The 85,688-nt window shown below is 59.2% G+C and carries 78 protein-coding genes, 1 tRNA gene and 2 pseudogenes; 51 read left to right on the top strand and 30 right to left on the bottom strand.

Going from position 1 to position 85,688, the window contains the following annotated elements; translation table 11 throughout:
• From K7A42_RS17875 to K7A42_RS17795, 17 genes and pseudogenes are all read right to left on the bottom strand, one after another.
• A pseudogene (locus K7A42_RS17875) lies at nt 1–474 on the bottom strand (flagellar hook associated protein); the annotation flags it as partial.
• 347 nt (nt 475–821) lie between these two features.
• The gene (locus tag K7A42_RS17870; protein WP_037090919.1) at nt 822–2,165 is read right to left on the bottom strand and encodes a flagellin; all 1,344 of its coding nucleotides are present in this window, start codon (nt 2,163–2,165) and stop codon (nt 822–824) included.
• 587 nt (nt 2,166–2,752) lie between these two features.
• Nucleotides 2,753–3,763: a flagellin gene (locus K7A42_RS17865; RefSeq protein ID WP_006698203.1), complete on the bottom strand. Its 1,011-nt coding sequence runs from the start codon at nt 3,761–3,763 to the stop codon at nt 2,753–2,755.
• 372 nt (nt 3,764–4,135) lie between these two features.
• A complete protein-coding gene (gene fliP / locus K7A42_RS17860; protein WP_004439940.1) occupies nt 4,136–4,873 on the bottom strand; it encodes a flagellar type III secretion system pore protein FliP in 738 nt (245 codons plus the stop codon).
• Nucleotides 4,870–5,370 carry a flagellar basal body-associated FliL family protein gene (locus K7A42_RS17855; RefSeq protein WP_006698201.1) on the bottom strand — a complete coding sequence of 167 codons (501 nt, stop codon included), beginning with the start codon at nt 5,368–5,370 and terminating at the stop codon, nt 4,870–4,872. The genes fliP and K7A42_RS17855 overlap by 4 nt, the downstream gene beginning before the upstream one ends.
• A gap of 27 nt (nt 5,371–5,397) precedes the next feature.
• Complete coding sequence (flgH, locus tag K7A42_RS17850; protein ID WP_004439948.1) at nt 5,398–6,117, bottom strand: flagellar basal body L-ring protein FlgH; 720 nt, start codon at nt 6,115–6,117, stop codon at nt 5,398–5,400.
• Nucleotides 6,114–6,650: a MotE family protein gene (locus K7A42_RS17845; protein ID WP_004439951.1), complete on the bottom strand. Its 537-nt coding sequence runs from the start codon at nt 6,648–6,650 to the stop codon at nt 6,114–6,116. The genes flgH and K7A42_RS17845 overlap by 4 nt, the downstream gene beginning before the upstream one ends.
• Nucleotides 6,647–7,702, bottom strand: a pseudogene (locus K7A42_RS17840) (flagellar basal body P-ring protein FlgI); the annotation flags it as partial. The pseudogene K7A42_RS17840 and the gene K7A42_RS17845, both read right to left, overlap by 4 nt.
• A 62-nt stretch (nt 7,703–7,764) precedes the next feature.
• The gene (gene flgA / locus K7A42_RS17835; protein WP_004439958.1) at nt 7,765–8,253 is read right to left on the bottom strand and encodes a flagellar basal body P-ring formation chaperone FlgA; all 489 of its coding nucleotides are present in this window, start codon (nt 8,251–8,253) and stop codon (nt 7,765–7,767) included.
• A gap of 20 nt (nt 8,254–8,273) precedes the next feature.
• Nucleotides 8,274–9,062 (bottom strand): flagellar basal-body rod protein FlgG, encoded by a 789-nt coding sequence (gene flgG, locus K7A42_RS17830; RefSeq protein ID WP_003503427.1) that lies wholly within the window; start codon nt 9,060–9,062, stop codon nt 8,274–8,276.
• Nucleotides 9,063–9,080: 18 nt separating this feature from the next.
• A complete protein-coding gene (locus K7A42_RS17825; RefSeq protein ID WP_022555613.1) occupies nt 9,081–9,416 on the bottom strand; it encodes a flagellar hook-basal body complex protein FliE in 336 nt (111 codons plus the stop codon).
• Nucleotides 9,413–9,832, bottom strand: coding sequence for a flagellar basal body rod protein FlgC (gene flgC / locus K7A42_RS17820; protein ID WP_004439964.1), 420 nt, complete (start codon nt 9,830–9,832; stop codon nt 9,413–9,415). The genes K7A42_RS17825 and flgC overlap by 4 nt, the downstream gene beginning before the upstream one ends.
• A gap of 3 nt (nt 9,833–9,835) precedes the next feature.
• Entirely contained in the window at nt 9,836–10,228 is a 393-nt protein-coding gene (gene flgB, locus K7A42_RS17815) for a flagellar basal body rod protein FlgB (RefSeq protein ID WP_004439967.1), read from the bottom strand.
• Nucleotides 10,229–10,398: 170 nt separating this feature from the next.
• Nucleotides 10,399–10,923, bottom strand: coding sequence for a hypothetical protein (locus K7A42_RS17810; RefSeq protein ID WP_373969202.1), 525 nt, complete (start codon nt 10,921–10,923; stop codon nt 10,399–10,401).
• Between the two features lie 41 nt (nt 10,924–10,964).
• Nucleotides 10,965–12,371: a flagellar protein export ATPase FliI gene (gene fliI / locus K7A42_RS17805; RefSeq protein ID WP_282455652.1), complete on the bottom strand. Its 1,407-nt coding sequence runs from the start codon at nt 12,369–12,371 to the stop codon at nt 10,965–10,967.
• An 11-nt stretch (nt 12,372–12,382) separates the two neighbouring features.
• Nucleotides 12,383–13,117: a flagellar basal-body rod protein FlgF gene (gene flgF / locus K7A42_RS17800; RefSeq protein WP_004439975.1), complete on the bottom strand. Its 735-nt coding sequence runs from the start codon at nt 13,115–13,117 to the stop codon at nt 12,383–12,385.
• Between the two features lies 1 nt (nt 13,118).
• Nucleotides 13,119–13,898 carry a DUF1217 domain-containing protein gene (locus K7A42_RS17795; RefSeq protein WP_045532749.1) on the bottom strand — a complete coding sequence of 260 codons (780 nt, stop codon included), beginning with the start codon at nt 13,896–13,898 and terminating at the stop codon, nt 13,119–13,121.
• A 185-nt stretch (nt 13,899–14,083) separates the two neighbouring features.
• Between K7A42_RS17795 and motA the strand changes: the two genes are divergently transcribed.
• The 29 genes from motA to K7A42_RS17650 all read left to right on the top strand — a co-directional run bounded on the left by motA (nt 14,084) and on the right by K7A42_RS17650 (nt 41,604).
• The gene (gene motA, locus K7A42_RS17790; protein WP_004439982.1) at nt 14,084–14,956 is read left to right on the top strand and encodes a flagellar motor stator protein MotA; all 873 of its coding nucleotides are present in this window, start codon (nt 14,084–14,086) and stop codon (nt 14,954–14,956) included.
• On the top strand, nt 14,953–15,912 hold the full coding sequence (locus tag K7A42_RS17785) for a FliM/FliN family flagellar motor switch protein (RefSeq protein ID WP_022555618.1): 960 nt from the start codon (nt 14,953–14,955) through the stop codon (nt 15,910–15,912). The genes motA and K7A42_RS17785 overlap by 4 nt, the downstream gene beginning before the upstream one ends.
• A 64-nt stretch (nt 15,913–15,976) precedes the next feature.
• Nucleotides 15,977–16,516 (top strand): flagellar motor switch protein FliN, encoded by a 540-nt coding sequence (fliN, locus tag K7A42_RS17780; RefSeq protein ID WP_282455651.1) that lies wholly within the window; start codon nt 15,977–15,979, stop codon nt 16,514–16,516.
• Between the two features lie 27 nt (nt 16,517–16,543).
• The gene (fliG, locus tag K7A42_RS17775; protein WP_004439994.1) at nt 16,544–17,587 is read left to right on the top strand and encodes a flagellar motor switch protein FliG; all 1,044 of its coding nucleotides are present in this window, start codon (nt 16,544–16,546) and stop codon (nt 17,585–17,587) included.
• A 126-nt stretch (nt 17,588–17,713) separates the two neighbouring features.
• Nucleotides 17,714–18,796 carry a flagellar biosynthesis protein FlhB gene (gene flhB, locus K7A42_RS17770; RefSeq protein ID WP_006698195.1) on the top strand — a complete coding sequence of 361 codons (1,083 nt, stop codon included), beginning with the start codon at nt 17,714–17,716 and terminating at the stop codon, nt 18,794–18,796.
• A 5-nt stretch (nt 18,797–18,801) separates the two neighbouring features.
• Nucleotides 18,802–19,239 (top strand): hypothetical protein, encoded by a 438-nt coding sequence (locus tag K7A42_RS17765; RefSeq protein WP_112636815.1) that lies wholly within the window; start codon nt 18,802–18,804, stop codon nt 19,237–19,239.
• Nucleotides 19,240–19,544: 305 nt separating this feature from the next.
• Nucleotides 19,545–20,861: a flagellin gene (locus tag K7A42_RS17760; RefSeq protein ID WP_037090909.1), complete on the top strand. Its 1,317-nt coding sequence runs from the start codon at nt 19,545–19,547 to the stop codon at nt 20,859–20,861.
• A gap of 303 nt (nt 20,862–21,164) precedes the next feature.
• Nucleotides 21,165–21,815, top strand: a complete 651-nt coding sequence (locus K7A42_RS17755) for a hypothetical protein (RefSeq protein WP_282455650.1) — start codon at nt 21,165–21,167, stop codon at nt 21,813–21,815.
• Nucleotides 21,812–23,110, top strand: coding sequence for a MotB family protein (locus K7A42_RS17750; RefSeq protein WP_282455649.1), 1,299 nt, complete (start codon nt 21,812–21,814; stop codon nt 23,108–23,110). The genes K7A42_RS17755 and K7A42_RS17750 overlap by 4 nt, the downstream gene beginning before the upstream one ends.
• Nucleotides 23,107–24,378 (top strand): chemotaxis protein MotC, encoded by a 1,272-nt coding sequence (gene motC, locus K7A42_RS17745; RefSeq protein WP_022555625.1) that lies wholly within the window; start codon nt 23,107–23,109, stop codon nt 24,376–24,378. Before K7A42_RS17750 ends, motC begins: the two co-directional genes overlap by 4 nt.
• Nucleotides 24,375–25,733: a flagellar hook-length control protein FliK gene (locus K7A42_RS17740; RefSeq protein ID WP_282455648.1), complete on the top strand. Its 1,359-nt coding sequence runs from the start codon at nt 24,375–24,377 to the stop codon at nt 25,731–25,733. The genes motC and K7A42_RS17740 overlap by 4 nt, the downstream gene beginning before the upstream one ends.
• Nucleotides 25,717–26,247 (top strand): lytic transglycosylase domain-containing protein, encoded by a 531-nt coding sequence (locus K7A42_RS17735; RefSeq protein WP_244405497.1) that lies wholly within the window; start codon nt 25,717–25,719, stop codon nt 26,245–26,247. Before K7A42_RS17740 ends, K7A42_RS17735 begins: the two co-directional genes overlap by 17 nt.
• 282 nt (nt 26,248–26,529) lie before the next feature.
• Nucleotides 26,530–27,201, top strand: a complete 672-nt coding sequence (locus K7A42_RS17730; RefSeq protein WP_006698188.1) for a response regulator transcription factor — start codon at nt 26,530–26,532, stop codon at nt 27,199–27,201.
• Between the two features lie 105 nt (nt 27,202–27,306).
• Nucleotides 27,307–28,587 carry a flagellar hook protein FlgE gene (locus tag K7A42_RS17725; RefSeq protein WP_282455647.1) on the top strand — a complete coding sequence of 427 codons (1,281 nt, stop codon included), beginning with the start codon at nt 27,307–27,309 and terminating at the stop codon, nt 28,585–28,587.
• A 22-nt stretch (nt 28,588–28,609) separates the two neighbouring features.
• A complete protein-coding gene (gene flgK, locus K7A42_RS17720; RefSeq protein WP_072493976.1) occupies nt 28,610–30,103 on the top strand; it encodes a flagellar hook-associated protein FlgK in 1,494 nt (497 codons plus the stop codon).
• 3 nt (nt 30,104–30,106) lie between these two features.
• Nucleotides 30,107–31,210 carry a flagellar hook-associated family protein gene (locus K7A42_RS17715; RefSeq protein WP_282455646.1) on the top strand — a complete coding sequence of 368 codons (1,104 nt, stop codon included), beginning with the start codon at nt 30,107–30,109 and terminating at the stop codon, nt 31,208–31,210.
• A gap of 34 nt (nt 31,211–31,244) precedes the next feature.
• Nucleotides 31,245–31,589 (top strand): flagellar biosynthesis regulator FlaF, encoded by a 345-nt coding sequence (gene flaF / locus K7A42_RS17710; RefSeq protein WP_004440020.1) that lies wholly within the window; start codon nt 31,245–31,247, stop codon nt 31,587–31,589.
• Complete coding sequence (gene flbT / locus K7A42_RS17705; RefSeq protein WP_004432543.1) at nt 31,586–32,035, top strand: flagellar biosynthesis repressor FlbT; 450 nt, start codon at nt 31,586–31,588, stop codon at nt 32,033–32,035. The genes flaF and flbT overlap by 4 nt, the downstream gene beginning before the upstream one ends.
• Nucleotides 32,026–32,496: a flagellar hook assembly protein FlgD gene (flgD, locus tag K7A42_RS17700; RefSeq protein ID WP_004440022.1), complete on the top strand. Its 471-nt coding sequence runs from the start codon at nt 32,026–32,028 to the stop codon at nt 32,494–32,496. The genes flbT and flgD overlap by 10 nt, the downstream gene beginning before the upstream one ends.
• 49 nt (nt 32,497–32,545) lie before the next feature.
• Nucleotides 32,546–32,812 (top strand): flagellar biosynthetic protein FliQ, encoded by a 267-nt coding sequence (locus tag K7A42_RS17695; protein WP_003515115.1) that lies wholly within the window; start codon nt 32,546–32,548, stop codon nt 32,810–32,812.
• A gap of 159 nt (nt 32,813–32,971) precedes the next feature.
• On the top strand, nt 32,972–35,059 hold the full coding sequence (gene flhA / locus K7A42_RS17690) for a flagellar biosynthesis protein FlhA (protein WP_004440025.1): 2,088 nt from the start codon (nt 32,972–32,974) through the stop codon (nt 35,057–35,059).
• A complete protein-coding gene (fliR, locus tag K7A42_RS17685; protein ID WP_004440028.1) occupies nt 35,056–35,811 on the top strand; it encodes a flagellar biosynthetic protein FliR in 756 nt (251 codons plus the stop codon). The genes flhA and fliR overlap by 4 nt, the downstream gene beginning before the upstream one ends.
• A gap of 14 nt (nt 35,812–35,825) precedes the next feature.
• The gene (locus K7A42_RS17680; RefSeq protein WP_282455645.1) at nt 35,826–36,245 is read left to right on the top strand and encodes a hypothetical protein; all 420 of its coding nucleotides are present in this window, start codon (nt 35,826–35,828) and stop codon (nt 36,243–36,245) included.
• 114 nt (nt 36,246–36,359) lie between these two features.
• Nucleotides 36,360–36,917 (top strand): rod-binding protein, encoded by a 558-nt coding sequence (locus tag K7A42_RS17675; RefSeq protein WP_006698183.1) that lies wholly within the window; start codon nt 36,360–36,362, stop codon nt 36,915–36,917.
• Between the two features lie 29 nt (nt 36,918–36,946).
• On the top strand, nt 36,947–37,315 hold the full coding sequence (locus K7A42_RS17670) for a hypothetical protein (RefSeq protein ID WP_006698182.1): 369 nt from the start codon (nt 36,947–36,949) through the stop codon (nt 37,313–37,315).
• A complete protein-coding gene (locus tag K7A42_RS17665) occupies nt 37,315–37,854 on the top strand; it encodes a flagellar basal body-associated FliL family protein (protein ID WP_004440034.1) in 540 nt (179 codons plus the stop codon). Before K7A42_RS17670 ends, K7A42_RS17665 begins: the two co-directional genes overlap by 1 nt.
• A gap of 208 nt (nt 37,855–38,062) precedes the next feature.
• Nucleotides 38,063–38,737 carry a WecB/TagA/CpsF family glycosyltransferase gene (locus K7A42_RS17660; RefSeq protein WP_045532735.1) on the top strand — a complete coding sequence of 225 codons (675 nt, stop codon included), beginning with the start codon at nt 38,063–38,065 and terminating at the stop codon, nt 38,735–38,737.
• A 114-nt stretch (nt 38,738–38,851) separates the two neighbouring features.
• Nucleotides 38,852–40,627, top strand: coding sequence for a hypothetical protein (locus tag K7A42_RS17655; RefSeq protein WP_282455644.1), 1,776 nt, complete (start codon nt 38,852–38,854; stop codon nt 40,625–40,627).
• Between the two features lie 77 nt (nt 40,628–40,704).
• Nucleotides 40,705–41,604: a bifunctional methylenetetrahydrofolate dehydrogenase/methenyltetrahydrofolate cyclohydrolase gene (locus tag K7A42_RS17650; RefSeq protein ID WP_282455643.1), complete on the top strand. Its 900-nt coding sequence runs from the start codon at nt 40,705–40,707 to the stop codon at nt 41,602–41,604.
• A gap of 18 nt (nt 41,605–41,622) precedes the next feature.
• Here the strand turns inward: K7A42_RS17650 and K7A42_RS17645 are convergent, their stop codons facing one another.
• On the bottom strand, nt 41,623–42,648 hold the full coding sequence (locus K7A42_RS17645; protein ID WP_004440041.1) for a LacI family DNA-binding transcriptional regulator: 1,026 nt from the start codon (nt 42,646–42,648) through the stop codon (nt 41,623–41,625).
• A 274-nt stretch (nt 42,649–42,922) separates the two neighbouring features.
• Here K7A42_RS17645 and K7A42_RS17640 point away from each other — a divergent pair, with 274 nt between their 5' ends.
• The 6 genes from K7A42_RS17640 to K7A42_RS17615 all read left to right on the top strand — a co-directional run bounded on the left by K7A42_RS17640 (nt 42,923) and on the right by K7A42_RS17615 (nt 49,961).
• Nucleotides 42,923–44,284: an ABC transporter substrate-binding protein gene (locus tag K7A42_RS17640; protein WP_282455642.1), complete on the top strand. Its 1,362-nt coding sequence runs from the start codon at nt 42,923–42,925 to the stop codon at nt 44,282–44,284.
• A gap of 105 nt (nt 44,285–44,389) precedes the next feature.
• Nucleotides 44,390–45,403, top strand: coding sequence for a carbohydrate ABC transporter permease (locus K7A42_RS17635; RefSeq protein WP_022555634.1), 1,014 nt, complete (start codon nt 44,390–44,392; stop codon nt 45,401–45,403).
• A 1-nt stretch (nt 45,404) separates the two neighbouring features.
• Nucleotides 45,405–46,565 (top strand): carbohydrate ABC transporter permease, encoded by a 1,161-nt coding sequence (locus K7A42_RS17630; RefSeq protein WP_022555635.1) that lies wholly within the window; start codon nt 45,405–45,407, stop codon nt 46,563–46,565.
• Between the two features lie 37 nt (nt 46,566–46,602).
• Complete coding sequence (locus K7A42_RS17625) at nt 46,603–48,258, top strand: alpha-glucosidase family protein (protein ID WP_282455641.1); 1,656 nt, start codon at nt 46,603–46,605, stop codon at nt 48,256–48,258.
• Between the two features lie 20 nt (nt 48,259–48,278).
• Nucleotides 48,279–49,367: an ABC transporter ATP-binding protein gene (locus tag K7A42_RS17620; protein WP_004440053.1), complete on the top strand. Its 1,089-nt coding sequence runs from the start codon at nt 48,279–48,281 to the stop codon at nt 49,365–49,367.
• A 237-nt stretch (nt 49,368–49,604) separates the two neighbouring features.
• Nucleotides 49,605–49,961, top strand: coding sequence for a hypothetical protein (locus tag K7A42_RS17615; RefSeq protein WP_034496014.1), 357 nt, complete (start codon nt 49,605–49,607; stop codon nt 49,959–49,961).
• Nucleotides 49,962–49,981: 20 nt separating this feature from the next.
• On the opposite strand, the gene K7A42_RS17610 is transcribed toward K7A42_RS17615, so the two are convergent.
• The 6 genes from K7A42_RS17610 to K7A42_RS17585 all read right to left on the bottom strand — a co-directional run bounded on the left by K7A42_RS17610 (nt 49,982) and on the right by K7A42_RS17585 (nt 58,569).
• On the bottom strand, nt 49,982–51,346 hold the full coding sequence (locus K7A42_RS17610) for a metallophosphoesterase (protein WP_107340483.1): 1,365 nt from the start codon (nt 51,344–51,346) through the stop codon (nt 49,982–49,984).
• Between the two features lie 218 nt (nt 51,347–51,564).
• A complete protein-coding gene (gene edd / locus K7A42_RS17605; protein ID WP_107340484.1) occupies nt 51,565–53,385 on the bottom strand; it encodes a phosphogluconate dehydratase in 1,821 nt (606 codons plus the stop codon).
• 124 nt (nt 53,386–53,509) lie between these two features.
• Nucleotides 53,510–54,208, bottom strand: a complete 699-nt coding sequence (gene pgl / locus K7A42_RS17600; RefSeq protein WP_006698174.1) for a 6-phosphogluconolactonase — start codon at nt 54,206–54,208, stop codon at nt 53,510–53,512.
• A gap of 10 nt (nt 54,209–54,218) precedes the next feature.
• A complete protein-coding gene (zwf, locus tag K7A42_RS17595) occupies nt 54,219–55,694 on the bottom strand; it encodes a glucose-6-phosphate dehydrogenase (protein ID WP_004440062.1) in 1,476 nt (491 codons plus the stop codon).
• A 136-nt stretch (nt 55,695–55,830) separates the two neighbouring features.
• On the bottom strand, nt 55,831–57,117 hold the full coding sequence (locus tag K7A42_RS17590; protein WP_282455640.1) for an NAD(P)/FAD-dependent oxidoreductase: 1,287 nt from the start codon (nt 57,115–57,117) through the stop codon (nt 55,831–55,833).
• Between the two features lie 12 nt (nt 57,118–57,129).
• A complete protein-coding gene (locus K7A42_RS17585; protein WP_282455639.1) occupies nt 57,130–58,569 on the bottom strand; it encodes a glutamine synthetase family protein in 1,440 nt (479 codons plus the stop codon).
• A gap of 123 nt (nt 58,570–58,692) precedes the next feature.
• Between K7A42_RS17585 and K7A42_RS17580 the strand changes: the two genes are divergently transcribed.
• Entirely contained in the window at nt 58,693–59,877 is a 1,185-nt protein-coding gene (locus K7A42_RS17580) for an NAD(P)/FAD-dependent oxidoreductase (RefSeq protein ID WP_282455638.1), read from the top strand.
• A 313-nt stretch (nt 59,878–60,190) separates the two neighbouring features.
• On the opposite strand, the gene K7A42_RS17575 is transcribed toward K7A42_RS17580, so the two are convergent.
• The gene (locus K7A42_RS17575) at nt 60,191–60,538 is read right to left on the bottom strand and encodes a hypothetical protein (protein WP_137068303.1); all 348 of its coding nucleotides are present in this window, start codon (nt 60,536–60,538) and stop codon (nt 60,191–60,193) included.
• An 87-nt stretch (nt 60,539–60,625) separates the two neighbouring features.
• Between K7A42_RS17575 and K7A42_RS17570 the strand changes: the two genes are divergently transcribed.
• Nucleotides 60,626–61,498, top strand: a complete 873-nt coding sequence (locus K7A42_RS17570) for a LysR family transcriptional regulator (protein ID WP_077986648.1) — start codon at nt 60,626–60,628, stop codon at nt 61,496–61,498.
• A gap of 142 nt (nt 61,499–61,640) precedes the next feature.
• Entirely contained in the window at nt 61,641–61,964 is a 324-nt protein-coding gene (locus K7A42_RS17565; RefSeq protein WP_006698168.1) for a hypothetical protein, read from the top strand.
• Between the two features lie 65 nt (nt 61,965–62,029).
• Here K7A42_RS17565 and K7A42_RS17560 read toward each other — a convergent pair whose 3' ends face one another.
• Together K7A42_RS17560 and aceA are read right to left on the bottom strand one after the other, a co-directional pair.
• Entirely contained in the window at nt 62,030–62,287 is a 258-nt protein-coding gene (locus K7A42_RS17560; protein ID WP_004432604.1) for a hypothetical protein, read from the bottom strand.
• 84 nt (nt 62,288–62,371) lie between these two features.
• Entirely contained in the window at nt 62,372–63,661 is a 1,290-nt protein-coding gene (gene aceA, locus K7A42_RS17555; protein WP_142181868.1) for an isocitrate lyase, read from the bottom strand.
• 256 nt (nt 63,662–63,917) lie between these two features.
• Between aceA and K7A42_RS17550 the strand changes: the two genes are divergently transcribed.
• The 5 genes from K7A42_RS17550 (at nt 63,918) to K7A42_RS17530 (ending at nt 69,611) form a co-directional block, all read left to right on the top strand.
• Nucleotides 63,918–65,333, top strand: coding sequence for a helix-turn-helix domain-containing protein (locus K7A42_RS17550; protein ID WP_282455637.1), 1,416 nt, complete (start codon nt 63,918–63,920; stop codon nt 65,331–65,333).
• 152 nt (nt 65,334–65,485) lie between these two features.
• Nucleotides 65,486–66,583 carry a polyamine ABC transporter substrate-binding protein gene (locus K7A42_RS17545; protein ID WP_037090882.1) on the top strand — a complete coding sequence of 366 codons (1,098 nt, stop codon included), beginning with the start codon at nt 65,486–65,488 and terminating at the stop codon, nt 66,581–66,583.
• Between the two features lie 133 nt (nt 66,584–66,716).
• The gene (locus K7A42_RS17540) at nt 66,717–67,874 is read left to right on the top strand and encodes an ABC transporter ATP-binding protein (RefSeq protein WP_022555646.1); all 1,158 of its coding nucleotides are present in this window, start codon (nt 66,717–66,719) and stop codon (nt 67,872–67,874) included.
• Between the two features lie 11 nt (nt 67,875–67,885).
• The gene (locus K7A42_RS17535; RefSeq protein ID WP_004440081.1) at nt 67,886–68,794 is read left to right on the top strand and encodes an ABC transporter permease subunit; all 909 of its coding nucleotides are present in this window, start codon (nt 67,886–67,888) and stop codon (nt 68,792–68,794) included.
• Between the two features lie 4 nt (nt 68,795–68,798).
• Entirely contained in the window at nt 68,799–69,611 is an 813-nt protein-coding gene (locus tag K7A42_RS17530; protein ID WP_004440083.1) for an ABC transporter permease, read from the top strand.
• A 310-nt stretch (nt 69,612–69,921) separates the two neighbouring features.
• Here the strand turns inward: K7A42_RS17530 and K7A42_RS17525 are convergent, their stop codons facing one another.
• Entirely contained in the window at nt 69,922–71,586 is a 1,665-nt protein-coding gene (locus K7A42_RS17525; protein ID WP_282455636.1) for an ABC transporter permease, read from the bottom strand.
• Nucleotides 71,587–71,665: 79 nt separating this feature from the next.
• Nucleotides 71,666–75,409, bottom strand: a complete 3,744-nt coding sequence (locus K7A42_RS17520; RefSeq protein WP_282455635.1) for an ATP-binding protein — start codon at nt 75,407–75,409, stop codon at nt 71,666–71,668.
• A gap of 314 nt (nt 75,410–75,723) precedes the next feature.
• Here K7A42_RS17520 and K7A42_RS17515 point away from each other — a divergent pair.
• From K7A42_RS17515 to K7A42_RS17505, 3 genes are all read left to right on the top strand, one after another.
• A tRNA-His gene (locus K7A42_RS17515) sits at nt 75,724–75,800 on the top strand.
• Nucleotides 75,801–76,011: 211 nt separating this feature from the next.
• Nucleotides 76,012–77,643 (top strand): Ppx/GppA phosphatase family protein, encoded by a 1,632-nt coding sequence (locus tag K7A42_RS17510; RefSeq protein WP_035208954.1) that lies wholly within the window; start codon nt 76,012–76,014, stop codon nt 77,641–77,643.
• Nucleotides 77,640–78,380: an RlmE family RNA methyltransferase gene (locus tag K7A42_RS17505; protein WP_037090861.1), complete on the top strand. Its 741-nt coding sequence runs from the start codon at nt 77,640–77,642 to the stop codon at nt 78,378–78,380. The genes K7A42_RS17510 and K7A42_RS17505 overlap by 4 nt, the downstream gene beginning before the upstream one ends.
• Here the strand turns inward: K7A42_RS17505 and K7A42_RS17500 are convergent, their stop codons facing one another.
• Entirely contained in the window at nt 78,381–79,778 is a 1,398-nt protein-coding gene (locus tag K7A42_RS17500) for an MDR family MFS transporter (protein ID WP_282455653.1), read from the bottom strand.
• Nucleotides 79,779–79,987: 209 nt separating this feature from the next.
• Between K7A42_RS17500 and K7A42_RS17495 the strand changes: the two genes are divergently transcribed.
• From K7A42_RS17495 to K7A42_RS17475, 5 genes are all read left to right on the top strand, one after another.
• Entirely contained in the window at nt 79,988–80,989 is a 1,002-nt protein-coding gene (locus tag K7A42_RS17495; RefSeq protein ID WP_004440094.1) for an MBL fold metallo-hydrolase, read from the top strand.
• Nucleotides 80,990–81,168: 179 nt separating this feature from the next.
• Nucleotides 81,169–82,674 carry an IMP dehydrogenase gene (guaB, locus tag K7A42_RS17490; protein WP_004440097.1) on the top strand — a complete coding sequence of 502 codons (1,506 nt, stop codon included), beginning with the start codon at nt 81,169–81,171 and terminating at the stop codon, nt 82,672–82,674.
• Between the two features lie 112 nt (nt 82,675–82,786).
• On the top strand, nt 82,787–83,188 hold the full coding sequence (locus K7A42_RS17485; RefSeq protein ID WP_034496309.1) for an MAPEG family protein: 402 nt from the start codon (nt 82,787–82,789) through the stop codon (nt 83,186–83,188).
• A gap of 150 nt (nt 83,189–83,338) precedes the next feature.
• On the top strand, nt 83,339–84,367 hold the full coding sequence (adhP, locus tag K7A42_RS17480; protein ID WP_004440101.1) for an alcohol dehydrogenase AdhP: 1,029 nt from the start codon (nt 83,339–83,341) through the stop codon (nt 84,365–84,367).
• 118 nt (nt 84,368–84,485) lie between these two features.
• Nucleotides 84,486–85,361: a dienelactone hydrolase family protein gene (locus tag K7A42_RS17475; RefSeq protein WP_112555796.1), complete on the top strand. Its 876-nt coding sequence runs from the start codon at nt 84,486–84,488 to the stop codon at nt 85,359–85,361.
• Nucleotides 85,362–85,688: the final 327 nt, after the last annotated feature.

The raw sequence follows: 85,688 nt of genomic DNA, 5'->3' as shown, positions 1-85,688 counted from the left end.
GCGGATGAAGGAGCCGACGACCGCCTTGGTGATGTCGGAGAGGTTGCCCGTGCCATCGCTGATCTTGGCCTGCAGCCAGTTCTCACCGGAGAAGGAGGAGGAGCTGGAGATGGACTTCAGCTGGTCCTGCAGCTGGGAGATCTCTTCCTGGATCTTGGTCCGGTCGACGCCTGCTTCGCGGGCGGCCACCAGCTTGTTCTTGATCTGCTTGACGACCTCGATCGAGGATTCCATGCCGGAATAGGCGGTGTCGACCTTGGCGGCGCCGAGGCCGAGGGCGTCCTGAACGGCGGAAAGGGCGCCATTATCCGAACGCATCGTGGTCGCGATGGACCAGTAAGCGGCATTGTTGGAAGCTTCCCGGACGCGCTGGCCGGAGGATACGCGGTCCTGCGTGGCTTCCATGCTTTGGCCGATGGAGCGCAGGGTCTGGAGTGCAGACATGGCTGCGATGTTTGTCAAAATGCTCGTCATAATAAATTGCCCCTTGAATGGCTGATTAGAAAAGGGACATTCCGGCTCACCGGGAGCGGCGCACAGCATCATGCCTGCTAACTGGCTGATTTTAAAAGGTTAGCTCACCGCTTCGATGGCTCTAGCTAACTGCCTTATGGTTAACAAATACTTAAAGTAGTAAAAATCTCGTGATAAAATTTATACGTGCATACTATCTAAAAAACTGAAACGTAATATTTGCCATCCGCGTCGGACGGGCTGCCTTGAGCGGCCTTCACGATCATCGGTTTGAAACGCGGGCGATAAAACGAAAAAAAACCGCGCCCTTTCGGGCGCGGTTCGCATTTGGCGATTGAGTGTCGGAATTAACGGAAGAGCGAGAGAATGCTCTGGGAGTCGTTGTTGGCGATCGACAGGGCCTGCACAGCAAGCTGCTGCTGGGTCTGAAGAGCCTTGAGGCGAGTCGATTCTTCGTTCATTTCCGCGTCCACCAGACGGCCAACGCCCTTGTCGAGCGAGTCGGTCAGCTTGTTAACGAAGTTTTCCTGCAGTTCAATGCGCATCTTGACCGAGCCGAGGTCGGCGGCGGCGGATGTCATGCTCTGGAGCTGCTTGTCGACGAAGGAAACCATCGCGTCGAGATACTGGTTTTCCGAGACTGCCGAGCCGTCACTGTTCTTGAACGTGCCGGTCAGGTCCTTGGTGATGTCCAGCGACGTCAGCGAGTAGGTGAGCTGCGTTGCGAGCTGGGCGTCAGCGCCTTCTTCCAGGTAGATCTTGGTGGTGCCGTCGAGGCCCACGGCAATGCTGGTCTTGGTTGCCGGAGCTGTCGGCGCAGTCGTGTTGATTTTCACGTACTGGTCGTTGCCAAGATTGAAGTAGGTGCCGTTGACGTTGGGGACCGTCGTGTCGGCGTTAGCGATCGTGACGATACCCGTTGCGGCGGCGGTGGTGAAGGTGACGGCGGTACCGGCAGTTGCTTCCTTCAGGCCCTTCAGCTGAGCTTCGGTGTAAACCTTGGCTGCGGCAACCTTGGTTACCGGCTGTGCGGCGCCAGCGCCGTCCGAGTCATTGGTGATTTCGAACAGCTTGTAGCTGCCGGTGGAAGAAAAGTAGGCAAAGGAGTCGAGAACGCCCTGCTTGTCTTTTGCAGCGCCCGAAGACGTGTCGAACAGTACCGTGTTGCGGCTCAGGTCAACGTTAACGGTCTTCACGGAGACGTTACCGGCGGCATCGCGAATGAAGGAACCAACGATCTGCTTGGTGACGTTCTTCAGTTCGCCGGCACCGTTGCTGATGGTTGCCTGCAACCAGTTTTCACCGGAGAAGGAAGAGGAGCTGGAGATCGACTTCAGCTGATCCTGAAGCTGCGAGATTTCTTCCTGGATCTTCGACTTGTCTACGCCGGGTTCGCGAGCAGCGACCAGCTTGTTCTTGATTTCCTTAACGACGTCAATGGACGATTCCATACCGGAATAGGCGGTATCAACCTTGGCAGCGCCGAGGCCGAGGGCATCCTGCACGGCAGAAAGGGCGCCGTTATCGGAACGCATCGTGGTCGCGATCGACCAGTAAGCAGCGTTATCGGAAGCTTCGCCGACGCGCTGGCCGGAGGAAACGCGGTCCTGCGTCGTTTCCATGTTCTGGCCGATAGAACGCAGGGTCTGGAGTGCAGACATGGCTGCGACGTTAGTGAGAATGCTCGTCATGGTAGATTTGCCCCTTGAATGGCTGATTAGAAAAGGGACATTCCGGACTCACCGGGAACGGCGCACAGCATCATGCCTGCTAACCGGCTGATTTTTAAAGGTTAGCTCACCGTTTCGATGGCTTTAGCTAACCTTTATATAGTTAATGAACACCTAAGGATTTTCTAAAAAATGCATTCCGAAGATTTGTTTTGCAACCCTTACGCGTGCGCGCGCGTATTCTGAAATGTTTAAAAAAAAATGAAGCCGCACCCGTTGCCGGATGCGGCTTTGTCGACAGGTGGTGTGCTCGGGTCAGCCTCCCTTGCACTCGCCCCATTCACGCGATCGCGAGACGGTCAGCCCCCGCTTGCAATCGCGTCATTCATGTCATTCTGGTCGCGGCTATCCGCTGTCCATGGGTAAAATCTGACAGCCGGTGCTTTCCAAATCACTAATTTAGATGAGTACCAAAGCCCTTGCTGGGATCGTGGTAAATCCTTCGAAAATAAGGATGGTAAACAAATTCTGCCGGGGACTTGGCAGTATGCAACAAACAAAACCGCGCCCTTTCGGGCGCGGCTTGCATTTCGTCATTTACGATCCGATTAACGGAAGAGCGACAGGATGTTCTGCGAGTCGCTGTTGGCGATCGAGAGAGCCTGGATTGCCAGCTGCTGCTGTGTCTGCAGAGCCTTGAGGCGGGTGGACTCTTCGTTCATGTCGGCGTCGACCAGGCGGCCGATACCCTTTTCCATCGTGTCGGACAGCTTGGTAACGAAGTCTTCCTGCATGGAGATGCGGTTGGAGACTGCACCCAGATCAGCAGCGGCGCTGTTGAGGGTTTCAAGCTGCTTGTCGACGTGGCTGATGAGCTTGTCGAGGATGTCGTTGTCCGTGGCAGCGGCGGTGCCGAGCATCGTGGCGCCAGCGCCCTTGTAGATCGACAGGTCCGAAATATCGAGGTTCGAAATGGACTGCTTTACACCGTCTGCGACTGCAGCCTTGTCGAGGATGCCCGTGCCCTTGCCGTCCGTTACAGCGCCGGTGTCGAACAGAACGTTCGAGCCGCTGAGCTGCACGTCAACGCGCTGAACCTTGACGGCGCCAGCGGAGTCACGGGTGAAGGATGCGACAACCTGCTTCTTCAGGTTTGCGATAGCCGCGTCGTCGGTGCCGGCAGCGAACGCTACGCCATCGTTGGACGCCTTGGTCTTCAGCCAGTTTTCGCCGTTGAAGGTTGCGGAGTCGGCGATGGAGGTCAGCTGCTTCTGGAGCTGGCCGATTTCCTTCTGGATCTTTTTCTTGTCGGCGGTCGGGTCCTGGGCAAGGATGAGCTTGTCCTTGATTTCCTGAACGACCTTGATGGTGGCTTCCATGCCCGCATAGGCAGTGTCGACCTTGGCGGCGCCAATGCCGAGAGCGTCGGAAACGGTGGAAAGGGCGGAATTGTCCGAACGCATGGTCGTTGCGATGGACCAGTAAGCAGCGTTGTCGGCGGCGGAGCTTACCTTCTGGCCGGTCGAGATGCGGCCCTGCGTCGTTTCCATGTTCTGGCCGATAGAGCGCAGGGTCTGGAGTGCAGCCATAGAGGAGGCGTTGGTGAGAATGCTTGCCATAGTATTTGTCCCTTGTGTTTACGAGATACTGGAGTTGGGGACATTCCGGACTGTGTATTACCGGTCACAACGTTTCGGCTTCATGCCACTCGGTTCAGAATTACTTGCTTCTGGAAACCAAACCCGCTGTGTGTGAGGCGAATTTCGCAGTCAAAACTTGCATAATTATTAATTTACGAATGAAGAAATATTAGAAAATACATATGGTTACTGGTTTGTTTCTATGAAAGGTAAGTTTTTAATTTAAAATTATAGTTATTCATCCGCTAGCGAAGCTGGTAACCAAAGTCTTAAAACGCCAAAACCCCGCGGCCTTGGGCACGCGGGGTTAAGAAACAGGGTTAATGGGTGTCAGTTCGGCACGAATGCCCGTCAGTTGAACGATCTGACGAGGCTGCCGACAAGCAGGTTCCAGCCGTCGATCAGCACGAAAAACAGGATCTTGAAGGGCAGGGAGATGGAAGTCGGCGGCAGCATCATCATGCCCATGGCCATGGTGATGGTGGCGACGATCAGATCAATGACCAGGAACGGCAGGATGATAAGGAAACCGATCTCGAAACCGCGCCGGATTTCCGACAGCATGAAGGCCGGAACCAGAACTCGATAATCGACGACGTTGTCGGTCATCACTTCCTGGCCGCGTTCGCGGGCAATATCCACGAACAGCTTCAGATCCTTGTCACGCGTATTGGCGTTCATGAAGGTGCGAAAGGGCTCGGCGATGCGCTGCACGGCCTGCTGCTCGTTGATCTGGTTCTGCAACAGCGGTTGCACGCCATCGGTCCAGGCTTTGTCGAAGGTGGGCGACATGACGTAGAAGGTCATGAACATCGCCATCGACAGAAGGATCATGTTCGACGGCGTGGAAGCGAGCCCCATGCCGGAGCGCAGGATAGAGAAAGCGATCACGAAGCGCGGAAAGCTCGTGACCATGATCAGGATGCCGGGCGCGACGGAAAGAACCGTCAAAAGGCCGAAGGTGCGGATGATCCATGCCGCGACAGACCCGTCTATCTGCGTGTTGAACAGATCGGACGGAAATTGCTGGGCATTGGCAAGGCCCGGCAAAGCGAGGAGGACGGCGATGGTTACAAGAAATCGAATCATTCGATGACAAAGGTCCGGAACATGACCTTGGATACGCGCCCTTGAGAGCGCAGGTCAACTCGTTCCTGAATGTCATCCTTAAGATATTGAAAGCCGCGCGGCCCTTCCAGCTGCTGAAGGGAAACGGTGCGGACATAGGCCATGATATCCTGATGGATATCCTCGGCCAGTCCGACTTCCACCGGCCCCTTGAACATCAGCGCCACCTCCAGCCGCACCCAGTTCGTCGAGGGGTAGGCGAGATTGGTGGTGATGGGATCGAGCTGGACGATGCCGTTCGGTTCGGCCGCGATTTTCTCGACACCCTCTTCCTTCTTTTCGCCATGACCACCGGCCGCAGCGGTGGCATGGGCCTCGGTTGCGGCAATCTTCGGTGCGATCATACCGCCGACGAGCCAGCCTCCGCCCACGCCGAGTAGGGTGAGGATCACAACACCTGCGATGGTCATGATCAGAGGGGAGGATTTCTTCTTGCCCTCTGCCTGTTCGTTTTCCATGGATCAGTCCGTTCCCCGTGTGCGGCGTCAGAGCGGCGAGAACAGGTCGACGACCTGCTGCCCGACCGGAGGCTGCTGCACTTCCGTCAGACGGCCGCGACCGCCGTAGGAGATGCGCGCTTCGGCAATGCGCTCGTAGGAGATCATGTTCTGAGCATCCACATCCTGCGGCCGGACGATACCGCCAACGTTGAGGATGCGGATTTCATGGTTCACGCGCACTTCCTGCGAGCCGCTGATGATGAGGTTGCCGTTTTCGAGAATACCCGTCACGACGGCGGCCACGAGCAGCGTCAGCTTTTCAGACCGCTTGGTCTTGCCCTTGGCCTGGGTATCGGTGTCGGAGCCGTATTTGATGTTGGAATCCGCGTCCGGCGTCCAGCCAAGTATCTGGGCTTTGGCCTTCCAGTTCAAGCCGCTGGAGTTGGTGCGGTTACGCTCGGTTTCGTTGTCGAAATCGGCCTTGTCGTTGATCTGGATGTTGACGGTCAGGATGTCGCCGATGTTCAGCGCGCGCAGGTCTTTGAAAAGTGCGCCCTGGCTGTCGCTCCACAGTGAATAGCCGCTTGCCATGTGTTTCGGCTGCTTGGGATACATGCCCATCTGCGGTGTCTGGCTGAATTGCAGACCGCTGCCGATCGGGCTCATCGCCGGTGCGTTACCGATTTCCTTCAGGGTCTGGTTGTTCTGGCAGCCTGCCAGGAGAGCGAGCGGCAGGAGGAGGGCCGGAAGACGACGCGTGCTCATGAAGGATCCTTCGAAGTGTTTTTGTCGATTGCCTGCGACATGATGCCGGCGACGGTGGCAGCTTTCTGCGCGTCCATCTCGCTGAGGATGAGCCCGGATTGACGCGGCGGCAGCTGCATGATGATGGCAGCAGCAATCTCCACATGCATCTTCTCGAGCTGCGGTGCGGCGGCATCCGCCTTCATCGTCTTGTAGATGTCGACGAGGTTGCTTTTGGCCTGGTTGAGGAAATGTTCGCGGCGCGCCAGCCAGTCTTCATATTCAGCCTTGCGGTTTTCCAGCACGGAAATGCGCTCGTTTACGTCGGACTGGAGCTTCTCGAGCTCCTGCTTCTGCATCAGGTAACGCTGATCCCGGGCCGCATCGGCAATGTTGGTGCAGAATTTCTGGATTTCATCCTGCGTGCTGAGTTCTGAAACCACGTTCTGCTGGCTCTCCGCGCCGGCGGCCGGCAGCAGGAACAGCAGCGACGCGACCGCCGCGAAGCGGACGAGGCCATTCGAAAGCGGATTTTTGGTCTGACGTTCCATCATTGCAGCACAAGCTCCGCCTGAAGGGCGCCGGCGGATTTGATGCCTTGCAGGATGGCGATGATACCATCCGCCTTGAGCCCGATGCTGTTGAGACCGGCAACCAGCGTGCGAAGGTCAGGTCCTTCGACGATGGCGACCTTGCTGCCTTCCTGCATGGCCATGATATCCGTCTGTGGCTGCACCGCCGTTTGGCCGCGCGAGAAGGGTGCCGGCTGAATGACCTGCGGTGATTCGGTCACCTGCACGGTCAGCGTGCCGTAGCTGACGGCGACGCGCGAAATCCGCACATCCGCACCGATGACGATCGTGCCGGTGCGTTCGTTGATGACGACCTTGGCCGGGGTATCCGTCTCGACGGTCAGGTTTTCGATTTCCGCCATCAGCCGGGTGAGATCCGCGACGCGAGGCTTTTGCACCGCGATTTCCTGCGAATCGCGCGGTTCGGCGATCGGATCGCCATAGCGGGCGCGGGCAAAGGCGTTGACGACGTCTGCGACGCGCACGGCCGTCGAAAAGTCGGGGTTGCGCAGCTGAAGGACCAGATTGACCGAATCCTTGAACTTCGACGGCAGCTCCCGTTCGATGATCGCGCCGTTTGGCACGCGCGCCGACGTGGTGACACCCTGGGTCAGCGTTGCCGCATCGCCCTGCGCCGAAAAGCCGTTGACGATCAGTGCGCCCTGCGCGACCGCGTAAATCTGCCCGTCGGCGCCGGAAAGCGACGTCATGATGAGGTTGCCGCCGCGCAGCGAAGAGGCATCGCCGAGTGAGCTCACTGTCACGTCGACGCGGCTGCCGGGGCTCGCGAAGGGCGGCAGATTGGCCGTCACCATCACGGCGGCGATGTTCTTGGCATTCGACTGGCCGCCCTGCGTGGTGATGCCGAGATTCTGCAACATCGCGCGCATGGATTGCTCGGTAAACGGCGAAGAACGCAGGCTGTCGCCCGTGCCCTGCAGGCCGACCACGAGACCGTAACCGATGAGCTGGTTGTCACGCCCCGCCTGCAGCGATGCGATATCCTTGATGCGGGACGTATCCGCATGGGCTGCCGGAACGGGAAGGAAGGGCTGGGCCGAAAACAGGATGGCCGCGGCCAGGATACGAAGCACTCTCATTTCGCCATCACCTGAATGGTTCCGTCCTTCATGACCGTGCCGTTGACGATGACGCCGGAATCGATGTTGCGTACCCGTACCACTTCGCCGAGCGAGCCATCGGTCATCGGTGTTCCCGAAGCCATCAGCGTCATATTGCCGATGGTGAAGACGAGCTTGACGCTGGTGCCGCGCGTGACGAGCGAGGGTTCACGCAGGGCGGCAACGGGGATCGTGCGGCCGGGAAGCAGGGTCTGCTTGGAGATCATGCCTTCCACTTCGCTGATGTCGCTCGCGTAACCCGCGGAAATATTGGGATTGGTCACCTCCACAGGCTTCACCTGTTCGGACGTGATCGTCTCGCCCGGATAGATGGTGCGCACGGGAACCAGCGCCATTGGCGCCTGCGAGAAGGCAGGCGCGAAAGCGCCGATTGAAAAGGCAGACGCCAGGCACATACGGGCGAGCGCCCTTTTGCAGCTGTTATTTTTCCGGCCAAACCTCATGTTCGCCTGCCTTTCCGTTCTTACTTCAGGTTCTTGCTGACAATCGAAGCCATTTCGTCAGCGGTGGTGATGACCTTGGAATTCATCTCATAGGCGCGCTGCGCCGTGATGAGGTCGGTGATTTCCTTGACGGCGTCGACGTTCGAGCCTTCGAGGTAGGATTGCTTGATGTAGCCGTAGCTCGGATCGTCGGGCACGCCGATGACGGCGTCGCCGGAAGCCGGTGTCTGGGCGAAGAGGTTGTCGCCGAGCGGCTTCAGGCCGGCTTCGTTGGCGAAGTTGGCGATGGTCAGCTGGCCAAGCTCGGTGAAGTCGGCGGCGTTGCCGATACGGGCCGTCACCTGACCCGTGCGGGTAACGGTGATGTCCTGCGCGTCGGTCGGGATATTGATATTCGGAATGACGTTATAGCCATCCACCGTCACGAGATTACCATCGGCGTTCTTGTTAAAGGCGCCGGCGCGGCTGTAGAGCGTCGAACCATCGGCCGCCTCGATCTGGAACCAGCCCTGACCGATGATCGCGACGTCGAGCTTGTTGCCGGTCTCGATCAGGTTGCCCTGGGTGTGGATGTTGCGCACGGCCGAGGTCTGCACGCCGAGGCCAATATTGGCGCCCTCGGGCACGATCGCCTGGTTGGCGCGGTTTGGCACACCCTGCATGCGCTCGGTCTGATAGAGAAGATCGGTGAACTCCGCCCGCGCGCGCTTGTAACCGGTGGTGTTGATGTTGGCGATGTTGTTGGCGATGACTTCCAGATTGGTCTGCTGGGCGTCCATACCGGTGGCAGCGATGGCAAGAGCTCTCATGTCAATATTCCTGCTGGGCTAGATCTGCATCTTGGTAATGTCGAGATAGGCCGACACGATCTTGTCTCGGAGCGCGATGGCGGTTTGCAGCGACTGCTCGGCCGAAAGCATGGCATCGACGACTTCACGCGTATTCGCCTTACCCTGAATGCCTTCAAAAGAAGCGACTTCGGCCTTCTTGAGGTTGTTCATCGCGTCAACGGAAACATTGCCGAGAACGCTTGCGAAGCTCTGGCCGGTCTGCTGCGCTGGTGTCGTCTTCTCGCTGCCGAAAATATTGTCGGTGAGCGAGGAAACGCTGCCGGCGCCGCGCGTCAGCGAGAGGGAGCCGAGTTGTTTGATGCCGTCGATCATTGCGATGCCTTCAGAAGGTCGATGGTGGAGGCGACGAGGTCGCGTGTCTGGCGGATGACCTGAAGATTGGCGTCGTAGCTGCGGTTTGCTTCGCGCATGTCTGCCATTTCGATCAGGATGTTGACGTTCGGCATCTTCACCATGCCGTTTGCGTCGGCGGCCGGATTGCCGGGGTCGTATTCGTTGATGAAGTCGCCGCGATCGACGCCGAGCTTTTTCACCGTCACGCGCTCGACGCCGCTGACACGGTCGAGTTCCGAACCGAAGGTGACTGTCTTGCGGCGATAGGGGTCCGCGCCTGGTGTGTCACCCGTCGATCTGGCATTGGCGATGTTTTCAGACACGATGCGCAGTCGGGTGGACTGCACTTCCAGGCCGCTGCCGGCGATCTTGCTCGCCGCACTCAAGGGATCCATGGCTTACCTCTTAACCGTCATCAGCATCATGCGATGGAAGGATTTGACGAGATTGGCATTCAGCTCGTACTGCCGCTTGATCTCGCCGGTCTTGGTCATTTCTTCCGCAAGCGCGACCGAATTGCCCGATTCCTGCATGCCGATCTCGTTGTTGACCGGGTTGTCGCGCACCGCGATATTGTCGCTGAGTGTGCTCTCGCCGAAGTGGGCAGGGTTGGTCCTCGCCATGCCGACCTGCTGGCTGGTGGCCTGCATGACCGCTTCGAATGGGCTGACATCCTTGGCGTGGAACTTGGGTGTGTTGGCGTTGGCGATGTTGGTCGCCACGACTTCCTGCCGCACGCTCAGCCATTCCGCTTGGCGGGATGCCAGTTCGAACAGTTGAATCGGTTGCATAGACTTCTCCATCTCGTATGCCCCGAACCTACGGGGCTAATCTTGCGTCAGACTTGCGGAGAAGACGAAGGGGTGCGACGACGGGAAAAGGCGCATGGATGCGCGGCCTGCACAAAGAAAAAAGGCGCGCCAGCAGATGCCGCGCGCCTTTTGATCGGAAGAAATTTCTTTTATTTTTCGGGGTGATAGGTTTTTCCAGAGGATGTCTCTATCAACCACTCGCCGTTGCGTTGCTCGATCTTCGTCAGCAGCGCATTATCAGGCAGGGTTGAGCCGACCCTCACCATATACATGCCCGAACCGTCTTCGATCAGGGCGCGGCCGTTGGAAACATGCAGCAGACGGAAGGCGGTCTGGCCAGGGAAGGGCTGATCCTCGACCCCGGCTGCGAGATTGTTCTGTTTTTCCTTACCGCCTGCGTTCACGGTCGCCGTCGTCAGCATGTCGGGCAGTTCGGCCGGCGGTGGGGTGTCTTCCTTGTTGCGATTGGTCATCGCCATCGGAGAAACACTGAAGACTTCCCGCGGGCCGGTATGGGGCAGATCGCGGGTGCGGTCGCCGCCAGCCACCTTCATGCCGAATTTTTCCTCGTTGAAGAACACGTACCAGGGGAAGAAGGCCGCTGCAGCGGCAAGCGTGATGCCTGTCCATGCCAGAATACGGTCGGGTGTGAAGAAAACGGGCTTGGGCAGCACGCCTTCATCGTAGCTATCGTTATTCCGCTTTTTCTTCACGGTCAGCCTCTCATTCTCGGGGTTACCTGCGGCTGGCCGTTCTGCGCGCCGCCGCGCAATGCGGTCGCAAGGTCAGCATAGGCATCCTGTGTCGCCGGTTCGTTCGGCAGCTGTTTCAGCGTTTCATAGATGATCGGAACCTGCTTCACCGCCATGTCGAGGTCTGGGTCGGTGCCCGGCCGGTAACCGCCGATGAGGCGAAGATCCCGCGTTTCCTCGAAGCGATGCACCAGCGCCTTGAGGCGTGACACCAGCTTTTCCTGATCCGGCGTCCATGCTTTCTTGGCGAGACGCGAGATCGAGGCGAGCGGATTGATCGGCGGGTAGCGGCCTTCTTCTGCAAGGCTGCGGTCGAGCACAATGTGACCATCGAGAATACCGCGGGTCGAATCGGCGATCGGATCGTTATGATTGTCTCCATCCACCAGAATGGAAACGATGGCGGTGATGGTGCCGGTGCCTTCGGCGCCCGGTCCCGCGCGCTCCAGAAGACGCGGCAGCTCGGTGAAGACGGAGGCGGGGTAACCGCGCGCCACCGGCGGTTCACCCGAAGCAACGGCCACTTCGCGGATCGCATGGGCAAATCGCGTCACGCTGTCAATGATGAGGAGGACATTGTCGCCCTGATCGCGGAAATGCTCTGCAATGGTGACGGCGGAAAGTGGCGCCATCTTGCGCAGCATCGGGCTTTCATCGCTCGTCGCGACAACGGCGATGGACTTGCTCATGTTCTCGCCCATCGTGTCTTCGATGAATTCGCGCACTTCACGTCCGCGCTCGCCGACCAGTGCAATCACCACCTTGTCGAAGGCGTCAGCCTTTGCAAGCATGGACAGCAGCGTGGATTTGCCGACGCCCGAGCCGGCGAAAATGCCAAGGCGCTGGCCGAGACACAGCGGCGAAAAAATATCGATTGCCCGCACCCCGGTCTTGAACGGGGTCTCCACCCTCTTGCGGGTCATTGAGGGTGGCGCATTGTTGGAAATCGAACGGCGTTCAAGGCCCGCGGCAAGCGGTCCATGGCCGTCGATAGGTTCGCCAAGCGCATTGATGGTGCGTCCGCACCAGCTATCATCAGGCGCGACACGGAAGGCGCCCTTGCGGATGACGGTATCGTGAATGCCGATCGGTTCGCCCGGCTCGATAGGGCACACGTAGCAGATATCCGGCTCAACGCGCACCACTTCGCCGAGATGGATGCCGGTCGGGCTGCGATGGGCAACAAACTCGCCAAGCCGCACATGCCGGGACAGGCCGGACACGGTATAGTGCCCGGCTGCGATGGTGCGAACGTGGCCGCCCGGCGCCACCGAAAATTCCGGATCGGCATAATGTCCGGCAAGGCCGGCCAGTTGGGCGAGCTTCGGTGAAATGGCTTCAGCCGAAAGCATGGATACCGGCATTGTCATCGGTCAATTCCTCAGCGCGCGCCACCAAGCGTCTTGATGCCCTCACCGAACGTCGATTCGGTATCGCGCATCAGAGAGGAGATGCTTTCGAAGGCACGGTTGACCTGGATGAGCTGCGTCATCTGGGAAATCCCGTTGACGTTCGACTGTTCGAGATAACCCTGAACGACGCCGACCTCGTGATTGTTGACGACGGGGACCGGTTGGGCCACGGGCTTCACGCCGCTATTGGGGTGGCGCAGGAAACCTTGCGAAAAATCCGCCTGGAAGATGCCAAGCGTGGCGACGATGTTTTCGTTCTGCCTGATGGCTCCGTCAAGACCCACGGTAATCGGGCCGCCATTCGGATTGAGCTGGATCGGGCCGCCGCCGGCGTCGAGGACCGGGTAACCGCTGGAGGAAATGAGCGCGCCGTCCGGCCGCATGGTGAAGCGGCCGTCACGGGTCAGAATCTGACCGTCGGGCGTATCCAGCGAGAACCAGGCATCGCCCTTGATGGCGAAATCGAAGGAATTGCCGGTCTGCTCGAAAGCGCCCTGGCGCGTGGAGAGATAGTCGTTGCCCTGGGACACGAAGGCGATCTTGGCATTCATGTCATTATGGTTCTTGGCGACCATTTCGTCGAATTTCACTTCGGAACCGCGGAAGCCGACCGTGTTCACATTCGCCATATTGTCGGAAATGGTGGTAAGACGACGCTCCAGCGCGATCTGCGAGGACAGGGCGACGTATAGTCCGGATTGCATATCATTTGCCTCCGAGTTTCAGGGAGTTGATGGATATCAGCAGATCGGCCGAGATACCGTAGCCGCTGGAGGAGCCGAAGACGGCGAGGGGATCGTAGGTCGTCGAGGGGTTTTGCATTTCCCACATGATGGTGAAACGCTCCAGCAGCTTGCCGACCTTTTCAGGATCCTGCAGGTCCTTGACATCGATGGTTTTTTCGATGAGGGCGGCCTGTTTCTCGACATCTGCCCCGGCGAATTCGTCGGGCAGGTTATAGGCCGTGCGAAACACCTGCGCGAGCGCATCGTCGGCCAGAAAGTCGAGGCCGGATTTGATCGTCGGCGCCTTGCGCTCGAAATAAAGGGCGAGACGAACACCGTTATTGTCGTCGCCCGCTTCCTGTTCCAGCGTCTGCCGGGTGTATTTGGTAATGACGCCCGACTGGGCTGCATCGACCGAAGTCGCCGCCGCACCCAGATCCGCGAAATTCAGCGATTTCGCGAAATCCGCGTAACGGCTGTCAGAAAGCTTGTTGGCGAAGGCATTCTTGTCGGTCGTGCCTTCTGTCAGGACCTTGCGGATGAAGGCTTTTGCATAGGCCATATCCTCAAGCCCGTGCGCCTTGAGCGCGTAATTGTAAAGGCGGGTATCCGCCATGAAATCGTCTATGGATTTCACGTCGCCGATCTTTGCGCGGTAATATTCGGTCTCACGCGCCACGTCCGGCTGCTTCGACACCCGCTCAAGCGACTTGCCGATATCCTGACTGATCAGTCTGTAGCTGGTGTAGGTGGAAGTCACTGAACCGCCGCTCTCGTTTGATCCCGATCTCAAGGCGCACGTCCGCCTTTGCCGGCATAGTGCCGCGGCTTGCTTGTGCGAAACTGGCTGGAGGCTGAAGCGCGGAGAGGCTTTGCGGACAGGTTCACGCAAGCCACATTTTTTAGACATGGCGGCATGGAACACTGTTCGGGCGTGGTCGATCAATGAATATTGTAATTGGACTTATAATCACCTTCGGCTGCATCATCGGCGGCTACATGGCGATGGGCGGTCATCTGGACGTGCTGATTCAGCCGTTCGAATTGATGATCATCGGCGGCGCCGGTCTCGGCGGCTTCATCATGGCGAACCCGATGAAGGTCGTGAAGGATTCGGGCAAGGCGCTCGGCGAGGCCTTCAAGCACTCGGTTCCGAAGGAGCGCAACTATCTCGATGTGCTCGGCGTGCTTTATTCGCTGATGCGAGACCTGCGCACGAAATCGCGCAACGAGATCGAGGCCCATATCGACAATCCCGAGGAATCCTCGATCTTCCAGAGCGCGCCATCGGTTCTGAAGAACAAGGAACTGACCTCGTTCATTTGTGACTATGTCCGCCTCATCATCATCGGCAATGCCCGCAGCCACGAAATCGAGGCGCTGATGGATGAAGAAATCGAGACCATCCTCCACGACAAGCTGAAGCCTTACCACGCGATCACCACCATGGGCGATTCCTTCCCTGCCATCGGTATTGTCGCAGCGGTTCTCGGCGTCATCAAGGCGATGGGCAAGATCAATGAATCGCCTGAAGTGCTGGGCGGCCTCATCGGCGCCGCCCTGGTCGGCACCATGCTCGGTATCATCCTGTCCTATTCGATCTGCAATCCGCTCGCCTCGCAGGTCAAGATCGTCCGCACCAAGCAGCATCGCCTCTACATCATCGTCAAGCAGACGCTGATCGCCTACATGAACGGTTCGGTGCCGCAGGTCGCGCTTGAATATGGCCGCAAGACCATCTCCAACTACGAGCGGCCGTCCATCGACGCCGTCGAGCAGGAGATGATGAATCCCGGCGGCGAGAACAAGGCGGCATGACCATGGCAAAAGCTGCAGCGCAAAAAGCTCCCGCCATCGACACCGCCTTGCTCGCGAAACTCACCGGCGGGCTTTCCGACCGCAGGACGATCGCGAAGATCGGTTCCGATATCGGCCACCTCTACAGCGAATTCCTGCCGGATATTTTTCACAGCGAGACCGGCATTGCGATAGACGTCGAATATATCGGCTCCGAATCGGGGCTCATGACCGACCTGATCGCCAATGTCGGGCAGAATGTCGCGGTGGCCGATTGTTCCCTGCGCAACTGGTGCCCGAACTTCATGATGACGGTCGGCAATGGCTTCGTCATCGCGCTCATGGAGCGCATGCTCGGTGCAGCACCGGACAGCATCGGCGAACCCGATGAGCGCAGTCTTTCCCATATCGAGCTCGATCTGGCTGCCATGGTCCTAGGACGTATCGGCGGCGTGCTCCGTTCCGGAGTCAATGCGCCGGGCGGTTTTGAAGCGGCTATCGAGCCGCCGTTCAATTCCAATGGCAAAAGTGCCTTCGACGAGATGATTGCGGGCCTCTACGGCGTTAACATCCGCATGAAAATCGACATTGGCAAAGTGTCGTCGGAATTCTCGCTGATCATACCGCAGCGTCCGTTGCTCAAGACATCCATCGTCGCTCCCAAGGCTTCAGCGCAGGCGCTGAAGAAGCAGGAAGAGTGGATGGAGATGATCTCGGAACAGGTGAAGAGATCGCAGGTCACGCTTGAGGCGCGCATCAAGCTCGAAACGCTGACACTCCGTACGATTTCGAAGCTGGTGGCCGGTGATGTCATTCCGTTTCAGGCCCTCAACCAGGACGATATCGGCGTTGAGGTCAGTGCTAACGGTTCCAAGCTCTATAATTGCGAGTTCGGCAAGTCAGGCGACCGCTACATGGTTCGGGTCAAGAACAATGTCAGCACGGACGACGAGATCTTACGACATTTGATGGGTTAAAATCCTGCCCGACCTTTTTGGGTTTGGGCAGGCTGACGCAAGTTTCAAAGGGAATAATCAGCGCATGGCTACGAAGAAAACACCTGTGACCGATGATGCGGCGTTGCCGTCGTTTGAAGACGGCGGGGACCTCGACCAGGCTATCGGCGATCTGCGTGGCGTCCTCAAGACGGATGCGGAAGGCTCGCTCTCCGATTTTGGCGACTTCGGCGATTTCGGAAGTACGGACGAGGTTTCTACGGATACCGACCTTTCCGCCTTAGGTGGCGGAGCGGCCGATTTTGCGATGGACGATTTTGCCGCCGCCCCGCAGGTTGCGGGCGTAAAGGCACCGCTGGGCAGCGGCCTGTCCGAAAACATCGACCTGATCATGGATATCCCGATCGATGTCCAGATCGTTCTCGGCACCAGCCGAATGCTCGTCTCGGGGCTGATGAGCCTGGAGGAGGGCGCGACGATCGCACTCGACCGCAAGATCGGCGAGCCGGTCGAGATCATGGTGAATGGCCGCCGTATTGCGCGCGGTGAAATAACGGTTCTGGAAGACGACGATACGCGCTTCGGCGTAAAATTGATTGAAGTACTGAGTACGAAGAAAGCCTGATCCCTGTGGGGACGGAGAGGAAAGACCATGATGGACTTTGAAGATTTCGGTAACCCAATTGCGGGCAAGCCGTTGTCTCAGGCCGACAAGGCGGCCGCGGTGCTTCTTGCCATGGGCAAGGGCGTCGCCGGCAAGCTGCTGAAGTTTTTCACGCAGCACGAATTGCAGATGATCATTTCCTCGGCCCAGACCCTTCGCGTCATTCCTCCCGATGAACTTGCGCAGATCGTGGCCGAGTTCGAGGACCTGTTCACCGAAGGAACGGGTCTGATGGACAATGCCAAGGCAATCGAGAGCATTCTCGAAGAAGGTCTGACCCCTGAAGAAGTGGACAGCCTTCTCGGCCGCCGCGCAGCGTTCCAGGCCTATGAAGCATCGATCTGGGACCGCCTGCAGGAAGCAGAGCCGGAATTCGTCGGCAAGTTCCTGCTGCGCGAACATCCGCAGACCATTGCCTATATTCTCTCCATGCTGCCCTCGTCCTTCGGCGCCAAGGTTCTTTTGACCATTCCGGAAGAGCAGCGCGCCGATATCATGAACCGCACGGTGAACATGAAGGAGGTGAGCCCGACGGCCGCCCAGATCATCGAGAAGCGTGTGGTCAACCTCATCAACGAAATCGAAGCCGAGCGCAATGCCGGCGGTTCCACGAAGGTTGCCGACCTGATGAACGAACTGGACAAGCCGCAGGTCGATACGTTGCTCAGCTCGCTCGAGACGCTCAGCAAGGAAGCCGCAAACAAGGTCAAGCCGAAGATCTTCCTCTTCGACGACCTCATGTTCATGCCGCAGCGCAGCCGCGTCATGCTGCTGAACGATGTGTCTGCCGATGTTCTGACGATGGCGCTGCGCGGCGCCACGATGGAAATCAAGGAATGTGTGCTTTCCAGCATCAGCCCGCGCCAGCGCCGCATGATCGAATCGGACCTTGCGGTGCCGCAGGCCTCGATCAACACCCGCGAAGTGGCGATTGCCCGCCGTGCCGTTGCGCAGGAGGCGATCCGGCTGGCCAATTCCGGCCAGATCCAGCTGAAGGACGCTGCCGCGGAAGAACAATCGGCTGCGGCCTGAGTGGAAGCCGGTTGATAACCGGCCCATCTGCTGCAGGCGGCCATTGCGGTGGCCAGCCCCCGGCGCTAGTTTCGGGACGACGGCCTGCCGGGATCGGCGGGCCTTTTTTTATCCCGGGAACGTGCCTTGGCAGACGATCAGGACAAGGACAGTAAAACAGAAGCCCCAACGGAGAAAAAACTCCGTGATGCGGCGGAAAAGGGCAATCTGCCCTTTTCCCGTGAAGTGCCGATCTTTGCGTCGTCACTGGCCTTTTACTGTTATCTCGTTTTCTTTCTGCCCGACGGTGCCGGCCGCATCGGCGAGACGCTGAAGGACCTGTTCGGCCAGCCCGAACAATGGGACCTCAGCACCAGGCCAGACGCCCTGTCGCTTTTGTACTTCCTCGGCACGTCCATGGCCTATCTGCTCATGCCGGCAATGATCATGTTCATCGTCTTCGGCCTCGCCTCTTCGTTTTTCCAGAACCTGCCGTCGCCGGTGCTGGAACGGGTGCGCCCGCAATGGTCCCGCGTATCGCCCGCCAAGGGTTTCACGCGCATCTATAGCAAGCAGGGTTTCGTGGAATTCGGAAAGTCCGTTTTCAAGATCATGATCGTCTCGACCATCATGTTCTTCGCTCTGCGCGGCGAGTTCTACAGCCTCATCGATCTGATGTTTTCCGATCCGCAGGTTATTTTTGTCCGGGTCGTCGAGATCGTCAAAAAGATGATGATCGTAATCCTGCTTTCGACCGCATTGCTTGCCGCCGTGGACGTTTTATGGACGCGCCATCACTGGTTCACCCAGCTGAAAATGACGAAGCATGAGGTGAAGGAAGAATACAAGCAGTCGCAGGGGGACCCGGTTGTCAAATCCCGTCAGCGATCGATTGCCCGCGACCGTGCCCGCCGCCGTATGATCAACAACGTGCCTCGCGCGACCCTCGTCATCGCCAACCCGACACACTTTGCGGTGGCGTTGCGTTACGTGCGTGAAGAAAGCGACGCGCCTGTTGTCGTTGCCAAGGGCCAGGACCTTATCGCATTGAAAATCCGCGAGATTGCGGAAGAAAATAATATCCCCGTTTTTGAGGACCCGCCGCTTGCGCGCTCCATGTTTGCGCAAGTCTCGATCGATAGTGTGATTCCACCAGCCTTTTATAAGGCTGTGGCTGAGCTTGTTCATCGGGTTTACGCCATGAAGTCATCGAAAATACGGGTTCAATAAGACCAATGAAAAAATCCGCCTATTCTGAACAGCGGGAAATGATCGTCGCAGAGGCGATCAACCCGATCGCTACAGAACTACGATTGCTAGACCCGGCCGACCTGATTTCGCTGCTCAGATTCGAGTGCTACGGCAGCATTGCCGATCTCGTGTCATCGGCTGCGGAGCTTTATTATCATCCCGGTACGATCAATTTCGGCGCCGGCGGCGAATATAAACTCGAATGGGAAGGCGCGCCGGAGATCGTTCTCGATCTCGAAATCAAACCGATGGGCGCCACGGTCTATGCACAATTGATCTTGGCCAATGAACATGCGGCGGTCGAAATCAATCATGTGTCGTTTCAGAACCCTTCGGAAAATCCCGACGAAAACACCGAGTTCCTCCGCCATAGCCTGATGGCCGCCCGATTCGTTTCGACCCACCAGGGCGAAGCGGCCTGAACCATCCGCCGAATATCCAGCCGATGACCGGTTGCGACTGCCGAAACGGCGGTCGCGACGGTTTTGCCTGATCGCTTTTTCACCCGACCTTGCCCGAAGCCTGCCACCGCGCGCAAAACCGTTATGGGAAAGCGAGGAACGCCTTGCAAATCAGCGTTGTTGTTTGGTACCTATCGAATTAACGATTTGTTAACGAACGGCAGGTCGCGGTGGATCATTTCAACCACCGCCGATGCGCATGATGCCTCTGCTCGTTTCCGGCGCAGCGCCGGATTATTTCTTACATTTTGAATTGGGTGGAACCCATGACCAGCATTATGACCAATGCGGCGGCAATGGCCGCGCTGCAAACCTTGCGCATGATCGACAAGAACCTCGAGACCACGCAGGCGCGCGTCTCCTCCGGTTACCGCGTCGAGACGGCAGCGGATAACGCGGCCTATTGGTCTATCTCCACGACCATGCGCTCGGACAATGCTGCGCTTTCGGCCGTTCAGGACGCACTTGGTCTCGGCGCCGCCAAGGTCGACACCGCCTTCGAAGCCGTGGAAAGTGCTATTGAGACGGTCAAATCGCTGAAGGCGAAGCTGGTTGCCGCTTATGGTGTGGGCAGCAACCGGACGAAGATCCAGGAAGAAATCAAGCAGCTTCAGGATCAGCTGAAGAGCATCTCCGAATCGGCGTCTTTCTCCGGCGAAAACTGGCTCCAGGCGAAGATCGGCGACGGCAAGACGCCGCCCGCGGAAGAGCCGGTCATCAAGAAGATCGTCGCTTCATTTACCCGCACCGCCGCAGGCGCAGTCGGGGTGACGACGGTCGATTATTCACTCGATTCGAGCACGGTGCTTTTCGATCTGAGCGGCGGCAAGTTCGGCATTCTCGATACCGAAGCGCGATTCCTGCGCAAGAACGAGACGATCGTGACGATGCGCACGACCGATACGCCCGCGGCACCCGCCGCTCCCACCGTCACCGACAAGGATTATGTCGTTCCGACGCTGAAAGATAGCGAAGTGGCGGCACTGGCAGGTTTTTCCGTCAAGGCGACCGGCATCTATACCAATGCCGCCAATACGGAGGGTTATTTGAAGATCGGTGATGGTGTGTGGGTAAAGCTCACCTCCACCGACCCGGCAGCGGCGGGCGCTCCGGCGACCGACAGCACGACCCCCGTCGCGACCACGACATCGCCGAGCACCAACTGGTATTACGATGTCACTGCGGCAATTGACCCCGACAATCGTAAACTCGGAATCTCCGTCTCCACGCTCGACATCAACAAGCTCACCGATCTCGCCCAGAAAATGGGAACGATGACGGGAGAGCAATATACCGAAGCCGACGTGCTGGATGCGATGATGTCCTTTGTCGACGGTCAGCTCGAAGCGATGACCAGCGCGGCGTCCAGCCTGGGCTCGCTGCAGAGCCGTATCGACATGCAGGAGAACTTCGTGTCGAGCCTGATGGACGTGATCGACAAGGGCATCGGTCGTCTTGTCGATGCTGACATGAACGAGGAATCGACCAAGCTGAAGGCGCTCCAGACACAGCAGCAGCTCGGTATCCAGTCACTCTCCATCGCCAACGCCAACGCAGAAAATATTCTCCAGCTCTTCAAGTAATGGAGCTTCCTCGCATGGGCATGCGCGGAAACGTGGCGCAGACGTGCTGAACAGTTCCGCCTTCATCCTCGCACAAGTTTGAACACCTAACGTCGGGGCAATATGGGGGCGGATCGCATGGCGCGGTCCTCCGGCAATCATGGAAGAGACGGGCAGGGTAGCAAGGATGACGGTGGTGCCGCCAAACGGCTTAGAGCATTTCCAGGAAAAGCGGACCTCGGTTTTCCGCCCGGAAATGCGACGGAACGTTCCAGATCGCAGGCAGCGAAACATGTCTCGTCCCCTGTTTTGCCGGGGGCGTGCATGACCACCTCCATCGCAAGATATCTGAAGGACTTCGGTGACGCTCAGCCGGCAGGACTGGCCTTCGGCGATCCCCTGGCGGATACCGATGGCGTTTCGCCATTTGCCGACGCTGCATCCGGTTTCGACGAATTCGAATCCGTCGACGTGGAGAGTGAAAGGCAGGCCGCTTACGCCCGTGGCCATGAGGATGCGACACGCGAAATCACCGAAAAGATGCAGGCGGAACGCGACGGGCTGCTGGCCGCCCATTCGGCTGAGCTGGAGGCGCTGCGATCCGCCTATCTCGAGGAAATCGCGGTCTTTCTGTCGCGCGGGCTGCGAGAGGGCATTGATGCGATTGCCGCCACCCTCAGCGAACAGACCGCCGCAATCCTTGCTCCGATTTTGACGGAAGAACTGTCGCTTAAAGCAGTCTCGGCGCTGGCGGATGTGGTGCGCGCTTCCATGCCGGATGGTGACGCCGTCACGCTTGTCGTGAAAGGTCCGAAGGATTTGTTCGAGCAGTTGAAGACCCAGCCCGGCTTTGAAGAAGAGACGATGAAGTTTACCGAGACCGCCGATATCGATCTTTCAGTCGAGCTGGGTGAGAGCGTCTTCGTGACGCGCATGTCCGCCTGGGCCTCCAGTCTTCGCAAGGTGATGAAATGAGTGAAGGCGAAAACCATCACCACGGCAAAAACGAGATCATCATCGTCAAACGCCATAAAGGTGGCCATGACGGTGCGCATGGTGGTGCGTGGAAGATCGCCTACGCCGACTTCATGACGGCGATGATGGCGTTCTTCCTCGTCATGTGGCTGGTCAATGCCGCCAATGAGGAAACCAAGGCCTCGGTCGCGAGCTATTTCAATCCGATAAAACTGTCCGATGAGAAACCCTCGTCCAAGGGGCTGGAAAAGCCCGTGGACAAGGAAGAGGGCGTCCAGAAAAAGGACCAGTCCAACATTCAGGCAGAGAAAGTGACCAAGGGATCCGCCGCGGCGACGGGCGAAGACCTGACGTCCCAGACAGGTGAACAGTCGAATTTCTCCGAAGCGGACTTTTTCGAAAATCCCTATTCCGTGCTGGCGGAAATCGCCCAGCAGGTCGGTCAGCAGGCCAATGTCAGCGCCAAGGGCGAGGGCGGTGCTGCCGATTCCGGCCCTGCAACCGGCGCAAGCGGCGGCGAGGCCTATCGCGATCCCTTCGATCCTGATTTCTGGACGCAGCAGGTGAAAATCACCCGCGCCGATCAGCAACAAAAACCGGTTGAGCAGCAGGCCGCCGAAAACAAGCAGGAGAATGCTGCCGAAAGCGCTCAGGCCGTTGCGGTTAAATCGTCTCAAGCGCCGGAAGACAAAGCGCAAGACGCCATGGACGTCGCCGCGGTTGTGCCGCAGCAACGGCCGGATGCCGCCGAGCAGGCAGCGCTTGTACGGCCCAGGCCCGAGCAGCAGCAAGAGGCGAAGGATGTTCAGCAAAAGGCGAGCGATGCTGAATGGGAAAAGGCCGATACGCTGCGCGAAGAAATCGAGAAACAGATATCCGGCATAACCGGCAGGCTCTCGGAAGGGCTGGTCGTGACGCCTGCGGAAGGCGGATTGCTGCTGACCATTTCCGACCAGACGGAAACACCGATGTTCAATATCGGATCGGCCGTTCCCCGGCGCGAAATGGTTCTCGCCATGGAAAAGATCGGCAAACTGCTTCAGGAGCGCGGTGGCAGCGTGGTAATCCGCGGCCATACGGATGGGCGGCAGTTCAAGGGCGAGGCCAACGACAATTGGCGGCTCTCCATGGACCGCGCGCACAGTGCCTATTACATGCTGGTGCGCGGCGGCCTGTCGGAAGAGCGGGTGAAGCAGGTTTCTGGGTTTGCGGACCGCAGATTGCAGGTCCCGGCAGATCCCCTGGCGGATGCCAACCGCCGTATCGAAATCCTGCTTGAGGCTGATCGGGGGTGAGTGTGACGAAAACCTCGAAACGCTGGCTTCTTCTTGCGGCGACGCTTTGTGGTCTCGGTGCCGGACCATTCAAGGCGTTTTCGCAGTCACAAGACAATCTCATGCCCTATGCCATGCTGCGCTCCCTGCAATTCGTGCAGGATTCGGTTGCCAAGGGAGACCATTCGGCAACGGAAATGCAGCGGTTCCTGCTCCAGACCATTGACGAGCGGCTGAAAAGCGCGCCCTCGGCGATCTTCAAGGACCCACGCAATGTCGATGCGGCGCTGATCTATGCGATGAGCGGCGGCAATCCCGCCACGCTTGAATTGCTGGTCGCGCGCGATGTGGACGGCAATTTCGACAGCCGCGTCGCCGATATCCTGCGCAAGTATCTGTCGGGCAAGGGGACGCTGGTGGCGCAGAGCATCGCGGCAATGGTGCCTGAATATCGCGGCACCCGGATAGGCGCCTATCTGGCGCTGATCGGTGGCAATGTCACGATCCCGCGCGATCCTCTGGCCGCGCTCGGCTTTTACGACATTGCCCGGCTTGAAGCGCCCGGGACAATCGTTGAGGAGGCGGCATTGCGCCGCTCGCTCGCCATTGCGGTTGAAGACGGCGATGCAAAACGCGGCGTCGAATACGCACAGCGTTACGCGCGGCGGTTCCTGCATTCGCCCTATGCAAGCCAGTTCGCGGATCTTCTGGTCTCGCTGGTGGTCAAACGCTCTGATTCCCTCGGCGAAGACGCGATAGTGGAGACCTTCGCGATGATGGATGCGGAAAGGCAGAAGGAAGCCTATCTGCGTCTTTCGCGTCTTGCGGCGATCAGCGGCAAGGATTCGCTGGCCCGCATGGCGGCGCTTAAAGCGAAGACGCTGTCGTCCGCCGCGCCGGATCAACCGGAAGCGCAGGCCAATCTCTACGAAAGCCTTTCCAACATTGGAACACCCGATGTGGTGAGCGCGATCGAGACGATCGGACAAATTCCCGAAACGCAGCTTTCGGACCGGGACAGGGCCCTCAGAGATGCCGCAAGGGCGATCGCCGAACAGGTGGTTCGTCCTCCCTCGCTATCAGGTGCTGATGTCGACGCGGCGGCGCAGGGCGCCAGACAGAACGCAGCCAAAAATGATGCGGTGGCTGGCGGGGAAAAAAGCATATGGCGGGTTGAAACCCACAAGGCCGACGATGGCGGTGAGAATGTCCGGCAGCTCGTGACAAGCGGCCGCAGCAAGCTCGATGAAATCGACAGCCTGTTGAAGAAAGGCGAGGGGGCACCATGATCGACGCAACCATCAATGCGCTAACGAATGCGCCACCGTCCGATCCGCGCGCAGGCAGTGCTGCCGCACGTGACGAGGCGAGAGGCGGCAGCTTTGGCGATGCCCTTTCCACGGTTCGTGACGAGCGACCGCCGCAGGCGCCGCATTCGCGGTCGGACGATTCTGGTTCAGCCGGGCAACAGCACGGACAGGCCGACGGCGAGGGGGAAAAGATGGACGTTCCGGTCAAACGGCCTGCAGCCTTCCTGAATGTCATCGTCAACGAGCATGCCGGGGACGGTCGAGTTCACGACACAGCTGCCGAGTTCCAGAACGCGGTCAAATCCTCGCGGGCACAATTGGAGGACGGCAAGCCTGGCAAGAAGCTCAAGGATGAGGCGGATAAGGATGCCGAGGCGATAACGGATACTCTCGATCCGAAGCTCGCCGAACTGCAGCTGGTTACGGCCAGCGCCGGGGCAATGGCCACGGCCAAGACGCCGCTGGAAGAAATTGCGCAGGCAATTGCCGGCAAGACCGACACGGTTAAGTCCGACAGGGCTGAACCTGTCCGCAGCAAGGCTGAACATCCGGCCAAAGACATGCCGACTGGGGTTGCAGCTGCCAATGATGCGGCGGGTTCGGCTTCGGGAAACGAAGGCGATGCCTCGTCATTCCGCTTCGCGTCTCCGCGTTCGGGTGCAGCCCGCGCTCTTGATATGAGCACGGTTCAGCGCGAAGGCCGCGTGGAGTTCGACACGCGGGAAAGCAGCGGTAAGGCGGCCGATACCGTAACGGTTCTCGATTCCCGGCGCTTCATCGGTCTGGCGCCCTCCTCCAATGCCTCGGCTCTGACCGGCCTGATCGCCAATGATCCGGAATGGGTCAGCGCCATGCAGCCCGGTTCGGCGCTGTCCAACGCAGCCGCCCAGAGCAGCACCGGCAAGGTCGTGCATACGCTGAAGCTGCATATGACGCCGATCGAGCTTGGATCGGTGACGATGTCACTGCGTCTTGCCGGTGACGAACTCGCCGTGCACATGACTGTGGAGAGCGTCGCGGCCTATAAAAAGCTCCAGGAAGACAGCAAGAGCATCCTTGATGGCCTCAAGGCGCAGGGTCTGACGGTCGATAACATCACGATCAGCATCGCTTCTTCTGATAAGAGTGACCAAACGGGCACACAAGCCAACAATCAGCAAAATCAGCAGGCGCAGCAACAGGGCCAGCAGGCGGCTGCGGGCCGCAACCGTGACGAGTCCGGTGCACGAGGCGGCCGGCAAGGCAATGGCGATAATTTGGGGGTGCATAATGAAGGCATGGACGGCACTCTTGGCTCTGCCCGCACTTCTGCTGACAATGGCGTCTATCTCTGAAAACGCATCGGCCTCGGCAACGTCAGGCGTGTGTGAAAGAGAGATCCAGTCTGCGGCACGCAAGTACGGCGTGCCGGAGGGAATTCTCTATTCAGTGGGCCTGACGGAGACTGGCCGCAAGGGGCGGCTCGACCCCAACGCCATGAATATCGAAGGAAAACCGGTATTTGCGGCCTCTACCGAAGAGGCCTTGATGACTTTTGAGGCTGCCAAACGCAATGGCGCCAAGCTGATCGACCTTGGATGCATGCAGATAAATCATTATTTCCACGGCGAAAATTTCACATCTGCGCGCGAAATGTTCGATCCGCGTCGCAATGTCGAATATGCCGCCATGTTCCTGCGTAACCTCCACAACAGGCACGAGACCTGGACCATGGCGGTTGCCCGCTATCACGCAGGGCCCAATAATGACCCGGCCCAGAAGAAATATGTCTGCCGGGTCATCGCCAATCTGGTGGCGACGGGCTACGGGAAATGGACGCCCAACGCGAAAAATTTCTGCGACGGATAACAACCTGAAATTGCTTTATCAGGGGTTGGGACTCGCTATCGGAAATGTGGCGAGACAAAGCCCGAAAAAAAGCGTTTCAAGCGTTTTTTAGCGATTTCGGAAATTTTTACACAAAAATTTTGTGCCTTATATGGTTAATACCCACTATATATAGATCAAATCGGCACAAAATGGTTAATCAATTATTAATAACTATCGATGATTTCCTACAGTTGTCGCTGAATCCCCCGATTCGTACCAATGCCTCATTGGAAAACACCACACTGATTCGGAGGCGGACGAATGATCGTAGTGGTTGATGAGCGCGAGCTCGTTAAAGACGGCTATACATCTCTATTTGGGCGTGAGGGCATTCCCTCGACCGGGTTCGATCCGGTCGAATTCGGGGAATGGGTCTCGACGGCGGCGGAAAGCGATCTTGCGGCTGTGGAAGCCTTCCTGATCGGCCAGGGCGACCGGAGCTTCTCCTTGCCAAAAGCGATCAGGGATCGCACGACGGCGCCTGTCATCGCGGTGAGCGACCAGCCCTCGCTGGAAGCGACACTCGCGCTGTTCGACAGCGGCGTCGATGATGTCGTGCGCAAGCCCGTTCACCCTCGGGAAATCCTCGCACGTGCGGCGGCTATTCGCCGCCGGCTGCAGGTCATTTCGAATTTCACCGACGCCGGTCCGATCCGGGTCTTCTCCGATGGACGTGACCCGGAAGTGGGCGGCGAGGTATTTCCCCTGCCGCGCCGCGAGCGCCGCATTCTTGAATATTTGATCGCCAATCGCGGACGCCGCGTTTCCAAGGCGCAGATTTTCAATGCCATCTACGGCATCTTCGATGATGACGTCGAAGAAAACGTCGTCGAAAGCCACATCAGCAAGCTGCGCAAGAAGCTGCGCAAGAAACTTGGCTACGACCCGGTCGATTCCAAGCGGTTCCTCGGCTACAGCATTGATTGGCAATGATTTTCATTGACCCGCGTGGTCTTTTTCAAACGCGGTATTTCAGACAGCTTCACGCAAGCCAAACGCTTTACCTTCTCCTTGAAAGATGACCACGAGGGTTTTTGAATGAGTATTTTCGGCACTATGCGAACCGGCGTGTCCGGCATGAATGCACAGGCGAACAAGCTGGGCACCGTTGGCGACAACATCGCCAACGCAAGCACCACCGGTTACAAGCGTGCATCGACGTCGTTCTCGTCGCTCGTTCTGCCCTCCTCGTCGGGCAGCTACGCTTCCGGCGGTGTGCAGTCCAACGTTCGCTACAGCATTTCGGAGCAGGGCAACCTCTCCTACACCACCTCGGGTACTGACCTTGCCATTCAGGGCAACGGTTTCTTCGTTGTCCAGGATGGTGCAGGTACGCCTTATCTCACCCGTGCCGGCTCTTTCGTGAAAAACTCGGAAGGCTATCTGGAAAACGCCGCTGGCTTCCAGCTGATGGGTTACCCCTACGGTTCCAACCCGCCGGCTGCCGTCGTTAACGGCTTCACAGGTCTTGAAGCCATTAACGTCAACAATTTCGGCCTGACGGCATCGCCCTCCACGCAGGGCAGCTTCCCGGCCAACCTCAATCGCGACGATACGGCTGTAGCGGCCGCATCGCTTCCCGGCACCAACTCTGCAACGGCGACGTTCGGAAACAAGACGTCGCTGACTGCATTCGACAGCGGCGGCGCGAAGGTTCTCTACGATTTCTACTACACCAAGACCGGCGCCAACACCTGGGAAGTGGCGGTCTATCGTCAGGACCAGTCGACCAACGGCGGCTTCCCTTATACGGCAACCCCTGCGGCGAACCTCGTTCAGCAAAAGGTCAATCTGGAATTCGATCCTGTCACCAACAAGCTGACCACCGCGTCTGCGAAATCGATCGTCATTAACGATCAGGTGAGCGGTGTGCCGCAGGCGATCGATATCGACCTGTCGCAGATGACGCAGTTTTCGGCGAAGTTCACGCCCGGCACGGCCGTTCTGAACGGTAACGGCCCGAGCCAGATCAAGGACGTCGAAATCGGCAAGGATGGCGTGGTGACGGCGGTCTATCAGGATGGCGGTCGCCGCAACATCTACCAGCTGGCGCTGGCAACTGTGCCGAGCGTCGACAATCTGAGCCCGCAGAACGGCAATGTCTATCTGCCGAGCAACGAGTCGGGTGTCGTCACCATCGGTTTCGCCCAGACGGGTAGCTTCGGTTACATCCAGAAGGGCGCGCTGGAAGGCTCGAACGTCGATATCGCCAGCGAACTCACCGACATGATTGAATCCCAGCGCATCTATACCGCGAATTCGAAGGTCTTCCAGACTGGATCGGATTTGATGGACGTCCTGATCAATCTGAAGAGATAGTAATTCCTACGGGGACAGATGAATGTCGCTCACGTCAGCAATGAATACTGCGCAGTCGATTTTCAATAATACAGGTAAGCAGACGGACGTTACCTCGAAAAACATTGCCAATGTCGGCAATGCGAACTACGTCAAGCGTACCGCCATTCTCGGCACGACCATGGCCGGAGCGAGTATCGTCTCCAATGGCCGTGCCCAGAATGAAAGTCTTCTCAGGCAGACGATTTCCAGCGCCTCGCTGGCCACCGGGCAGAACACTGTTCTGACCGGTCTCGAGGAGATGAAGAGTATTTTCGGCGGCAACGACTACGAAAGCGCGCCGTCCACTTACATGAAGGAACTGCTCAAGAGCCTTAGCGGCTATGCCGCCAAGCCGAGCAATGCTGCTCTTGCCGCAACGGCCGTGACTTCCGCCGCGGATGTCGCCAGCTCATTGAACAAGGCGTCTGCCGAATTGCAGGCGATGCGTCTGCGTGCCGACAAAGAAATCTCCCTTCAGGTCGACAAGCTGAACGGCCTGCTCGCGAAATTCGAGGAAGCCAATAACGAGGTCAAGGCGCAGACGGCGATCGGCGGCGATCCCAGTGATGCACTCGATCAGCGCGAGACCTTGCTGAAGGACATCTCGTCCATCATCGGCATCAATGTCGTCAACCGCCCGAATAATGACGTCGCGCTTTACACGACCGACGGCGCCACGCTGTTCGAGATCGTGCCGCGTCCGGTAACCTTCAAGGCGCAGCCGGGCTACGACGCTACGACCACCGGCAACGCGATTTATGTGGACGGTGTGGCGCTCAAGGCCGGCAGCGGCAGCAACACGACGGCGGAAGGATCGCTTCAGGGTTTGATGCAGGTTCGCGATGAACTTGCGCCGACCATGCAGAGCCAGCTCGACGAAATCGCGCGCGGCCTGATCACGATGTTTGCGGAAAAGCCGATTACCCAGCCGGCGCCGCCTGCGCCGCCTCTGACGGCGAAGCCCGGCCTTTTCACCTGGTCGACGGCAACCGCAACGAGCGAGATTCCTCCCGCCGGCGTCGTCGTCCCGGGGCTCGCTGCGACCATTACCGTCAACTCCGCGTTAATTATTTCGCAAGGTGGCAATCCGGAATTGTTGCGCGACGGCGGCATCAACGGTACCGCTTATATAGTCAATCCCGCAGCTACGGGCGGAACCGGGTTTTCCGCTCTGATCGACAGCTATGTGACCGCATTCGACGCGCCCATGAATTTCGCCGCGTCGACACGTATCGATACGAATACCAGCATCCTGAAATACGGCACCAACTCGATGGGTTGGCTCGAACAGGAACGGTCCGGTGCGACTTCGGCAAACGAAGCGAAAAGCGCGCTTTATGAGCGCTCTGCGACATCCTATTCGAACAATACGGCGGTTAGCCTGGACGAGGAGCTGTCGCTGCTCATGGATATCGAGCAGTCTTACAAGGCGGCCACGAAACTGGTGACGACCGTTGATGAAATGCTCAAGTCCTTGATGGACATGGTGAGGTAAAGGATGAAAACGTCATTCATTTCATCGCTGGCGATGCAGAACAGCATGCGCAGCACCATCCTCAAGGCTCAGCTTGAGATGACGAATCTCAATACCGAGCTGACCACGGGCAAGCACGCGGATATTGGTGTGACGCTGGGTGCCAATACGGCCCGCAGCCTCGATCTCAACAGGGACGTGGAGCGGATTTCCTCGCTCGTCACGGTCAACTCCTTCGCCACACAGCGTCTTGAATCGTCGCAGACCGCGTTGGACGGCATGGCAAAGGCCGCCCAGGAAATCCTCAATGTTCTGGTGCCCAATACGAGCAGCGAGCAGCCCACGCTTGCCACCGTCAACCAGAAAATCACGATCGCCTTCAACAATTTCACCAGCTTTGCCAACACGGCCGTGGATGGTGAGTATCTGTTTTCCGGTACGAATACGGATGTGAAGCCGGTCCAGGACTATTTCGCCGACGGTTCGCCGTTGAAAGCCGCCTATGACGCCGAACTGAACCATTTCATGGCAACACAGACGCCGGCCGTGGGGAGTATCTCGGACCTGTCCAAAGATCAGGTCAACGCCTTTATGACGCATATGGAAGGCGTATTCAACGGTACGACGACTGTAACCAACCCGCCGCACAGCAGTCTCGCTGTGGGACAGAATGTCGATTTCTGGACGAGGTTCGGTTCCAACGCCAGCGATACCAACATGACGAGCCGGATCAGCCAGAACGAAGTGGTCGAAACGTCGACCAACAGCAATTCGCAGGGCATGCGTTACTTCGCGATGACGGCAATCACGGCGATGACCTTCCTCAAGGATAATGTTTCGAGCACGGTCCGCGAGGCGGTCGCCACCCAGTCGGTGACGACTATCGGCAAGGCGATCAGTGGGCTGAACCAGCAGGCAAGCAGTCTTGGCCTTTCGCAGGAGCGCGTCAAAAAGTCGAATGACTCTCTGGCTGCCCAGAAGAAGATCATCGAAACGCATCTGCTGGGTATTGAGGGGAGCGATCCTTACGAGGCGAAGACCCGTCTCGATCTGCTGCAGCAGCAGATCGAGATCGCATACAGCCTCACGTCGCGTCTGCAAAAAATGAGTCTGGTGAACTACCTCTGATGAACAGGGGTGGCGGCAGATAAAGGATACATGAATGTACCAGTTTTCCTACGCCGAAATCATGGAGGATGGTGTCGCCAACGCGAAAGACCGCGAGCGACAGGCGTTGACCAAATCGATCGAACTGCTTGCGGAGGCGAAGGACTCCTCTTCTCAGCGCCACACGATCGAAGCGCTTTTTTACACTCGACGGGTCTGGATCCGCTTCATTGAGGATCTCAAGCAGCCGGATAATCAACTGGCCATGGAACTGAGGGCCAATCTGATTTCGATCGCGATCTGGATACTGAAAGAGTGCGAACTGATCCGGAAACGTCAGTCGACGAATTTCCAGGGCATAATTGACGTGACAACCATCATCAGGGATGGACTGAAATGAAAAGTACACTTCGAATTTCGCTGAAGTCGGGCGAAAAGATTTTCATCAACGGCGCAGTTCTGCGTGTGGATCGCAAGGTGGCGCTGGAATTCCTGAACGATGTCACGTTCCTGCTCGAGAACCACGTATTGCAGCCCGACCAGGCTACCACCCCGCTGAGACAGCTTTATTTCATCGCGCAGATGATCCTTATCAATCCGGAGGGGCGGGAACAGTCCACCAACATGTTCCGCAAGTCCGTGAGCATGCTCTTGAATTGCTTCCAGCATGACGAGGTCCTTGCGGAGCTCAAGCGCATCGACGGGCTGGTTGCCTCCGGCAAGGCTTTCGAAGCGCTGAAGGCCATCCGCGGCCTTTACCCGATCGAGGAGAAAATCCTCAACAATCAGGAAATGACCCCTGCAACGATCGAACAGATTCGCAAGGAGATCGCACCATGGCGGTAGATGCAGTCAATGCGGCGGCGGCAAACCCCTGGGCGAATGCCGGGGCGAGCAGCAACGACAAGAACGCGGCCTCGCTGAACTATGACAGCTTCCTGAAGCTCCTCATCGCCCAGATGAAGAACCAGGATCCGACCAGCCCGATGGATGCTGGTCAGCAGATGTCGCAGCTTGCAAGCTTTTCGCAGGTCGAGCAGACCATCAAGACGAACACCCATCTGAAGAGCATGCTGCAGGCCGAAGCACTGACCCGTGCGTCGGATCTGGTCGGCAAGACGGTAAAGAGCGCCGACGATACCGTCACGGGCGTGGTGAAGGAAGTCGAAGTCTATTCAGACGGCGTCGTTGCCATCACCGAAGCTGGTGACAAGGTGCTGCTGCAGGCCGGTGTGACCTTCTCCAACGGCCCGATCACGGATAAATCTGATAGTGGAACCGATTCGGATACGCCAGCTGGTTCCTGATATTGATAAGGCGGTATAATGCCGCCTTTCTGGAACGAGGGATGCGACGATGAACGAGGCCGATGCGCTTGATATCATGCAGGCGGCAGTGTGGACGGTTCTCGTCGCGGCCGGTCCTGCGGTTCTCGCCGCCATGATCGTCGGTGTCGCCATCGCCTTCATTCAGGCCCTGACGCAGGTTCAGGAAATGACGCTGACCTTTGTTCCCAAGATCGTCACGATCATGATTGTCCTCGGCGTTGCCGCCCCCTTTGTGGGCGCGCAGATAGCGCTTTTTTCCAATCTCGTCTTTTCACGCGTGCAATCGGGCTTCTGATATCGATCCGGCCAGGATGCCATCCTCGCGCAAGCTTCGGCGGCTAGGGATAGGTTGAAGCATCGGGCCGAATTGCGTGAGCGATTTCGCGAAACGATGCCGCGGAACCGTGCGGCGGCTTTTCCGTCGCCCTTCTCATGAAGAGACAGGACGAAATTTATGGCGCAACCACCAGTCATTTCCTTGCCCAAGGTCAGTCCGAGCACGCGTGACATCGGCTTCGCACTGGGCATCGTGGCGATCCTCTGCGTTCTGTTCCTGCCCATTCCGGTCGTTCTGGTGGATATCGGCCTGGCGTTTTCCATCGCGCTTTCGGTCCTCATCCTCATGGTGGCGCTATGGATACAACGGCCGCTGGATTTCTCGTCATTCCCGACGGTGCTGCTGATCGCGACCATGATCCGCCTGTCGCTGAACATCGCGACGACGCGCGTCATCCTCTCCCACGGCAATGAGGGTCCGACGGCGGCCGGCGGTGTAATCGCCGGCTTTTCCAGTCTCGTCATGTCAGGCGATTTCGTTATCGGTCTGATCGTCTTCCTGATCCTGATCACCGTCAACTTCATCGTCATCACCAAGGGTGCGACGCGTATCGCTGAAGTCGGCGCACGCTTTACCCTCGACGCCATTCCCGGCAAGCAGATGTCGATCGATGCGGACTTGTCCGCCGGCATCATCGATGAGAAGGAGGCGCAGCGCCGCCGCCGCGAGCTGGAAGAGGAAAGCTCTTTCTTCGGCTCGATGGACGGCGCCTCGAAATTCGTCCGCGGCGATGCGATTGCGGGCCTCATCATCACCGCCATCAACATTTTCGGCGGCATCATCATCGGTTATTTCCGGCACGGCATGCCGATCGGCGAAGCGGCCGATGTTTTCGTCAAGCTTTCCGTCGGTGACGGTATCGTCTCGCAGATTCCGGCCCTCATCGTATCGCTGGCAGCCGGCCTCCTCGTGTCGCGTGGCGGCACGGCGGGGTCCACGGATCAGGCGGTCGTCAATCAGCTCAGCGGTTATCCGCGTGCATTGATGGTTTCTGCCATGTTGATGGGCCTGCTTGCCATTATTCCGGGCCTGCCCTTCCTGCCTTTCATGTTCCTCGGTGGCATCATGGCGTTCGGCAGCTGGTATATTCCGCGCCAGGCTGAAGCCGAAAGCGCGCTTCGTCGCCAGGAGGAGGAGAGCAAGATTCTCCAGACGACAGAGGCGGAAAAAGACTCGGTCAAGCAGGTTCTGAAAACCGCCGAGATCGAACTGGCGCTCGGCAAACAGGTTTCGACCCGCCTTCTCGGCGCGCATCAGGAACTGGCTTTCCGCGTCGGCAAGATGCGCAAGAAATTCGCAACGCAATATGGTTTCGTCGTGCCGGAGATCAAGGTTTCCGACGACATCATGATCCCGGAGAAGGCCTATCAGATCCGCGTTCACGGCACGACCATCGCATCGAGCAATCTGCGCGTCGGAGATGTTCTCGTCGTGACAGGGGCAGGGCGCAAGCCAAGCATCCCGGGCGACGAAATCCGCGAACCCGCTTTCGGCATGCCGGCCGTATCGATCCTCGAAACCTTCACCGAGGATCTCAAGCGCGAAGGCTTCCATCCGATCGATAACGTCTCCGTTGTACTGACGCATCTGAGCGAAGTCATTCGCAACAATCTGCCGCAGCTTCTGTCCTACAAGGACGTCAAGATACTCATCGACAGGCTGGATCCCGAATATAAGAAGCTCGCCGACGAGATTTGTTCGTCGCACATGTCCTATTCCGGTCTGCAGGCCGTGCTGAAACTGCTGCTTGCCGAACGTGTGTCGATCCGCAACCTGCATCTCATTCTCGAAGCCGTCGCCGAACTTGCGCCGCATGTGCGCAAGACGGAACAGATCGTCGAACATGTGCGGGTGCGCATGTCGCAGCAGCTCTGCGGTGATCTGGCCGATAATGGCGTGCTTCGCGTCCTGCGTCTCGGTAACAAGTGGGACATGGTCTTCCATCAGGCGCTGAAGCGCGACCAGAAGGGCGAAATCGTCGAATTCGATATCGATCCCCGCCATCTCGAGGAGTTTTCCGAACAGGCGTCGAAAGTTATCCGTGAATTCATGGATCGCGGCCTGCCCTTTGTGCTTGTAACCTCACCGGAAACGCGGTCCTATGTGCGCATGATTATCGAGCGACTCTTCGCGACCCTGCCGGTTCTCTCGCATGTGGAACTTGCCAAGGGGCTGGAGATCAAGATCCTGGGCGCCATTTCATGATAACCGACCCGCAGGGAACCATTATCGCGTTGTTCCTTGCCATCTGCCGTATCGGCGCCTGTTTCATGACCATGCCGGGCTTTTCCAGCTCGCGCATTTCGCCGCAGATTCGCATGTTGCTGTGTGTGGCTGTGTCCATGGCCCTGTTGCCGGTGTTATGGGATACGATCTATCCGAAAATTTCCGGCGCGAATCAGGGCACTGTCGTCGGCCTCATCGCCACGGAGATCGCGATCGGTGCTATGTACGGGCTGATCGCGCGCTTTTACACGCTTGGTTTTCAGTTCACCGGCGCCCTTATCGGCGCATCGGTCGGCCTCAGTGCGCCCGGCGGCGCCGATGTCATCGAAGACGCCCAGGAAAACCAGATATCCAACTTCATCACCTTCGGCGGACTGCTGGTACTGTTCATGCTGGATTTTCACCACATCGTCCTCAAGGCCCTTGTGGATTCCTATACCGCCACGCCGGTCGGCGCGCTCATCAGCGGCCAGAAGATGCTGATTACACTGACTGACACGCTGAGGGCGTCGTTTTCGATCATGCTTCGGCTTGCTAGCCCCTTCGTGATCTACGGTCTGATGTTCAACGTCGCGGTCGGCCTCATCAACAAGCTTGCACCGCAAATCCCCGTCTACTTCATATCGACGCCCTTTGTTCTCGCTGGCGGCATCTTCATGCTCTATCTGTCGGTCGCGGCCCTCATCCGCCAGTTCGTGGATGGCTTCGGCCCGGTCTTCATCGGCTTTTGATCGGGAGAAACGCGGTGGCCTTAGACAAGCGGTCGGAGAAACTCAAGCGTCTGGTCACGGTCCAGCGCCACATGGAAAAAATGGCCGAGGTCGAACTGGCCGACACCACCCGCACGCGAAGCGAGGTGGCGCAATCGATGGACAGCGTGCTGGAAGCCATGAGTTCGATGGAGCCGGTGCATCAGACATTCTCGAGGCATTATTCGGATCGTTACGGCCGTCTGGTCGTCAAGGACCGTCAGCTCTCCGGCGTGCAGCAATTGCAGGAAAACAGGGTGCTCAAAGAAAAAACCAAGGCCGACAGGCTGGAGGACAGGATGCACCTGGCCCGTGATCTCGAGGATCGTGAGGCCGACGACAATGCAATCTATGATTTGTTAGAAATTACGAATGCTTCCCGGACACCAGCCTCCAGCAAGGTTGGCGATTCATAGTCTGCTCCATTGTTGCATCGCGGGCGTTTTTTTGAGGACGCCTAAAGCGATGTTTCTTGATTGGGTGAACGTGCCGGTTCGTGCCGCGCGTTCGTCAGCTCGGGAGATCGGGACGTGGCGATATCGGTTATAAGTGATCTGGTGATGGATGTGGTGCGTGCTGCGGACCCCCAGGAAGTCCAGGTTGCCCAGGAGAAACTCAAGGCCAATAAGGCGGCTTTTGCCGCAACCAGCCTTGCAGATGCGGGCAAGGGCTTTGGCGCCGCGGTGGATATGCTGGATGGCGCCTCCTCGAAGGCGGGCCTTGGCAATACGAATATTCGCGCGGCTCGCACCGAAATTCCTGAAACATATCGCAAATATGAGGCCTCTGTCCTCCAGACCTTCGTAGCCAACATGCTGCCGAAAGACAGCGAGGAAGTTTACGGCAAAGGTAATGCCGGCGAAATCTGGAAGAGCATGATGGCCGAACAGTTTGCCGACACGATCTCCAGAAATGGCGGTGTCGGCATTGCAGAGCAGGCATACAAGGATGCGCTTCGGAAGGCCGAAAGCAAAGGCATAACCGACGTATCGATGAATGAAAAAGACCATAATGCTGCAATTCGGATGGTGGCGGAGTTCGAGCGGCAGGTCCTCGGCGTTTCCAATGAGAAAACGGACGAGGCTTGAGAATGAAAAACCCTAACGAGGAGACAAGCATGGACCTTATGTCGAACGACCACCGTATCCAATCCGTTCTCGGCCGCCTTGAAATGATCATCGACCATGAGAACGACAATATCGGTAAGGACCCGCGGTTCGACTTCAAGGTCTCCAATGCCCATAAGAGCCGGTGCCTTTATGAGCTGACGATGCTGTTCCGGGATACCCCGCGCGAGGAAATCGCTGCCGGTTACATGGAGCAGGTCAAGGGCATCAAGTCCAAGCTCGCCACCAATGCCAGCCGCGTCGAGGCACATCTGAATGCAGTTCGTGCGGTCGCCGACCTCCTGAAGAACGCAATCCAGGAAGCCGACACGGATGGTACCTACTCCCAGGAACAGTTCATGTACGGCGCAGCCTCCTGATGTTGAAGCTTCTTCTCACCGGCGTCTGGGTTTGCGCCGTCACGCTCGGCGCGGTGTATTTCTCCGTCCAGATGGCGACGGCGCCCGCGCCGGACGAGGCGGGCGCAAAAAAGGCCAGCTTGCAACTGGTCAAGGGCGAAAGCATCACCATTCCCGTCATCAATGATGGCGGGGTAAACGGTTATTTCCTAAGCCGTATTTCGCTGCGCGTCGACAAGGACAAGATGGCGAAAATCGAGTTGCCGGCAACCCAGTTGATGACCGATGAGCTGTTCACGCTCCTGGCGGGTTCTTCCATGGTCAACATCGCCAATATCTCTACCTTCGATCCCGACGCCTTCAAGCAGCGCATCCGCGAGGGGCTGAACAAGAGGCTCGATGACGAGGTGGTCGAGGACGTGCTGATCGAGCAACTCGATTATCTGTCCAAAGCCGACATTCGTGAGCAGAACGGGAATGGAACACCCCGTTCCATCAAGATCGTCGAAGGTGAAAAAGCCGACGCCGGCAAGGAAGCGGCCGCCGCGCCAGGCCACTGATAGCGCCGCCCCGCTTCGTGCCTTCGGCATGGCCAGTGGCAAGGGACGGTCGCGTGATCCACGTGGTTAATCATTCCTTCGCGTGGGCCTTGGAATTCTATTGATTGCTTTCAGCGTAAATTCAACCAGCACATGTATAAACGGTCCATGAACCGCGAACCCGCAGAAACGTGCGCGTGACGGGCGGGGCTTGCATCGGGGGCTGGGTATGAACGTAACGACGGGTTTTGCACGACCGGGACAGCAGCGAGACATTTACGGGCTGCACTTCTGCGACCTCGACTGGAACGCAGCGCTGGAACATGTGAGCGACAGGGCTTCCGCCTCTGAGGGCCACACGTCGCTCTCATTTCTCACCCTTGAAAAGGCAAAGCTTTCACTCAAGGACATCGGCTATCGGCAGGTCCTCGAAAGCTGCCTGCTTTTCCCGCAGGGCAAGGCGTTGAACGCTGCCGCGCGGCGCGCACATGGTGAGCCTCTGCCGGTCGTGATCGATGGCGTTGCCTTTGTCATGGCGCTCCTCACCTATATGGCAGTACCGAAACGGATCGGCGTTGCGGGTGACGATGCAGCCCAGCTCGGTGTCGTTCTTGCCAAGCTGCGTAGCCATGCGCCCTGGCACGACTTCGTCATGCTGAGCGGCGAGACGTCCGGCGTGAAAGTGGATATGCTGCTGGCGGGAATGACCAAGCAAAATCAGGAAATGTGGCTGCATCGCACCGTCAACCGCGAGGACGCGCGAGTCGCCATCGCAGTCGGGCCGCTTTTCAAGATATTATCGTCCGAAGTGGCTGGCATGCCTGAAATCTTCCGCAGGCTGCATATGAGCTGGCTTTACAGCCTTTGCGCCGAACCCTGGCATATCGCTCTCGGCAAGGGCTGAGGCGAGTTCGGCGAAGGTCCGTTAACCTTTTGTTTGCCACGATCCTTTAACCTCTCGTAAGGTTTTGACAGCTGTCCGTCCGCGGGCGGCGGCGAAGGTGGCAGACGGCTTCAGATGGTTGATCACAGTCCAGATATGACGGCGACCCGCCCGGAAGGGGATGAGATTGCCGCGCCCGCGTCGCAGTGGCGCAGGCATTGTCTTCGGCTTTTGACCGCCGGATGCGTCGCGGCCGCCACGGTAACCGGCGCAGCCCTGCCGCTGCTGCTCGTTGATTCCGGTTTTCGCGGCTATGTTTCGCAGGCGCAGATCGAGGTATCACAGACCGCTTATGATGCACCAGATGCGACCCGCTTTCTGGCGATGGCGCGACGCACCCTGCTTTCACCTGGCGGGCTGGACCGGATCAGCAGCGATCTCAAGCTGAAGCCTGCCGATCTGGTCGGCGTTCGCAAACAGGGTGAATTTCACCTGCTTGTCGATCTTCTGACCGGCGCGGATGCGCGTCCGCTCTCCCCGCGTGAGGCGCTTAACAGCGCGGTCGGAGATGGGATAGGGCTTGAACTGTCGCCCGACGAGACGACGCTGATCGTGACTTCGAGGGCTGCGACGCCAGAAGCGGCCATGCGGCTTACCGACTATCTTTCGATGCGTATCATGGCGGACGGCAAGGCCGGCACCATGACGCCCGCTATGCGGGAGATGGAGCGGGCGCGGACAAGGATGGACGAGGCCGAGGCGGCGCTAAGCGGTTTCCAGATGCGCCATGGTGATGCGGTGATTACCGAGGTGCAGCAGCTCGAGCAGCAATTGCGTGACGTGAACGACAGAATCACCGCGGCGACCCGACAACAGCAGTCGCTGCAGGCGGATCTGGCGGCGGCTTCGGCCCTGAAACCCAACGATCTGTTCTCCAAACCGCTTCCCTCCGGCATCGCCTTTTCTGCACTCGAGGATATCAGGCAGAAACATGCCGCCGCCAGTATGGCGCTTTCCAGCATCTCGGTCGATTACGGCCCGAAACATCCCCGACACATCGCCGCCCGGAACGCGGTGGATGCCGTACAGGCACTCGCTGCTCCAGCATTGCGCCAACTGCTCGACGCACTGCGAGCGGACGAGAAGCGCCTCGCTGAGGAGATCGCCGATGCTGAAGCCGAGCGGAAAAAGAACCTTGATCGCCTGAATGGTCTCGGTGTTGCTCCGGGAGAGTTCTCCAGACTGCAGGGGGAGCTCGAAACGGCGAGAAACACCTATCTGGAGGCGAGCGAACGCCGCGATCTCTCCTCTGCTACGACGCCTGCCCTTGAGACCCGCCTCGCGAAAAAGGCAGGTCCGGGAGAACTATCGCGTGATCTTGCCCAGGCCGCCATGATGGCGGGCGGCGGCGGCCTGATCGGATTGCTGGGCAGTCTCTATCTTCTGACGTACCGTCGCCGTGACGAGGAAGAGCAGGATGCCTCCGCCTTCGAACCGGAATCGGCAATCCGGCTCCCCGAGGAGGAACCCGTGCAATTTTCGGAATTCGAGCCAATCGAACCGGCTGTGTTTGACGATCTGCAATCTCCTGATGCCGAAACGGCCGGCTTGGATGCTGGCCACGACGAGGAGAGCTTCGCCGATTATTACGCCGGTGCGGTTAACGACGATGAGCGCATGCCGCTCGACGAGCGTGTAAGGCAGGTTCTGATGGGCAACCGCACGGTTGGGATCGCCGGTCAGGCACCGTCCGCGCTGCCGCCGCTGCTGGCTGATGCGCTTGCCGGCCACGCCGATCATGCCCAGGCGGAAGCGGAGGAGCTGATGGAATTGCGACGGGAATTGGCGCTCCTGAGGGAGCGTCTCGTCGATTATGCCGACCACCAAGAAGACTACCGCAAAACCGCCTGAAAACGCCGCATTTTAGCTTGCATTCCTGCGACGGGGGCACCATACGGAGCCTACGTAACCCATGAGGAGCAGGACGCATGGCAGTTGTGATTGACGGGAAGGCGAAGGCGGCCTCGGTAACGGAGGCGGTCCGCGCATCGGCAGAAGCGCTTGAGGCGAAAAAGGGCGTCAAGCCCGGTCTCGCGGTCGTCATCGTCGGTAATGATCCGGCCAGCCACGCTTATGTGAACTCCAAGAGCAAGATGGCCAAGCAATGCGGGTTCAATTCCATCCAGCACACGCTGCCGGAGGAGACCACACAGGCTGACCTCCTGAAGCTGGTCGGTGAACTGAATGCCGACACCTCCATCCACGGCATTCTGGTTCAGCTGCCGCTGCCGAAACATTTCAATTCAGACGAGATAATCCAGTCGATCCTGCCTGAGAAGGACGTGGATGGCCTGAGCGTGCTGAATGCCGGCAAGCTCGCGACCGGCGATCTTGCCACCGGTCTCATTTCCTGCACGCCCGCAGGCGCCATGCTTCTGGTGCGCGGCATTCACGGAGACGACCTTTCCGGCCTGAACGCCGTTGTCATCGGCCGCTCCAACCTGTTCGGCAAGCCCATGGGCCAGCTTCTGCTCAATGCCAACGCCACTGTGACGATGGCGCATTCGCGAACCAAGGATCTGGCCGGCATCTGCAAGACGGCGGATATTCTGGTGGCGGCGGTTGGCCGCGCGGCGATGGTGAAGGGTGACTGGGTGAAATCCGGCGCGACCGTCATCGACGTCGGCATCAACCGCATTCCCGCACCCGAAAAGGGTGAAGGCAAGTCGAAGCTGGTGGGCGACGTCGCCTATGATGAAGCAAGCGCCGTTGCCGCGGCCATCACCCCTGTTCCCGGTGGTGTCGGCCCGATGACGATCGCGATGCTGATGGCCAACACCGTCATCGCCGCTCATCGCGCCGAAGGCCTGGCGGCACCGAAGTTCTAGGCGGTTGAAACCGGCCGGCTACGCTTTCGGAGCCGGCCCCGTCGAGGCGCGCACTACCAGTTCCGCCTTCCAGAGTTCCTGATACGGCTCCGTCTGGTCGTTCTTGATACGATTGATCAGGCGCTGGCCCACGCGGACGCCTGCCGCTCTCAGCGACGAGCGCGTGGTGGTGAGCGGCACGGAAAAATTATCGGGTTTCAAAAGCGGCAGCACATCGTCATGGGCGATAAGGGAAATATCCTTGCCGGGCTTCAGGCCCCGCTGGTTGAGCGAGCGGATCGCGCCAAGTGCAAGCGCGGTACTGGCGCAGAGAATGGCGGTCGGTTTCTCCGGGCGTGAAAGCAGGGCCTCCATGCCGAGATAACCTTCCTCGTCGGTCATGCTGCCGTGTCTCTTATTGCTTGCATGCAAGGCCAGGCCGTTTGCCGCCAGCGCCTTTTCCACCCCGAGACAGCGCCGATAGGTGAAATCATAGCCTTCCGGACCGTTCAGCAGCCCGATGCGCGTATGGCCAAGCTGAAGCAGAAGCTGGGTCGCATCACGGAAGGCGCCTTCATTGTCCACGTCGAGGTAGGGATAATCCTCCTCCACGCCGATGGAGCGGCCATGCACGAGGAAGGGCAGGGAAAGCGACTGCATCATGGCGATGCGCGGATCGTTATTCTTCATATAAGCGAGATAGATGCCGTCGACGCTGCCGCTAGCGGCGAGCCCGCGAAGGGCTTCGCGTTCCTTTTCCGGCTCGGTGGGCATGATGACGAGATGAAAGCCGCTGCGCGAGGCTTCCTCACCAAGACCGCTCAGGAATTCGCCGAAATGCACATCCGAACGGTGATGTTCGCCAATCGGCATCACGAGCCCAATGGAGCCGACCTTGCCGGTTGCCAGCCGCTGTGCCGCGGCATTGGGGCGATATCCCGTCTTCTCCGCGGCTTCCATGACGCGGCGGCGCGTTTCCGCGCTGACCTCGGGATAGCCGTTGAGCGCCCTGCTGATGGTCGTCTGCGAAATGCCCAGCAGTTGCGACAGCTGTTTCAGGTTCATGTCTGTCATTCCTCCATGCGCGCGCCCGGAAAAGGCCAAAAGCCCCTCCTCATTTTCCCAAAGCGCTTTAGATTTTTAACAGCCCCGTCCGCTTTTCTCAATCGAAAATGATAGCCGCCTTCCTAAATCAATATGACTATTTGGAAGGTCAGGCAGCGTTTCCGAATAAAGAGCCTCTTGACTCCATCTTGATGACAATGAGATGAATAGGCAGCCAAAGCGCTTTGATTGGAGAGGACGCTTTGAGCCTTTTATGTGATGGGAGGTAAATCACATGCGGAAGACCCTTTTGGCGACGGCTGCTTCAATCGTGCTGCTGTCGGGTTCGGCCATTGCCGCCGATCTGAAATTCGCGCCGGGCCAGGACGCCAAGTTCAACTGGAAAAGCTACGAAGACTTCAAAGCGGCCCATGCTGACCTTAAAGGCCAGACGCTGACGATTTTCGGCCCGTGGCGTGGTGAGGACGAGGCTTTGTTCCAGTCCGTTCTCGCCTATTTCGCTGAAGCGACGGGCGTGAATGTCCGTTATTCCTCGTCGGAAAACTACGAGCAGCAGATCGTCATCGACACACAGGCCGGCTCGCCGCCCAATATTGCCATTTTGCCGCAGCCTGGCCTTCTCGCCGATCTTGCCGCCAAGGGTTTTCTTGTGCCGCTCGGCGACGACACGGCCAAATGGGTCGAGGAAAATTACGGCGCGGGTAAATCCTGGGTCGATCTCGGCAGTTATAAGGGCAAGGACGGCAACAAGGCCTATTTCGCTTTCCCCTTCAAGGCCGATGTGAAGTCGCTCGTCTGGTATGTGCCCGAGAATTTCGAGGAAGCGGGATATAAAGTTCCCGAGAGCATGGAAGACCTGCTCAAGCTCACCGATCAGATCGTCGCTGATGGCGGCACGCCCTGGTGCATTGGTCTCGGCTCCGGTGGTGCGACCGGGTGGCCGGCAACCGACTGGGTGGAAGACCTGATGCTGCGCACGCAGCCGCTGGATGTCTACCAGAAGTGGACGACCAACGAGGTGAAATTCACCGATCCGGCCGTGGTTGCCGCGATCAACGAATTCGGCAAATTCGCCAAGAACGAAAAATATGTGAGTGGCGGCGTTGCGGCCGTAGCCTCCACCGACTTCCGCGACAGCCCCAAGGGCCTCTTCGACATTCCGCCGAAGTGCTACCTGCACCATCAGGCATCGTTCATTCCCTCCTTCTTCCCTGAGGGCACCAAGGTCGGAACGGATGCGGATTTCTTCTACATGCCGACCTATGCCTCAAAGCCGGACCTCGGCAAGCCGGTTCTCGGTGCCGGCACGCTCGTCACCATCACTAAGGAAGCGCCCGCTGCCAAGGCATTCGTACAATTCCTGCAGACGCCGATCGCCCACGAAGTGTGGATGGCGCAGTCCAGCTTCCTGACGCCGTACAAGGGTGTGAATGTCGAAACCTATGCCAATGAGCAGATGAAGCGTCAGGGTGAAATCCTGACCACGGCGACGACCTTCGGTTTTGACGGTTCCGACCTGATGCCCGGCAAGATCGGCGCCGGCGCTTTCTGGACGGGCATGATCGATTTCGTCGGCGGCAAGTCCGCCGATCAGGTCGCCGCCGATATCCAGAAGGCCTGGGACGGCCTGAAGTAACACCGATTAAGACGAGGCCTGGCGGCTCGCTGCCGGGCCTCTTCCGCAGGAACGGCCCGACAGCTGCATAAATCAACGCGGCGCGGAGAGGATCAGGGAGGGAACATGGCTCAACAACTGGTGTCCGCCATCGGCGTTATGGTAGCGGGCGTTTTTGCCTGTGCTGCCTATTACTGGCTATCCGATAAGGCGTTGCAGGCAATCTTTCCCGTCCGCTCGGGAGACGTCATTCACGCATCCCGCAATCTCAATCGCCGTGCCGCCGTCCGGCCTTGGCTATTCATAGGCCCGGCGCTGATCCTGTTGCTCGTCTATCTTGTGTATCCCGTCATCGCGACGCTGATCCTCTCCTTCTACGACCGCACCGGCAGCGAATTCGTCGGTCTCGCCAATTATCGCTGGGCGTTTTTCGACGCCGGTTTCCGTCAGTCGATCTTCAACAACATTCTCTGGCTCGCCGTCGTGCCGGCCGCCTGCACCTTCTTCGGCCTCGTCATCGCCGTCATGACGGACCGCATCTGGTGGGGCAACATCGCCAAGTCCATCGTCTTCATGCCGATGGCGATCTCCTTCGTCGGCGCTTCCGTCATCTGGAAGTTCATCTATGAATACCGCGCCGAAGGTCAGGTGCAGATCGGCCTGCTGAACGCCATCGTCGAGTTTTTCGGTGGTAATCCGCAGGTCTGGATTTCCATGCCCTTCTGGAACAACTTCTTCCTGATGGTCATCCTCATCTGGATTCAGACCGGGTTCGCCATGGTCATCCTCTCTGCGGCTTTGCGCGGTATTCCGGAAGAGACCATCGAGGCGGCTGTCATCGATGGCGCCAATGGCTGGCAGATCTTCTGGAAGATCATGGTTCCGCAAATCTGGGGCACTATCGCCGTCGTCTGGACGACGATCACCATTCTCGTGCTGAAGGTCTTCGATATCGTGCTGACCATGACCAACGGGCAATGGAACACCATGGTTCTCGCCAATCTCATGTTCGACTGGATGTTCCGCGGCGGCGGTGATAGCGGCCGAAGCGCTGTTATCGCGCTCATCATCATGGCGGCCGTCACCCCGATCATGGTCTGGAACATCCGCCAGGCAAACCGCGAGATGGAGGGCCGCTGAGATGGATATTGTCAAACGCCTCCGCCGCGTCGGCCTGCCGCGGCTCATCGTTCACGCCAGCGTTCTGATCGTCGTGCTGCTCTGGCTCTTGCCAACGCTCGGCATTCTCGTGAGTTCGCTGCGCGACAAGGATCAGATCACGGTGTCGGGCTGGTGGACCGCTTTTTCGAGCTCCGAACAAACCCAAGCCGTTCGTCTGGCCGATGCCTCGGCTCAGAAGCAGGATGGCAGCCGCTACGTCATATCAGGCAATGTCTTCGAAAACGGCCAGGGCGGAAAGGTTGCGGCCTTCGGCGTGCGCGTGCAGGAGCCGACAGCTTTCAAGGCAGGTGAAGCCGCTGACATCGGCGATGGCGAGACGCTGCTTATCAATGAAGACGGCACTTACGAATATAGCAAAGCCGCAAGCTTCGAGGGTTCGCGCGGCAAGCGCGTCTACATCTCTGTCGCAACGCCGCCCGTCTTCACTCTCGACAACTACCGTACGGTACTCACCTCGGAAGGCATCGGCCAGTCCTTCGTCAACTCGCTGACAGTTGCCGTGCCCGCAACCGTCATCCCCATCCTCATCGCCGCCTTTGCCGCCTATGCGCTATCATGGATGAACTTTTCCGGCCGCAATCTGCTGATCGCCATGGTGGTGGGCCTGATCGTCGTCCCGTTGCAGATGTCGCTGATCCCGCTTCTGAGACTGTACAATGAAATTGGCACTATCTTTGGCGTGCCGTCGAAGACCTATGCCGGTATCTGGCTGGCGCATACCGCCTTCGGCCTGCCGCTCGCGATTTACCTGCTGCGCAATTATATTTCCGGCCTGCCGAAAGAGATCATCGAAAGCGCCCGTGTCGATGGCGCAAGCGATTTCGAAATCTTCGTCAAGATCATCCTGCCGCTCTCTTTCCCCGCGCTCGCTTCCTTCGCCATCTTCCAGTTCCTGTGGACCTGGAACGACCTGCTCGTCGCCATGGTGTTCCTCGGCACGCAGAAGGATGAGCTGGTGCTGACGGGCGCGCTTAACGCGCTGCTCGGCTCGCGCGGCGGCAACTGGGAGATTCTTACCGCCTCGGCCTTCGTCACCATCGTCGTGCCGCTCGGCGTCTTCTTCGCTCTTCAACGTTATCTCGTGCGTGGCCTGCTGGCAGGCTCCGTCAAGGGAGGCTGATCATTCCATGAACGCCCATACCACACAGGACACTTCCATGACCGCTTCGGTGACTTCCGCTTTGACGCCCAACAAGGACTGGTGGCGCGGCGCTGTTATCTATCAGATCTATCCGCGCTCCTATCAGGACTCCAATGGCGACGGCATCGGCGATCTCAAGGGTATCACCGATCGCCTCCATCACATCGCAGGCCTCGGTGCCGATGCGATCTGGATTTCGCCCTTCTTCACCTCGCCGATGAAGGATTTTGGATACGACGTCTCGAATTATGTCGATGTCGATCCGATGTTCGGCACGCTAGCCGATTTCGACGGGCTGATCGCCGAAGCCCACCGTCTCGGCATCCGCGTCATGATCGATCTCGTTCTGTCGCACACGTCCGACCAGCATCCTTGGTTCGTGGAAAGCCGCGCCAGCCGCAACAATGCAAAATCCGACTGGTATGTCTGGTCGGACAGCAAGCCGGATGGCACGCCGCCCAATAACTGGCTGTCGATTTTCGGCGGCTCGGGCTGGCAGTGGGATCCGACCCGCATGCAATATTACATGCACAACTTTCTGACCTCGCAGCCGGACCTTAACCTGCATAATCCGGAAGTTCAGGAAGAGCTGCTGAATATCACACGCTTCTGGCTGAAGCGCGGCGTCGATGGTTTCCGCCTCGACACCATCAACTTCTATTTCCACGACCTTGAGCTGCGCGATAATCCGGCGCTGGCGCCGGAGCGCCGCAATGCCTCCACCGCGCCTGCGGTCAATCCCTATAACTTCCAGGAGCATCTCTACGACAAGAACCGCCCGGAAAACATCGCCTTCCTGAAGCGCTTCCGCGCCGTACTGGACGAATTCCCTGATATCGCCGCCGTCGGCGAAGTGGGCGACAGCCAGCGTGGCCTCGAGATCGTCGGCGAATACACCTCCGGCGATGACAAGATGCAGATGTGCTACGCCTTTGAATTCCTCGCGCCCGATGCGCTGACCCCGCAGCGTGTTGCCGATGTACAGGCGGATTTTGCGAGAGCTGCACCGGAAGGCTGGGCCTGCTGGGCTTTCTCCAACCATGATGTCGTGCGCCATGTCAGCCGGTGGGGCGAACATCTCGAGGACAAGGATGCTTTCGCGAAGGTGCTGTCGGCACTTCTCATGACCCAGCGCGGTTCCGTCTGCATCTATGAGGGCGAAGAACTCGGCCTCACCGAAGCCGATATCGCTTTCGAAGATTTGCAGGATCCTTACGGCATTCAGTTCTGGCCTGAATTCAAGGGCCGCGACGGTTGCCGTACGCCGATGGTATGGGACGCCGGCCATGCGCAGGCCGGGTTCTCGACGGCCGACAAGACGTGGCTGCCGATTCCGACCGAGCACAAGCAGCGCGCCGTGAGCGCCCAGCAGGGCAATGAGGCTTCGGTGCTGGAGCATTACCGCCGCTTCCTCGCGTTCCGCAGGCAGCATCCGGCTTTCGCAAAGGGCGGCATCGAATTTCAGCCCGTGCAGGGAGAGGTGTTGAGCTATACCCGCAAGCTGGGCAACGAAACCGTTCTTTGCGTCTTTAACTTGTCAGCGACGCCAGCAGAGGCCACGCTGCCGGAAGGGAACTGGGAGGTTCTTGAAGGCCATGGCTTTGCAAGCGGACTGAAGGGCAGAAGCGTCGAACTTCCGGCATGGGGCGCTTTCTTCGCCCGTTACGCCTGACAGATGAGGGAGGAACACCCATGACAAGTCTCGTTCTCAAGGATATCCGTAAATCATACGGGCAGGTGAAGGTGCTGCACGGCATCGATCTCGATATCGAACAGGGCGAATTCATCGTTTTTGTTGGCCCCTCCGGCTGCGGAAAATCGACCCTGCTGCGCATGATCGCCGGGCTGGAGGAAATCACCGGCGGCGAGATGTATATTGACGGCCAGCTTGTCAACGAAATCCCGCCTTCGCGTCGGGGCATCGCCATGGTGTTCCAGTCCTATGCCCTTTATCCGCACATGACTGTCTACGACAACATGGCCTTCGGCATGAAGATCGCCAGGGAAAGCAAGCAGGAGATCGACCGCCGCGTTCGCGCCGCCGCCGAAATCCTGCAGCTCACGCAATATCTGGAGCGATTGCCAAAGGCGCTGTCCGGCGGCCAGCGTCAGCGTGTCGCCATCGGTCGCGCGATCTGCCGCAACCCCAAGGTCTTCCTGTTCGATGAGCCGCTCTCGAACCTCGATGCGGCTCTGCGTGTTGCCACGCGCATTGAAATCGCCAAGCTCAACGAGCAGATGGCCGATACAACGATGATCTACGTTACCCACGACCAGGTGGAGGCGATGACGCTCGCTGACCGCATCGTCGTTTTGAACGCTGGGCGGGTGGAGCAGGTCGGCGCGCCGCTTGAGCTTTATGAGAGGCCGGCCAATCTTTTCGTGGCGCGTTTCATCGGCTCGCCCGCCATGAATATTATCGGTGCGAAAGTGACCGGCACGGGTGAACGGACCTCCATCGAACTTGCCGGCGGCAAGACATTGGTCGTCGATGTTCCCACATCCGCATCTGAGCAGGGCAAGGCCGCAAGCTTTGGCGTTCGGCCGGAAGACCTGAGCATCGCGACGGGCGACGACTATCTATTCGAGGGAAAAGTCGCGATCGTGGAGGCCCTGGGTGAGGTGACCCTGCTTTATCTCGAAGCGCCCAAGGGCCAGGAGCCGATCATCGTAAAGGTACCGGGCATTGTTTCCGTGGGTAAGGGTGAAACCCTGCGCTTTGCCGCCCTGCAGGAGAAGCTTCATCTTTTCGATGCGGAAGGCAAAGCCTACCGCAAGTAAACAGTGGCGATACTGAAACAAGCCCCGGAACTGTCCGTTCCGGGGCTTTTTACTGCTTATCAGCCGTGTGGAAAAACGTCGGAAATGTCCCGCTTCCGTCCTGTTTAAGCTGACGCTGATATGAATTGTTAAAGACTATGGCCTAGTCTCGTCCTATTGGTAAGCATTGGGAGTTCGGGCGTGCAGAGCGGTGCGGGTGTCATCAGAAATCATTATCTGAGCAAGGAAGAGTCCTTCATGTATGACCGCGAAAGCCGGTTCCGCATGGAAGACACCATGAACGCGGCGCGCATCGAATATACCGAAAAGGCCGTGATGCACATGGCGGCACGCCGCTGCGACGTCATTCGCATCTCCCAGACAGAGGCCGTGCTGGCGCTACTGACCAAATACAACCTGCCGAACCAGTTCTATCTCGATATCCCCGATGCCCGCATCACCAAGATCGGCTGCGTGATGTTGCGCGTCAACGCCAACAACACCATCCATGTCCGCTTCCTGCGTATGCTGACACAGAAGGAGCTGGATCGAATTTTCGTGTTCAGCACGCACCCGGCCCACAAGGACCGCAAGCTGGATATCCGGTCGTTCTAAGACCCTGACGATTTGCGGCTTTAGGAAAGCCCGCCCAGAACCGTCTGCTTCAGCTTCACATCCGGCACTTCGATGAAGGCGAGATCGCTGCGGCCGAAATAGGATTTCTGGTTGGTGGCGGACCAGTCGTTGCAGACCAGTTTGTAACGGCCTTTCTTCTCCGGCTTTTCCGGCATGGCGTAGAGATAGTCGCCCGTGCGTGCGGCGAGCGGAATGTTGCTGTCCTGATTGCATCGCTTGAGGATTTGGACGAGCGTTTCGCTGTCCACTTCGGTCACCATCAGCTTGCCGTCGAAGCGCAGCGAGGCGTTGAAATCATAACGGCGAATATCGCCTGCAGGCAGGCCTGCGCCGAAAGAGGTGTGGCCGATGAAACCGACATCGGCGCCGGTCTTCGCGGCGATCAGATGCGCCACATGGCGCCCTGCTTCGTCGACGGTCATCGCCTTGGCGGCCTTGCCGACAACTTCCCGTTCTTCTGCGGTCAGGTGCTTTTCAAGCGTCTGCTCGATGAGAGTCTTGAGAGCCGGCGAGGCGGGAGCATCACGATCGATGGTGACCGTCTCAATGGCGGCGGCCTTGCCGGGACCGGTAATTGTCGCGACCGTCATGGAGGTGCACCAGGAGCCGGTGTGGACATAGCGCGTCGCGCCCTCTTCGTGCACGAAATTCAGGTGATCATGGCCGCCCACCAGCAGCGTGCCGTCAGGCAGCACCGGCAGAATATCGCGGTCGGCGACAACGCCGGCGTGGCTCAGAACAATATTGATCGCATCCGCTTTGACGATTTCGGGCAGATTGGCCTTCGCCCATTCCACCGGCTGAGGAATGTCCAGCATCTCGCGCGTCGCCTTCGGATAGGTATTGATCGCATTGGTCGCGAGGCCCGCGACGATGACCGCCCGTTCGCCGGCCTTCACCGCGGCACTGGACGGCGCATAGGGGTTGCCGCTTCGCTTGTCGATGATGTTGGAAAGCACGGTGATGCCGAGGGCTTGAGCACGGCTGACGAAATTGGCGAGGTCATTGTCGATATCGGGCTCATGATTGCCGATATTGATGACCGTGGGGGCAAGCTTGGCGAGCGCCGCAAGGAAGGTCCATTCGATTTCGCCGGCCGAACGTGTGGCCACGGCGTTGCCGAGTTCGAAAAGGTCGCCATTTAGCAGGATGATGTGGGGCGCCTTGTCGGCCGCGATACGCGTTTCGATGGCCGCGAGAAGCTGGCCGATACGCTCATAGGCCGAATGCAGATCGGAGATGACGATGGCACGCAGGGCTACATCCTGCGCCGTTGCCGGCATGGCCGCTACCGTCAGCGGCAGCATGGCGGTGCCCGCCATAAGCTTCAGCACATCGCGGCGGTTGCTTGAAAAAATCGTCATGTCATGTCCCATTATCCGAAACTGCGCCGTCATCCCACGGCTGGTCGGGAACGCCTTAAGAGGCGATCATCACAGCCGCATGACAAGTTTGGCGTTTAAGGCATGGGAAATAAAGCTGTTTCTGCGTCCGCCCGTCCCGGGCGTGAAAGTGCGGTGTGACGATGCCGCAGAGCGGGGTTTAAAGGCGAAAGCCGCATCCAGCCTTCGCCTTTTGGAAATCAATGAAACAGGACGCTGGCACCTTGATCGGCAGGACCGGCATTACGGCGGAAGGGGGCGAAAAGTTCGCGGCCCATGCCCCATTCATTGCCGGAGAGATCAGCGCGCGCCGGTTCGCGTTTTGACAGTTCGGCGGCGGACACCAGCACTTCGAGCGATCCGGAAACGGCGTCGAGACGGATGATATCGCCATCGCGGATGAGCGAGATCGGCCCGCAATCGGAAGCCTCAGGCGTAACATGGATCGCGGCCGGTACCTTGCCGGATGCGCCGGACATGCGCCCGTCCGTCACAAGCGCCACCTTGAAGCCGCGGTCCTGCAGCACGCCGAGCGGCGGCGTCAGGCGGTGCAGCTCAGGCATGCCATTCGCCTTCGGCCCCTGGAAGCGGACGACCGCAATGAAGTCGCGGTTAAGCTTGCCTTCCTTGAAGGCGTCCTGAAGCTCCTGCTGGTCGTGGAAAACAATCGCGGGCGCTTCGATGATATGGCGCTCCGGCTTGACGGCGGAAATCTTGATGACGGATTTGCCGAGATTACCGGTCAGCATCTTGAGACCGCCGGTGGGCTGGAACGGTGTTTCAATGCTGGAAAGCACCTTCGGATCGTGGCTCTGCTCGGGGGAGGGCTGGCGGGTGACCGCGCCCTTCTCGTCCAGTAGTGCATCCACGGTGTAGGCGGCCAGACCCTGTCCGAAGACGGTGCGCACATCGTCATGCACGAAGCCTTGTTTCAGGAGCTGCTTGATGAGGAAGCCCATGCCGCCTGCAGCGTGGAAATGGTTCACATCGGCCAGCCCGTTGGGATAAACGCGGGCCAGCAGCGGCACGATGTCAGAGAGATCAGAAATATCCTGCCATGTGAGGATGATGCCTGCGGCGCGCGCCATGGCGATCAGATGCATGGTGTGATTGGTGGAACCACCGGTCGCATGCAGACCCACGACGCCGTTGACGATGGATCGTTCGTCGATCATCTCGCCGGCGGGGGTGAATTCGTTGCCCTGCGCGGTGATGGCGAGCGCTCTCTTGGTAGCCTCGCGGGTCAGCGCGTCACGCAATGGCGTGCCGGGATTGATGAAGGAGGAACCAGGCATATGAAAGCCCATGATCTCCATCAGCATCTGGTTGGAATTGGCGGTGCCGTAGAAGGTGCAGGTTCCGGGACCGTGGTAAGATTTGGATTCCGCTTCCAGCAGCTCGGCGCGACCGACCTTGCCTTCGGCGTAAAGCTGGCGAATACGCGACTTCTCGTCATTCGGCAGGCCTGATGTCATCGGACCGGCAGGAATGAAGACCGCGGGCAGGTGACCGAAGGCGAGTGCGGCGATGACGAGGCCGGGCACGATCTTGTCGCAGACGCCAAGATAGAGGGCGGCATCGAACATGTTGTGCGAGAGGCCGATCCCCGCAGCCATGGCGATGGCATCGCGGGAAAACAGCGAAAGCTCCATGCCGGGCTGCCCTTGGGTGACGCCGTCACACATCGCAGGTACGGCGCCGGCAACCTGAGCGATACCGCCCGCTTCCTTGGCTGCATCGCGGATGATGGCCGGGAAGGTCTCATAGGGCTGGTGCGCCGACAGCATGTCGTTATAGGCGGTGATGATGCCGAGATTGGGAACCCGGTCGCCGGCAAGGATGTCCTTGTCGGCGGGGGAACAGACCGCAAACCCGTGTGCAAGATTGCCGCAGGACAGGACGGAGCGGTGAACGCCTTTTGAGACCTGCAGCCGCAGCCGCTCGAGATAGGTCTCGCGATAGGGCTTGGAACGTTCGACGATGCGGGCGGTGATGGCCTGAATGCGGGAATCGACGGACATGGGCGTTCATCCTGTTCGTTGGTCGACAACCGGCGTTCCGGGAGGCGAATGCCGGTTGTCGTGTTTCAGTCTTCATGTCTTCGGGGCGCTCGTCGCGGGCCGCAGGAGCGGCCGTCGCGTCGGCTTATGGCGCCCAGTAAATATCCACTGGCGTTTCTGCCCGGTTCAGCACGGCACGGACGGGCATTTCTTCCTCATCCTCGCCCGACTGCGCCTTCTCCAGCGTCGCCTTCTTGGCGGCGCCTTCGATGTGCAGCACCAGGAAGCCGGCATCGTGCAGGCTGGAGAAGTTGAAGGTCAACCGTTCCTCGCCGGCATTCTCGGCCGCCATGGTCAAAACGCCGCGCGGCTCATCGAGATCAAGCGCTTCGTAGAGATTGTCTCCACCGGGAAAGAACGAGGCCGTGTGGCCATCCGTTCCCATACCGAGAATGACAACATCGAAGGGATCGCAGATCGCTTCGGTCTTGACGGTCGCAAGCGTTGCCGCATCCTCCGGCGAGGCCGCCGGCTGGAACAGCGGCACGAAATAAGCCGCCTTCGCCTTGTTTTGCAGAAGATTCTCGGCGACGAGACGATGATTGGAGCGATCGCTTTCCGGCGGCACGAAACGCTCGTCCACCAGCGTCACGCTGATATTGGGCCAATCGAGATCGTGCTGGGAAAGCGCCTGAAAGAACAGCTTCGGTGTAGAGCCGCCAGAGACCGCAATGCTTGCGGTCCCCCGTTCCTTGGTTGCCGCGTCGAGCCGCTGGGCGACATCAGCCGCAAGCGTATTGGCAAGATCGGAGGCGCTATCGAAGGCGTGGATTGTTTCGCTCATCCGCGCGCCCTCAGTCGGCATCGTGCCAGGTACGACCGTCACGCTCGATCAGTGCGATCGAGCCGCTCGGCCCCCAGGTTCCTGCCGTGTAACCCTGCACGCCCTGACCAAGCTCTTCCCAGCTCTTGAGAATTGGGTCAATCCAGTCCCATGCGGCCTCGACCTCGTCGCGGCGCATGAACAGCGTCTGGTTGGACCGGATGGTATCCATCAGCAGGCGCTCATAGGCGTCGGGGCTGCGCACGTTGAAGGCTTCGGCAAAGCTCATGTCCAGCGACACCTGGCGCAGGCGCATGCCACCCGGACCGGGGTCCTTGATGAGGAGCGACTGCTTGACGCCTTCATCCGGCTGCAGACGAATGACCAGCTTGTTGGCCTCGATCTTGCCGGCCGCGTCGTCGAAGATCGAATGCGGGATCTGCTTGAAGGTGACGACGATTTCCGAAACGCGGGTCGCGAGGCGTTTTCCCGTGCGGATGTAGAAGGGAACGCCCGCCCAGCGCCAGTTGGCGATCTCAGCCTTGATGGCGACGAAGGTTTCGGTGTTGGAAACGCCGCCTTCCAGCTCTTCCAGATAGCCCTTGACCGGGCCACCTGCGGAAGCGCCGGCGCGGTACTGGCCCCGAACCGTCAGCTTTTCGACGTTGCTGGTGTCGATCGGCTTCAGCGAACGCAGAACCTTCAACTTTTCGTCGCGCACGGCTTCGGCGTTCATGGAAGCCGGCGGCTCCATGGCGACGAGGCAGAGCAGCTGGAGAATATGGTTCTGCACCATGTCGCGCAACGCGCCGGCCTTGTCGTAATAACCGGCGCGACCTTCGAGACCGACTGCCTCAGCAACCGTGATCTGCACGTGGTCGATATGCGCGGAATTCCACAGCGGCTCGTAAAGCGCGTTGGCGAAACGCAGCGCCATCAGGTTCTGCACCGTCTCCTTGCCGAGATAGTGGTCGATGCGGAAGATCTGCTCTTCCTTGAAGACATGGCCGATGGTGTCGTTGAGTTCCTGCGCCGAGGCGAGGTCGCGGCCGATCGGCTTTTCAACGACGATGCGGGTCGAGCGGGTGATGAGCTTGTGTTCGCGGATCTTGTCGGCGATATCGCCGAAAATTCCGGGCGCGACAGCGAGATAGAAAGCGCGCACGCGCTCTTTACCTTCGTCCAGCAGCTTCTTCAGCACGTCCCAGCCATTGTTGCCCTTGGCGTCAACGGGCACGTAGAAAAGCCTGTTCAGGAACACGGCAACCTGCGCGTCGTCATACTCGCCGGCCTTCAGATGCTCCTTCAGGGCGTCCTGTGCGAATTTGCGATATTCCTCATGGGTCATGACCGAACGCGACGCACCGATGATGCGGGTCGGCTCCGTGAACTGCCCTTCGATCTGCCGGTGATAAAGGGCCGGCAGAAGCTTGCGCTCGGCAAGATCGCCCGTGCCGCCGAAAACGACACAATCAAAAGGTTCAACAGGAATGATCTGACTGCTCATATCGATTCTCTCGATCTTCAAGGGTTGGGGCATCAATAATCTAATCGATTTAAAAATGCCAGACTCAGTTATGTGAAATTATGAATTTTGCTTTTGCCGGTGTGCTTGCCACCGGTAATGGACTGTAAACATTGGACTAAAACCTGTCTCGCAATGCAAACCACGAAAGCGCCAGGAAAAGCAGCGGCGCGCGCAGTGACGTTCCGCCCGGAAAGGCCGGCACTTTAAGCCGCGCGAATGGCGCCAGCATGTCCTTTTTGCCGAGCACCAGATCGGCATAAAGCTTGCCGCAATAATTCGAAAGCATCACGCCGTGGCCTGAATATCCACCGATGGAGGTGACACCTGGCATGACCTCACGCACGAACACCTTGCGCGGCAGGGTAATGCCGACGGAGCCGCCCCAGGAATGGGTGATGTCGATATCCTTCAGCTCGGGATAGATTTCCGCGATCTGCCGGCGGATGTGGCTGGAAATATCCCGCGGCGTATCTGCCGTGTAAGCTTCGCGGCCGCCGAACAACAGCCGGTTATCGGCCGTCTTGCGGAAGTAACGCACCACAAACCGTGAATCCGCCACGGCCTCCCGGTCTGGAATGATGCCGGGGAAGGCATCCAGCGGTGCGGTTGCGCCGATGAAGGAGCGGATCGGCATGATATGGGCTGCCGTTATCGGTTCCAGATTGCCGATATAGGCATTGGTCCCAATCAACACCCGTGGCGCAGTGATGGTGCCGAAAGGGGTGTCGATGATGGTCTTGCCGCCCACTTGCCGGATGGATTTCGCAGGCGTCATCTCGTAAATCTGAGCACCCGCATCTTTCGCGGCTTTCGCAAGCCCGACCAGCAGCTTAAGCGGGTGTATATGGCCGGTGCCGGTGTCGCGGGTGCCACCGAAATAATGAGTGGAGCCGACGCGTTTGCGCGCTTCGCCACGCTCCATGTAGGAAATATGCGGATAGCCGTAGCGGTTGTTCATCGCATCGACGCTGCGGCGATAGTCGTCCTCGTAACCTGCCTTGTGCGCCACATAGAGTTGGCCCGGCAGATAATCCATGTCGATGCCGCGGCTGCTTGCGAAATCGCGCACATAATTCTTGGCGTTTTCGGCGATGTCGAACAGCAGCTTCGATTGCTCGAAGCCAATCTCTTCCTCAAGCTCATCGGGGAAAGAGCGCTGGCCGGTGCCGAACTGGCCGCCATTTCGGCCGGAAGCGCCATCGCCAAAACGATGCGCTTCTATGAGGGCGACCGAGACGCCGTTTTCAGCGAGATTACAGGCGGCCTGAAGACCGGTGTAACCACCGCCGATGATCGCGACATCCACCTGCTTCGACCCATCGAGGGCGGGATAGTCCGGCCGCTCACCGACGGTTGCCTGATACCAGGATAGTCCCGGCGCAATCGGGCTTTGCCATGTCATGCTCGGGATTCCTCACACGTTGAGAAGCAGGAACTCGCGCTCCCAGGGGCTGATGACCTGCATGAAGGTCTCGAATTCCCCCCGCTTCAGACCGGCATAAAGGCCGACAAATTCGTGACCGAAGATCCGGTCGAACTGTGCCTCGCCCTCCAGCAAGGCGACCGCTTCAAGCAGGCCACGCGGCAGGTCGATAGAGCCCTCATTGGCAGTATCGGCGGTAGGTTCGGTCGGCTCGATGCTGTTGACGATGCCGAGCCAGCCGCAGCCGAGCGAGGCCGCGAGCGCCAGATAGGGGTTGGCGTCCGAGCTCGGCAGGCGGTTTTCGACGCGCCGCGCCTGCGGGCCGGAAATCGGCACGCGGAAGGCCGTCGTGCGGTTGTCGTAACCCCAGGCATTGTTCACCGGGCAGGCCATGTCAGGCGTCAGGCGGCGGTAGGAATTCACATAGGGCGCCAGCATGACCAGCGCATTCGGAACGTAACGCTGCATGCCGCCGACAAAGGAGAAGAATTCTCTCGAAGGGCTGCCATCTTCATTGGAGAAGATGTTGCGGCCGCTATCGATTTCTACCACCGACTGGTGGATGTGCATGGCCGAACCCGGCTGGCCCTGCATCGGCTTGGCCATGAAGGTGGCATAGATGCCGTGCTTCAGCGCGGCTTCGCGAATGGTGCGCTTGAACAGGAACACCTGGTCGGCAAGCTCGATCGGATCGCCATGGCGCAGGTTGATTTCCAGCTGTGCCGGCCCTTCCTCATGGATGAGCGTATCGATCTCGAGGCCCTGTTTTTCGGAGAAATGATAGATGTCATCAATCAACTCGTCGAACTCGTTGATGCCGGCGATGGAATAGCTTTGACCTCCAACGATGGAGCGTCCTGACCGGCCCTTTGGCGGATGCAGCGGATAGTCCGGATCGTCATTCATGGCGACGAGGTAGAATTCGATTTCCGGTGCCACCACCGGCTTCCAGCCCTTTTCGGTATAGAGCGAAAGCACGTTCTTCAAAACGTTGCGCGGCGTGTATGGCACGAAATTGCCTTCCGCATCCACCACGTCACAGATCACCTGCGCGGTCGGGTCGGTTTCCCAGGGCACGACGGAGAGGGTGGAAAGATCAGGCACCAGCTTCAGATCGCTGTCGCGCGGCTCGTAGCGGAAATTGGCGGTCTCATCGGGATATTCGCCCGATATCGTGTGGCGATAGAGCGCCGAGGGTAGAGCAAGCGAGGTATCGCCCGTGAATTTCGCCGTCGGCATCATTTTCCCGCGCGGTACGCCGGCAAGGTCGGGCGTGATGCATTCTATGTCTTCTATCCCACGCGCCCTCAGCCATTGCGCGGCTTCGCGCCAGGAGGAAACGCCACGGGTGGAGGAAAGGTCGAGGGGAGGGGTCTTCTTTGCCATGGTTGCCTGTTTTTTCGGGCGGAGCATGGTTTTCTTGGCGGGCATGTATCACCGGGTCTGTGTTTCGACTGTCGCCATCATAACCGTAGTTTGGCAATTGGCGAGGGGGAAAGCGCCATTGACAAGCGGCGGCACTTGGAAAAGAGGAAAGGAAACGAAACGGATGGAATGATGGCAGATAAATGTGACGTGCTGATTTTGGGGGCGGGCGCCGCCGGCATGATGTGCGCCATCCGCGCCGGCCAGCGCGGCCGCTCCGTCGTCGTTCTCGATCATGCGAAAGCGCCGGGCGAAAAGATCCGCATCTCCGGCGGCGGCCGCTGTAACTTTACCAATATCCACGCCGGGCCGAGGAATTATCTCTCTGCCAACCAGCATTTCGCCAAATCCGCGCTTGCCCGATATACGCCGCGCGATTTCATCGCCCTTGTCGAAAAACACCGTATCTCCTGGCACGAAAAGACGCTCGGCCAGCTTTTCTGTGATGACAGCGCCAAGGATATCATCCGCATGCTGCTGGCTGAAATGCAGGCGGTGAATGCGAAGCTTCGGCTCGAAACGTCAGTCTCCGCCGTGACCCATGACGGCGGCCGTTTTCGGGTGTCGACCTCGGGTGGCGTCATCGAGGCGGAGAGCCTCGTCGTCGCGACAGGCGGCAAGTCTATCCCGAAGATGGGCGCGACCGGTTTTGCCTACCAGATCGCCGAACAGTTCGGCCTCAAGCTCATTGAAACCCGCCCCGGCCTCGTTCCGCTGACGCTTGATCCCGGTCTTCTGGAAAAGCTGAGCCCGCTTGCCGGTGTCGCTGTTCCGGCCGAGGTTTCCCATGGCAAAACCTCGTTCGAGGAAGCGCTATTGTTCACCCATCGCGGTTTGAGCGGTCCTTCCATACTGCAAATCTCCTCATACTGGCGCGAGGGTGATCCCATCCGCCTGAAGCTTGAGCCGCATCGCGATCTGGCCGCGGTGTTGAAGCAGGCCAAACAGAAAAACGGCCGTCAGTCCGCCCAGACCGCCCTGTCGGAGATCCTTCCGAAGCGGCTCGCCCAGCATGTCGTCGAACAATCCGGCCTCACCGGCCATCTTGCCGATATGTCCGACAAGGCTCTGGCGAAGCTGGCGGCAGAGGTGCAGGACTGGCAGATCAAGCCCGCCGGTTCGGAAGGTTATCGCACCGCGGAGGTCACGCTCGGCGGCGTGGACACCACCGGCCTCGATTCCCGCAGCATGGCGGCGAAATCCGTGCCCGGCCTCTATTTCATCGGCGAATGTGTCGATGTGACCGGCTGGCTCGGCGGTTATAATTTCCAGTGGGCCTGGGCGTCCGGGCAGGCGGCCGGCGAATTCGCGTGATCGTCTCTGGCCGTGGAAAAGATCGGACCTCTCTCCTTTGTCATGCGGGACTTGATCCGGCATCCAGCCATGGCGCTTCTGGGCCGTAAAGAGTCTTTCGCGATCAAGGACTTGATCGCGCTCGACCCCGGAACTAGTCCGGGGTGACGGAGCTGATGAGACCTGTTCGCCAACCCAGTTTCAGTTGGTAAAGTTGTGGCCCTTCCTCGCTTTTTTAATAATCTGTTAACGGGGGAGGAGTCATCCTGACCGAATGCCAGCAAGGCCGGATCGCTCAATGATCCCGCTGCACATGATGTCACGCTGGAAGCCCTTAACAGGGCATGGGTCGGTTGAGTTTTTCGTCTGGAGCCCGCGCATGAACAGATCTGCACATCGCCGCCCTCGCGCCATTGCCATCGCCCGCACTGACAACGAGAGCCGGCAGTTGGCCTTTCGGCTGAGCCTCATCGCAGCCGGTGCTCTCGCAGCCCTTATCGCCCTCTTCCATTGATCGACGGCTTTTCGCCTTCACAAAGTTGATAAGCGCGCTGAAAAACCGTGACATCCGTGATGCCTCGGCCATATCCCTGTAAAACTTTTCTTCCTGCAGAATGGCTTCACGCCGTGTGCGCGGTCGCTGATTTTCAATAATGGCCCGTGCTGCAAAAATCGCGTGCATGTTTGCTCTCCTTCTTACTGCGGAGGGCCATGATGCACGCCGTTTTTTGATTTATCTGCGCAAGAAAATGCGCTACGTTTTTCAATTATGAAAAACGTCACCTGGGATTCCTACCAGCTTTTCCTCGATGTGTCACGCAGCGGTGGCCTGACGGGTGCCGCCGCGCTGACGGGCTTAAGCCCCGCGACCATAGGGCGGCGCATGGTCGAGCTGGAGGAGCGGATCGGCAAGGCGCTGTTCCAGCGCAGCCAGACGGGATACGCCCTCACAGTGGACGGCCGTGCGTTGTTCGACAGACTTCAGGCCATGGAGAATGCGGCCAGGGATATCGAGGGGTGGCAGAAGGCGTCATCGGCCTCGTCCATCGTGCGGATTGCCGTGGGCACCTGGAATGCCTGGCTCTTGACCAGCAACTTCTCCGCCATCTGCACGGATCGCGATGATTTCCGCATCGACCTTTTTATTGCCGAGCAGAGGGCGTCTCTGGCCCATCGCGAAAACGATATCGGTATCCGCGCTTTCGAGCCGCAGGAGCGCAATCTCGCTGCCATCAAGACGGGGGAGGTTGCCTACGCTCCCTACAGGCTGCGCAATGCCGCCGCCACTGTCGCTGACCGCTGGCTGTCGGTAGCCGAGGAAAACGCCATTTCAACCTATCTTCGCTGGCCGCATGAAAACCGGAGCAACGAGATCGTCGTAACGGTGAACCGGCCAACAGCGCTTCTCGATCTTGTCCTGTCAGGGGCGGGGATCGCGGTGCTTCCCTGTTTCGTGGGCGATGCGGATGCGCGCCTCGTCCGGGAGGGCGGCGAAATCGAACCGCTGCGCCACAATCAATGGATCGTCATGAATAATGACGATCGCCACCGACCCGATATCAGGACGGTGGCGGATCGGATGACCCGTCTGATCAAGAGCCATTCCGATCTCTACGCCGGACGCAAGGGCCGCCCGGCATAGATGAAATCACGTTCAGTTGTATAAATAAATTTTAATAATTTATAGTTGCGTGCGCATCAAAATATTCATAGGTTGCTTTTCGTAAGTTTAACCCTTTCAGGTTGAGGCCGCCATGATAATTTCAGCATCATACGTAAATGCGATGTCCGCAGCAGGAACGCCGGAAGAAGCAGCAAAGCTCTTTTATGCAGCAGTCAGTAAGGGGCTCGCGGCAGTTGTTGCCGATGCTCTTTCGCAATCCGTCACGGCAATTGCGCCGGCAGCCTCAGGCACCAAGATCGCAGGCTGGGAAAAGCTCGTGGGAGGCGTGGCGATGCATCTGGCGTGGGAATCGCCGGCCGTTCTGAACCCGATTCCCCTGACGCAACTTGCCTGCTTCGCTCCCTATGCGCCCCAACTCCAGGGTAACGTGGAGGCGATGGGCGTCAATGTAAGCATCGGCGTTTCCGTGTCGGCGAGCTTCTGAGGCGGCCACTTCCGACGTTTGCACTGAAGACCGGAACATCGATTATGATGTTCCGGTCTTTCGTTTCACGCGGCGTCACGCCCCTGCGCAACGATGACGGGGATAAGCAGATCACCCCAGTTGCCGCCGCCGCCATGGTGGCGGGCCGAGCGGACCAGCTCGACGGAAACGCCGGCCTCGACGGCTTTCATGACGGCCTGGTTGAGGCGGTGCAGGTCATTGGCCAGCATGCGGATGGCAGCCTGCTGATCCTGCGTCATGGCGGAGGATTGCTCCTCGGCGCGTTCCTTGACGTGCGTCTTGATGGGATTGTGGGCGTTCATGGCATTTCTCCTCTCGTTATTGTCAGGGGTTTTTGATCTGCTTTGCAAGCCCTTCCCGCGATGGGGAAGGGCGGTTTTCTTGATTTATTCGGCCGCCGGGCGGAACTGGTCGTGCTCGGTGGATTCCTTCATGGCCGTGGTGGACGACGTGCCGCCAGAGATCGCCAGAGACACGGCGTCGAAATAGCCGGTGCCGACTTCGCGCTGGTGCTTGGTGGCGGTGTAACCATTGGCCTCTGCTGCGAATTCCGCCTCCTGAAGCTCGGAATAAGCCGCCATCTGCCGGTCCCTGTAGCCGCGCGCCAGTTCGAACATGCCGTAGTTGAGCTGGTGGAAGCCAGCGAGCGTGATGAACTGGAACTTGTAGCCCATCGCGCCTAGCTCGCGCTGGAACTTCGCAATCGTCGCGTCGTCGAGGTTCTTTTTCCAGTTGAACGACGGCGAGCAGTTGTAGGCGAGCTTCTTGCCCGGATGCACCTTGTGCACGCCTTCAGCAAACCTGCGCGCCTGTTCCAGATCCGGCTTTGATGTTTCGCACCAGATCAGGTCGCAATAGGGCGCATAAGCCACCGCGCGGGCAATGCAGGGCTCCAGACCGTTCTTGACCTGATAAAAGCCCTCAACGGTGCGCCCGGCATCGTAATCCACGAAGGGACGGTCGCGCTCGTCGATATCGGAGGTCAGAAGCTTGGCGGCCTCCGCGTCCGTGCGGGCGATGACCAGCGTTGGTACACCCATAACGTCGGCCGCCAGCCGTGCTGCCGTCAGGTTGCGGATGTGCGCCGCCGTCGGGATCAGAACCTTGCCGCCGAGATGGCCGCACTTCTTTTCCGATGCCAGCTGATCCTCATAGTGAACACCTGCTGCGCCTGCCTCGATGAAGGCCTTCATGATCTCGAAGGCGTTGAGCGGCCCGCCGAAACCGGCCTCCGCATCGGCAACGATCGGCGCGAACCATGTGTCGACAGAAAGGCCCTTGCCCTCCGTGGTCTCGATCTGGTCGGCGCGTTGCAGGGTGCGGTTTATGCGCTTGGCCAGCTCCGGCGCTGCATTGGCGGGATAGAGCGACTGGTCCGGATACATGGCCGAGGCCGTGTTCGCATCCGCTGCAACCTGCCATCCCGAGAGATAAATCGCCTTCAGCCCGGCGCGAACCATCTGCATGGCCTGGTTGCCCGAGAGCGCACCCAGCGCATTGACGAAATTCTCCTCGTTGATCAGCTTCCACAGCCGGTTCGCACCCATTTCGGCCAGCGAATGGCGGATTTCGACAGAGCCGCGCAGCCGCTCCACGTCGGCGGCGGTATAGGTGCGCTCGATGCCGTCGAAACGTCCCTGCGGTGCGCCCGGAACAAGTTTGTAAAAATCCGTCATACTTCTCTCTCCCATGAAAAATGCGGTTTTCGTAGCGGGCCGTCTTGAACATCATACGGCGCCGTTTGATGTGACTACATTTACATTTTTCGAGATTTGATCGCCAGAACAAACATAAAAACAGTGACTTGAAAGAGGTTATCCTGTAGTGTGCATGACAGAGTGACGCTGTAAAAATGTAAATTTTGTAAAAGAGTATGATCCGTCGATTTTGTAATGGAATTGTATGTGTTGACGGGGGTGGAGGGGAAAGGCTGTGTCGGAAAACAAGATTTTTGCGGGCCCGCGCGTGCGCCGCATTCGCAACGGTCTCGCGCTGACGCAGACGGCCATGGCCGAGGCGCTGGCGATTTCGCCGTCCTATCTCAATCTCATCGAGCGCAACCAGCGGCCGCTGACAGTGCAGCTGCTTTTGAAGCTCGCCTCTGTGTACAAGGTCGATCTGGATGACCTGCAGGGCGAAAGCGCCGGTTCCGCCGGGCAGCTGCGCGAGGTCTTCGCCGATCCGCTGCTGGTCGGCGAAGTGCCGTCGCCGCAGGAACTGATTGAGGTCGCCGATGCCGCGCCAAATGCGGCAAGTGGTGTTCTCAAGCTATACCGGGCTTACCGGGAACAGGCGCAGCGCCTCTCCGATCTCTCCGATCTTCTGGCGCGGGAGGGTCATGAAACGATGCTTTCCTCCACCCGCCTGCCGATCGACGAGGTGCGACACGTCTTTGAAAACCGCCCGGCCTACTTCCATTCCATCGATGCGGCTGCGGAAGACCTCCACAAACATTTGTCGACGGGCGATGATCTCGCCTCCGGCGTTCGCGCATGGCTCCAGAAAAACCACGGCATCGTTGTCCGCACCCTGCCGGTTCACGCTATGCCGAACCTCCGGCGACGTTACGACCGGCATTCCATGCGGCTTTTTTTATCCGAGCGCCTGTCGCAGCCGGATCAGCTGAGGGAAATGGCGATGGAGACCTGCCTTCTGGCGCTGCGCGAAGAAATCGGTACGGAGCTTGAAGGGCTTGGCCTGAAAGGGGAAGAGGCGAGACGCATTGCCCGCTTCGAACTGGCGCGTTACGCCGCTCATGCGTTGATGATGCCCTATGGCGCATTCCTCGGCGCCGCCCAGCGGGCGAAGTACGATCTCGAAGTCTTGCGGTCGCGCTTCAACGTATCGTTCGAACAGGCGGCCAATCGCCTTGTCAGCCTGCAGCGGCCGACAGCCGCGGCGATCCCGTTTTTCCTGATGGAAATCGACAATGCCGGTAACCGTTTTCGCCTTGCGGGGGCCGGCGGTTTTCCAAGGGCGCGTTTTGGCGGCCTCTGTCCGCGTCTCAATATTCATGCGGCTTTCGCCCAGCCGGGACAAGTGCTCGTGGAAGCGGTCGAGATGCCCGACGGGGATGCTTTCCTCACGGTGTCGCGCACGCTGGAAGGTCCGCAGGCTGGTTTCGGCGAGAGGGTGCGGCGAACGGCGGTGCTTCTGGGCTGCGATTTCAATCAGGCGGCAGAGACCGTCTATGGCCCGGCCGCTTCGGGCGCTGCGCCCGTCGCCGTCGGTCCTTCGTGCCGGCTGTGCGAAAGACAGGGCTGTCTTTCGCGGGCGGAAGCGCCGCTCACGCGGCCGCTGGGGCTGGATGAAATGGTCACCGGCCTCAGTGTTTTCGACTTCCAGTAGGTGTTTTCATTCGCTTTTTTGCGACCGGAACACATTTGGTTGAAAATGCTGTGCTGCACATTTCCCCCTTGCTCCCTTCTGTTTTCCTTTCTAGTCTCTCCGAAAAAAGGGGATCACGCTCCCGTCGTGAGGATGCGTTAACAGGAGACATCATGAAAAACCGTTCTCTCCGCCTGACCTTGGCTCTCACCACCGCGCTCGTTGCAGCAGGCTCGGCAATGGCCCAGGAAAAGGTCGTCCACGTCTATAACTGGTCGGATTATATCGACGAATCGATCCTCGCCGATTTCACCAAGGAAACCGGCATCAAGGTCGTCTATGACGTTTTCGACAGCAATGAACTTGTGGAAACCAAGCTGCTGGCCGGCAGCTCCGGATATGATGTCGTCGTGCCCACCGGCCCCTTTCTCGCCCGCCAGATCAATGCCGGCGTGTTCCAGAAACTTGACAAGTCCAAGTTGCCGAATCTGAAAAACATGTGGCCCGAGGTTTCCGAGCGTCTGGCGAAATACGACCCCGGCAACGAATATGCCGTGAACTACATGTGGGGCACCACCGGCATCGGTTATAACGTCGCCAAGGTGAAGGCTGCGCTGGGCGATGTTCCGGTCGATAGCTGGGATATTCTGTTCAAGCCGGAAAATGCTGAAAAGCTGAAATCCTGCGGCATCAATATTCTCGATGCCTCGGACGAGACCTTCGCCATTGCCATGAATTATCTCGGAAAGAACCCGGACAGCAAAGAAACCGCCGATCTCGAGGCGGGCGGCGATGTCTACATGAAGATCCGCCCCTATGTGAAGACCTTCAACTCCTCCGCCTATATCGATGAACTGGCGAATGGCGACAGCTGCATCACCATCGGCTGGTCGGGCGACATCCTCCAGGCGAAGAGTCGCGCCGAGGAAGCCAAGAATGGCGTCGAGGTGAATTACGTCATCCCGAAGGAAGGCACCTACATGTGGTTCGACAACCTTGCCATCCCGGCGGATGCCAAGAATGTCGAAGAAGCGCACGCCTTCATCAACTATCTGATGCGGCCGGAAGTCATTGCCAAGGCGTCGAACTACGTTCAGTACGCCAATGGCAACCTTGCTTCGCAGGCGCTGATGGATGAGTCTGTTGCCAAGAACCCGGCAGTCTATCCCGATGCCGAGACGATGAAGAAGCTCTTCACGATCTCGCCTTACGGACCGAAGGAACAGCGCGTGCTGAACCGCGTCTGGACGCAGATAAAGACTGGCAGCTGAACCTCCGCCCGCTGGTTGAGGAACGGCCGGCGGGCCTGTTCCTCTGATCCTTTGCCGGCAGGTCCGTTACCTGCCGGTATTGCCCGCCCCGAAGCATCGATCGACAGACCAACGGGATTTGAGGGTAGGGTGAATGGCGAAAACTCTAGGGCCGGTCAAACGCAAATTTAGCCCGTGGGACAATCCCGATGCGGTTCCCTTCATCCGCTTTGAAAACGTCACCAAACGTTTTGGTGATTTCGTCGCCGTCAACAATCTGACGCTTGATATTTACGAGCGTGAGTTCTTCTCGCTGCTCGGCCCCTCCGGTTGCGGCAAGACCACGCTGATGCGCATGCTGGCTGGTTTCGAGGAGCCGACCGAGGGCCGCATCCTGCTGCAGGGCAAGGATATTTCCGGCGTTCCGCCCTATAAGCGGCCCACCAACATGATGTTCCAGTCCTATGCGCTTTTCCCGCATATGTCGGTGGAAAAGAACGTCGCTTTCGGTCTGGAGCAGGATGGCCTGCCCAAGGCGGACATCGTCGCCCGGGTCGAGGAAATGCTGCGCCTCGTCAAGCTCACGGAATTCGCCAAACGCAAGCCGAGCCAGCTTTCCGGCGGGCAGCGGCAGCGCGTGGCGCTTGCCCGATCGCTTGCCAAGCGGCCGAAGGTGCTTCTCCTCGATGAGCCGCTCGGCGCGCTCGACAAGAAGCTGCGTGAGGAAACGCAATTCGAACTGATGGATATCCAGACCAATCTCGGTCTCACCTTCCTCATCGTCACCCACGATCAGGAAGAGGCGATGACGGTGTCGGACCGCATCGCCGTCATGGACAAGGGCATTGTCGTGCAGGTGGCGACGCCCGCCGAGATATATGAAGCGCCGAACAGCCGCTACGTGGCCGATTTTATCGGTGACATCAATATTTTCGACGCCAATGTCGTCGCCAATGCTTCCGATATCGGCAGGCCCGGCCTCGTGACACTGGATTGCGACGGGCTGAAGGTGGCGGTTGAGCAGGAATGCGCCGCTGCCGCCGGTAGCCAGGTGGCTTTCGCCATCCGGCCGGAGAAGGTGCGCATCTCGCTCGATCAGCCTGCCGATAGCAGCATCAACTCCGCCTATGGCGAGGTATGGGATATCGGCTATCTGGGCGACTTCTCGGTCTTCATCGTCAAGCTTGCCGATGGCCGCGTCATCCGCGCCGCACAGGCAAATGTCTCGCGTCTCGTGGATCGCCCGATTACCTTCGGCGATATGGTGTGGCTGAACTGGAAGCCGGACTCCGGCCTCGTCCTGACGCGCTGAGGGAGGCTTCGATGGCGATCACCACTCCCGAAAACCGGCAAAGCCCCTGGCGCTGGCTGGTCGTCGCGGTTCCCTATTTCTGGCTGCTGCTGTTTTTTGCGGCCCCCTTTTTCATCATCTTCAAAATCTCGCTGTCGGATACGGCGATCTCCATGCCGCCCTATACCCCTGTCTTCGAAGGCTTCTCGAGGCTCGGTGATTTCTTTTCGCAGCTGGATTTCGAAAATTACCTCTTCCTGACGGAAGACCCGCTCTACATCGACGCCTATCTGTCGTCGTTGCGCATCGCCTTCATTTCCACCTTCCTGCTTTTGCTGATCGGTTATCCCATGGCGCTGGCCATGGCCCGCGCGCCGTCTTCCGTGCGGCCGACGCTGGTTATGCTGGTGATCCTGCCGTTCTGGACTTCGTTCCTGATCCGCGTTTACGCCTGGATCGGGATTCTGAAGCCGGAAGGCCTGCTGACGGTGCTGTTCCAGTGGCTCGGATTGCTCGGGCCGGACCAGCAGGTCAACATCTTCCGCACCGAAACCGCGATCTTCATCGGTATCGTTTATTCCTACTTGCCCTTCATGGTACTGCCGCTTTACTCCGCGCTGGAAAAGCTGGACAATACGCTGCTGGAAGCGGCCGCCGATCTGGGTTGCCCGCCTTGGAAAGCCTTCTGGAAGATTACGTTCCCGCTCTCCCTGCCGGGTGTCGTCGCCGGCTCGATGATCTGCTTCATCCCGATAACAGGTGAATTCGTCATCCCCGATCTCCTCGGCGGCGCACAGACGCTGATGATCGGCAAGACGCTCTGGACGGAATTCTTCGGCAACCGCGACTGGCCGCTGGCATCAGCCGTTGCCGTGCTGCTTCTGCTGTTGCTGGTCGTGCCTATCGCCATCTTCCAGAACCAGCAAAAGAAGGTGGGGTGAGGCCATGAAGCGCGGAAAATTTGACATCACCGTCCTCACACTCGGTTTTGCCTTTCTTTACATACCGATCATCATCCTGATCGTTTATTCCTTCAATGCTTCCAAGCTTGTCACCGTCTGGGGCGGCTTCTCGCTGCAATGGTACAGATCCATGTGGTCGAATGAAGGGTTGATGGATGCCGCCTGGGTGACGTTGCGCGTGGGTATCCTCAGCGCCACCATCGGCACCATCCTCGGCACACTCGCGGCGCTGTCGTTGACGCGCTTTGCGCGTTTTCCGGGCCGGGTGCTGTTTTCCGGCATGATCTATGCCCCGCTCGTCATGCCGGAGGTGATTACCGGCCTGTCGCTGCTGCTGCTCTTCGTGGCCGTGGGGGTGGATCGCGGTTTCTGGACGGTGGTCATTGCGCACACCACCTTTACCATGTGTTATGTGGCGATTGTGGTGCAGTCGCGTCTTTTGACCTTTGATCGAAGTCTCGAGGAAGCCGCGCTCGATCTTGGTTGCCCACCGGTCAAGACCTTCTTCCGTATCACCCTGCCGCTGATCTTTCCCGCCGTTATTGCCGGCTGGATGCTGGCCTTTACCCTGTCGCTCGATGATCTCGTCATTGCCAGCTTCGCCACCGGACCGGGTGCGACGACGCTGCCGATCAAGATCTATTCGCAGGTTCGCCTCGGCGTGACCCCGGAAATCAACGCCATCTGCACCATCCTGATCGGGCTTGTGACCGTCGGCGTCATCGTCGCCTCAATCGCCTCGAAGCGCACGGAGTTGCAGCGGATGCGCGATGAACACGCCGCGGCGCGAAACTGACCGGAGAGAATTCTACGATTTTTTCGCGTTACTGGCGAAACGCCAATAAAATCAGAAACCTGTAATTTAGTTTCGGGGCTTTACGGTTCCAGAATAGGAATTTTCGTCGGTGATTGATCGATTTTGGTTTTAACTGCTTGTTAATGGGAGTTGGCGGAAAGTAAATCCAACGCAGGGTCGTCATATGTCTGATGGCCGGGATTGATAATTTCCATCTGGCGAGATTGTCCCCCTTTCTCTCGTTGAAAAGCACACCTTATCCAGGCGGCCGCAAGGCCGCCTTTCTTTTTTTGTCTCATTGGCGGGACGTTCATCGGTTTTCAGGATGATCCATCGACCTGGAAACGAGAAGGACGGGGACAAGCCCGGCGATGATGATGATGATCGCCGGTACGGCGGCATCCTGCACCTTCGAGCGTGAGGCATTCTCGTAAACAAGCGTGGCAAGCGTATTGAAGCCGAAGGGTCTCAGCAGGATGGTTGCCGGCAACTCCTTCATGGATTCGATCAGGACCAAAAGGAAAGCGGTCAACGCCGCGGGCCGCATATTGGGCAACAGCACCCTGAACAGCGTCTGCGCCCGGTTCCGCCCAAGCGTTCGCGAAGCCATGTCGATATGCGGCGAAAGCTTCTGGAAACCGGCATCCAGCGTGCCTTCCGCCATGGTCATGAAACGCACGGTGTGCGCATAGATGATGGCAAACGCGGTGCCGGAGAGCAGCAGGCCGGTGGAAAAGCCGAAATGTGTACGGAAGAACCCGTCCACCCCATTGTCGAGAGCCGCGAGTGGAATGAGCACGCCGATGGCGAGCACCGTTCCCGGCACCCCATATCCCATGGAGCCGAAGCGGGCGGCAAACTTCGAGGTTCGTGACCGCCCCGTGCGGATTGCGTATGAAAAGACGAAAGCCGCAACCAGCGTTACCAGGGCCGCGGCAAAGGAAACTTCGAGGCTGTGCCCGAGTGCTTTGAGAAGTTTCGGCGCAAGCAGCGCATCGAACCGTTTGGCCGCGTAACCACCCAGCACGATGACGGGAATGACAAAGCCACTCGTCACGGGCAGGAAGCAGAAAACAGTTGCCGCGCCGCGCCGCCAGCCGGTCAGCGACTTCAGCCGATGGCGCTGCTTCATGTTTGTCGCCTTGGGTGCGCCGAAGCGCTGTTTTTCCCGGGCGTTGCGTTCGATTACGATGAGCGCGCCGACGATGATGAGGATGACGGCGGCGATCTGCGTTGCATTGGCGAGATTGCCGCGGTTGAGCCAGGTCTCGTAAATGGTGAAGGTCAGCGTCTGCACGCCGAGATATTCGACCGCGCCGATATCGTTGAGGGTCTCCATCAAGACCAGAGAAAGCCCGATGGCAATCGCCGGTCGCGCCATGGGCAATTGTACGGAGAAGAACACGTTGAGAGGCTTTGCGCCGAGCGTGCGTGCGGCTTCGGCTGCAAAACGCCCCTGCATGGAAAAGGCGGCACGGGCCGAGAGATAGACATAGGGATAGAGCACCGAGCTCAGGACGATGACCGCACCGCCGAGGGAACGGATATCAGGAAACCAGTAGTCGCGTATGCTGTGATAGCCGAAAGCAGCACGCAATAAGCTCTGCACGGGCCCGGTAAAGTCGAGAAACTCACCGAACGCATAAGCGGCGAGATAAGATGGAATGGCGAGCGGCAGGACGAGCGCCGCCGACAGCAGCCGCCGCAGCGGAAACTCGAACGTGGTGACAAGCCAGGCGCAGACAATGCCGAAGAAAGCGGTCGTCGCTGCCGTTGCTCCGAGCAGCATGAACGTACGAAATCCGGCTCGCGGCAGGACGTTGACGAGAAGATGTCGCCACCCCTCCGTGCTGCCGGTCAGCGCCAGCCAGAAGATCGCCAGAACGGGCATGGCGGCGATGGCCGAAACTATGATGGCCGCAACCGGCAATAGAGAAACGCGTTTTATCGCGGGAAGGGGAACCGTCATGGGCATGCGAGCCTGCTGTCCTGCATAGGCCTTGACCGGCTGGTTCTCCAGCCAGCGGCTTTCGCATTGCTACGCCCGCATGACCTCAGTTGGCAAGGACCCGCTGTGACGGAAAGGTGATTTCCACCAGCGTGCCTTCGTTGGGTGTCGAGGTGATGGAGAAATTCGCCCGGTTGGCGTCCACCATGGCCTTGGTCAACGGCAGGCCGAGCCCGGTGCCGTCACCGCGAACACGTTTGCCGGAAGAAGCCACCTGCCGGAACGGCTTCATCGCCTGTTCCAGTTCCGCCCGCGTCATGCCGATACCGGTGTCGCGGATGCGAAGCGACACGCTGCCATTGGCCTCATAGGCGGTGGATACAACGATCTGCCCGCCTGACGGGGTGAAGCGAATGGCGTTCGACAGGATGTTCAGCACGATCTGCTTGATCGATCGCAGGTCGGCGACGATCTGCGGCACGGATTGCGCAAGCGCCGTGCGGATGATGACGCGCTGGTTGTTTGCCTGCGGCTGCACCAGCGAGACCGCTTCGGCCACCGTTTCGTTGAGCGGGACGGCGATGAAATCGACATCCATCTGCCCCGCCTCGATCTTGGATATATCGAGGAGATCATTGACGATATCGAGCACATGCCGGCCGGAACGGCCGATATCATTGGCGTATTCCACATAACGCGGATGGCCGATCGGCCCGAAACGTTCAGTCGCCATCATGTCCGCAAAGCCGATGATGGCGTTGAGCGGCGTGCGGATTTCGTGGCTGACGCGCGCCAGGAAGTCGGTCTTGTGGGCATTGGCGGTTTCCGCCGCGCGCTTGGCGTTGCGCAGTTCTTCTTCGGTGCGCTTCCACTGGGTGATGTCGCGGATTACGGCGCAATAGCCATGTGAGGATTTGAGCCGCCCGATGGTCATGAACAGCGGCAGGAAACCGCCGGATGCTTCACGGCCGATCACTTCGCGGCCATCGTTCAGCACGCTCGCAACACCGTTATTGGCGAGACCGGAGAGATAGTCCAGCACGGCGCGCTGGCTCTCATGGGCAAAGAGCGTGACGAAAGGCTTGCCGGCAATTTCGCCATTGTCATAGTTGAACAGCGCGCTGGCCGAGCGGTTGAGGGAGCGGATTTCGCCTTCGTCGCCCAAAAGCACCACGCCGTCGGTGGCCGTTTCAAGAATGGAGTGCAGTTCCTCGACTTCGCCCTGAAGCAGGGAGATGCTGCCGGCTTGCGCGCTCTGCGCTGCGGTGTTTTCGTTGGCGGCGGCAACCGGCGCTGCCTTTTCTTCCAGCGGAACGAGAGAAAGCATCAGCGCCTTCGTCTCTTCCCAGCGGATGGATTGCAGCCGCGCTTTGACAGGAATGATATCGTTTTCGGCGCTGACAACCACCATGCCGCCTTCATTGTCAGGCATGTCTTCGAGCTCCTGCCTCTGCAGCAGGGCTTCTAGCCCACCCACTTCTTCGAGTTCGGCCAGAGAGTCATAGCCCGTCAGCCGCAGGAAATCCGGATTGGCGTGGATCAGCCTGTCGCCGGCATGCACGAGAAGGGCAACGGGCATCTGGTCCAGCGTCTCGGCCGTCAGCGCGTCGGCGGGGCGAGATACAGGGCTGACCATTGCTGCTGCGACTTCGGCAACCGGCCGCTCTTCGGCGATGGCCTGCTGCTGCATTTCGTCCGAACCGCTTTCCGCTACGGGTTCGCTGACGGCCCCAGGCTGTTCACCCCGAACATAGTCGGCAAAAAGATCGTCGTCCTGCGCTGGCGCCGTGGCCTTGAGGTCAGTCTCGGAAGGTGCGCTGTCAGGCGCATGCGCATCCATGTCCTGTTTAATATCATGCGTGTCCGAATCGATGGAAACGGTTTCCGCATCCGTTTCCCGGCCGTCTTCGAAAGCAGTATCCGCTGGCGCCAGGGCGCGGCCGATTTCGCGGAAGGCGGCCTGCTCACCGGCGGTCAGGCCTTCGCGGGAGCGCGAACGGCGCTCTTCCAGACGAACGATCTTGTCGGAGGAAGAAGGTTCCGGTGCAGTTGCCGGGGCTTCGAATTCGGGCGGGGTGTAATCATGATGCTGTTCGTCGGTCGAAACGTCGTCAGCTGCATCGTCTGCCGCTCCGACCTCCGCGGCCCGGATTTCATCGTCAGTAGCCGATCCGGAAGTGTCCTCCGCATCGTCATCCTCATCGATGAAGGCCAGCAATTCATGGCTCGTGCTGTCGACGGTTGGCTCCGGAGAAACCTCCGTCGGATCAGACTCTTCGCCCTTCAAGAAGGTAAGGCCGATGGCGTGCGGGTCCTCTGTGGCGTCGGCCAGGCGCACGATGCCGAAACCGCGAAAACCGTCAAATTCCCGTGAGCGGGTATAGGTAGGCAGGGCGGCGAGATCGATCGGCACCATCAGCGATGTGCCTTCCACCGGCCAATAGATTGTCTTGCCCGACCACGTGTCGCGGCGGCCGAGAAGCTCACGGATCTTGCCGTCGGGATCGAGATTGAACAGGGCCGCAACGTCGGCAAAGCCCATGCCTTCCACCGCAGCCGCCCTGGCACCCACGGCCTCGGCAAATTCATGAGAGATGGAGCTGAACCGTCCTTCAGCGTCGATTTTCCAGACGAAACGGGATGCGCGGGCGCCGGCGTTGAAGGCAAAAGGCTGGGCCTGTTCGACTGCTGCGGTCTCAATTGCAGCATCCTCGTCCGCCGGTGGCGCAACCGGGGATGCCGCGTTTTCGGTTATCTCGTCCTTTGCGACGAAACTCTCCGCATCGAGAGCCTCTTCGGCGGGTTCGTCGTCCGTCTTCTTGGTGAAGGGCGCCTCCGCCTCATCCTCATCCAGTTCAAAAAGATCGGCAATGTCGTCAGTCATCGCCACGTCCGCAGCCGCATCGGCGTCCTGCGTGAAAAGCGCTGCGGGGGCCTCCGGCTTCTCTTCCGCAAAGGGCATAAGCCTGTCTTCATCCTGTCCGGATACCGCTTCTTCCTCCGCGTCGGACGGCTGCTCCTGCGGGTCTTCCACCTCTTCGATGTCTGCGACAGCATCGAGAACGGCGTCGAAAGAGGCGGCCGTTGCGACAACAGGCGCCGTCTCTGCAACCGGCGACGCAGGCTCGACGACCGGGACGTCCTGCGGCTTGTCCTCGGCAAAACCATCGGGGTCGAGTGTGCCCAGTGCGGTTTCGACCACGAAGATCAGGTTGAGTTCGGGCGTGGTGGTGATTTGGCCAGCGGCTGCGGGCAGATAACCCTTTCCGGTAGGTACCGGGCGTTTGACGAGATGCCCCGATTGGCGCGCCGCCATTCCAACCAGTGTTCTGGCCGTATGCGGGGTGATGCCGAGTGTAGAGAAGCCGGGCGAGGCGGCAACGATCCGGTTGTCGCCATCGGTGACTGCCATATGAATATCGGGGTCGTCGAAGCCTTCGATCATGCGCCGGGCGCATTCCACCATGTCGGGCTCGGCCTGATCGGCGCGGGCAGAAAAGAGTATCGCGGTTTGGCCGGGCTCGGCCTCAATGATCTCCGCGCGCGCAGTCGCGGCAATGCTGCGGAAACCGGAGGTGATGCGGATCGTGAAGGGCAGGCTGTCGCCGGTCTTTGAAAGCCGCGCCGCCGTGGCCGCCAGTTGGCGGAATGTCACATCCTGCCGCTTCGGTCCCTGTTCCAGAAAGTCATAAACCATCGGCGTGCCAAACAGGGCAGCGCCGCGTCCATTGGCCCATAGAACATGTCCAAGATCGAGCGAGAACAAAGCCATCGCTTCACCGCGCCCGAAACCTTCACGCACCCGTTCATGCACTGCGATATCGATAAAGGGATACTGGACGGCGGGCATGTCGAAACCTATTCTGGCACTACCGGACCTTGCGGGCTCCCGGCTTCCTCATGAAACCGAAACGTAAACCCGCCGAGGCATCACGTTAACAGAATTTTAAATAACTTCACAGGGTCGCCGGGTCCACCGCCCGGCTTATGAATCACCAAATAGAGTTAACATCAACAGCCTTAATGCCGGCTTTCCGGTGTCAGCCCGCGCTGGAAAAGCGCTTGCCTTTCGCTGCCTTTTTTCGCAAAATTCGGATAGGGACTTGCAAATGGGAAAAACACCTTTTATGTGACCCCCCGTGGCGCCGCTTTGGCGTTTGATGTGCGGTTGTAGCTCAGTTGGTTAGAGCGCAGGTTTGTGGCACCTGAGGTCGGTGGTTCGACCCCACTCAACCGTACCATTCCCCTCTCCCAGTAAGTTTATATGTCACAAGGACTTACCGGGAGAGGGGAAAGTCTATTCCACCGCTGGTCAGATATCCCGTTTTCCCGGAAAATAATCTTTGCGGTCACACGGCGCGCGGGTCGTGTTAGGGGCCCTGCGGTTTCAGTCCGGCAAAAACCATTTGGCTAAAATCTCTTGCGCTGGTATTGTCTGCCCAACGAAACCTTATGAAAGCCTGCAGCATAGCGTCTACGCTTGTGCGCGGCGAAATGGACAAGACAGTGATCGACCCCGGAAACGGCCCAAAGCCGTCGGAACAAGGGGCGTCGGTGGCAAACAAAGGGAAAGCGAAGCGTTCCCGTCGTGGCAAGAAACACAAGCGTGACGGTAAGCCCCGTGACGCCTCTGTGTTGTTGCATGATGTTGCCGCGGATGTTCCGGCCGGTTCCTCCTATGTATCGGCGCTCGAGCCGGATGCCGAGCCGCGCAAGAGAAAACGTCGCAGGCGTTCTCGAGGCAAGGGTGCGTCTCAGCCTGCATCTGCGGCTTCCCCTGCACAGGTCCAGGCTTCAGCTGCAATTGACCCGGCCAATCCATCCTCCGTACCACCCGGTGGCGGGCGTAAGTCGCGTAACCGCAAACGCGGGCATCGCGATCCGCGTGGACGTGATCCGCAGGGCCGCCCGCTTGTCCCCAGCCATGCACCGAAACACGTCGGCAAGCAGAACGGTCGCGCCGGCGGCTCCGCGCAGGACCAGCACCGGCAGCAATCGGAAACATCAGCCCGTCACCCAGGGCGGCAGCACGAGCATGGCCCGGACGCGCCGGCGGATATGTATGCCGCGCTTGATCTCGGCACCAACAATTGCCGCCTGCTGATTGCGCAGCCGACGCGGCCCGGCCAGTTCCGGGTGGTCGATGCGTTTTCGCGCATCGTGCGGCTGGGTGAAGGGCTGGTATCGAGCGGCCGGCTTTCCGATGATGCGATGGACCGCGCGGTTGAAGCACTCAAGGTCTGCGCCGCAAAACTCTCCGGCCGCCCGATCCGGCGCATGCGGCTCATCGCCACCGAGGCTTGCCGCGCTGCTTCGAATGGCGAGGAATTTCTGGCGCGTGTTACGCGGGAAACGGGGCTTAAACTCGAAATCATCAGCCGCGAGACGGAAGCCCGCCTTGCGGTTTCGGGCTGCGCCTCCCTCGTCGGCCGTGAAGCGCGTTCCGTCGTGCTGTTCGATATCGGCGGCGGATCGTCGGAGATCGCCGTCATCAAGGTCGGGGAGAACCGCTCGAACCGGCTTGCCAACCACATCACCCACTGGACCTCGCTGCCCGTCGGCGTTGTCACGCTTTCCGAACGCCATGGCGGCCGTGATGTGACGCCCGACGTTTTTGCCGCGATGGTGCGGGAAGTCGAAGGCCTGCTCGACGCCTTCCATTGCCCGCCGCTCGCGCCGCAAACGCATCACGAGGATTTTCACCTCATCGGCACATCAGGCACGGTGACGACGCTCGCGGGCGTTCATCTCGATCTGCCGCGATATGATCGCCGCAAGGTGGATGGTCTCTGGCTGTCCGATGCCGAGGTGACGGCGATGCAGGACAAGTTGCTGGCATGGGATTTCGCCGGCCGCGCCGCCAATGCCTGCATCGGGCCTGACCGGGCCGATCTGGTTCTCGCCGGCTGCGCGATTCTCGAGGCCATTCGCCGCCGCTGGCCGGCGCGCCGAATGCGCGTGGCGGATCGCGGTCTGCGCGAAGGCCTGCTGACGGATATGATGGCGGATGACGGCGCATGGCGGCGCAACCGCATAAGGCGCATGCAGATGGTACGGCAGGACAGGACGGAAGGTTTGACATGAGCAAGGCGCCAACAAGCACCAATCGCACCGGCCGCAAGATCGGCCAGAAGGTCAAGAAGACCAAGCTCAAGGCCTCGTCGCGCCGCTGGCTCGAACGTCATATCAATGACCCCTATGTGCAGCGTGCCAAGCTGGAAGGCTATCGCGCCCGCGCCGCCTTCAAGCTGTTGGAAATCAACGACAAGCACCAGATCTTGAAGGGGGCCACCCGCATCATCGACCTTGGCGCCGCCCCCGGAAGCTGGTCGCAGATCGCCGCCAAGGTGACGGATTCGACCGAGGACGATATCCGCGTTGCAGCGATCGATTTCCTCGAGATCGATCCCATTCCCGGCGTGAAAATTCTGCAGCTCGACTTCCTCGACCCGAGCGCGCCGGAAAAGCTGATGGAGGCCGTTGGTGGCACGCCCGATCTTGTTTTGTCGGACATGGCAGCACCCACCACCGGGCACCAGAAAACCGACCACATCCGCACCATGCACCTATGCGAAGTCGCGGCCGATTTTGCCGTTCAGGTGCTTGCGGAAGGTGGCCATTTCCTTGCCAAGACCTTCCAGGGCGGCACGGAAAAGCAGCTGCTGGATATGCTGAAGAAGAACTTCAAGCAGGTTCTCCACATCAAGCCGGCGTCGTCACGCTCGGAATCGGTGGAAATGTTCCTGCTTGCCAAACACTTCAAGGGTCGCAAGACCGAGGCGGCGGATGCATCTGAAGCCGAAGAGGCCTCGAAAGACTGATTACTCCGCCGGTTGCGAGACCTTGCCGCGGTGGCCGGAAACGGCCGCACCCGCCTGTGCGTCCATGCGGATGATCGGCGCGATGGCGAAGAGCGATACCAGCGCGACGATGGTGAAGGCGATGTGGAAATCGGCGAGCTGCAGATGCGTGCCCGACATCATGCTGCTGACTTCCAGAATGGAAGCGGCGAATGCAACGCCGAGCGCCAGACTGATTTGTTGCAGCACGGAGGCCATGGACGTTGCCTGGCTCGCCTGACTGTCCTCGATATCGGAATAGCTGAGCGCGTTCGATCCGGTAAAGAAGAAGGACCGGGCAAATCCGGCCGTCACAAGAAAGATCATGATCAACGGGTATGGCGTTTCAGGCGTGAAGAAACTGTTGGCGAGCGTCGTGAACGCGCCGACGATGCCCGCGCCGATCAGCGTCGAGCGAAATCCGGTCGCCGCAAACACCCGCTTGGCCATGAACTTGGTGGTGATCGCCCCGATGGCGCCGGCGAAAGTTATCATGCCCGACTGGAACGGGTTCAATCCGAAACCGATCTGCAGCATCAGCGGCATCAGGAAGGGAATGGCGCCCGTGGAGATGCGGAAGATGGTGCCGCCGACGGAGGCGGCCCGGAAGGTCGCGTTCTGGAAAATTCGAAAGTCCAGAATGGGGGCGGGGTGGTGCGCAGCGTGGCGCATATAAAGAAAACCGCAGATGAAACCGATGATGGTCGACGCGATGCCGATGGCTGGCGGGAGCGCAGGCAGGCTGACGACGGAGAGGCCGAACACCACGCCGGAGGCGGCGATGCCGGATAGCACGAAACCCTTTCCGTCCATTGGCGGCGGGTTGGTGGTTTCGATTTCCGGCAGGAAGATCGTCGAAAGCCAGATGCCGATGATGCCGATCGGCACATTGATCAGGAAGATCCAGTGCCAAGAAAAATAGGTGGTGATGAAACCGCCGATGGGTGGACCGGTCAGCGGCCCCACGAGCCCCGGTATTGTCAGCAGCGCCATGGCGGAGACGAGTTCGCTGCGCTTTGTCGTGCGCAAAAGCACAAGGCGGCCCACGGGTGTCATCATCGCTCCGCCCATACCCTGCAGGAAACGCGAGAGTACGAATTCGAACACCGAAGACGAGACCGCGCAGCAGATCGACCCCACGACGAAGACGCCAATGGCAAAACGGAAGATTTTCTTCGCGCCGTATTTGTCGGCCATCCAGCCGCTGATCGGAATGAAGATCGCCAGAGCCACCATGTAGGCCGTTAAAGCCAGCTTGAGCGTAATCGGGCCGACGTGGAGATCTGCGGCAATTGCCGGAAGCGAGGTGGCGATGACGGTGGAGTCCATCTGCTCCATAAAGAGAGCGACTGCCAGGATGAGGGGAATGATGCGGTTCATGAGGCTGCCTGCGGCTTTCCGCTGCGACAAGGGATATCGCCGTCCGTCCTACGCCTGATAGGCGGGCTTGCCAACACGTTAATTACCAATTTCTGATGTTCCGATCAAACCTGCGTGAGGCCGGTTTCCTTGCAACTTTCTCGCTCTATTGTCCGTTGGGTGAGTTCAGTTGGCAATCACGGCCAGTTGGCGATATCGGAGACAAGATGATGACCCAATCCTTGAACATGAGCAGACGCGGCCTCATCGGTGCGGCAGGCGCAAGCGTTCTCGGCGCGCCGTTTTTGATGGCGCGCAGCGCAAATGCCCAGACCAACCAGCCGCAGACCTCGATGGAGATAGAGCACGCCATGCCGCCCGAAACCAACCGCTTCAAGCTCGGTAATTTCGAAGTGCTGGTGGTGAAGGATGGCGCGCGCGCGGCCCCCAATCCCGGCGAGACCTTCGGCACAGACCAGTCGGCCGAGACGGTCGGTAAATTGCTGGAAGACAATTTTCTGCCGACGGACCAGTTCGTCAATTCCTTCTCCCCCGTCCTCGTCAATACAGGGTCCGACCTCGTGCTGTTCGACACCGGTTTCGGTGAGGCCGGGCGCGGTGCGGGCAATGGTCGCCTGATCGAGGGCATGGCAGCCGCCGGTTACGCACCTGAAGATGTGACAGTGGTGGTGCTGACCCACATGCATGGCGACCATATCGGCGGCCTGATGGAGAAGGGCGCGCCGGCCTTTTCCAAGGCACGTTATGTTTTCGGCCAGACGGAATATGATTTCTGGACGGATGAAAAGCGCGTCGGCACGCCGGCAGAGGGCGGTCACAAGGGTGTTCTCGCCAACGTGAAGCCGCTGGCCGAAAAGGCGACCTTCATCGGCGACGGTCAAGATGTGGTATCTGGCATCACAGGCATCGCAGCCTTCGGCCATTCGCCGGGGCACATGATTTTCCGTGTCGAATCGGAAGGCAAGCAGCTGATCCTGACGGCGGATACGGCCAATCATTTCGTCCTGTCGCTGCAGAGACCTGACTGGGAAGTTAAGTTCGACATGGACAAGACGGCAGCCGCTGCGACCCGCAAGAAGGTCTTCGACATGATTGCCACCGATCGGCTGCCCTTCCTCGGCTACCATATGCCTTTCCCGTCTGTCGGTTACGCAGAGAAGCTGGATACGGGCTATCGTTTCGTGCCGAAATCTTACCAGTTTGATATCTGATATCTGCTGCAATGCAGCAACAGGAAAAGCCCGGAAGCCGATTCCGGGTTTTTTCTATTCCCTTCCTGTCATGAACGTGTTACCAGCCCTCGCCAACTTCCAAGCAATCCTTGCAGGGCGCCGGGGTGAACTTTTCGTTCCGGAACGGCCACGCATTTTCAGTATGAAGGAATTTGGTCATGGCACGCATCATTCAAACACCCACTGGTTTGGACGCTCTCACATTTGACGATGTGTTGCTGCAGCCCGGACATTCCGAAGTCATGCCGGGACAGACGAATATCGCCACCCGCATCGCCCGCGATATCGATCTCAACCTGCCTATCCTCTCCTCCGCCATGGATACGGTCACCGAAGGTCGCCTCGCCATTGCCATGGCCCAGGCCGGCGGCATCGGCGTCATCCACCGCAACCTGACCCCCATCGAACAGGCCGAAGAAGTCCGGCAGGTGAAGAAGTTCGAAAGCGGCATGGTCGTCAACCCGGTCACCATCGGCCCGGATGCGACGCTTGCCGAAGCCCAGGCGTTGATGAAGGCGCATGGCATTTCGGGTATTCCGGTGGTTGAAAACGGCGGCGCCGGCGGTCACAAGAACGGCCGCCTCGTTGGCATCCTGACCAATCGCGACGTCCGCTTCGCCTCCGATCCGCAGCAGAAAATCTACGAACTGATGACCCGCGAAAATCTGGTCACGGTCAAGGAAAGCAGCGTCGATCAGCAGGAAGCACGCCGCCTCTTGCACAAGCACCGCATTGAAAAGCTGCTCGTGGTGGACGCCAAGGGTAATTGCGTCGGCCTCATCACCGTCAAGGATATCGAGAAGTCGCAGCTGAACCCCAATGCCACCAAGGATGCGCAGGGCCGCCTTCGCGCCGCTGCCGCCATCAGCGTTGGTGCTGACGCCATCGAGCGCGCCGAGCGCCTCATAGATGCCGGCGTCGACCTTCTGGTTGTCGATACCGCGCACGGCCATTCGCAGCGCGTGCTGGATGCCGTCTCTCAGGTCAAGAAGATGTCGAACTCGGTTCGCATCATCGCCGGTAATGTCGCCACTGCCGACGGCACCAAGGCTCTGATCGATGCCGGCGCGGACGCCGTCAAGGTCGGTATCGGCCCCGGCTCCATCTGCACCACCCGCATCGTCGCCGGCGTCGGCGTGCCGCAGCTTGCCGCGATCATGTCGTCGGTTGAAGTCGCCAACGCGGCTGATATCCCCGTCATCGCCGATGGCGGCATCAAGTTCTCGGGCGATCTGGCCAAGGCGATCGCCGCTGGCGCCTCGGCCGTCATGATCGGCTCGCTGCTTGCCGGCACGGATGAAAGCCCGGGCGAAGTATTCCTGTATCAGGGCCGGTCCTTCAAGGCTTATCGCGGCATGGGCTCCGTTGGCGCCATGGCGCGTGGTTCTGCCGACCGTTATTTCCAGGCTGAAGTGCGCGACACACTGAAGCTCGTGCCTGAAGGTATTGAAGGCCAGGTTCCCTATAAGGGCCCGGTCTCCGGCGTTCTGCACCAGCTGGCCGGCGGACTGAAGGCTGCCATGGGTTATGTTGGCGGCAGCAACATCAAGGAATTCCAGGAACGCGCCACTTTCGTGCGCATTTCCAGCGCTGGCCTGCGCGAAAGCCACGCCCATGACGTGACAATCACCCGCGAAAGCCCGAACTACCCCGGCGCGGTTTGATCTTTCGAGCCGAATCCGTAAAAAGATAGGCTAGTTATTTGGCGCTCCCCGATTCATGCCGGATCGGGGAGCGTTTTCATGATTGGAGAAAAGCATGTCACCCACGACCGCAATGTTCTGGCCGATGATCGCCCATGTCGTTCTGGTCTTCTGGCTTTACGCGCTTCTGATCGTTCGGCGAAACAAATATGCATTCAAGGATCGCGAATCGGCGATCCGCCTCCGGGATCACGGCGAGGAGGCACGCGAAAGCCGTCTGGTGAACCGCAACATCGCCAACCAGTTCGAAGTGCCGGTCCTGTTCCACATCGCCTGCCTGCTGCTCTACATCACGGATGCGGACAATATCGTGACCGTTGTCCTGGCATGGCTTTTTGTGCTTTCGCGTTATGCTCATTCCTATGTCCACGTCACCAGCAACCGCCTGCGTCAGCGCGGCGCATTGTTTGGTATTGGTTTTGCGCTGGTCGTCTGCCTGTGGGGATGGCTCGCCATATGGTTGGCGCTGGAGTAAATCAGCACCGTGAGGTTGCTTCATAAGTGAGACAATCCCGGCCTGCAAAATGGTGCGATTTGCGATGGGTCAATTCCATGATGCCCCATCCCCGTTAATCTCTGCCTCGCCGTCGAGGATTTCAGGCGAGCAGAGATTAGGGAGTATGTCATGGCTAAGACAATGAAAGCGGCAGTCGTCCGCGCATTTGGAAAACCGCTGACCATCGAGGAAGTGGCGATACCAGATCCCGGCCCCGGTGAAATTCTCATCAACTACAAGGCGACGGGCATTTGCCACACCGACCTGCACGCCGCGACCGGCGACTGGCCGGTCAAACCCAACCCGCCTTTCATCCCCGGCCACGAAGGTGTCGGTTATGTCGCAAAGATCGGCGCTGGCGTCACGGGCATCAAGGAAGGTGATCGCGCCGGCACGCCCTGGCTTTATACGGCCTGCGGATGCTGCATCCCCTGCCGTACGGGCTGGGAAACGCTATGCCCGAGCCAGAAGAATTCCGGTTATTCCGTCAACGGCAGCTTCGCAGAATATGGCCTCGCCGATCCGAAATTCGTCGGCCGCCTGCCGGATAATCTCGATTTCGGCCCCGCCGCACCTGTCCTTTGCGCCGGCGTCACCGTCTACAAGGGTCTGAAGGAAACCGAAGTCAGGCCCGGTGAATGGGTGGTCATCTCGGGCATTGGCGGGCTTGGCCATATGGCCGTGCAATATGCCAAGGCCATGGGCATGCATGTTGTTGCCGCCGATATCTTCGATGACAAGCTGGCGCTTGCCAAAAAACTCGGCGCCGATGTCGTCGTCAACGGCCGTGCGCCTGACGCGGTGGAGCAGGTGCAGAAGGCGACCGGCGGTGTCCATGGTGCGCTGGTGACGGCGGTATCGCCGAAGGCCATGGAACAGGCCTATGGCTTCCTGCGCTCCAAGGGCACCATGGCGCTTGTCGGCCTGCCGCCGGGCTTCATCTCCATTCCGGTATTCGACACGGTGCTGAAGCGCATCACGGTGCGCGGCTCCATCGTCGGCACACGACAGGATCTCGAGGAGGCGCTGACCTTCGCCGGCGAAGGCAAGGTGGCGGCTCACTTCTCGTGGGATAAGCTCGAAAACATCAACGATATCTTCCACCGCATGGAAGAGGGCAAGATCGACGGCCGTATCGTCGTGGACCTCGCCGCCTGATGTGAAAATCCCGAAGCGGCGCTCACGCAAATGTGTGGCGCCCCTTCCGACTGCCTTATTCCCCGCCCTTAGATCTGCGTTATCCTCCCGCATCCGTGCGTCCAAGGAGGATAGAGCGATGGACAAGCCCAAGATTACGCAGGCCATGATCGACGCTTATGATGAGTATACCCATCTCAGCCTTGATCGCCGCAAATTCATGGAAAAGCTCACCGTGCTGGCCGGCTCCGGCGCGGCGGCGGCGGCAATTGCGCCCCTTCTTTCCGCCAACAGCGCCCGCGCCGCCATCGTCGCACCTGACGATGCTGGCATTGTCGCGGAAGACGTGACCTATCCGGCGCCCGGCGGCGAGATGAAGGGTTATCTCGTCACGCCGAAATCGGCGTCCGGCCCCATCGGTTCCGTCATCGTCATTCACGAGAACCGCGGCCTCAACGACCATATCCGTGATGTGGCCAGACGCGTGGCGCTCGCCGGATTTCGGGCGCTCGCGGTCGATTTCCTCTCGCCGCAGGGTGGTACGCCCGCTGATGAGGAGAAGGCGCGGCAGATGTTCAGTGGTCTCGACATGGATGCAACTGTCGCCAATGCCGAAGCGGGACGGGTCTGGCTTGCGGCAAGGCAAGGGGCGAATGGCAAGGTCGGCGCCATCGGTTTCTGCTGGGGCGGCGGGCTGGTCAACCGTTTCGCCACCAAGTCGGAAGGTCTGAATGCCGGCGTCGCCTATTACGGTCAGCAGGTCCCGGCGGCCGATGTGCCGGCCATAAAGGCACCGCTGCTTTTGCATTATGCCGGTCTCGACGAGCGCATCAATGCCGGCATCGATGCTTACAAGAAGGCGCTGGAGGAAAACGGCAAGACCTTCGAGATTTTCGTCTATGACGGCGTCAACCATGCCTTTAACAACGATACCTCCGCGGCGCGCTATGACAAGGCGGCTGCTGATCTCGCCTGGGGGCGGACGGTGGAGTTTTTCAGGAAATATCTGGGGTGATTGGGTTTTGAGCGGGCAGCTGTTCTTCTCGCCGGCGGGGGAGGCGGAAATGCTTTTGGATGTTGTCCATTGAGAGCGAACCGAGGCGCGTCGGGCTCACCCCCCTCTGCCCTGCCGGGCATCTCCCCCTCAAGGGGGGGGATCGGCGCGAGGCGCTACCGCCCCGTTATTCTCAAGCCCAGAGATGGGCGAGGCCTCGCCTCGAGTCGATCTCCCCCCTTGAGGGGGAGGTGCCCGGCAGGGCCGGGGGGGGGAAAGCTCCACGCCCCCTCGCTCCAGGGCCCGCAACCCCACCCGCGCCACGCTGCCAATGCGCATCCAGCCGCG

Source organism: Agrobacterium sp. InxBP2 (assembly GCF_026191755.1).
Lineage (GTDB): Bacteria > Pseudomonadota > Alphaproteobacteria > Rhizobiales > Rhizobiaceae > Agrobacterium > Agrobacterium pusense.
The sequence above is the reverse complement of the archived record's forward strand: the minus strand, read 5'-3'. Positions and strand labels throughout refer to the sequence as shown.

Excerpts from the sequence above, each read along its gene's own strand:
- K7A42_RS17870 (WP_037090919.1), bottom strand. The coding sequence starts at position 2,165 with ATGACGAGCATTCTCACTAACGTCGCAGCCATGTCTGCACTCCAGACC.
- K7A42_RS17865 (WP_006698203.1), bottom strand. The coding sequence starts at position 3,763 with ATGGCAAGCATTCTCACCAACGCCTCCTCTATGGCTGCACTCCAGACC.
- fliP (WP_004439940.1), bottom strand. The coding sequence starts at position 4,873 with ATGATTCGATTTCTTGTAACCATCGCCGTCCTCCTCGCTTTGCCGGGC.
- K7A42_RS17855 (WP_006698201.1), bottom strand. The coding sequence starts at position 5,370 with ATGGAAAACGAACAGGCAGAGGGCAAGAAGAAATCCTCCCCTCTGATC.
- flgH (WP_004439948.1), bottom strand. The coding sequence starts at position 6,117 with ATGAGCACGCGTCGTCTTCCGGCCCTCCTCCTGCCGCTCGCTCTCCTG.
- K7A42_RS17845 (WP_004439951.1), bottom strand. The coding sequence starts at position 6,650 with ATGATGGAACGTCAGACCAAAAATCCGCTTTCGAATGGCCTCGTCCGC.
- flgA (WP_004439958.1), bottom strand. The coding sequence starts at position 8,253 with ATGAGGTTTGGCCGGAAAAATAACAGCTGCAAAAGGGCGCTCGCCCGT.
- flgG (WP_003503427.1), bottom strand. The coding sequence starts at position 9,062 with ATGAGAGCTCTTGCCATCGCTGCCACCGGTATGGACGCCCAGCAGACC.
- K7A42_RS17825 (WP_022555613.1), bottom strand. The coding sequence starts at position 9,416 with ATGATCGACGGCATCAAACAACTCGGCTCCCTCTCGCTGACGCGCGGC.
- flgC (WP_004439964.1), bottom strand. The coding sequence starts at position 9,832 with ATGGATCCCTTGAGTGCGGCGAGCAAGATCGCCGGCAGCGGCCTGGAA.
- flgB (WP_004439967.1), bottom strand. The coding sequence starts at position 10,228 with ATGCAACCGATTCAACTGTTCGAACTGGCATCCCGCCAAGCGGAATGG.
- fliI (WP_282455652.1), bottom strand. The coding sequence starts at position 12,371 with ATGACAATGCCGGTATCCATGCTTTCGGCTGAAGCCATTTCACCGAAG.
- flgF (WP_004439975.1), bottom strand. The coding sequence starts at position 13,117 with ATGCAATCCGGACTATACGTCGCCCTGTCCTCGCAGATCGCGCTGGAG.
- motA (WP_004439982.1), top strand. The coding sequence starts at position 14,084 with ATGAATATTGTAATTGGACTTATAATCACCTTCGGCTGCATCATCGGC.
- K7A42_RS17785 (WP_022555618.1), top strand. The coding sequence starts at position 14,953 with ATGACCATGGCAAAAGCTGCAGCGCAAAAAGCTCCCGCCATCGACACC.
- fliN (WP_282455651.1), top strand. The coding sequence starts at position 15,977 with ATGGCTACGAAGAAAACACCTGTGACCGATGATGCGGCGTTGCCGTCG.
- fliG (WP_004439994.1), top strand. The coding sequence starts at position 16,544 with ATGATGGACTTTGAAGATTTCGGTAACCCAATTGCGGGCAAGCCGTTG.
- K7A42_RS17765 (WP_112636815.1), top strand. The coding sequence starts at position 18,802 with ATGAAAAAATCCGCCTATTCTGAACAGCGGGAAATGATCGTCGCAGAG.
- K7A42_RS17760 (WP_037090909.1), top strand. The coding sequence starts at position 19,545 with ATGACCAGCATTATGACCAATGCGGCGGCAATGGCCGCGCTGCAAACC.
- K7A42_RS17755 (WP_282455650.1), top strand. The coding sequence starts at position 21,165 with ATGACCACCTCCATCGCAAGATATCTGAAGGACTTCGGTGACGCTCAG.
- K7A42_RS17750 (WP_282455649.1), top strand. The coding sequence starts at position 21,812 with ATGAGTGAAGGCGAAAACCATCACCACGGCAAAAACGAGATCATCATC.
- K7A42_RS17740 (WP_282455648.1), top strand. The coding sequence starts at position 24,375 with ATGATCGACGCAACCATCAATGCGCTAACGAATGCGCCACCGTCCGAT.
- K7A42_RS17735 (WP_244405497.1), top strand. The coding sequence starts at position 25,717 with ATGGCGTCTATCTCTGAAAACGCATCGGCCTCGGCAACGTCAGGCGTG.
- K7A42_RS17730 (WP_006698188.1), top strand. The coding sequence starts at position 26,530 with ATGATCGTAGTGGTTGATGAGCGCGAGCTCGTTAAAGACGGCTATACA.
- K7A42_RS17725 (WP_282455647.1), top strand. The coding sequence starts at position 27,307 with ATGAGTATTTTCGGCACTATGCGAACCGGCGTGTCCGGCATGAATGCA.
- flgK (WP_072493976.1), top strand. The coding sequence starts at position 28,610 with ATGTCGCTCACGTCAGCAATGAATACTGCGCAGTCGATTTTCAATAAT.
- K7A42_RS17715 (WP_282455646.1), top strand. The coding sequence starts at position 30,107 with ATGAAAACGTCATTCATTTCATCGCTGGCGATGCAGAACAGCATGCGC.
- flaF (WP_004440020.1), top strand. The coding sequence starts at position 31,245 with ATGTACCAGTTTTCCTACGCCGAAATCATGGAGGATGGTGTCGCCAAC.
- flbT (WP_004432543.1), top strand. The coding sequence starts at position 31,586 with ATGAAAAGTACACTTCGAATTTCGCTGAAGTCGGGCGAAAAGATTTTC.
- flgD (WP_004440022.1), top strand. The coding sequence starts at position 32,026 with ATGGCGGTAGATGCAGTCAATGCGGCGGCGGCAAACCCCTGGGCGAAT.
- K7A42_RS17695 (WP_003515115.1), top strand. The coding sequence starts at position 32,546 with ATGAACGAGGCCGATGCGCTTGATATCATGCAGGCGGCAGTGTGGACG.
- flhA (WP_004440025.1), top strand. The coding sequence starts at position 32,972 with ATGGCGCAACCACCAGTCATTTCCTTGCCCAAGGTCAGTCCGAGCACG.
- fliR (WP_004440028.1), top strand. The coding sequence starts at position 35,056 with ATGATAACCGACCCGCAGGGAACCATTATCGCGTTGTTCCTTGCCATC.
- K7A42_RS17670 (WP_006698182.1), top strand. The coding sequence starts at position 36,947 with ATGGACCTTATGTCGAACGACCACCGTATCCAATCCGTTCTCGGCCGC.
- K7A42_RS17665 (WP_004440034.1), top strand. The coding sequence starts at position 37,315 with ATGTTGAAGCTTCTTCTCACCGGCGTCTGGGTTTGCGCCGTCACGCTC.
- K7A42_RS17660 (WP_045532735.1), top strand. The coding sequence starts at position 38,063 with ATGAACGTAACGACGGGTTTTGCACGACCGGGACAGCAGCGAGACATT.
- K7A42_RS17655 (WP_282455644.1), top strand. The coding sequence starts at position 38,852 with ATGGTTGATCACAGTCCAGATATGACGGCGACCCGCCCGGAAGGGGAT.
- K7A42_RS17650 (WP_282455643.1), top strand. The coding sequence starts at position 40,705 with ATGGCAGTTGTGATTGACGGGAAGGCGAAGGCGGCCTCGGTAACGGAG.
- K7A42_RS17645 (WP_004440041.1), bottom strand. The coding sequence starts at position 42,648 with ATGAACCTGAAACAGCTGTCGCAACTGCTGGGCATTTCGCAGACGACC.
- K7A42_RS17640 (WP_282455642.1), top strand. The coding sequence starts at position 42,923 with ATGCGGAAGACCCTTTTGGCGACGGCTGCTTCAATCGTGCTGCTGTCG.
- K7A42_RS17635 (WP_022555634.1), top strand. The coding sequence starts at position 44,390 with ATGGCTCAACAACTGGTGTCCGCCATCGGCGTTATGGTAGCGGGCGTT.
- K7A42_RS17630 (WP_022555635.1), top strand. The coding sequence starts at position 45,405 with ATGGATATTGTCAAACGCCTCCGCCGCGTCGGCCTGCCGCGGCTCATC.
- K7A42_RS17625 (WP_282455641.1), top strand. The coding sequence starts at position 46,603 with ATGACCGCTTCGGTGACTTCCGCTTTGACGCCCAACAAGGACTGGTGG.
- K7A42_RS17620 (WP_004440053.1), top strand. The coding sequence starts at position 48,279 with ATGACAAGTCTCGTTCTCAAGGATATCCGTAAATCATACGGGCAGGTG.
- K7A42_RS17615 (WP_034496014.1), top strand. The coding sequence starts at position 49,605 with ATGTATGACCGCGAAAGCCGGTTCCGCATGGAAGACACCATGAACGCG.
- K7A42_RS17610 (WP_107340483.1), bottom strand. The coding sequence starts at position 51,346 with ATGACGATTTTTTCAAGCAACCGCCGCGATGTGCTGAAGCTTATGGCG.
- edd (WP_107340484.1), bottom strand. The coding sequence starts at position 53,385 with ATGTCCGTCGATTCCCGCATTCAGGCCATCACCGCCCGCATCGTCGAA.
- pgl (WP_006698174.1), bottom strand. The coding sequence starts at position 54,208 with ATGAGCGAAACAATCCACGCCTTCGATAGCGCCTCCGATCTTGCCAAT.
- zwf (WP_004440062.1), bottom strand. The coding sequence starts at position 55,694 with ATGAGCAGTCAGATCATTCCTGTTGAACCTTTTGATTGTGTCGTTTTC.
- K7A42_RS17590 (WP_282455640.1), bottom strand. The coding sequence starts at position 57,117 with ATGACATGGCAAAGCCCGATTGCGCCGGGACTATCCTGGTATCAGGCA.
- K7A42_RS17585 (WP_282455639.1), bottom strand. The coding sequence starts at position 58,569 with ATGCCCGCCAAGAAAACCATGCTCCGCCCGAAAAAACAGGCAACCATG.
- K7A42_RS17580 (WP_282455638.1), top strand. The coding sequence starts at position 58,693 with ATGATGGCAGATAAATGTGACGTGCTGATTTTGGGGGCGGGCGCCGCC.
- K7A42_RS17575 (WP_137068303.1), bottom strand. The coding sequence starts at position 60,538 with ATGCACGCGATTTTTGCAGCACGGGCCATTATTGAAAATCAGCGACCG.
- K7A42_RS17570 (WP_077986648.1), top strand. The coding sequence starts at position 60,626 with ATGAAAAACGTCACCTGGGATTCCTACCAGCTTTTCCTCGATGTGTCA.
- K7A42_RS17565 (WP_006698168.1), top strand. The coding sequence starts at position 61,641 with ATGTCCGCAGCAGGAACGCCGGAAGAAGCAGCAAAGCTCTTTTATGCA.
- K7A42_RS17560 (WP_004432604.1), bottom strand. The coding sequence starts at position 62,287 with ATGAACGCCCACAATCCCATCAAGACGCACGTCAAGGAACGCGCCGAG.
- aceA (WP_142181868.1), bottom strand. The coding sequence starts at position 63,661 with ATGACGGATTTTTACAAACTTGTTCCGGGCGCACCGCAGGGACGTTTC.
- K7A42_RS17545 (WP_037090882.1), top strand. The coding sequence starts at position 65,486 with ATGAAAAACCGTTCTCTCCGCCTGACCTTGGCTCTCACCACCGCGCTC.
- K7A42_RS17540 (WP_022555646.1), top strand. The coding sequence starts at position 66,717 with ATGGCGAAAACTCTAGGGCCGGTCAAACGCAAATTTAGCCCGTGGGAC.
- K7A42_RS17535 (WP_004440081.1), top strand. The coding sequence starts at position 67,886 with ATGGCGATCACCACTCCCGAAAACCGGCAAAGCCCCTGGCGCTGGCTG.
- K7A42_RS17530 (WP_004440083.1), top strand. The coding sequence starts at position 68,799 with ATGAAGCGCGGAAAATTTGACATCACCGTCCTCACACTCGGTTTTGCC.
- K7A42_RS17525 (WP_282455636.1), bottom strand. The coding sequence starts at position 71,586 with ATGCCCATGACGGTTCCCCTTCCCGCGATAAAACGCGTTTCTCTATTG.
- K7A42_RS17520 (WP_282455635.1), bottom strand. The coding sequence starts at position 75,409 with ATGCCCGCCGTCCAGTATCCCTTTATCGATATCGCAGTGCATGAACGG.
- K7A42_RS17510 (WP_035208954.1), top strand. The coding sequence starts at position 76,012 with ATGAAAGCCTGCAGCATAGCGTCTACGCTTGTGCGCGGCGAAATGGAC.
- K7A42_RS17505 (WP_037090861.1), top strand. The coding sequence starts at position 77,640 with ATGAGCAAGGCGCCAACAAGCACCAATCGCACCGGCCGCAAGATCGGC.
- K7A42_RS17500 (WP_282455653.1), bottom strand. The coding sequence starts at position 79,778 with ATGAACCGCATCATTCCCCTCATCCTGGCAGTCGCTCTCTTTATGGAG.
- K7A42_RS17495 (WP_004440094.1), top strand. The coding sequence starts at position 79,988 with ATGACCCAATCCTTGAACATGAGCAGACGCGGCCTCATCGGTGCGGCA.
- guaB (WP_004440097.1), top strand. The coding sequence starts at position 81,169 with ATGGCACGCATCATTCAAACACCCACTGGTTTGGACGCTCTCACATTT.
- K7A42_RS17485 (WP_034496309.1), top strand. The coding sequence starts at position 82,787 with ATGTTCTGGCCGATGATCGCCCATGTCGTTCTGGTCTTCTGGCTTTAC.
- adhP (WP_004440101.1), top strand. The coding sequence starts at position 83,339 with ATGGCTAAGACAATGAAAGCGGCAGTCGTCCGCGCATTTGGAAAACCG.
- K7A42_RS17475 (WP_112555796.1), top strand. The coding sequence starts at position 84,486 with ATGGACAAGCCCAAGATTACGCAGGCCATGATCGACGCTTATGATGAG.